This is a genomic window from Methylibium sp. (assembly GCF_965279545.1).
GTDB lineage: Bacteria > Pseudomonadota > Gammaproteobacteria > Burkholderiales > Burkholderiaceae_C > Methylibium.
The window spans coordinates 1,686,947-1,802,289 of the sequence record NZ_OZ257250.1 but is presented as its reverse complement, the minus strand read 5'-3'; the positions used below and the strand labels follow the sequence as shown (position 1 = coordinate 1,802,289).

Below are 115,343 nucleotides of genomic sequence, written 5' to 3'. Positions count from 1 at the left end.
GGAAAGGTCTTCGATTGGTCACTCGTTCCCTCCGGCGTCACCCGTCCGCTCGTTTTGTCTGGTGGGTTGAATGCTGCCAACGTGACCGATGGGGTGCTGAAGGTGCGGCCCTGGGCCGTTGACGTGAGTTCCGGCGTGGAAAGTGCGAAGGGCATCAAGGATGCCGCAGCCGTCCGCCGGTTTTGCGAGGCAGTGCGCGAGGCCGATGCCCGCGTCGCCGCCAGCGCGATCTGACACCTTCATTTGCACCCATGTTGAACTACCAGCAACCCGATGCCAGCGGCCATTTCGGCCGCTACGGCGGCAGCTTCGTCGCCGAAACCCTGATCCATGCGCTCGATGAGTTGAAGGCGACCTACGCGCGCTACCGCAACGACGCCGAGTTCGTGGCCGAGTTCAAGTACGAACTCGCGCATTTCGTCGGCCGGCCGAGCCCGATCTACCATGCCGCGCGCATGAGCCGCGAGCTCGGCGGCGCGCAGATCTACCTCAAGCGCGAAGACCTGAATCACACCGGCGCGCACAAGATCAACAACACCATCGGCCAGGCCCTGCTCGCCCGGCGCATGGGCAAGCCGCGCGTGATCGCCGAGACGGGCGCCGGCCAGCACGGCGTGGCCACGGCCACCGTCTGTGCCCGTTACGGCATGGAGTGCGTGGTCTACATGGGCAGCGAGGACGTGAAGCGCCAATCGCCCAACGTCTACCGCATGCACCTGCTGGGCGCGAAGGTGGTGCCAGTGGAGAGCGGCAGCCGGACGCTGAAGGACGCGCTGAACGAGGCGCTGCGCGACTGGGTCACCAACGTCGAGAACACCTTCTACATCATCGGCACGGTCGCCGGCCCGGCGCCGTATCCGGAGATGGTGCGCGACTTCCAGAGCGTCATCGGCGAGGAATGCCTGACGCAGATGCCGGCGATGGCGGGCCGCCAGCCCGATGCGGTGATCGCCTGCGTCGGCGGCGGCAGCAACGCGATGGGCATCTTCTATCCCTACATCCGGCACGAGGACGTGCGGTTGATCGGCGTCGAGGCGGCCGGCCACGGGCTCGACAGCGGCAAGCACGCCGCCAGCCTCAGCGCCGGCTCGCCCGGCGTGCTGCACGGCAACCGCACTTACCTGTTGCAGGACGCGAACGGCCAGATCATCGAGACGCACTCGATCTCGGCCGGGCTCGACTACCCCGGCGTCGGTCCCGAGCACGCCTACCTGAAGGACATCGGGCGGGCCGAGTACGTCGGCATCACCGACGACGAGGCGCTGCAGGCCTTCCACCGCCTGTGCCGCACCGAAGGCATCATCCCGGCGCTGGAATCGAGCCATGCGGTGGCCTATGCGATGAAGCTGGCCCCGACGATGCGCCCTGACCAGTGCCTGCTGGTCAACCTGTCCGGTCGCGGCGACAAGGACATCGGCACCGTCGCCGACCTGTCCGGCGCCGATTTCTACGACCGGCCGTCGTCGCGCGGCGAGAAGGTGAAGCAATGAGCCGCATCGCTGCCACCTTCGAGCGCCTGCGTGCACGGCGCCGCACGGCACTCATTCCCTACATCACGGCCGGCGATCCCTATGCCGACGCCACCGTCGACATCATGCTGGCAATGGCCGAGGCCGGTGCCGACGTGATCGAACTCGGCGTGCCGTTCTCCGACCCGATGGCCGACGGTCCGGTGATCCAGAAGGCCTCGGAGCGGGCGCTGGCCAAGGGCATCGGCATGGGTCAGGTGCTGGCGATGGTGCGCGGTTTTCGCGCGCGCAACGACGCTACACCGGTCGTGCTGATGGGCTATGCGAACCCGGTCGAGCGCTACGGCATCGAGCGTTTCGTCGCGGACGCCAAGGCGGCCGGCGTCGACGGCGTGCTGGTGGTCGACTATCCGCCCGAGGAGTGCGAGGCCTTCGCCTCGCAACTGCAGGGCGCGGGGCTCGACCCGATCTTCCTGCTCGCCCCGACCTCGACCGAGCGGCGCATGAAGGACGTGGGCCGCATCGCGCGCGGCTACGTCTACTACGTGTCGCTCAAGGGCGTGACCGGGGCCGGCCACCTGGACACGGATGCGGTGTCGAAGATGCTGCCGCGCATCCGCGAGCATGTGAAGGTGCCGGTCGGCGTGGGCTTCGGCATCCGCGACGCCGCCACGGCCCAGGCGCTGGCGGCGGTGGCCGATGCCGTCGTCATCGGCTCGCGCATCGTGCAGTTGCTGGAGACCGAGCCCCGCGAGAACGTCGCTGCGGCCGGTGCTGCATTCATTGCCTCGATACGCGAGGCGCTAGATTCAACCGAAGGAGTGCGTGCATGAGTTGGCTCGAGAAACTGCTGCCGCCGAAGATCCAGCCCACCGACCCGACCGAGCGCCGCTCGGTGCCCGAGGGACTGTGGATCAAGTGCCCTGCCTGCGAGACGGTGCTCTACAAGACCGACCTGGAACAGAACGCCTACGTCTGCCCGAAATGCGCCCATCACCACCGCGTCGGTGCGCGCGAGCGTCTCGACAAGTTCCTCGATCCCGAGGGCCGCTACGAACTGGCGCAGGAAGTCGTGCCGGTCGATCCGCTGAAGTTCAAGGACAGCAAGAAGTACCCCGAGCGCCTGAAGCAGGCGATGGAAGCCACCGGCGAAACCGACGCGCTGGTGGTCATGGGCGGCGCGGTCCACACGCTGCCGATCGTGGCGGCGGCCTTCGAGTTCGATTTCATGGGCGGCTCGATGGGCTCGGTCGTCGGTGAACGCTTCGTGCGCGGGGTCGAGGCAGCGATCGACCAGAAGACGCCATTCATCTGCTTCACCGCGACCGGCGGCGCGCGCATGCAGGAAGGTCTGCTGTCGCTGATGCAGATGGCCAAGACCAATGCTGCGCTGACGCGGCTCGCGAAGGCGAAGCTGCCCTACATCAGCGTGCTGACCGATCCGACCATGGGCGGCGTGTCGGCCGGCTTCGCGTTCATGGGCGATGTGGTGATCGCCGAGCCCAAGGCGCTGATCGGTTTCGCCGGTCCGCGGGTCATCGAGAACACCGTGCGCGAGAAACTGCCCGAAGGCTTCCAGCGCAGCGAGTTCCTGATGAACAAGGGCGCACTCGACATGATCGTCGACCGCCGCGAGCTGCGCGGCACGGTGGCGCGTGCGCTGGCGATGCTGCAGCGGCAGAGCGCCGACGCCGTGGCCTGAGTGGTGCCGCCGGCCGCGACCTGCTGCGACCATCCTGCGAGGCAGGCGCAGCCGGCTTGGGGCGGTCCGGCGCTCGGCTGAGTCCCTGCTGCTGCACCTGGCGGCGCGAGCCACCGGCGCGGCAAGGGGCGGCTGCGGCCGCCCTTGTGTTTGGTCGTTCCGTCCCACTTACCATCGCGCTCCATGACGACCCCGTCCACGCTCGCAGACTGGCTGGCCCACTGCGAGCGCCTGCACCCCAAGACCATCGACCTCACGCTGGAGCGTGTGCAACGCGTGCGCGAGCGCCTGGGCGTCGGCTTCGAGTGCCCGGTGTTCACGGTGGCCGGCACCAACGGCAAAGGCTCGACCTGCGCGATGCTCGAGGCGATCCTGCTGCAGTCGGGTTACCGCGTCGGCGTCTACACGTCGCCGCACCTGGTGCACTTCGAGGAGCGCTGCCGCGTGGGCGGCGAGAGCGTCGAAGCGGCGGCGCTGCTGCCGCACTTCGCGGCGGTCGAGGCCGCGCGCCAGGGCGAAACCCTGACCTACTTCGAGTTCACCACGCTCGTGATCCTGCGCCTGCTCGGCCAGGCTGCGCTCGATGCGGTGGTGCTGGAGGTCGGTCTGGGCGGGCGTCTCGACGCGGTCAACTCGATCGACACCGACTGTGCCATCCTCACCAGCATCGACCTCGATCACATGGACTACCTGGGGGCCGATCGCGAGACGATCGGCCGTGAAAAGGCCGGCATCCTGCGCATCGGCCGGCCGGCCATCGTGAGCGATCCGCTGCCCCCGCAGAGCGTGCTCGACCGGGCCCGCGAGATCGGTGCGGACCTGTGGCGCTTCGGGCAGGACTTCAGCTACCGGGGCGACAAGCAGCAGTGGGGCTGGGCCGGACGCCTGCGCCGCCACAACGGCCTGGCGTACCCGGCGCTGCGCGGTGCCAATCAGTTGCTCAATGCCTCGGGGGTGCTGGCCGCGCTCGAGGCGCTGCGCGACCGCTTGCCGGTCACGGCGCAAGCCGTGCGCAACGGCCTGGCGATGGTCGAACTGCCCGGGCGCTTCCAGATCGTGCCGGGAGCGCCGACGCTGGTGCTCGATGTGGCGCACAACCCGCATGCAGTGGCCACGCTGGCCGAGAACCTCGACCAGATGGGCTTTTACCCGTGCACGCATGCAGTGTTCGGCGCCATGAAGGACAAGGATATCGAGACCATGTTCGCGCGGCTGCTGCCCCTGGTCGATCGCTGGTATTTCAGCGACCTGCCGACGCCCCGCGCCGCGACGGCGCAGGAGCTCCGGGCCCTGCACGCGCGCGCCCTGGCCGCGCGCGCGCCGCAGGCGACGCCGCTGCCACCGCAGGTGCAGTCCAGCGAGCACCCGGCACCCCGCGCGGCGCTCGTCGCGGCTCTCGATGCGGCAGACCCCGCTGATAGAATCGTGGTGTTCGGATCGTTCTTCACCGTCGGTGGTGTGCTCGAGAACGGGCTGCCACGCCGCACTGCCAAGCATCTGGGTTGACATTGCGGCCGCGGGCCCGATATGCAGGCGTCGCGGCCCGCATCGCGGAACCATCGCAGGGCGTTGCGCTTGCCGTCGCTCTCATCCCGGAAGCCTCCACGCATGGGTCTGCTGTCCTTCTTTCATCGCAAGCCCGAGACCGGGTCCGCTGCGGTTCCGACCGACCCCGATTCGGTCGAACTCGCCCGCCGCCGCGCGCGGCGGCGCCTGGTCGGTGCGGCGGTGCTGGTCGTGCTGGGAGTCGTGGGCTTTCCGCTGTTGTTCGATACCGCACCGCGGCCCCTGTCGAGCGACATCCCGATCGACATCCCGCGCAAGGAGGCCGTGCCTCCTCTGGCTGCCAAGCCGGCTGCGAATCCTCCTGCGGCCGCAGCGCCGGCGCCGAAGGACGACCCTGTCGTGACCGAGAACGCCGCCGATGCCGGCCGCGAAGTTGCCGCGCCCGCTGTCGAGTCCAAGGTCGCTGCGGCGGCTCCACCAGACAAACCAGTCGAAAAGCGAGTCGAGAAGAGCGCCGACAGGAAGCCCGAGCCCGCAGCGGGCAAGGCGGCCACGCCACTCAGGCCGGCCGAGTCCGCCCGGGCCCGCGCCGCGCTCGAAGGCAAGCCGGTTGCGGCGGCCAAGCCCGAGGTCGCAGGCAAAGCAGTGGACGGCGCGACGCGCTTCGTGGTGCAGGTCGGTGCCTACGGCGAAGCCGACGCGGCCCGCGCGGCGCGGCTGCGCGTCGAGAAGCTGGGCTTCAAGGCCTACACGCAGGTGGTCGAGACGCCATCCGGCAAACGCATCCGCGTGCGCATCGGCCCCTACAGCGATCGCGCCGAAGCCGACAAGGTGGCGTCGCAGATCAAGCAGTCCGGGCTTAACTCCGCGGTGCTCACGCTGTGAGTGCTGCCGTGGCACAGATCGGCTGGGTCGATTGGGTGTTTGCGGCCGTGGTCGGCTTGTCGGTCGTCGTCGGCCTGGTGCGCGGCCTGCTGTACGAGGTGATGTCGCTGCTCGGCTGGGTGGTGGCGTATGTGGCGGCCCAGGCCTTCGGTGCTGCCGTGGCGCCGAGCATTCCGGTCGGAGCGCCGGGTTCGGGCCTCAACATCGCTGCGGCGTTCGTGATCGTTTTCGTGGTGGTGCTGATCGGGTGGGGCTTCCTGTCGTGGTTGATCAAGAAGCTGGTCCAGGCTTCACCGCTCAGTCCGCTCGACCGGGTGCTCGGTGCCGTGTTCGGGCTGATGCGCGGCGTGCTGGTGGCCCTCGCTGTCGTGACGGCGGTCACCATGACGCCGCTGGCGGCATCGCCGTCGTGGCAGGCTGCGCACAGCGTGGCGGGATTGCAGGCCGTGCTGTCGGGGCTGAAGCCCTGGCTGCCGGACGAGGTGGCGCGGCACCTGCGGGCGTGAGCGCGGGTCTTCTAAAGGGGTAGTCCATGTGTGGCATCGTCGGTGTGATCTCCACTGCACCGGTCAATCAGCTGATCTACGACGCGCTGCTGCTGCTGCAGCACCGCGGCCAGGATGCGGCAGGCATCGTGACGGCCGGGCCGGACGCGAAGGGCAGGAAGTTCTTCATGCACAAGGCGCGCGGCATGGTGCGCGACGTGTTCCGCACCCGCAACATGCGGGGACTGCCCGGCACGGTGGGCCTGGGCCAGGTGCGCTACCCGACCGCAGGCAATGCCTACAGCGAAGAGGAGGCGCAGCCGTTCTACGTGAACGCGCCGTTCGGCTTGGTGCTGGTGCACAACGGCAACCTCACCAATGCCCATGCGCTCAAGCAGGAACTGTTCGCGGTGGACCGGCGCCACCTCAACACCGACAGCGACACCGAGGTGCTGCTCAACGTGGTGGCGCACGAACTCGAACTGGCGGCACGCGACCTGCCGCTGACGCCGAACGAGATCTTCAAGGCCGTCGGTGCCGTGCACCGGCGCATCAAGGGCTCGTACGCCGTCGTGTGCCTGATCGCCGGCCACGGCGTGCTCGCCTTCCGCGATCCGTTCGGCATCCGCCCGCTGTGCATGGGCGAGACGGACACGCCCGCGGGCAAGGGCGTGATGGTGGCGAGTGAGTCGGTCGCGCTCGAAGGCACCGGCCACCGCCTGTTGCGCGACGTGGCGCCGGGCGAGGCGGTGTTCATCGACCTCGAAGGCCGCATTCACGCACGCCAGTGCGCTGCGAACGCGTCCCTCAATCCTTGCGTGTTCGAGTTCGTCTACCTCGCGCGGCCCGACTCCGTGATCGACGGCATTTCCGTCTACCAGGCGCGACTCAACATGGGCGAGACGCTGGCGCAACGCCTGATCTCGACGATGCCGCCGAGCGAGGTCGACGTGGTGATCCCGATCCCTGAATCGAGCCGGCCGTCGGCGATGCAGCTGGCGCAAAAGCTCGGCAAGCCCTACCGCGAGGGCTTCGTGAAGAACCGCTATGTCGGCCGCACCTTCATCATGCCGGGGCAGGGCATGCGCAAGAAGTCGGTGCGCCAGAAGCTCAACGCGATCGTCAGCGAGTTCAAGGGCCGCAACGTGTTGCTGGTCGACGACTCCATCGTGCGCGGCACCACCAGCAAGGAGATCGTGCAGATGGCGCGCGAGGCTGGCGCGCGCAAGGTGTTCATGGCCTCGGCTGCGCCGCCGGTGCGCTTTCCGAATGTCTATGGCATCGACATGCCGACCAAGGGCGAGTTGATCGCGCACGACCGCAGCATCGAGGAGATCCGCCAGTTCATCGGTGCCGACGCGCTGATCTATCAGGACATTGCGGCCATGAAGCGGGCCGTCGGCTCGCTGAACCCGAAGCTGGCGGGCTTCGAGGCCTCGTGCTTCGACGGTGTCTACATCACCGGCGACGTCAGCGCGGCGGACTTCGAGGCCCTGGCGGCGCAGCGCCCGCTGCAGCTCGAGGAAGATGCCGAGTCGGCGTCGCGTCTGGCGCTGCAGAGCGCCACGGAGGTCTGATGGCGGGCCCCCACGATCCGAAGCGACTGCCCCGCGTCGACCTGCCGGCCGACGTGCGACTCGACACCCTGGCGGTGCGCGAGGGCCTGCCGCCGAGCCAGTACGGCGAGAATTCCGAGGCCCTGTTCCTGACCAGCAGCTTCGTGCACCCCGATGCCGCCACCGCGGCCGCGCGCTTCGCCAACGAGGAAGAAGCCTTCGTCTACTCGCGCTTCAGCAACCCGACGGTCACGATGATGGAGCGGCGCCTCGCCGCGATGGAAGGCACCGAGGCCTGCATTGCCTCGTCGAGCGGCATGAGCGCGATCCTGCTGATGTGCCTGGGGCTGTTGAAGGCCGGCGACCACGTGATCTGCTCGCAGAGCGTGTTCGGCTCGACCATCAAGCTGCTGGGCGGCGAGTTGGCGAAGTTCGGCGTGGAGACCAGCTTCGTGTCGCAGACCGACGTGGCGGCGTGGCAGGCCGCCGTGCGACCGACCACGCGGCTGCTGTTCGCCGAGACGCCGAGCAATCCGCTCACCGAGGTGTGCGACATCGCGGCGCTGGCCGCCGTGGCGCATGATGCCGGCGCCTTGCTGGCGGTCGACAACTGCTTCTGCTCGCCGGCGTTGCAGCAGCCCGTGAAGCTGGGTGCCGACCTCGTCATCCATTCGGGCACCAAGTACCTCGACGGCCAGGGGCGCGTGCTCGCGGGCGCCGTTTGCGGCCCGGCGCGCATCGTCAACGACACGCTGGTGCCGCTGATGCGCAGCGCCGGCATGAGCCTGTCGCCGTTCAACGCCTGGGTGGTGCTGAAGGGCCTGGAGACGCTGTCGATCCGCATGGCAGCGCAGAGTGCACGCGCGCTCGGGCTTGCGCAGTGGCTCGAGGCGCACCCGGCCGTGCAGCGCGTGTACCACCCCGGCCTGCCATCGCACCCACAGCATGCGCTCGCGATGGCGCAGCAGCACGGCTGCGGCGGGGCCGTGGTGTCTTTCATCGTGAAGGGCGAGGGCGCTGAACTCGCGCGCCGCAATGCCTTCCACTTGATCGACAGCACCCGCATCTGCTCCATCACCGCCAACCTCGGCGACACCAAGACCACCATCACGCACCCGGCCAGCACTTCGCACGGCCGGCTGACCGAAGCACAGCGCCTGGCGGCCGGCATCACGCAGGGCATGATCCGCGTCGCGGCAGGGCTGGACGATCTGGACGACCTGAAGGCCGATCTCGCCCGCGGCCTCGACACCCTGACCGCATGAGCACCACCACCGCGCAGGTCCGCACGCGCTTCGCGCCGTCGCCGACCGGCTTCATCCACCTCGGTAACATCCGCTCCGCGCTCTACCCCTGGGCCTATGCGCGGGCCACCGGCGGCGTGTTCGTGCTGCGCATCGAAGACACCGATGTCGAGCGCTCGTCGCAGGAAGCGGTCGACGTCGTCCTCGAGAGCATGCGCTGGCTCGGCCTCGATGCCGACGAGGGCCCGTTCTTCCAGATGCAGCGCATGGACCGCTACAAGGAAGTGCTCGCGCAGATGCTTGAGCAGGGCCTCGCCTACCACTGCTACATGAGCCAGGCCGAACTCGACGCGCTGCGCGAGCGCCAGATGGCCGCCAAGCAGAAGCCGCGCTATGACGGCACCTGGCGGCCCGAGCCCGGCAAGACCCTGCCACCGGTGCCGCCCGGCGTGCAGCCGGTGATCCGCTTCAAGTCGCCGATCGGCGGCAGCGTGGCATGGGACGACAAGGTCAAGGGCCGCATCGAGTTCAGCAACGATGAACTCGACGACCTGGTGATCGCGCGGCCCGCGGCGAACGCTGCGGCGGACGGTGCCGCCGCGATAGGCACGCCGACCTACAACTTCTGCGTCGTCGTCGACGACGCCGACATGAAGATCACCCACGTGATCCGCGGTGACGACCACGTGAACAACACGCCGCGGCAGATCCACATCCTGCGCGCGCTCGGTCACGAGCCTCCGGTCTACGCGCACCTGCCCACCGTGCTGAACGAGCAGGGCGAGAAGATGAGCAAGCGCCACGGCGCCAAGCCCGTCACCCAGTACCGCGACGAGGGCTACCTCGCCGATGCCGTGGTCAACTACCTGGCACGCCTGGGCTGGAGCCACGGCGACGACGAGATCTTCTCGCGCGAGCAACTGGTCGAGTGGTTCAGCCTCGATCACCTCGGCAAGAGTGCCGCGCAGTTCGACGAGGCCAAGCTGCGCTGGGTCGGCGCCCAGCACCTCAAGCGCACCGACGACGCGGCGCTGGCGCCGCTGGTGGCGCTGCAACTGCATCGGCTCGGCCTTGCCGCGCCCACCGACGAGCGGCTCGCGCAACTGTGCGGGCTGTTCAAGGACCGCTGCGCCACCACCGTCGAGCTGGCGCAGTGGTTGGCGATGTACTTCGGCGAGGTGACGCCGAGCGCCGAGGACCTCGCGGCCCACGTGACCGACGCGGTGAAACCCGCGCTGTCGTCGCTCGCGGGCCGGCTCACAGAGATCGCCTGGGATGCCGCATCGATCCAGCAGGCCTTCAAGGCCACGCTCGCCGAACACGGCCTGAGGATGCCGCAACTGGCGCATGCGGTGCGCGTGCTGGTTTGCGGCCGCGCCCAGACGCCGTCGGTCGATGCGGTGCTGGCCCTGTTTGCCCGCGACACCGTGCTGGCGCGCTTGCGAGCCTCCTGAGAATCGTCATATAATTTCGGTCTCGCTTGAACAGCGCCGGGGGTATAGCTCAGCTGGGAGAGCGCTTGCATGGCATGCAAGAGGTCAGCGGTTCGATCCCGCTTACCTCCACCAAAAGCTAGACGCTGCGGTGGCGCTGTTCAAAATGAGAAGATTCACAAGAAGGTTTCAGTCCCCTTCGTCTAGAGGCCTAGGACACCACCCTTTCACGGTGATTACAGGGGTTCGAATCCCCTAGGGGACGCCAAGTTAGCGCAGGACTTGCACAGCAATGTGAAACCTGCCAACCACGTGGAGTGGTAGTTCAGTTGGTTAGAATACCGGCCTGTCACGCCGGGGGTCGCGGGTTCGAGTCCCGTCCACTCCGCCAAGTCTCAAGTGGTTCCATGTAGTCTCATGGAGTCCCAATTTGACCCAAAAGGGCCACTGCGAATTTGCAGTGGCCCTTTTTCTTTTTTTGGTCCAGCAAGTGTCATGTGGCCCCATCGAATCCCAGGGGTTGGGACACCAGTTCGACTTCGAACTCCTCACTGGAAAGTGCTGCGGTCAATTGGGCTTGGCTAGATTCGTGGGTGAAATTGCGGCTCGCCAAGCATATGGCATCTCATTAGCGACAGGAGCAAGCGATAAGGCGTTCTTATGTAGCACCTGTGCATGACATCGCCCCTACAAGTGCGGCGAAACGCCTTATGAAGATTGACGCCCTCAGTACCGGTCATCCGGTCCAACGCGGCACCCCTGTGAACGACCGCAATGGGTTTGAAACCGTGAGTTCAAGGCGCAGCCGCGAATGGCAGCACCCGCCCCCGACACCGGCTGTTGGGTCAGGACGCGTCACACGGCAACGTGCTCACAGTTGCAGCCTTCGGAATTGACTAACGAGTCGACGCTTCGCGTTTGAGCCTGCGCACGTTCGAAGTCGCCTTTGCCGGCGACAACCAGGTCTCGAACCCGTCGAGCAACAGCTGCAGTCCGGCTTCGAAGGTCGTCGCGGTATCCAGCTTGGCGAAGCTAGACACCAAGTAGGTGGCGCCCGGCAGCGCCGCCTGTTCGAACCGCGAGACGTAGCCGACGATGTAGTCGTGATGGGTGCCGGGCGCCAGCCTCTTCTCGACTTCGGCCGAGATGCTGGAGATGAACAGCATCAGCAGGTGGTAGGCGAGCGCAGCCTGCGCCGTTGTAAAGCCCGCGTTTCGGAGGATGCGACCGATGTGGTCGAAGAACGCCAGGCCATAGTCGGTCTCCCCCGGCTCGACCCGCTGGAAGAGCCGGAAGCGGTTGTTCGTCAGGATGTAGGTGCCCAGGCCCGGCCAGGTTGCCGTGATTTCCACGACACGTCGGGAGACGGTCTCGAGGTCCCCGCGCCAGGCGCCGACGAGTGGCGGCAAGGCCTCCATGCGCTCCTTGAAGGCGAAGTTGATCACCGCGCTGAGCAGGTCGTCCCGGCTGCCGATGTAGTAGTGGATCAGGCCGGGCGCAACACCCATCTCGCGGGCGACGCGCACCATGGACAGGTCGGTCAGCGGCTCACGCCGTGCGAGCTCGATCGCGCACTGCACGACGGCGTCGCGCGAGAGCGAAGGTGCGCCGTCGGCGCCCTTCGGACGCCGGCCGGCTCGCCGCGCCGGCTGCTCGTCTGTGGGTTTGGGCTTGATGGCCTTCATTGGATCCAGGCAGGTTCGTTGATCACGATCATATTTGACATGCCCTCAGTTTGCCACTACATTCGTCATCATCATTTGACTGCATCTCAAATAATGTCTGATCGAGCATCGATGCCTGCAGCCACGTCGGCCGCCGCAAGCTCGCGGCCCAGGGTGGCCGTCACCGCGGGGCTGCGCGGCGCTTCATGGGCGCCTCAGCGCATGGAGCTGCCATTCCAGGCGCGCCCATGTCCCCTGACGACGCAGGATGGCCAGGCGGTGCAGGGTCTGCTGTACAGCCGTGGCCCGAGCCGCAAGGTCGTGTTCCTGATGCATCCGCGCGAATTCATCGCGACGCACTACCTCGTGCCCGATGTGCTCGATGCCGGGTGGGCCTGCTGGGTTCAAGGCGCCCGATCGATCGGCAACGACCTGCGCCTCGAACACGAGTTCGCCGTCCACGACGTCGCGGCCGGCATGTTGCACTTGCGCACGCTCGGCTTCGAGACCGTCGTGCTGCTCGGCAACTCCGGCGGCGCAGGCCTGTTCGCCTTCTACAACCAGCAGTCGTTGTTGTCGCCGGCACAGCGCATCCTGCGGACGCCCGCGGGCCGGCCGACCGCCCTCGACACGGCGACGCTGCCTGCGGCCGACGGCGTCGTGCTGGTGTCGCCCCATCCGGGGCAGGGCGTGCTGCTGATGAACGCGCTGGATCCCTCGGTCACGGACGAGTCCGATCCGTTCTCGCGGGATGCGTCGCTCGATCCGTTCAGCGCCGCCAACGGCTTCCGTGCGCCGCCGGAGTCGTCGCGCTACGGCGCCGACTTCGTCGCGCGCTACCGCGCCGCGCAGCGCGACCGCGTGGCGTGCCTGGATGCTCGGGCGCTCGCCCTGGTGGAGCAGAAGCAGGCCGCGCGAGGCCGCTACAAGACCTCGCGCGATGCGCAGGACAAGACTCTTGCGAGCCACGGCGCCATCTTCACGGTGTGGCGCACCGACGCCGACCTGCGCTGCTGGGACCTGGCGCTCGACCCCTCGGATCGGCTGGTCGGCTCGCTGTGGGGCGCGGACCCGGTGGTGTCCAACCTGGGCAGCGTGGGTTTCGGGCGTGTCGTTACGCCGGAATCCTGGTTGTCGACCTGGTCGGGCTTGTCGTCCAACGCGTCGATGCAGAAGTGCGCCGCTTCGATCGAGCAGCCCGCGCTGCTGGTCGAGTACAGCGGCGACAACTGCGTCTTCCCCGCGGACGTCGACGCGATCTATGCAGGCATGCGCACCAGCCGCAAGGAACGGCACCGGGTGCGCGGCAACCACCATGGTCAGCCGCTCGACGATGGCGAGGAGTCCGGGCAGGTGATCGCCGGCTGCCACCTGTCGCGCTGGCTGGCCGAGACCTTCGCCTGAACGCGTGCCGCCCATGCATGAAGAGCAAGCGATGCAGACCCTGAATCCGTCGCGCCCGTGGCGCGTTGCCTATCCCATGCCGGGCGTCGTCTACCCCGACGAGGGTGAACTCGCCCGCTACGTTCGCGAAGGGGCGCTCGGCTTCGACACGCTGGTCGACGGCTTCCGGCAGGCGTGTGCCCGACACCCCGACAACGTCGCGCTGCTCGGGTCCGGCCTGCGCATCAGCTATGCCGAACTCGACGCGCTCAGCACCCGCCTCGGTGCGGCGCTGATGCGCCTGGGGCTGCGGCCGCTCGACCGCGCGATCTTCCAGCTCGGCGACAGCGAGCAGCTGGTCATCGCCTTCCTGGCCTGCCTGAAGGCTGGCGTGATCCCGGTGTGCACGCTGACGGCGCACCGCGAGCGCGAGATCGGCTACCTCGCACAGCTTGCCGAGGCGCGGCTGCACATCGTGCAAGGCGACGATCCCAAGTTCGACGGCGTCGCGTTTGCGCGGAAGATGCAGCAGCAGGTGCCGACGCTGCAGGCCATCCTGCAGGCGCGCGGCGAACCCCAAGCCGGCGTGCTGCATCTGCAGGCGCTGATCGACTCGATCGACCTCGACGAGGCCAACGAACTGTTGGCGTCGGTCGCGCTCGATCCTTTCCAGGTCGCGGTGTTCCAGCTGTCGGGCGGCACGACCGGCGTGCCGAAGATCATCCCGCGCTTCCACAACGAGTACCTCTACAACATGCGCGCGGTCGCGGCCTGGCTGCGCTATGGCCCGGACGACGTGCTGTTCATGCCGCAGCCCATGGTTCACAACCTGAACATGGGCTGCTGCTTCGGCCCGTTCCTGATGACCGGTGGCACCGTGACGATCGCCCCGGACCTGCAGCCCGAAACGCTGATCTCGCTGATCGAGACGACGCGGCCGACATGGCTGATGCTCGGCGGTCCAATCGTCGCGCGGCTCGAGTCGGCCATCGCCGCGGGGCGCGTCGATCTCGCGAATGCGCGCGGCGTCATCGCCGCCGGCGGGACGCGCAAGCTGCGCGCGCTACTCGGCGTGCCGGTGCATCTCATCTTCGGCATCACCGAGGGCGTGATCACCCTGACGCATGCCGACGACCCGCCTGAGGCGCAGGACGCAACGCACGGCCGGCCGGTCAGCCCGTGGGACCGCATCCGCATCGTCGTGCCCGGCACGGAGACACTCGCGGTGCCCGGCGAAATCGGCGAGCCGGTCTTCAAGGGGCCGTACACGATCCGCGGCTACTACCGTGCCGAAGAGCGCAACCGCGAGACCTTCACCAGCGACGGCGCCTACCGCTCCGGCGACCTGATGCATGAGGAGGTCATCGACGGCAAGACGTACTACGTCTTCTGCGGCCGGCTGAAGGACCTGGTCAGCCGCGGCGGCGAGAAGATCAACTGCGAGGAGGTGGAGATGGCCGTCGCCGGCCACCCGGCCGTCGCCGCCGTCGCCGCCGTGCCCTACCCGGACCCCGTGTTCGACGAGCGCCTGTGCGCGGTGCTGATCCTGCGCGACGGCCATGCGGCACCGACCGTCGCCGAACTCGGTGGCTACCTGCAGCACTACGGACTCGCGAAGTTCAAGTGGCCCGAGCGCATCGAAGTCGTCACCACCTTCCCGCTCACGGCGTCCGGAAAGCTCAGCAAGGCGGCGCTGAAGGATCTCGTCCACGAGCGCATCGCCGCCGAGCACGGCCGCTGAGCCGCCGCCCCCCTTGATTCATCAGGAGACCTGTCGATGTCATCCCCCCATCCCGTCCTGCACGGTGTGCACCACACCGCGCGCCCGACCTGGAAGCTGCGCGAGACCGTGGAGTTCTACCGCGACAAGCTCGGCCTGCCCCTCGTGCACGCGATCTCTGCGCGCGGCTGGGGTCCGCGCGAGCACCCGGACTTCCTGCACTTCTTCTTCGGCAGTGGCCAGGGCAGCACGATCGCCTTCTTCTACTACATCGGTGCCGAGCAGCCCGACTACACGCTGCCGCGCGACGACTACCGCTACGAGGCCACCCATACCGCGTGGCAGGTCCACTCCTACGAGGAGCTGAACGCCTGGCGCGAACGGATCGAATCGCAGGGCATTCCGATCATCTTCCAGATCCGGCATGAGCTGATCGAGTCGATCTACTTCCGTGATCCCAACGGCTACTACCTCGAGATCACGCGCGAAGTGCGGGACATGAATCCGCTCGACGCCGCCGACGCGACGCGGACGCTGGACGCGGCGATGGCGATCGAGGACGCGCAGAGGAGCGGCGGGTCGGCGTTCGGATCGATCGACCAGGTCTGGCGGGAGAAGGCGCGTGCCCTGGCGTCGCAGTCGCCGCCCGCCACCGGGCTGGCATCGATCTTCGTGCTCGACGTGCCCGAGTTCGAGCCCATCGTCGCGGCGTGCAGGCAGGCGCCTGGATGCCGGCTCGACGGTCCCATCGACGGCTACTGGCACATCAGCTCGCCCGGGCCGATCGTGTTCGAGCGCAAGCCGCTCGGCCTGGTGCCGGCCCTGTGGAACGCGGCCCTGACCGGCGGCTTCGACGGCGTCGTCAAGGTGTTCGACCGTCATCGCCTCGAGGTGGCGCCGGAGCTGGCCGCATGAAGGTCGCGATCATCGGTGGCGGGCCATCGGGCCTGTACCTCGCCCTGCTGCTCAAGCGTCGAGCGCCCCACTGGAGCGTCCATGTCGTCGAACAGAACCCCCCGGACGCCACCTTCGGCTTCGGGGTGGTGCTTGCCGACACCGGCCTGCTGCAGTTGCAGGACGCCGACGCCGACTCCTACGACGCCTTGTGCGCGGCGATGCGCTACAACGAGCGCCAGATCATCGTGCAGCGCGAGCAGGCGATCGAGGTCCGCCTCAACGTGCGGGGCGGTGCGATTCCGCGGCTGACGATGCTGCAGATCCTCGAAGACCAGGTACAGCGGGCCGGCGTCGATATCCGCTTCTGCCATCGGATCGAGTCGATCGACGATCTGGCCGGGCTCGGTCTCGGCGATGCGGACGTCGTCGTCGGCGCCGATGGTGTGAACTCGGTGCTGCGCCGGCAGTACGCGGACGAGCTGGGCACGACTCAGCGTGCCCTGACGAACCACTTCGCGTGGTACGGCACGAAGAAGGTGTTCGAGAGCCCGGCGCTCGTGTTCCGCAAGCGCGATGGCGGCCATTTCGTCGCCCACTACTACGCCTACAGCGACGAGATGAGCACCTTCGTTGCCGAGTGCGACGACGCGACCTGGCGCCGGCTGGGCCTGGACCGGATGTCCGACGACGAGCGGCATGCCTTGTTCGAGGACATCTTCGAGCCCGAACTGGCCGGCCGGAAACTGATCTCGAACAAGTCGCTCTGGCGTCAGTTCCCGGTCATCCGCAATGCGCGCTGGTCGCACGGCCGCAACGTCCTGATCGGCGATGCGCTCGCCAGCGCGCACTTCTCGATCGGATCGGGCACCCGCATCGCGATGACCGACTCGATCGCGCTCTCCCGCGCCTTGCTGGGTTGCGACGGCGACGTCGCGGCGGGACTGGCGGCCTTCGAGCGCGACCATGCGCCGCAGAAGCACAAGCTCATCGCGGCCTCCGAGCAGTCCTACAACTGGTACGAGCGCATGGCCGAGTGGATGGACGGGCTGACGGCCGAGGAGTTCGTCTACCAGTTCATGACGCGCACCGGCCGCGTCGACGACGAGCGGCTGCGGGCCGAGTTTCCGGAGCTGATGCGTCGCCTCGGCCGTGGCGGCGAGGCGGCATGAACGAGAGCGTCGAGATCGTCGTCGCCGATCGGCCGTTCACGGTGCGTCGAACCGCCCGCTGGGTCGATTGCGACCCCGCGGGGGTCGTCTACGCGGGCCGCTACCCCGACTACTTGCTTGGCGCGGTGGGGCACTTCCTGCGCGCGCTGCGAGGCGCGCCAGTCGCGCTTGCGCCGGAGGTCGATCTGATCTGCAAGCACATGGCCCTGACGTTCCAGGCCTCGTTGTGCCCGGACGATGTTGTCGACATCCGGCTTGGAATCGGCCAGGTGCGTGAGCACAGTTTCGACATCGTCGCCGAAGCGAGGCGCCTGGACGGTCGGTCCGCATTCGGCGGGGTGTTCACGCCAATCTGCGTGCCGCAGGGGCGGCTCGACAAGAAGGCCCCGATCCCGCCTGCCTTGCGACAGGCGCTCGAACGCCAATTGATCGTGAACGGAAGCATGTCATGACGCCACGAACCTACCGGATCGGCCAGATCGTTCCCAGCTCCAACACCACGATGGAGACCGAGATTCCGGCCATGCTCGCCGCCCGCACCGTGCTGCGGCCGCAGGAGCGCTTCACCTTCCACTCCAGTCGCATGCGCATGCACAAGGTGACGCGCGAGGAACTGGAGGCGATGAATCGCGAGGGCCTGCGCTGTGCAGCCGAGCTGGCGGATGCGCGGGTCGATGTCATGAGCACGGCCTGCCTGGTTGCCATCATGGCGATGGGTCCTGGGCACCATCGAAAAGTGCAGCGCGAACTCGAGGAAGTGGCCCGCGCCAACCAGTGCGATGCGCCAGTGATGACTTCGGCCGGCGCACTGGTCGAGGGACTGCAGATCATGGGTGCGAAGAAGATCTCCCTGCTCGCGCCATACATGTGCGCGCTGACCGACCGTGTCGTCGAGTATCTCGAGGGCGAGGGCATCGAGGTTGTAGATGCCTTGTCGTTCGAGATTCCCGACAACCTCGAAGTTGGCCGGCGCGACCCGGCGCGGCTGATCGAGGACGTCAAGCGACTGAACACGAGCAACGTCGACGTCGTCGTGTTGTCCGCCTGCGTGCAGATGCCGTCGTTGCCTTCGGTCCAGCTCGTGCAGGACCGGCTGGGCATCCCGGTCACCTCGACGGCGATCTGCACGACACGGCGCATGCTCGACCACCTCGGACTCGACCCCGTCGTGCCGAACGCCGGGGCGTTGCTGTCGGGGCGCTATCCCGCTGTCATTGCGAAAGCGGCCTGAGCGCGCGGGCCGCCGGTGTTGAGTGCCTCCGCGGCGCCGCACCGCATCACGTCACGGGTCGCTGCGTCGCCAGGCGTCGCAGCGACCGATTGAATGCCAAGGAACCTCCATGCGTGAAGCTGCCGTCGTCTCGACTGCCCGTACTCCCATTGGCCGTGCCTTCCGGGGTGCGTTCAACAACACGAAGTCGCCCACGCTCATGGCGCATGCGGTCCGGCATGCTGTCGCCCGGGCCCGCCTCGATCCCGAGCGCATCGAGGACCTCGTGGTCGGCACCGTGCTTGCCGCCGGCACGGCCGGTTCCAACATCGCGCGCCAGGCGGCTTTCGCCGCCGGGCTCCCGCATGCGGTCAGCGCGCACACGATCGACCGCCAGTGCGCCTCGGGCCTGATGGCGATTGCGGCGGCCGCCAAGCAGATCATCGTCGACGGCATGGACGTCGTCGTGGCTGGCGGGCAGGACAACATCTCGGCGCTGCAGCAGCGCTACTTCGAATGGGTGCAGGCCGAGCAGGACCCGAACGTCCTGCTGCATGCGCCGCACGCCTACATGCCGATGCTGCAGACGGCCGAGTTCGTCGCGCACAAGTACCGCGTCTCGCGGGATCAGCAGGACGACTACGCGCTCGCGTCGCAGCAACGGACGGCGCAGGCGCAGGCCGCGGGCCGCTTCGATGCCGAGATCGTGCCGATCACGACGACGATGCTGCTGCAGGACAAGACAACCGGCCAGGTCTCGCCCAGGGAGGTCACGCTCGCGCGCGACGAGGGCAACCGACCCGACACGCGCCGCGAGGCGCTGGCCGTGCTGGCGCCGGTCGTCGACGGCGGCGTCGTGACGGCTGGCAACGCGAGCCAGCTGTCCGACGGGGCCAGCGCCTGCGTGTTGATGGAGGCGGGCGCCGCACGGCGTGACGGACTCGAGCCGCTGGGCTACTACCGCGGCATGGCGGTGGCCGGCAACGCGCCCGAGGAGATGGGCATCGGCCCGGTCTACGCGATCCCGAAGCTGCTGAAGCGGCACGGGCTCTCGGTTGACGACGTCGGCCTGTGGGAGCTGAACGAGGCCTTCGCCTGCCAGGTGCTGTACTGCCGCGACCAGCTCGGCATCGACCCGGACCGATACAACGTCAACGGCGGCGCGATTGCGATCGGCCACCCCTACGGCATGACGGGCGCGCGGCTGGTGGGCCATGCGTTGCTCGAGGGCAGGCGGCGCGGTGTTCGCCATGTGGTCGTCGCGATGTGTGTCGGCGGTGGGATGGGGGCGGCCGCGCTGTTCGAGGTGGGTGGGTCTGCGCGGTGACTTCGCTGCGGTCACCGTCCCGCCCTAGGGGAAAACGATGGCTCCGAAGTCGTTCGAAGAATTTGCCATAGTCTCAGATTCTCTCTACACTTTCTTTAATTGATATCAAATCAAAAAACGGGGACAACGGGTATGGGCTTCGTGGTTGGAATCGATGTCGGCGGCACGTTCACGGACGGCGTGGCGGTTGACGCAGCGGGGCGGATCGTCTCCGCCAAGTCGCCGTCGACCCCGCCCGATTACTCGGAGGGGGTGTTCGATGTGCTGGCGCTGCTCGCCGAGCAGTTCTCGGTGACGCGCCGGGCCTTCCTGGCGCAGACCGACCACATCTCCCACGGCACGACCTCGTCGCTGAACGCGCTCGTGATGGGCAGGGTGCCGCCGGTGGGCTTCATCACGACCAAGGGCCACGGCGACTCGATCGCGATCATGAACGTCGAGGGACGCTACCTCGGTCGCTCGTCGCAGGAGCTGCAGAACGTGCTCGGCCACCGCAAGCCGTCGCCGCTGGTGCCGAAGTCCTTGTTGAAGGAGGTGGCGCAGCGCATGGACCGCGAAGGACACGTGCTCGTCGAGCTCGACGAGGACGAGGTGCGTGCCGCCGTGCGCGACTGTGCGGCGCAGGGGGTGAACGCGATCGCGGTGTCGCTGCTGTGGGCGTTCCGCAACCCGGCCCACGAGCGCCGCGTGCGCGAGATCATTCTCGAGGAGGCGCCGCGGATGTTCGTCGCGCTGTCCTCGGACGTGAGCCCGCGCATCCGCGAGTACGCACGGCATGCGACGACGATCATGAGCACGCAGATCGGTCCGGGCCTGCGCGACTACCTGAACAACCTGGAATCCGGGCTGCGCGAAGAGGGCCTGACCGGACCGTTGCTCGTGATGCAAAGTTCGGGCGGCGCGATCACCGCCGCCGAAGCACCGGCCACGGCGATCTCTACCGTCGGCTCGGTGCTCACCGGTGGTGTGGTGGGGGCGATGCAGCTGGCCTCGCAGCTGGGGCACCGCAACGTGATGGCTACCGACGTCGGCGGGACGACCTTCCTGGCCGGACTGATCGTCGATGGCGAACCGGTGCGGGCGGTGCAGACGATCATCAACCAGTCGCCCGTGAACGTCCCGACGCTGCGCGTCGAGGCGATCGGCTCCGGCGGCGGCGCGATCGCGTGGATCGACGCCGGCGGCAACCTGCAGGTCGGCCCCTTGAGCGCGCAGGCCAAGCCCGGTCCCGCCTGCTACGGTGCCGGCGGCACCGAGCCGACCGTGACCGATGCGAACCTCGTGCTCGGGATCCTGCCGATGCACGGCCTGCTCGGCGGCAAGCGACCGCTGTCGCTCGAGCTGGCACGCGACGCCATCCGGCGCCGCATCGCCGAGCCGCTGGGCCTCAGCATCGAGGCGGCCGCCGCGGCGATCTACGCGGTACAGAACGCGCAGACCGGCGACATGCTGCGCAAGATCGCGGTCGAGGCCGGCCACGACCCGCGCGACTTCGTCGTCTACGCCTTCGGCGGTGCCGGGCCGGCCCACTGCGCGGCCTATGGTGCCGATGTCGGCGCCAGCGAGGTGCTGGTGCCGCTCGGGCCGGTGGCGTCGGCGTTCTCGGCCTTTGGCCTCGCCGCATCGGACATCAGCGTCGTGCGGGAGCTGTCGGACCCCGCACTGTTCCCGCTCGATCCGTTGCACGTCGCTGCGAACTTCGAGCGGCTCGAGCATGAGGTCGTCGCGGTGCTGGAGCGCCAGGGCATTCGCTTCGTGTCGACCGAGCTGCACCGCGAGATCGACATGCGCTACGGCATGCAGATGGGCGAGGTCGCGACACCGGTGTCGACCGGCCCGCTGTCGGCGGCATCGCTGCAGCAGGCCGCGGACCGCTTCGAGCAGCTCTACGCGCAGCTCTACGGTGCGGGTTCGGGCTTCCGCGACGCCGGCATCCAGGCGCTGACCTACCGCGTGCGCGGCACCGGCGTGCTGCCGGTGTCGCCGGAGCTGCCGGAGATCCCGCGCGCCGACGGCATCCCGGTCAGCGACGCGCTGATCGAACGCCGGCCGATCTGCCTCGATGGCCGCGAAGGCCCTGTCGATACACCGGCCTACGACTACACGCGCCTGCGCGCAGGGCATGTGATCGACGGTCCGGCGGTCATCCAAGTGCCGACGACAACCGTGGTCGTGCCGCGCGGCATGCGTGGCACGATCGACCGGCTGGGCAACCTCTCGATTGCGACCGGCGCCTGAGCCAGGAGACGCACATGCACATCACGATTCCCGGCTCCGAAGTCTTCGTCAGCCGCCCCGTCGCGCCCGAAGAGCTGTTGCGCTCCCTGCCGCCGAGCCTGCAGGTCCACACCGTGTCGCAGGAGGCGATCGACGCGGTCGATCCGCTCACCTATGAGGTGATCCGCCACCGCCTGTGGTCGACCACCGACGAGATGGGCGAGACGCTCAAGCGCATGTCGGGCAGCCCGGTGGTCAGCGAGGCGAACGACTACGACTTCACGATCAACGACGAGGCCGGGCAGGAAGTCCAGATCGGCCTGTACAACACGATGCTCGCCGGGGCGATCGATCTCGCGATCTTCTGGACGCTGCGCCACCGTGCCGACAATCCCGGCATCGAGGACGGCGACATGTTCCTGTGCAACGATCCGTGGATCGGGGGCGGGCTGCACCAGAGCGACGTCGTGATCATCTCGCCGGTGTTCCACGAGGGCAGGCTGTTCGCCTGGACCAGCGCGATCTGCCACGAGCCCGATCTCGGCGGCATGACGCCGGGCTCGATGCCGATCTCAGCGGCCGACGTCTTCTCGGAAGCCGTGCCGACGCCGCCGGTCAAGATCGTCCGCAAGTTCACGCTGCAGAAGGACATTGCCGACATGTGGGTGCGGCGCTCGCGCGTGCCGCAGCTCGTCGGGCTCGATCTGCGTGCGAAGGTCGGCGCCAACATGGTGGGCCGCAAGCGGCTGCTGGCGCTGATCGCGCAGTACGGACCCGACACCGTCAAGGCGGTGATGAAGCGGATGATGAACGATGCCGAGCGCCGGCTGCGCGACAAGCTGCGCCTGGCCCCGGACGGAAGCTGGCAGGCGACCAGCTACCTCGACCAGGCGCAGGCCGGCGACCGCGGTACGCACAAGCTGGCGCTGACGATGAGCAAGCGCGGCGACCATCTGACCTTCGACTTCAACGGCACCGCGCCGCAGGCCGGTGTCATCAACTGCACCTACGCCGGCTCCCGCGGCGGCATCATGCTCGCGCTGCTGCCGACGCTGGCGGGCAACATCCCGTGGGCGGCCGGCGGGCTGATGCGCTGCTTCGACATCGTCACGCCCGAAGGCACGATCAACAACGCCAGTTTTCCGGCGGCGATCAACAAGGCGCCGATCGCCACCGCCTGGGCCATCGGCAACCTGGCGGCGCAGTGCCTGTCGCAGATGCTCGATGCCACCATCGATCTGAAGGCGCACGTGCAGGCCACCTGCTGCGGCACCTGGAACACCGCGGTGCTCGCCGGCCTCGACCAGCGCGGCAAGCGTCACTCGCCGTTCGTCGACGTGGTGATGGAGTCGATGGCCGGTGGCTACGGCGCGCGGCCGACCGCCGACGGCATCGACACCGGCGGCGTGTTCTGCATCCCGATGGGCAAGCTGCCCGACGTCGAGATGACCGAGCTGCTATACCCGCTGCTCGTGCTGTGGCGGCGCGAGGAGCCCGACTCGGGCGGGCCGGGCCGCCAGCGCGGCGGCGTCAGTGCCTCGGCCGCGATCACGCCGCATGGCACTGCGGTGCCGATGGCGCTGGTGCTGTCCAGCTCGGGCATGGCGACTGCGCAGAACCAGGGCCTCGCCGGCGGCCACCCGGGCAACACCGGCCACAACGTCGTCGTGCGGCGCAGCGCGCTGCAGCAGATGTTCGAGCGCGGCGTCGTGCCGACCGACCTGCTCGACTGCGGCGGCGAGCTCGACACCGCCCAATGCATGTCCGCCGGCCTGCTCGAGCCGGGCGATGTGCTCTACCTGCATTGCCAGGGCGGCGGCGGTTATGGCGATCCGCTGCGCCGCGATCCCGACGCCGTCAGCGCCGACCTGCGCATCGGCAAGATCAGCCGCGAGGCGGCCGAGCATGTCTATGGTGTGATCGTCGACGACGGCGGCCGGACCGACGCGCCGCGCACCACGCGTCGGCGCGCAGCGATGTGCGACGACCGCGCGCGCCGCTCGGCGCCGCCGCCGCGGGCGTTCCCGAAATACGTCGACCCGATCCGCAGCCACGCCCTCGACGACAACCTGGCCATCGTGCAACGCAAGGGCGAGCCCGAAGTCGTGGCGTGCCGGCACTGCGGCCAGCAACTCAGCGACCACGACAAGCGCCTGTCGCTGGCCCGTAGCGACTCGGCGGCGGTTGCGCCGGGGCGCAACGTGCGCGTCGACCCGGCGCACTACGTCGACACGGAGATCGTGTTCCGGGAGCACTTCTGTCCGGGCTGCTACACGAGCCTGAACGCCGCGCTGGTGCCGAAGGAGCACGTCGACGTGATCGGCGGGCTGCACACCATGGCTGCGCCGTAGCGCCCCCTTCCTTTCACTCCGCTTCTCTCGTCGCGACCGTGTCATTGGCCGGTCGCGTGGGGATGCCTTTCGCCCTGAACCGGGTCTATCGACGCCTGACGTCGAGTCGAGGAGACAAGAGAACCATGCCACATTCGATCCGCCCTTCAAGCATCGGCAGCCTCGTCGCGCTGCTCGGCCTTGGCCTCGGCTTGCCGGCCTCGGCATTCGAGATCAGCACCGGGAACCCGGACGTCAAGCTGCGCTGGGACAACACCGTCAAGTACAGCCTCGGCGCGCGGGTCAAGTCGGCCGACGCCGAGCTCACGTCCACGCCGAACCCGAACTTCGACGACGGCGACCGCAACTTCGACAGGGGAGTGATCTCGAACCGCTTCGACCTGCTGTCCGAAGCGGACCTGACCTACCGCAACGTCGGTGCCCGGGTCAGCGGCGCTGCGTGGTACGACTCGGTCTACAACGGCTCCACCGACAACGACTCCCCTTTCACCTACAACGCGTTCTCCGTCGACTCCAGGCACTTCACGCGAGACACCGAGAGGCTGCACGGCCGCAAGGGCGAGATCCTCGACGCGTTCGTCTTCGCGAAGGGCAAGGTCGGCGATTCCAGCTACAGCGCCCGTGCCGGCCGGCATGCGCTGCTCTGGGGCGAGAGCCTGTTCTTCGGCGAGAACGGGATCGTGGCCGGCCAGTCGTCGCGCGACATCATCAAGCTGCTGTCGGTGCCCAACAGCCAGGTGCGAGAGTTCCTGCGGCCGATCGGGCAAGTCTCGGGGCAACTCCAGCTGAACCCGGCGATCTCGGTCGGCGCCTACGTGCAGTACGACTGGGAGCCCGACCGCCTGCCGGCATCGGGCAGCTATCTGTCCCGCGGCGATCTGGTCGGTGTCGGCGGTGAGCGTCTGATCGTCGGCCCGCCGATTGCGCCGGGCGGCGGACCCGCGGCGTTCTTCCGCACCCGGGACCTGGAGCCCAGCGGGTCGGGGCAGGGCGGCGTTCAGCTGCGCTGGCGCAACGACGCCGTCGACACCGACTTCGGCTTCTATGCGATCCGCTACCACGACAAGAGCCCGCAGTTCTACCTGCGTCCGAGCGGCGGCGCCGATCCGGCCAGCGGCAGCATCGGAACTTACCAGCAGGTTTACCACCAGGGGGTGAAGGCCTACGGCGTCAGCGCCACCAAGACCTTCGGCAGCGTCAACCTGGCCGGCGAGATCTCGGTGCGCCGCAACACGGCACTCATCGCCAACGGGGGAGCGGTCGTCGTGCTGCCGGGCCAAGCCGCCGATGGCGACGACAACCCCTTGTACCCGGTCGGCAATTCCGCCCATGCGCAGGTCTCGGCGATCCACACGCTCGAACGGGCCGCATTCTGGGACGGGGGCTTCCTGCTTGGCGAGGTTGCCTGGCATCGCCGGACCAGCATCACGAAGAACGCGCAGAACCTCGATCCCAACACGACCCGCGACGCCGTCGGACTTCGGGTGCTCTTCATTCCGACCTGGTACCAGGTGCTGCCCGGGCTCGAACTCTCGGCGCCGATCGGGCTTGGCTACAACCCGAGCGGCCGGTCGTCGGTCATCACGCTGTTCAACGGCGGTTGGAGCAAGGGCGGCGACCTCAGCATCGGTCTGAACGCGACCTATCTCGACACCTGGAAGGCCAGCATCAACTACACGACCTTCCTCGGCAGCGCCGGCACGATCCTCGACCCGCTGACGACCAGCTACACGTTCAAGCAGTCGCTGAAAGACCGCGACTTCATCACGCTGTCGATCCAGCGCACCTTCTGACGCCCGGGAATACCGTCATGCAAGCCATTCGATTCGCCCTCTGTGCCACGACGCTGCTGTTGGCGGCGCAAGCAACCCTCGCCGCGGCGACCGCCGAAGAAGCGGCGCAGCTCAAGACCACCCTGACCCCCCTCGGCGCCGAGCGCAACGGCAACAAGGAAGGCACGATCCCGGCGTGGACCGGCGGCTACACCCAGCCGATACCGGGCTACGAGCCGGGAGGCCGCCGTCCCGATCCGTTCGCGTCGGACAAGCCGCTGTACTCGGTCACCGCGCAGAACCTGGCCCAGTACGCCGACAAGATCAGCGACGGGCATCAGGCGATGTTCAAGAAGTACCCCAACTACCGCATCGACGTCTATACGACGCGGCGAACGGCGGCGGCACCGCAATGGGTCTACGACAACACCTTCAGGAACGCCACCCAGGCCAAGACGACGAACAACGGCGTATCGGTCGCCGGAGCCTACGGTGGCATTCCGTTCCCGATCCCGAAGACCGGCTCGGAAGCGATGTGGAACCACATCCTGACCTGGCAAGGCGAGGCCGCGCGCTGGCTGTTCCAGACCTGGATCGTCACGGCCGATGGCAAGCGGCTGATCTCCTCCGACTCGGTGATCGACTACCAGTACCCCTACTACTACAAGGACGGGTCGCTCGAGACCTTCAAGGGCGACTACATGGTCCTGCGTCTCGTGACCGAGGGGCCGCCGCAGAAGGCCGGTGAGGCGATCGTCGCTCGCTACCCGACCGACATGGTCGGCGTCGGTCCGCGGCTGTGGCAGTACCTTGCGGGTCAGCGGCGCGTGCGCAAGCTGCCCAACGCGCTGTACGACACTCCTTCGTTCGTCACTGCGGGCATCAGCAACTTCGACGAGATCTGGGTGTTCGGCGGTCCGCAGGACCGCTACGACTGGAAGCTGGTCGGCAAGAAGGAAATGCTGATCCCCTACAACAGCAACAAGTCGCTGCAGCCGTCGAAGATCGATGCGGTGATGTCCGAGCGCTTCCTGAACCCCGACCAGATGCGCTGGGAACTGCACCGCGTGTGGGTCGTCGAGGCGACCCTCGCCGACGGCAAGCGTCATGTGATGCCCAAGCGCCGCTTCTACCTCGACGAAGACACTTGGCTTGCCGTGCTCGCAGATGGTTGGGACCAGAAGGGCCAGCTCTGGAAGACGTTCTGGTACCAGCCGGTGCTGGCGTCCGAACTGCCGGGCGTCATCGGCGGCTCCTACGGCCATTACAACCTGCAGACGGGCGACTGGATCGCGAACCAAATGGTGTCGGAGAAGCCGAGCCACATCTCTTTCCAGAAGCGCCTTCCCGACAGCTACTTCACCGGCGAGGCGATGGCTGGCGAGAGCGTGCGCTGAAGACGCCTGGTCGTGCACATGAGGACAACAGACGTGTGGAAGATGGTGTCGGTCGCGGCGGCGTGCGCGCTGACCGTCGGTGCGACAGCGTCGCAGCCGGTGGCCGACGTGCTCGAGCGTCCGGCGCTGCGGCTGACATACCCTGCGCGCGCCGCACTTGTCGACGTCGGGCACGCCGGACCGCGGATCGTCGCGGTCGGAGAACGCGGCGTGATCGCCTTGTCCGACGATGGTGGAGCGACCTGGCGTCAGGCCGTGGTGCCGGTCAGCGTGACCTTGACCGCCATCCACTTCCCGACGTCCCGACTCGGCTGGGCCGTCGGGCACGGTGCCGTGGTGCTGCACAGCGCCGATGGCGGCGAGACCTGGAAGATGCAGCTCGACGGCATCAAGGCCGCGGCACTCGTGCTGCAAGCCGCAAAGTCTGCAGCAGGGTCGAGCGGCGCGGGTGACAAGCGGCTCAAGGCGGCCGAGCAGCTGGTTGCCGAGGGCCCTGACAAGCCCTTGCTCGGTGTGCACTTCCTCGATGCGCGGCACGGCGTCGTCGTCGGTGCCTACGGAATCGCGTTCGAGACGCTGGACGGCGGGGCTTCATGGCTGCCGCTGATGAACCGCATCGAAAACGCAGGCGCCTTGCATCTCTACGCGGTCGACTCGCAGGGCGACAGCCTCTGTATCGCCGGCGAACAGGGCGTCGTGCTTCGCTCGCTCGATCGTGGTCGATCGTTCGGCCGCATCGAGTCGCCCTATAACGGCACCTACTTCTCGGTGGCCTGCGGCGGCGACGGGTCGATCTTTCTCGGTGGGCTGAACGGCAATGCCTACTGGTCCAGCGACGGCATCCACGCGTGGCAGAAGGTCGATTCGGGTTCCCAGGCATCCATTGTGGCGATACGCCGCACGTCCGAAGGGCGTCTGTTGGTTGCCGATCAGGCTGGGCGCGTGATGCGCAGCGACGACGGCGGCCGCAGCTTGAGCACCGACGTGTGGCGAACGCAGGCACCGTTGTCGGCGTTCGTGATGCTTGCCGATCATCGGCTCGTCGGCGTCGGGTTGCGTGGCGCCGCGCAGCGGCCGGCTGACGTGCCAACGGGAGCCGGCCAGTGATTGCCACCGACATCTCGTCGGGCGCCAACGCGCCGTTCGATGCGGCCTCGGGATCACGCATCGAGCGGCTGCTGTTCGATCACCGGCGTGCCGTGCTCGCGATCTGCCTCCTCGTCACGCTGGTTCTGGGCATGCTGGCGACTCGGGTGCAGCTGAACGCAAAGTTCGAGGACATGGTCCCGGCGAGCCATCCATTCATCGCGAGCTACCTCGCGAACAAGGACGAGCTGCGTGGCCTCTTCCCGAACGCGATCCGCGTTGCTGTCGAAGCCCGGCACGGATCGATCTACGACCGTGACTACCTGGAGACCTTGCGCCGCGTCAACGACGAACTGTTCGTGCTGCCTGGGGTAGACCGGCCTGCGATGCGTTCGTTGTGGACCCCGGGCACCCGCTGGCTCGCGGTCACCGAAGACGGTCTCGACGGGGGCCCGGTCATCCCGCCCGACTACGACGGCTCGGCCCCGTCGATTTCACGGCTGCGGGCCAATGTCGCTCGCTCGGGAGAGATCGGTCAGCTCGTGGCGGCGAACCTGAAGTCGAGCGTGGTCTTCGTGCCACTGTTGTCGGTCGACGCCGACGGCAAGCCTTTGGACTACCGCGCGCTGTCCGACCGGCTGGAGGAGATCCGCACGAAGTACGGCAACGCTGCGATCGACATCCGCATCACGGGCTTCGCCAAGATCGTCGGGGACCTGATCGACGGCCTGCGCGCGATGCTGCTCTTCTTCGGCGCCGCGATCGCGATCGCGATGCTCGCTTTGTACTGGTACACGCGCTGCCTGCGCAGCACGGCCCTGGTCGTGGGCTGCTCGCTGGTCGCCGTCGTCTGGCAGATGGGCCTCGTTCCACTGCTGGGTTACCAGCTGGACCCCTACACGGTGCTGGTGCCCTTCCTCATCTTTGCGATCGGCATGAGCCATGGGGCGCAGAAGATGAACGGCATCACACAGGACATCGCTCGCGGGGCCCACCGGCTGGTGGCGGCACGCCTGACGTTCCGGCGGCTGTTCATGGCGGGACTGGCGGCCTTGCTGTGTGACGCGGTCGGCTTCGCGGTGCTGTTCGTCATCCAGATCGAGGTGATACGCAGCCTGGCGGTGATTGCGAGTGTCGGCGTCGCCGCGCTGATCTTCACGAACCTGATCCTGCTGCCGATCCTTCTCAGCTACGTTGGCGTCGGCGATCGCGCCATCCGGCGATCCCAGGCTGCCGAGCACGATGTCGAGTCGCAGGCGCGGTCGGGGTGGCAGCCGTTGGTCGAAAGCTTTGCAGTGCGGCGCCGGGCCCCCATCGTCGTCGGTGGCGCGGTGCTGTTGGCGGTCCTGGGCGCCGTTCTCGCCCAGGACTTGAAGATCGGCGATCTGGACGCCGGCGCGCCAGAGCTCAGACCCGAGTCCCGCTACAACCGCGACAGTGCCTTTCTCACCAGCAATTACGGCGCCAGCAGCGACGTCTTCGCGGTCATGGTGAAGACGCCGCCCGGGCAGTGTGCTCAGTACAAGACGCAGGCCAAGGTGGACGCGCTGGAAGCTCGCTTGCGCCAACTGGAAGGCGTCGAGTCGACGCTGTCGCTCGCCAGCCTGAGCAGGCAGGTCACGACGCTGATGAACGAGGGCAGCGACAAGTGGTACGAGCTGCCGCGCACACAGGGCCTGCTGAACTCGGTGACCAACCAGGTGCCGCCACAGCTCTTCAACGAGACCTGCAGCATGCTGGCGCTGTTCGCCTACCTGTCGGATCACAAGGCGGACACCTTGACGCGCATCGTCAACGAAGTCACCGACTTTGCTGCGGCGAACGACGCCGAAGACGCGCGCTTCCTGCTCGCCGCAGGCAACGCCGGGATCGAGGCAGCGACGAACATCGTCGTTCAGGATGCCAACCGCATGATGCTGCTGCTGGTCTATGCGGCGGTGACGGCGCTGTGCTTCGCCACGTTCCGCAGCTGGCGTGCCGTGGTGTGCGCGGTCGTGCCGCTCGCGCTCACGTCGATCCTCGCCGAGGCGCTGATGGCGAAGCTCGGCATCGGGGTCAAGGTCGCCACCTTGCCGGTGATCGCGCTGGGGGTGGGCATCGGCGTCGACTACGCGCTCTACATCCTGAGCGTGATGCTGGCGCAGATCCGGCTCGGCAAGACGGTCGTGCAGGCCTATCGCACTTCGCTGCATTTCACCGGGAAGGTCGTGATGCTCACGGGTGTCACGCTGGCCACCGGCGTGGCGACCTGGATCTTCTCGCCGATCAAGTTCCAGGCCGACATGGGCCTGCTGCTGGCCTTCATGTTCGCGTTGAACATGTTCGGCGCCCTGGTGCTGCTGCCGGCGCTGGCGTCGGTGCTGCTCGACCCGGTTCAGCGAAGCCGCAAGGCCGTCCCAGCAGCAGCGTGACTTTTGGATTCGAAGAGGAAGACAGATGCGTCTGAAAGACAAGGTTTGCGTGATCACCGGTGGTGCCGCCGGCATAGGCCAAGCCACCGCGCGCAAGTTCGCCAAGGAGGGCGCTACGGTGGTGATCTGCGATCGATCGTCTGCCGCGATCGGCACGGAGGTCGAGAGTGCGGCACGAGAAGGCCTCGACATCACCGGCTACGAGCTGGACGTCGTCGATCGCGAGTCCGTGGACAGAGTCCTCAAGGAGGTCCTGACGCGATGCGGGCGCGTCGATGTCCTGGTCAACAACGCAGGGATCACGCGCGACGCGCGCCTGCAACGCATGACCGAACAGCAGTTCGACGAAGTGATCGACGTCAACCTGAAGGGTGTCTTCAACTGCACCCAGAGCGTCGCGCCTGTGATGATCGAACAAGGTGCGGGAGTCGTGTTGAACGCATCGAGCGTCGTGGGGCTGCACGGAAACTTCGGTCAGACGAACTACGCAGCGAGCAAGTTCGCGGTACTCGGAATGACCAAGACCTGGGCCCGCGAACTGGGATCAAAGGGCGTTCGAGTCAACGCCGTGTGTCCCGGCTTCGTCGAAACCGAGATGCTGAAGACCATGCCCGAGAAGGTGCTGGACGGTTTGAAGCGCGCCTGCTGGATGGGGCGTCTTGGCTCACCCGACGAGATCGCAAGCGTCTACACATTCCTCGCGAGCGACGACGCAAGTTTTGTCAATGGGGCCGTGATCGAGGTATCGGGCGGTCTTTCACTCTGAATCAGCCTCACGATGGCGCTGCTTCGTCGATGCCTGGAAGAACTGCGTGCGATGCGCGACGAGCCCCATTCGCAGCAGACGTTGGACCCACGGACGTCGCGGCATGTCCTCGCTCCGCCGCCGTCTACCTTGATCGAGGCCGCGGACAAAGGAATGAACTCGCGCACGGAAGCCGTACGACCGCGTCTGGAGGCGGATGCGGCACTGATGCTTCCAAGAGGTCGATAAATATGCGGACGCTGAACCACGGGCGGAAATGCTTGGTCATCGCTTGCGCTGGGCCTACTCGGCGTGAGGTGATCGAGATTCCGTTCCGCCATCGGTCGACCCACACAACGCTGCCGCCGCGCACTGTGGCGATGATCCGCTGACCCAGGCGCTGTTCGCGACCGAAACATTTCAAGGAGACGTTCCGATGAAGGTGCCCAAGAACGATGCGCCCACACAAAGCGAGCCGACACGCCGAGGATTTCTCTCGGCGGCGCTGGGGGGCGCAGCCGGACTCGCCAGTGCTTCGACAGCAATGCCCAGCGGTGCGGCCACGGTCATGGACTGGTCCCACGAAGCCGACATTCTGATCGTAGGAACGGGTGCCGGAGCGTCATCCGCCGCCATCGCTGCCGTCAATGCGGGCGCTTCGGTGATCATGCTGGAGAAGGGGCCGACCTACGGAGGAACGTCCGCAAAATCGGAAGGCGGGATGTGGGTTCCCAATAACCGCTTCTTGCGTGCCAAAGGCTTGGTCGATGCCCGCGAAGACGCGCTACGCTACATGGCCCGCTGTGCTCGACCGCACCTTTACCGGGCCGCAGCGCCATTCTTCGGAATGCCAGAGTCGGAATACCGACTCATGGAGGCGTTTTATGACAACGCCTCCAATACCTTTGAGTTTCTTGAAAAGGTGGGCGCACTCAAGACGACGCAGATCCTGCTTCTGCCGGACTACTTCGAAGGGCCCGAGAACAAGGTTCCCGTGGGCCGTCAGATCATGACCGAGCAACCGAACGGGCAGTACGGACTCGGTGTGGAACTCGTGCGGCAGCTCAAGACGTGGCTGGAGTCACGCAAGGTGCCCTTCCTCCTCAAGCACCGCGCGCGCAAGCTCGTTCGCAACACGAAGGGTGAGGTCGTTGGCCTGGAAGCGGTTACCGCCAATGGTCAAGAGCTCAGGCTGCGCGCGCGCAAAGCCGTGGTCTTTGCCACGGGCGGCTTCGCGCACAACAAGGCGCTGATGAAGAGTTTTCAGTCGGCTCCCATCTATGGCACCTGTTCTGTGCCCACGAGCGAAGGAGATTTCATTCCGATTGCCCAAGCGGTCGGGGCGAAACTTGGAAATCTCGACAACGCCTGGCGCATGCAGGTGGTCCTCGAGCATACGCTCGACATGCCGAGTGTTCCGAGAGGGATATGGCAGCCGCCGGGCGACAGCATGATCGTCGTGAACAAGTACGGCAAGCGCGTCTTCAACGAGAAGCACAACTATCACGATCGCTCGCGGGTGCACTTCGTCTGGGATCCCAACCGGGAGGAGTATCCGAACCAGCTTCTGTTCATGATCTACGATCGGCGCGTCGCCGAACTCTTCGCCGGCAATTTCCCTTTGCCGGCTGCGGGCGCCAGCGCGCCTTTCGTGATCCGCGGGGAAACGCTCGACGCCTTGGCTCAAGCCATCCAGGGACGCCTCGACCTGCATGCGGACCAGTGGGGGGAGGTTCGCCTCGAGGACTTCTCCGCGGCCCTGTCCAGGACGATATCCGAATTCGATCAGTTCGCGGCGAAGGGCGTCGACGAGCAGTTTCAGCGTGGCTCGTTTCAGTGGGACACGAGCTGGCTGAGCTATACCTCGATACCTCGCGAAGGAACCGCGTGGAAGACAGGTGAAACGCCGAGTCCCACCATGCGCCCCTTCCAGTCCGAAGGGCCGTACTACGCAATCGTCCTGGGTTCGGGCGTCCTCGATACCAATGGCGGCCCGGTGATCAATCCCAAGGCGCAAGTCCTCGATCCTTCCGATGTTCCGATCCCCGGTCTCTACGGCGCCGGCAACTGCATTGCTTCACCAGCGGGACAGAGCTACTGGGGCGGCGGGTGCACGCTGGGCCTGGCAATGACCTACGGGTATCTCGCGGGGATCAATGCGGCCCAGGAGGCCGTGAAGGACGCGATCAATCTGGTCGCATCCGCCGGCAAATAGAGAGAGTCATGCGATTTGATCAGCAATTGGGATCTCGAACTTGGCGCTGGCTTGTGCTGTCGCTGATTTGTTCGGGCTTCGCCCTAATGGGACAGTCGGCGGCGGCCGAACAAGACAACGCGGACAGCAGCGCACCGAGCTTCAGTCGAAAGATCCAGCCGATCTTCGACGCGAACTGCGTCGCGTGCCATCAGTCGGCCGGAGCTTCAGGTGGACTCAATCTCGAGGAAGGGGCAGCCTATTCCTCGATCGTGTCGCGCAAGAGCCAGCAGGGTGCTTTTCCGCGAATTGTTCCGGGGAAGCCCGAGGATAGTTATCTCATTCGAAAGCTCGAGGGCACGCACGTTCAGGTCGGCGGTTCCGGGGAGCGAATGCCCCCAACGGGATCCTTGGATAGCACGCTCATCGGCATGATCCGAAACTGGGTAACGGCTGGGGCCAAGAGCGATTAGCAGCGACAGGGTTCCTGCGGTATCGCGTTCGACGGAGGTTCGGGTATCGCAACCGGATGATTGACTAACGGAGGAAGGAGCAATGGCAGCCGCGCAAATGGAAGTTCCGGAGCAGTGCTTCGCCGAAAGCGACATTGCAGGTCGCTACCACATGGGCCGGAACGGCACTACGCCCCTGTGGTTCGCCGAACCAGATCTCCTTCCGGACATGTTCTTCCACAGGACATATGAGTTTGGTCACCGAAACCGTTTCGAAGTCCATTACATTTTCTTTTCCGACGAAAATTGCACCGTGCCGCTGGTGTCGGCGATCTGGGAGGGACGGTACTGGTTGCTCGAGCCGCACAGCAAACTTCTTCACGCCAGGCTTGCCAACTATCGTCTCGACCGCGTCAAGATGGCGATTCTTGATCCGAGGTTTCTGCAGGAGACCCTCGATACGGGTCCGGATCATTGGACGCTCGGGCTTTTCCGAGACATTTCCGAAACGGGATTTGCTTCGCTCGGCCCTCTGTTCGAGCCGCTCAGGCGTGAGCATACCGACTATGACATCGTCTACCTGCATGACGGCGTCCTAAAGACCGGACTGCGTACGACCGCGATGATGCTGAGCGCGGCGGGGCGTCCATCTGCCTTCCAGGATGCCCTTCCTGCCATCCGCGAGTAGCGTGGGATAGGGCCATGGATCAAATCAACAGAAGGTTCACTGTTATGTCGACCCGCAATTTTGATGTGATTGTTATCGGCTCCGGCAGTGCCGGGCTCACGGCTGCGACGGTGGCGGCAAAGCTCGGACTGAAGACTTTGCTGGTAGAGAAGTCTGCGTATTTCGGCGGTACATCGGCCTGGTCGGGTGGCAACTGCTGGATACCTGCAAACGCTTCCATGAAAGAGATGGGACTCTCCGACTCGATTGCCGAGGCGGACCGATACGCCACCGGCGTTCTCGGCAATCACATGCAGCGCGGACTTTTTGACGTCTTCCTGCGGAACTGCAACGCCATGATCGACTTCCTGGCGGAACGAACCCACGTTCGGTTTGCGCCACTGCCGGTGCCGGACTGGTTCCCTAACAATGACGGCGCGAAGATGGGAGGCCGTGCGCTCGCACCATTGGACTTTGATGGAAGAGAACTGGGCCTCGCCAATCTTCGCGTGATTCAGCCCCCCTTGGCGTCGTTCAATGCACCAATGGGCATGATGATCTCGCTAGCCGACCTCCCGCACGTGACGGGTTTGTTCCGCTCGTTGAAGTCTTTCTCCCATATCGCCGGGATCGCATGCCGCTATGCGACGGACCGCCTTCGCTTCGGGCGCGGCGCGCGCCTCACGATGGGCAACGCTCTCGTCGGCAGACTGCTCAAGTCCGCCGCCGATGCCGGCGTCACCTTGTGGAACGACACGCCGGCTTCCGAGCTGGTTCGAGAGGGTGGCCGGGTGAGCGGTGTTGTCATCAACCGCGGGGGCGAGACCATGACCGTGAAGGTCTCCCGCGGTGTCATCCTGGCGAGCGGCGGCGGAGCGGCCAATCCGGCGCTGCGCAAGCGGCATGCCGATGGCAGTAGCGTCATGACGCTTGTCGCACCGGGGAATGTCGGTGACGGGTTGCGTATGGCCGAGACGCTCGGCGGCGTGGTGACCCATGAGGCTGCTCAGCCATTTGTCTGGGCTGTGCTTTCAAGCGTACCGGGGAGCGATTCTCCGCAGGATCGCTGCCTTCACTTCCTCGACATGGGGAAACCTGGCCGTCTGATTGTCGATCCCGCCGGCAAGCGGTTCGGAAACGAGGCGACGCCCATGTTCCCGACCGCCATGAGCAAGGCTGGCGTGCAGACGGGCTGGCTCATAGCCGACGATCGATCGCTTCGGATCTATGGCATGGGTCTGGTATGGCCCCACGCATTCAATCTCTCGGTCCTGAAGCGCCGCGGATACGTCTTGTCAGCCCCCACCTTGGAAGAGCTTGCCGAGCGGATCGGGGTCGACGCCATGACGCTCGGTTCGACAGTCGAGCGTTTCAATCGGTTTGCCGAGCGGGGAGAAGATGCCGATTTCAACAGGGGGGCAACCCCGCTTGATCTCGCTGGCGGTGACTTCGAACACACTCCGAATGCTTCGCTTGGATCTTTGAGGAAGGCGCCATTCCACGCGATCAAGATCGACCTCGGCAATATCGGCGAGACCTCCGGGCTTCGCGTGGACAACAAGGCACGTGTGCTCGATAGCCAGCTCGCACCGATTATTGGACTTTACGCATGCGGGATGGACATGGCCTCGCTGTGGTCTGGCGTGCCAATGGGCCCTGGCTCGAATCATGCTCACAACATGACCTTTGCCTACATCGCGGCGCGAGACCTTGCAGAAAACTGATCCGGCAAGACAACATGCGGTGGTCTTGCGAGGTCTGCGCCTGTTCCGGAGTGTGGTGACATCACTATCAAGCCAATTTGGGTGTGATGTGTTTGAGCTGCTCGATGGGAACAACTTCGAAGTGAACTGCGAGCGACACTGTCGGCCTTCGCTCGTCGGCAAGACTTTGCGGTGTCGCTGTACGAGCATACCGACGGGGCTTACGCTGAGCCAGGGTTCGCAGACTGCGCCCCTTTCCGTCGCCGCAGGTGAGATCTGAGGTACATGGTGACCAAGAGGTTAGGGCCTCCGAAGAACGCGTCCAAGGTGCAGTGTGTCGAGGAACTGCACGAGCGCATCAACCGTGTCGGCGATCTCAGGGCGCAGGGGATGACGATCGTGCAGATCGCGGAGACACTGGGCTGCTGCACGTGGCGCGTTTGCCAGGCCATCAACATCGCGTCGGCCAAGAGTAAGGTAGCGAGAAAGGCCAACTCACCGTAGGCCGTCTATCGACCCGCCGACACCGTTGCCGGGCACTTCCGGTATCCGAGCGAGTGGGCGGAATCGCCCTGGAGCATCGCGTTGGATCTGTCACGGAGATGACCTGCTTTCGAAGCGATTTGCTGGAAGAGCGTGGGACGAGTGGCAAGTCCGTGTGGTCATAAGAGGCGTGGATCTGATACTCGTTGGGATACGATGAGACTCAGTCTGACCGGACGTCCACTCCGCCAAGAAAATCAACGGGTTAGCGAGAATTCGCTAACCCGTTTTGTTTTGGACATCCGAACTCTGACGAGGCATGCACGCTTCGGCCCGCAATGGCGGACTCTCAGTCAGGGAGCCTGAGGCGTTGCGGCGTTCGGGCCGTGTAGGCGCCCAGAGCGCTTGATCGAGCGTGGAGCGCATTCGCGTCGCATTCTTGTGGTGAATGTGAGGCAACGAACAAGTTGCTTGAGATCTCTCGTGGGACTGAGTTCAATGGAAAGCCCCAGCTCTTCGGCCAAGACCCTAGGAGGAGCCGGAGAGGCAATCCACCTGTCGAGGAACCACGATGAACGCCTTGATCGATCCGTTGGCTCGCGCGAATGCAGTTGCGAGATCCCCGCATCATGATCGCGCATCAGTTGTCGCCGCGTTGAGCTACCTCACGCCGACGATCGAGCGACCCCACAGCTATGCCTGCGAGCCACCGCCGGGAACGCCGTGGGAGAACGGCACGTACGAAGCTCTCCAGGCAACGATCGCCGACGCGCGGTATGCGCCGGAGTCCCCGCGCATCGACAGGGAAGGGTTCGAGCTGCAAGACGCACCGACGGCCGTTACGGATTTCCTCGACGCTCGGATGGTCGAATCGGTCTACTACCCAGAGGCCTGCGAACTGGCGTTGGCCGTCACCGGGGCGACGCGGGCCTTCGTCTTCGACCATCTCGTTCGCAAGCGCGAGCATGACCGCATCGCGCTCACGTTCGGCCGCCGAGGCGCCGATGGCCGGGCGGCTGCAAATGGCCGCATTCACAACGACTACACCGAGGCTTCGGGCAGCAAGCGTCTGGGCATGGTGCTCGGTGATCGCGAGGCGGCAAGCGTCGGGCGCTATGCCATCGTCAACGTGTGGCGGTCGATCAAGGGGCCTGTCTTTGACACTCCGCTCGCCGTGTGCGATGCCCGCTCGGTGATGGTGTCCGATCTGGTCGTCAGCGAGGTGCGCTATCCGCGCCGCACCGGCGAGATCTATGCGCTCCCGCACTCGCCGGGTCATCGCTGGTCCTACTTCTCGCGGATGGACCGTCACGAGGCACTGGTGTTCAAGCAGTACGACTCGCAGGTCAGTGGCGTGGCCCGGTTTACACCTCATGCGGCTTTCGACCTTCCCGACATCCCGCCTGATGCGCCGCTGCGCGAAAGCATCGAACTGCGGTGCCTCGTGATCTATGGTCAGCAAGCGTGATGCGATGAACGAGTGCCTCGATTCTGCAGATGACCGAGCCATCGAGTTCTGGTTCGAGTTTGGCAGCAACTACAGCTACCTCAGTGTGATGCGGATCGAAGAAGCGGCCGCCCGGCTCGGTGTGTCGGTGCGCTGGAAGCCATTCTTGCTCGGTCCGATCTTTCGCTCTTTCGGCTGGGAGACCTCTCCGTTCGTCCTGCAGAAGGCCAAGGGCGAGTACGTATGGCGTGATATGGCACGCGAATGCCTGAAGCACGGCCTTCCATGGACCCGCCCGACTGTTTTTCCGCGCGTCGCGCTGTTGCCGCTGAGGGTTGCGCTGGTCGGTGCCGGGCACAGTTGGATGGGAACCTATTGTCGACGCATGATGTCGCTCAACTTCGCCGAAGACCGCGAGATCGATTCGCACGAAACCGTCGCGGCCGTGCTCGGCAAGCTCGGTTTGTCGGCCCAGCCGATCATCGACGAAGCGCAGTCCGCGGCCAACAAGCTGAGGCTTCGGCAGCAGACCGAAGCTGCGCAGGCGAAGGGGATCTTCGGTGCGCCGACGTTCTTCGTGCGAGGCGAGATGTTCTGGGGCAATGACCGCCTGGACGATGCCTTGCGCAACGCGGCGAGCCTCTGATGAAGCGGACCAAGATCGGCTTGCCGCTGCGCACACCCGAGCGGGGCGATCCGCAGACCCGCATCGTCGGCATCCTGTGCGGCATCGCCGTGATCCTCCTGTTCTCCGGATTCACGCTGGTGTCGAGGCTGGGCCTGGCGTCGTCACTGAAGCTGATGGACATCGCCGCACTGCGCTTCGCGATCGGGGGGCTGTTGATGCTGCCGGTGCTGCTTCGGTACGGCCTGGCCGCTGTGCGGTGGCGCGATGCATTGGCGCTCGCATTCACCGGGGGGCTGGGGTTCGCGCTGTGCGCCTATGCGGGCTTCCGGCTGGCGCCGGCTTCACATGGCGCCGTGTTGCTGCACGGAACACTCCCGCTGTTCACCTTTGCGCTGGCGTGGCAGAGCGCCTCGACCACGGTGACCGGGCGGCGTGCATGCGGCGTTGCAGCCATCTTCCTGGGCATCCTGGCCATGGCCTGGGACACCCTGGCCGCCAGCACAACGCGGCAGTGGCTCGGGGACGGCTGCCTGCTTTTGGCCTCGCTCAGCTGGTCAACCTACGGTCTGCTCGCGCGCCGACAGGGGTTGATGCCCGCTCATGCTGCTTCGATCGTCGCGGTGCTGTCGATGACCAGCTTCCTGCCTGTCTACCTGATGTGGCCTGGCAAGGCGATCCTCATCGCGCCCTGGACGGAACTGCTGCTGCAGGGACTGTTCCAGGGCGTGCTGATCGGCGCCGTCTCGATCTTCGTCTATTCCCGTGCGGTCGCGTCGTTGGGCGCGGTTGAGACGGCACTGTTCACTGCCGCCGTACCCGGCGTGACGACGGCGGCAGCGTACTTCCTGTTGCAGGAGGTGCCGAGCGTCATCGCGCTGATCGGTGTGGTCGCCGTCACGCTGGGTATGGTGGTATCGATGACCGGCAGCGCACCGCGAGTGTGCCCGCCGGCTCGAAGACCGCACTCACGAAGGCGCGGCCTCTCGCGATGATCTTGCCTCCGCCTCGATCCATTGCGCCACCCGGCGCACATCCTCCCGTTGATCCTCCCGGCCACGAATGAGCCAGTAGGCATGCGCCGTTGCATCGCCGAATCGGCGAGGAGCGAGTTGCACCAGTCGGCCCTGGTCGATCAAAGGCTGGATCAACTCCAACCGCCCGAGTGCGAGGCCCTGGCCGTCCAGTGCGGCCTGGATCACCTGATCGTACTGGTTGAAGTGCAGGACACCCTGGTGCTTGGCGTGCGCCCATCCCTTCGCGGCCAGCCAGTCGGCCCATTGCAGCCACGGGCGCCTCGGATCGTCGAACTCCAGAAGCGACAGCTTCGACAAGGCCTGTGCCGATCGCAAGGACGTCAGGCCGAGCGAAGGGTGGGCGACGGGTGCGATCACATGCCCGAACAAGCGCGTGGAGCCTTCGGGGGCCAGCGCCGGCGTGGTGTAGCGGATGGCGAGGTCGATACCTTCGTGACGCAGGTCGGCAATGCGGTTGTTCGCCGAGATGCGCAGGTCCACACCGGGATGGCTCTTCTGGAACCGGCTCAGCCGAGGCAGCAACCACAGCCCCGTGACGCCGATGCTCGCGCTCAGCATGACCGGCCGCAGCGCGCCGGTCGTGTGGATCTCGCCCAGCACGTCCTGCATCTGCTGCACCGCGCCGTCCGCGCTGCGGAACAGCCGTTCGCCCTCGGCCGTGAAGGCGATCGAGCGATGACCGCGCACCAGCAGCTTGACGCCGAGCTGTTCCTCTAGCGCGTTGATCTGCCGACTCACCGCCGACTGGGTCAGGCACAGGTCCTGGGAGGCCAGCGTGATGCTCATGCGTCGTCCGACCGCCACGAAGCCGCGGATCAGATCCAGGGAAGGAAGGCGAACCAGAGGCAGTGACATTCGTTTGGCTCATGCGACGCAGCGCAAAGATCGATTGAAGCACGAGCCGCCGAATCCTGTAATGGCGGTCCCGGCCGGCATTCACGCCAGCCTTGTTTTCTGCGAGGTTGAACGTGACCGCTCTTTCCCGTCGATCCGGGCCCGCCGCTTCGGTGATCGCGACGACGCTGTCCGCGATCCGACGGCAGCCGCCATGGGCGCTGGTGCTGGCCGGCGGCATCGTCATGGGGCTCGCGTTGGGTGTGCGCCATGTGCAGGGTCTGTTTCTCCTGCCGATCACGATGGACCGCGGCTGGTCGCGCGAGACGTTTGGCTTGGCGATGGCAATCCAGAACCTGACCTGGGGGCTGGCTCAGCCGTTCACCGGCATGGTTGCCGACCGTTTCGGCACGGCCAAGGTGATCGCAGCGGGCTTGGTCCTCTACGCGTTGGGTTTGTTCTGGATGACCCACGCGAACACGCCCGCAAGCTTCGTGTGCGCCGCTGGACTGTGCATCGGCGTCGCCTTGTCGGGCACGAGCTTCGGTGCGGTCTATGGCGCGCTCAGCCGGCTCGTGGCGCCCGAGCGCGTGAGCTGGGCGCTCGGGCTGGCGGGGGCCATCGGCGGCCTCGCACAGTTCGCGATGGTGCCCCTCGTCCACCAGATGCTGGGAGGCTGGGGCTGGGTCGGTGCGCTGCTCGCGTTGTCGGCGGTGATGGTCTTCGCGCTGGCGCTCGCCTTCCCCATGAGAGAGACGCATGCACCTGCGGCGGCCGGCGCCGCGGACGCGCCGATGTCGTTGGCGCTGCGCGAGGCCTTCGGGCATTCCGGGTTCTGGATGCTGAACCTCGGGTTCCTCGCCTGCGGATTCCAGCTCGCGTTCATCGCCACGCACCTGCCCTCCTACCTGCTGGACAAGGGCATGCGCCCGGCCGATGCCGTGACCGCATTGGCCATCATTGCCTTGACCAATGTCTTCGGCACCTACGGCTTCGGGCTGCTTGGCGCGCGGCATCGTCGCAAGCACCTGCTTGCTGGTATCTACCTGGTGCGAACGGCTGCCATGGCCTTGTTCGTGCTACTGCCCTTGAGTCCGCTGACGCTGTATCTGTTCGCTGCGGCAATGGGATTCCTCTGGCTCGGCACGGTGCCCTTGACCAATGGTCTCGTGTCTCAGATCTTCGGCGTGCGCTATATCGGCACGCTCTTCGGCTTTGTCTTCCTCGGCCACCAACTGGGATCGTTCCTGGGCGTGTGGCTCGGTGGACGGGTGTTCGAGGCCACCCGGTCCTACGACTGGATCTGGCTGGGCGCCATGGCGCTGGGTGTGCTGGCCGCGGTGCTGCACGTGCCTGTCGACGACCGTGAGGTCCGACGACCCGCTCGTGCCGAGGCGCACGCATGAAGCCCCATTCCGGCGGCCGCTGGGGCCGGGCACTTCCGCTCGTGCTGATGGCAGGGGTGTGCGCTGCGGTGTTTGCCGCTTGGCTCACGCCCCGTGACATCGCCGTCTGGCTGCGCCTGTGGTCGTTCTGCGGCTGAGCGCCGTATCTGTTTTCCGAAGAGGCTCACCATGCGATCTGCATCCTGCTCGCAAGCCGACAAGGCGCGGCGCTTTCAGGCGCTCCACGTCGGCGCCGACGGATTCATCATCCCGAATCCCTGGGATGTCGGAAGCGCTCGTCTGCTGTCGCAGCTCGGCTTCGAGGCCCTCGCCACGACGAGCGCGGGTTTTGCGTTCTCGCGTGGCAAGCCGGACCATGCAGTCGCCCGCGATGCGCTGCTCGGGCATCTGGCGGAACTCTGCACGGCCACCGATCTCCCGGTCAGCGCAGACCTCGGCAACGGCTTCGGCGATGCTCCGCAGGAGGTGGCCGTCAGCATCCGTCTGGCCGCCGACGCCGGCGTCGTGGGCGCCTCGATCGAGGACACCACCGGACGACCCGACGATCCCGTTCACGCCCTGCCGTTCGCCGTTGAGCGTATCCGCGCTGCGGTCGCGCAGGCGCGGGCGCTGCCTTTCCCGTTCGTCGTGACCGCCCGGGCAGACAACTACTTCGTCGGTCGCTCCGATCTGGCCAACACCATCGCTCGGCTTCAGGCCTACCAGGATGCAGGCGCCGATGTCCTGTTCGCTCCGGGACTGACGGGTCAGGGTGACATCGCCACGGTCGTGCGTTCGGTCGACCGCCCGGTGAACGTGCTGATCGGCGTGCCCGGCTTGACGCTCGGTGCGCGCGAGCTGGCCCAGTTGGGTGTGCGGCGGATCAGCGTCGGCGGTTCGCTGGCGCGTGCGGCCTACGGGGAGCTCCTGCGTGCGGCCAGTGAGCTGCGGGACCAGGGTACGGCGAGCTACGCGCTCCAGGCCGTCGGGGGCTCGGAACTGAACCGGCGGTTCGCCGGCTGAGGCGACCCCCGCCCATGCTTGAAGGTGCAGACCTTGCGTATGGCAGAAACCGCTTTAAACATGTCTAAAAGGACACTGGTCGTTTGGCGCCTCGACGGTTGCAATGGCAGCTTCGCTACACCGAAGGAGCGCAGCATGCCCAACATCGTTGTTCACATCCCCCACGGCGCTTTCGCCGGCGAAGCGCGCTCCGCGCTCACGCGCTGCATCAACGAAGCCGCAGCGAAGGCCGAGCAAATGCCGGCCGATCCGAACAAGCGGTTCGTGTGCTGGGTCGTCGTCAACGAAGTCGATCCCGGCGCCTTGACCTGCGGCAGCGTGGACATGACCGCGCAACTGCTGCCGTGCATCGCAATGGTTCACGTACCGGCGGGCGTGCTGGACGGTGCATCTCGCACGAGATACGTGCAGGAGATGCACGACGCATTCCGAGAGGCGCTTCCTGCCGGCGAATTGCGCAAGCTCATCACCTCCGTGGTGCTGCATGACGTGGCCGATGGCACCTGGGGCGCCAACGGGGTGATCTGGAGGCTGCCGGACCTTGCCAAGGCCTCCGGCCATGGCCATCTGCAGCATCTCGTCGTGGCTTGAGCCGGGCGCCGCGATGAAGCCGCGACGCAGCCTTCTCGAAGACGACCCGCTCGATGACTTCGAGCCCCGCACGATCACCCTCGACGGCGTATTGAAGACGGTCCACGTCGCTGGTACCGGGCCGGCCGTGATCGTCATGGCCGAGATGCCAGGGATCAGCCCGCACGTCGCTCGTTTCGGCCGCTGGGTCCGCGATGCAGGGTTCACGGTGTACATGCCATCGCTGTTCGGCCGAGACGGCGCCGTGCCGGAAGTCGAAGAAGGCAAGGCCATCCTCCGGCGCGCCTGCGTCAGCGCCGAGTTCCGTGCGCTTGCATCGCGTCAATCAAGCCCGGTCACCCAGTGGCTGCGCTCGCTGGCGAGGCTGGCGCACGAGGCGTGCGGCGGTCCGGGCGTCGGGGCGATCGGCATGTGCTTCACCGGCAACTTCGCGCTGACGATGATGCTGGAACGCTCGGTGCTCGCGCCGGTTCTGTCGCAGCCTTCGCTGCCGTTCGACGACCCGGCCGGGCTGGAAATCGCACCCGAAGAGATCGATGCGGTTCGACGGCGCCTGGAGCGCGAGGATCTGACCGTGCTGGCCTATCGCTTCGAAGGCGATCGCTTCTGCAAGGCCCAGCGTTTCGCCGCCTACGCCGAGGCCCTGGGCGAGCGCTTCGTGGCACGCGTGCTCCCTGACAGCGCAGCGGGCCGCGACGCTCTGGCGCCCTTTTTCGAGCAGGTGGTCGCGAGCCCGCACAGCGTGGTGACGGCCCACCTCATCGACGAAGCCGGGCAGCCGACGATCGCCGCCCGCGACGAGATCCTGTCGTTCTTCGCGCATCGGCTCGCCTCATGACGCACCGGGCCATGACGCATGCCGCCATCGAACCAGCGAAGCCCTCACGGCCTTCGAGGCATCCGTCGAGCACCACCATGCCGACGGATGCCGCATTCAAGGTGCGCCACGACCAGGCAATGGCCTCGTCGTCCCTCGAACCGATGCTGCACTACTACCGCATCAACTGGCCTGCAGAACCCTACCGGCAACGCGCCGAACCGCCGCCACCGGTCAAGGCGCTGGCCTTGCTCATCCGTGGGCTCGCCGACCCTTACGCCTTGCCGGCCGGCCTCAATGACGCATGGCAGTGGGTCGACCATGAACTCACGATCCTGACCCTGCCGCGCGCCGGCCATTTCATTCAGCATGACTGCGCTGCGCAACTTGTGCGCACCTTGCAGCATTGGCTGTCTCGCAACCCCGTACGACACCCTTCCGATCCATCTTTCTCCGACCTGCCGGAGAACTTCCATGACACATCGAAAGGCACTTCATGAGGTTCAGGTCACTCAAGCTCTTCTTCGCGGTGGCTCTTGTCGCGACTGGCTGCGGCGGCGGTGATTCCGCCCCGGCTTTCGCCACCGGGGTGAGCCTCGATCCCGCATCGGCCGCGCTGACCTACCCCGAAAAGAACCAGGCCCTCGACAACCCGGCGCTCACGGTCAAGGCCACGCTGCGGAACCTGCCCAATGCGGTGGTCTATCCGCGCATCGTGGCCGATGCGCAGGTGCTGTCCTCGTCGCTCGTGACGGCCGTCAAGCAAGCCGACGGCAGCTACAACGCCTCGTTGGTCTTCAACCCGGGCCTCGCCGCCGGCCGCTACACCGGCAACCTCACGCTTCAGCTGTGCCAGGACAGCACCTGTGCCTCGCAGTACGCCGTCTCCGGGGGCGTGTTTCCGTACGTGCTTACCGTCACGCCCGGCATACAGATCAGCGCCACCGTGAACGGGGTGGCGGCTCGGCCCCCGCTCGCCGCCAAAGACCGGGACGTGGTCGTGCTGCAGTCCTCGGTCCCGGTTCAATGGGTCACGTCATCGGGCGGGGCCTCGTCGCAGAACGTCACGAGTTCATCGACGACCTGGAGCGGTACCCTGCGCTACAGCTTGTCCACGTCGGGGGGAACGGGTCAGTACGGCGTCCAGGCTTTCACGACGGGTACGCCACAGGCTCGGCGGGTGACCGACATCTTCGTCACGCAATAGAGCATCTTGGAGAGACGATGGACCACGTGCTGATCATTCACGCCGTCAAAGACTACGAGGCCTGGAAGCAGGTCTTCGACCGTGCCGCGTCGATGCGCAAGCGCGCCGGTGAGCGGAGCTATCACGTGCTGCGCGATGCGAACGATGCCAACCGCGTCGTGCACTTCTCCCAGTGGACCTCCATCGCTCATGCGCGGGCCTTCTTCGAGTCCGAAGAGCTGGTGAATATCCGCCGCCAAGCGGGCGTCGAAGCCCCGGAGTTCAACTACCTGCAAAGCCTGGAGCAAGGTACGCTCTGAGCCGCAAACCGCAGGGATACGGTGTCCCGTCTCTGCGCGAACGGCCACCGGCTGTCCACCAACGGGGCCTGGAGATCGTCGTCGGGAAGCGATTTCAGTCAATGCATGACTTCACGGTTCTGGTTCTTCACGGTGCGTTCGCATCGAGCGTTGCCTTGACGCTCGACATCCTGGCCACGGCAGCGGCCATGGCCCCGCGCATTGGCGCCGGCATACCGCAGTGGAAAGTCTGTGCCGCGACCGACAGCCCCGTGCCTCTGAGCAACGGCATGCACGTCGACGCGAAGCGCCTGCCTCGACGGCCCGAGTCCGACGGTTCCGTCTGGATCGTGCCGGGCCTCGGTCCCGACAGCCTTGCCGGCATGGCACAGCGACTGTCGCAGAGCGACGCGCTGGAGGCAGCGCAGGCCTTGAGGGTGCAGGCCCGCGCGGGCGGCACCGTGGCGGCTTCTTGTGCGGCCGTCTTTCTGCTGCAGGCGGCGGGGCTGCTGGTGGACCGCAAGGCGACGACGACCTGGTGGCTGGCCTCCCAGCTCCAGCGTGTCGAGCCGCGCTGCAAAGTCGATGCCCATCGCATGGTCATTTCGGATGGCCCGATCTGGACCGCGGGGGCGGCTCTGGCCCAGACGGACCTGATGCTGCAGCTGCTTCGCACTCGCTTCGGGCCGGCGCTGGCGGACGCCGTGTCGCGCGTGTTGTTGATCGATGCGCGGGAAGCGCAGTCACCGTTCGTCATCCCGGCGATGCTGGCGAGTGGGGATGAGTTCATTGCCAGGCTGTCGGCGCAGATCGATGCAGCGCTGCCACAGGCGCCAAGCGTTGCGCGATTGGCCGCAACGTTCTGCGTTTCGGAGCGAACGCTTGCGCGGCGGGTTCGTGCGGCCACCGGGCAAAGCCCCCTCGGTCTGATCCAGTGCGTTCGCCTGCAGAAAGCCCGGATGCTCCTCGAAACGAGTCGCATGACGGTGGACCAGGTGGCCGAGCAGGTGGGTTACGGTGATGCCACCGCACTGAGGCGATTGATGCGCAAAGTGTCGGGCGCAACGCCACGCCAGTTCCGATCGTCGGTGAGTGCGTCGACGTCGTGAAGACGTCGTCGTGGCGGCCCTGAACACCGTCGCCCTGCCGGGCATGTCGAGGTTGGCGATGAGGCCGTGGCACGGCGTGAACAGGCCCTAGAGCGCGCTCGCGGCCGGAGCCGTCGAGGAGCACGACCTTGCAGGGGTTCGGCTTCATTTCACGACCACCTTTCCAACCATCCCGGCCTCGTAGTGGCCGGGCTGCAGACAGGCGAACCGGAAGTCGCCGGCCCTGGTGAACTGCCAGACGATTTCGCCCCTGGCACCCGGCTTCACGTGGGCCATGTTCGGGTCGGAGTGTTCCATCTCGGGAAACTTCTTCATCAGCGCCGCGTGCTCCTCGAGCGCCTCGTCGGTGCCCAGCACCATCTCGTGCAGCAGCTTGCCGCCGTTGTGGATGACGAACTTGACGGTCTCGCCGCGCTTGACCACGACGGTGGTCGGCGTGAAGCGCATCGAGTCGGCCATGTCGACCTTGATGGTGCGGCTGACTTTCCCCGGGTCGCCTTCGCGACCGAAGTCGGTGTCCTCGACTTTGCCGGCGTCGTACTCGTGACGCTTCGCGTGGTCCTCGTCGCCGTGCGCCATGGCAGTGGCCGACCCGAGGGCGACAACGACGAAGGCCAGAATGTTCAGTGTCTTCAGCATGGTCGGTTCTCCGTCAATGGCCGTCGTGGCCGCCGGGTTTGCGAACCTGCAGGGTGCGGGCGTCGACTTTCGGCGCTGCCGCGCGAGCGGGTTCGGGCATCGCGGCGGTGTACTCGCTCGCCAGGGTGCCGACGGGGTGCTTGTAGGGGCCCGGGTCCTTGAAGTCGCCACGCCTGATGTCATCGCGAACCTTCACGACGCTGAACATGCCGCCCATGCCGACCGGCCCGAAAGGCCCGGTGCCCGTCATCATCGGCAGCGTGTTGTCGGGCAGCGGCATCTCCATCACGGCCATGTCGTGCATGCCCTTGTCACCCATGACCATGTAGTCCGGCACGAGGCTCGAGATCTTCTTCGCGACGTCACGGTGGTCCACGCCGATCATGGTCGGCACCGAATGCCCCATCGCGTTCATCGTGTGGTGCGACTTGTGGCAATGGATGGCCCAGTCGCCGGCCAGAGCATCGAACTCGAAGGCGCGCATCTGCCCCACTGCAACGTCGGTCGTGACCTCGGGCCATCGAGCGCTCTTCGGCACCCAACCCCCATCCGTGCCCGTCACCTCGAAGTGCGGTCCGTGCATGTGGATGGGGTGGTTCGTCATCGTGAGATTGCCCACCCGGATGCGCACGCGCTCGCCGGTGCGTGCGACGAACGGGTCGATGCCGGGGAAGGCGCGGCTGTTCCAGGTCCACAGGTTGAAGTCGAGCATCGTGTTGACCTTCGGTGTCGCGCTGCCGGGCTCGATGTCGTAGGCGTTCAGGATGAAGCCGAAGTCGCGGTCGACCTTGAATTGCTTCGGGTCCTTCGGGTGCACGATGAACAGCCCCATCATCCCCATCGCCATCTGCGTCATCTCGTCGGCGTGCGGGTGGTACATGAAGGTGCCGGAGCGCTGCAGCACGAACTCGTACATGAAGGTCTTGCCCACGGCGATGGGCGGCTGGGTCAGCCCCGTGACGCCGTCCATGCCGGACGGCAACAGGACGCCGTGCCAGTGCACGCTGGTGACCTCGGGCAGCTTGTTCGTGACGAAGATGCGGATGCGGTCACCCTCGACCGCCTCGATGGTCGGGCCCGGGCTCTGGCCGTTGTAGCCCCAGAGATTGGCCTTCATGCCGGGCGCGATTTCGCGCACCACCGGCTCGGCCACCAGGTGGAATTCCTTGACGTTGTCCTTCATGCGCCAGGGCAACGACCAGCCGTTGAGCGTGACGATGGGCTGGAAGGGCCGGCCGGTGGGTGGTGCTGTAGGCAGTTGCATGGCTGCAGACGACTGCGTCACCTCTTCGGGAAGCAGGGCTGCGCCGGCACGGCTGACGGTGGCGGCGCCCAGCAGGGTCGCGCCTGCCGCCGTGAAGAAGGTTCGTCGGTTGGTCATGGCGGGCTCCATCAATGGGTTGCGTCGATCGGCGTGCTGCCTTGCGCCGACGGGCTCATGCCCGTTGAGGCGCCCGGCGAGCGGCCCGTCAGGGCGTCTGCAGCTTGGTTTCGGCGACCCAGTAGTCGCGCAGGGACTCGACGGCCCCGGCGACGCTCATGACCTGGTCGCGCGAGTCGGCCAGCAACTCGAAGACGCTGCTGAGCATCCCGTTGTAGCGAAGCAGGTTCTCGTCGGAGATGCGCTTCTTCAGCGGGACGACCTCGTCCCGGTAGTGTCGGGCCAGGTCGTAGGCCGTTCGGTAGGCCGAGTAGGACTCGCGCACCTCCGAGCGGGCGTTGACCGCGACCTGTGCGGTCCGATGCACCGCCTGCATGTACGTGGCTTCGGCCCGCGCGACGCGAGCGGAGCCGAAGTCGAACAGCGGCAGCTCGAGCTCGATTTCGTAGCCGTTGCGGCGCGACTCGCCCGTGCTGCTCTGGTTCTGGTAGCCGACGTTCAGCACGTTGATGAAGCGCGTGGCCTTCGTCAGTCCGAGGGACCTGGCTGTCGACTCCGCGGCGCGCTTGGCCATCAGCACGTCGAGCCGCTTGTCCATCGCGGTCTGCTCGGCGTCCATCGGCTCCGTCGGGGCCTGCGGGAGGTCCGGGAGGCGCTCCGGAAGCTTGAAGTCAAGCTGATTGCCGCCGAGCCCCAGCGCACGGACGAAGCGCTCGCGTTCGGCCACGGCCTGGTGCTGCGCCCGTGCCATTTGCGCGGTAGCGTCCGCATGGAAGGACTGCTCGCGCATCCGAGCCAGCTTGCTGAAGTTGCCGGCGGCGGCCATGCGACGCGCCAGCTCGTCGGAGGCATCGGCGGCGTCCTTGACCTGGCCGTAGTAGCTCACCAACTGCTGTGCGGCCACTGCGTTGAAGTAGCTCCGCCTCGCCTCTGAAGCGACACCAACCGCGTCAAGGGCCGCCTGGAACTGGGTTTGCTCGAAGCGACGCTGCTCGACCTGTTTGGCCAAAGGCAGCGTCAGCAATCCCAGCACATCGAACATCACGGCGCGGTCGATTTCTACGGTGCCCCCGCCGGAGAGGCGACCATAGGCGAGGGACGGATTGCGAAGTCGCCCCGCACGCACGAGATCGGACTCCGCAATGCCGAGCTCGGTGAAGCTGGCCTGCAGCCCGCGGTTGTTGAGCAACGCGATCTCCACGGCGGCGTCCGCCGTCAGGGCTTGCTTCATCAGCTCGGCAACCCGGGCCTGCGCGGAGTCAGCCTGGTCGGCAGTTCGCTGGTAGGTCGGCGACTGGCCGGTGCGCTCCTTCGTCAACTGTTCTACCGTGGAGAAACCGCCGTCCGGAGAGAACGACGCGCAGCCGCTCAGCACCAGTGCAGCGGCAGCGACAAGAGTGAATCGAATCATTTCTCGCCTCCATGCATCCCGTCGCTGCCGTGCAGCCGCATCTGATCTCGCCAGTTGGCGAGCGGGACATCGCGGTACGGCTTGTCGTCGAAGCGGGTGCCGCAGCGGACCGAGTGGCTTCGCGGGTGCCGGGCTACCGCCGGGAAACCGGGCGGACGCCAGCGCAGGTGCGCACATCGACAACGCGATGGCGAACCTCGACAGGTTCTTGTTCATGGTTCGAAGTCATCTGGCCTGCCGACGCACGCAAGGCGGTCGGCCAAATCTCGTGCGACGAAGGCACGAGCGCTGTCAGGCCTCGCGTCGGGGGCCTGGCGGGGGTCAGAGGCTTCGTGGAGGACGTTCCTGGCCGTCCGACTGGAACGTCGCCGCCGGAGCCGGGAGCGCGGGAAATGTCACCGTGGAGGCCTCCATCGGCTGCGCGAGCGCCGGCATCGCGCTCGGCATCGGCGTCATCGAACAGAACGTCGCGCAGACGTTGCAGCCGCTGGCGTGGCCCGCGGAACCCGACTGCTCGTCATGATGGGCCGAACCCGTCTGGTCGTGACGATGCGCGGTGCCCGGGTCGTGATGAATGTCGTGGCCGCCGTGCTCCGAGGTCTGCGCATGCACCGCCGACGAACTGCCTTCCGGGCACAGCATGGCGCCAGCGACCGCGCTGCGGATGGGGAGCAGCAACGCGAGCAACATCAGGAAGACGACGCGGAAGGTTTTCACAGCAAATTGATTATCGATCAGACGGGCATGGTCGGATATGGAGAGTGAAGTCCCCGCAAACCTGTGCGGGCCTTCGTGGCTGCGCCCCTTGCTTTCCGTGCGCTGGCTTGACCCGTATCAACGGCGAGCGCCTCGTTCGGGCCCAAGCTGTCGACATAGGCCGCTGTTTCAGCGTCCGAGACACAGGAGAAGACCATGAAGTTCGTCGCAGGTTCGAGCGCGCTGGCAGTGGCGCTGTTGGTCGGATGTTCTTCCCTGCCGGGCGGTGCATCCAAGGAGACCGACGAGCACGCGGCACACCACCCCCCTGGCGCTGCCGTGGGCACGCCTGCGCCCGCCCAATACGACCAGCAGATGAAGATGATGCAGGAGATGCATCAGAAGATGGCTGCGGCCAAGACACCCGAGGAGCGCGCCGCGCTGATGAAGGACCACATGAAGACCATGCAGGACGGCATGGGGATGATGGGCCAGATGCGCGGTGGGACGATGGGCGGCGGCATGGGCGCGGGTGGTGCCAAGGGTCCGGCCGGCGATGCCATGGATCCGGAGACGATGAAGCGTCGCATGGACATGATGGAAATGATGATGCAGATGATGATGGACCGCGAGGGCATGCAGCCCCCTGCCTCCAAGTAGTGGTCAGGCGACTCGAGCCTCACCCTGAGTACAGGTTCGAGAACCGGGAGGGGTCGCCCTTCTGGTGGGAGCGCGTTCTGTTCTGGCCATGCTGGGCCTGCCTGGCGGCGCTCGGTCTTTGGATTGCTGTCGGTTTGACCTCTCGACAGCGCGCCGCTTGACTTTCCAATCATGGGAAGGTCGAAGCTGCAGACAAGAACAGGAGAGCGCCATGCAAAGCAGCCGGGGCCTCGGCGGCGTCGAGGACCAGCGGCATCTGGGTCACCTGGACGACGGCCGGCAGCGAAGCCGCTGGAGCCTTCACGGCCTCGAACGACTGCGCGGCGCCTGCGGCGTGCTGGTGATACCGGCAAATATCGAGCATTCCCTAACGGACTGCATCGACTCGGGGGGGCGCTGCGGCCGATGCCGCGGTGTTAGGCTGCCGCCAGCCAACGCTGACGAACCTGCGTGTGAGGTATTACCGATGACCGCGAAGATGACGCAAGAGCCTTCCGTCGACTCCGCACTCCCGGCACTTTTGCGTGAGCAGGCGTCGAAGCAGCCGGCCGCCGCGGCCCTCCTCGCTCCAGGCCGCCCACCACTGACGTATGCCGATCTTTGGGGGCAGGTTCAGTACATTGCCGGCGCCCTGCGGGCGCAAGGCGTGACGTCGTCGACACGAGTGGCCGTCGTGTTGCCCAACGGACCCGAGATGGCGGCCACCTTCCTGGGTGTTGCAGCGTGCGCTGTCTGTGCACCGCTGAACCCGGCGTATCAGGCCGCGGAGTTGCGGTTCTACCTGGAAGACACCCGCGCGGAATTCGTCATCGTCGGCAAAGGCGAGTGCGGGCCCGTGCTCGCCGTGGCCAGGGACATGAATCTCGGCGTGCTCGAGATCGATGCCGACCCGTCGCTTCCGGCCGGTCGGTTCAGCATCGGCGGCTGGTCGCGAGATGGCGCTGGCGACCCCTCTTTTTCCGAGGCTCGCGACCCCGCGTTGATCCTGCACACCTCCGGCACGACAGCGCGGCCGAAGATCGTTCCACTCAGTCACGCCAATCTCGTCGCCTCGGCTCGCAACATCGCCCGCAACCTGGCCCTGCGGCCGGCGGATCGTTGCATGAACGTGATGCCGCTGTTCCACATCCATGGACTGGTCGGTGCGCTGCTGGCTTCGGTGGCGGGCGGCTCCAGCATCGTGTGCAGTCCGGGCTTCGACGATCGCGCCTTCTTCGACTGGGTCGCGCACTTCGAACCGAGCTGGTACACCGCGGTGCCGACGATCCACCAATCGGTGGTGGCGCAGGGGGCACGCTATCGGCAGGTCGCGCCGGCGCACCGCTTCCGGTTCGTGCGATCGTCCTCGTCGGCGCTTCCGCCGAAGACCTTCGACTCGCTGCAGGCGCTGACCGGCGTGCCGGTCATCGAAGCCTTCGGAATGACGGAGGCCTCGCACGAAATGGCGAGCAATCCGCTGTCGGGCCCCCGCAAGGCGGGCTCGGTGGGGGTGCCGACCGGAGCCGAGATCGCGTTGATGGACGAGTCGGGCCGCTTGCTCGCCGCGGGTGCCACCGGCGAGATCGTGATCCGGGGCCCCGGTGTGACGGCAGGGTACGAGAACAACACCGCCGCCAATGCCAAGGCCTTCTGCGACGGTTGGTTCAGGACGGGCGACCAGGGCCGCTTCGACGACGAGGGCTACCTCTACATCTCGGGCCGCCTGAAGGAGATCGTCAACCGCGGCGGCGAGAAGATCTCGCCGCGCGAAGTCGACGAGGCCTTGCTCGAGCATCCCGACGTGCTGCAGGCGGTCGCTTTCGCGGTGCCCCATCCCACGCTCGGCGAGGATCTGGCCGCCGCGGTGGTTCTGCGCGACGGCGCGCGATCCGGTGAATTCGAATTGCGCAGCTTCCTGTTCGCTCGCCTCGCCGGCTTCAAGGTGCCTTCGAGCATCGCTTTCGTCGACGCCATACCGAAGGGCGCCACCGGAAAGATCCAGCGCACCAGCCTGCACGAGAAGCTCGGGCACCTGCTGGGTAGAGCCTTCGTCGCGCCTGGCACCGACGTGGAACGTTCGCTCGATCTGATCTTCCGCGAGGTGCTCGGTTGTGCGCCGGTCGGCAGGGATGACAACTTCTTCTCCCTCGGCGGCGATTCGCTGAAGGGCACCCAGGTGATGGCACGCATCGCATCGGAACATGGCGTCGAGATCGCCGTGCCGAAACTGTTCAGCCATCCGACGATCGGCATGCTCGCGATCGAGGTCGAGGCGGCCAAGGCGGCTGCCGACGACTGGACCCACGAGCTGGCGGCCGAGATCGACCAGATGACCGACGAAGAAGTCGCCCGGCTGCTTGCACAGGAGGAGGCGGTGACACCATGGAGCCCACGCTGAACGCCGAGCGCGAGGGAGTGCGCCCGTTCCTGCGTCCGCAAGGACACCGCTGCGGCAACGACGTCACCGCGGCTGCCGTATGAAGCCGTCTTGCCCGGCATTGGCGCTTCTGGAGGATCCGGACTGCACGCTGGCGATGCTGCTGCAGCAGCAGGCGAGACAACGGCCCGATGCCGCAGCCATCCTTGCGCCCGGCCGGTCTGCGTTGACCTACGCTGGCCTGTGGTCGCAAGTCCGGCATGTGGCCACCGTCCTGCACTCGCACGGCGTGACGCCATCGGTGCGCGTTGCCGTCATGCTCCCCAACGGGCCCGAGATGGCCACCGCATTCCTCGGCGTCTCGGCGTGTGCCGCCTGTGTTCCGGTGAATCCGGGCTCCCAGGCAGCGGAGTTGCGGTCGTACCTGGCCGACGTTCGTGCGCGGGTCGTCATCGTTCGCAAGGGGGAGGGCGGTCCGTTGCCCGCCGTGGCGCGGGACCTGGGCCTCGGCTTGCTGGAGATCGATGTCGACACGACCTTGCCTGCCGGGCAGTTCCGGCTGCCACCCGGGTCCTGCGATCTCGTCGAGCCCCACAGCCCTGCGCAATCGAGCGACATCGCCCTGGTCCTGCCCACGTCGGGTACGACGGCCCGTCCGAAGATCGTCCTGCTCGAGCAGGCCCATCTTGTCGCCACGATCCGCACCAACATCCAGCACTTTGCGCTGTCGCCGGCAGATCGCTGCCTGAACGTACGGCCCTTGTTTCACACCCACGGTCTGGTGAGCAGCATCCTGGCAACGGTGGCCAGCGGCGGCAGCGTGGTGTGCGCGCCGGGCCTCGACGGCGATGCGTTCTTCGATTGGGTCGCGCAGTATCAACCGACCTGGTACAGCGCGGTGCCGACCATGCACCAGTGGGTGCTCGCCCATGGCGCGCAGTACCGGCAACGGGCGCCGGAACACCGATTCCGCTTCCTGCGTTCCGGCGCGGCCCCGCTGGCACCCGCGACGCTGCGCAGTCTCGAAGCGCTGATGGACGCCCCGCTCATCGAGGCCTACGGGATGACCGAGCGCACGCCCATCGCCATCAATCCGTTGCCGCCGGGTGTGCGCAAGCCCGGCTCGGTCGGTCTGCCTGCCGGGGTCGAGATCATGCTGATCGACGAAGCCGGACGGCGGGTCCCGCCGGGTGCCGTCGGCGAAATCACCATCAGGGGCCCGGGGGTCATTGCCGGCTACGAGAACCACGCCGATGCCGACGATTCATGCCCGGACGGCTGGTTCCGGACCGGCGACCAGGGCCGGTTCGACGACGACGGCTACCTGTTCATCACGGGGCGTCTGAAGGAGATCGTCAATCGGGGCGGCCAGAAGATTTCGCCGCGCGAGGTCGATGAGGCGCTGCTGGAACACCCGGCCGTCGCGCAGGCGGCCGCCTTCGGTGTTCCCCATGCCACGCTGGGCGAGGAACTGGCGGCGGCCGTGGTGCTGCGCGATGGCGCGACCATCGGGGAGGCCGGGCTGCGCGGCTTCCTGTTCGAACGCCTTGCGCAATTCAAGCTGCCATCGACCATCGTCTTCGTCGAGTCGCTGCCGGTCAGTGCCGTCGGCAAGGTCCGGCGCGGCGAGCTGCGCACGAGATTCGGCAAGCTCATCGAGAAGGATTTCGTCAGCCCGCGAACCGGTACCCAGTGCTCACTCGGCGCCATCTTTCGCGAGATCCTCGGCTGCGGACCCGTTGGTTTGCACGACGGCTTCTTCGCCCTCGGCGGCGATTCCCTGAAGGGCACGCGCGCGATGGCGCGGATCAATGAGCGGCATGGCGTGGCGCTGTCGGTGCCCGAACTCTTCCGGTACCCGACGATTGCCGAGCTGGCGGTCGTGATCGACGCTGCCGGGGGCGCACCGCTCGACACGGCCGTCGGCCCGGCCACAGAACTTCTTGAAGCCGACGGCCGAACGGCGCAGACGACACCGCACATGGCGCTGCCCGGCGAGCCGAATGTGCCGTCACCGGCCGTCGAGGCAGCCGCCTCGGCGGCGGCAAGCGGCAACGCCAGGAGCCGCCTGCTGGCACTGCGCCGACAGCGACACGAGGCTGCGCGCACCCTCGAGCGGCGGCCCGGATCGAGCGAGATGGCCCTGTCCTTCGCGCAGGAAGGCTTGTGGTTCCTGGACCAGTTGACCGGGCCGAGCGGGGTCTACAACATGGCCCGAGCGGTGCGTCTGCAGGGCACGCTGGACGTCGCCGCGCTCGAGCACGGCGTGCGCGCTCTGGTGGAACGGCACGAGAGTCTTCGCACGGCCTTCGAGGATCGCCAAGGAGTGCCGACGCAAAGGGTGCGCGCATTCGACGAAGTTGCCGCCGGCCTGAGACTGACCCCGGTGCCGGTCGCAGGCAACACGCCGGACGAGCGCGAACAAGCGCTCGGCGCGTCGTTGCAGGCCATGGTGGCCGCCCCCTTCGACCTGTCGTGCGCGCCCTTGCTGCGCGCGCAGCTGTGGCGCATGGGTGACAACGAGCATGTGTTGCTGCTCGTCGTGCACCACATCGTGTCCGACGGCTGGTCGATGGGCGTGCTGGCACGTGAGCTCGGCGCCTTGTATGCCTGCGCTCGGAATGGCTCCGTGCTGCCGCCTCTGCCGGTCCAGTACGGCGACCATGCCTTGTGGCAACGCCGGCGGCTCGCGTCCGGCGTCGAGGCGCAGCAGCTGCAGTACTGGCGCGAGCAGTTGCAGGGTCTGCAGACGCTCGAGCTGCCCACCGACCGACCGCGGCCGGTGCGAGCCAGCCAGCGCGGAGCGGTCGAGCGCTTCGTGGTGCCCGGGCCCTTGGTCGAGAAACTGCATGCCGTGGCGCGGCGCGAGAACGCGACGCTGTTCATGCTGTTGCTGACGGCGTACCAGGTGCTGCTGATGCGCCATTCGGGCCAGCAGGACCTCGCGGTCGGTGTTCCGGTCGCCGGCCGCAACCGGGTCGAGTTCGAGGGGCTGATCGGCTTGTTCGTCAACACGGTTGTCTTGCGCACGGATCTGTCGGGCAACCCGGAGTTCACCGAATCGCTGCGCCGGGTGCGCGAAACGGCGCTCGATGCTTTCGCCCACCAGGACCTGCCGTTCGACCGGCTCGTCGCCGAGCTCAGCCCGCAGCGCGACCTGAGCCGCAACCCGCTGTACCAGGTGTCGTTCGCACTGCAGAGCCACTCCGAATCCCTGCTCGATCTGGGCGGGCTGGCGGCGCAGCCGATCGGGCTGCCGGTGACGGAGTCGAAGTTCGACCTGTCGCTCGCGCTGACCGAGGTGGACGGAGTGTTGCAAGGGGTGCTGGAGTACGCGACGGATCTGTTCGATGCGGGCAGCATCGAGCGCATGGGTCGGCAGCTGGGCTGCCTGCTCGAAGCCATCGCTGCGGATCCCGGGCAATCGATCATGAGGCTGCCGCTGATGCGGGCCGACGAACGAGAGCACGTGCTGCAGGCGTGGAACGACACGGCCCGCGAGTTTCCTGCGCAGCACAACCTGCACCAGCTCTTCGAGGCACAGGTGCGGCGCAGCCCCCAGGCGATCGCGGTGATCCTGGACAGCCAGCAGCTCGGCTACGCCGAACTCAACCGGCGTGCCAACCGCCTGGCGCACGAGCTGCGCGGGCTGGGCGTGGGGCCCGACGTGCTGGTGGGGCTGTGCCTGCAGCGCAGCCCCGCCATGGTGGTGGCGCTGCTGGCGATCCTGAAGGCCGGTGGGGCCTACGTGCCGCTCGATCCGCAGTACCCGAGCGAGCGGCTGGCCTTCATGCTCGGTGATACCGCGGCCCCGGTGGTGATCACGGAGCAGGCGCTGCGAGCGCAGCTGCCCGGGAGCGGCGCGCGGGTGCTGTGCATCGACAGCGACTGGGCTGCGCTGGCGCACCAGCCCGACACCGACCTGCCCGCGCTGGCCACCCCGGAGCACCTGGCCTACGTCATCTACACCTCCGGCTCCACCGGCACGCCAAAGGGGGTGGCGGTCTCGCATCGAGGCATCTGCAATCACAACCACTGGATCACCGGGCAGCTGGGGCTCGGCGCCGAGGACCGATTGCTGCAGAAGACATCGATCAGCTTCGATGCGTCGGTCTGGGAGTTGTTCGCCCCCCTGACCGCCGGCGCTGCGTTGGTGCTCGTGAAGGAAGCCGGGCGCGGCGACGCTGCCTATATCGCTCGCACGATCCACGACCATCACATCACGATCGCGCAGTCGGTGCCGTCGGAACTGAGCGTCTTGCTCGACCAGCCGTCGTTCCGCGAATGCCGCAGCCTGCGCTACATGGTCTGCGGCGGCGAGGCGCTCGATCGGGCCTTGGCACGCCGCTTCGCCGAATGCCTGCCCGACGCGACGCTCGCGAACTGCTACGGCCCCACCGAAGCAAGCATCGACAGCACATGCTTCGAGGTGCATGCCGTTGCGCAGGGTCCCGGTACCGTGCCGATCGGCAGGCCGGTCGCGAACGCGCGCTGCCACATCCTCGATGCCTGGCTGCAGCCGGTGCCGATCGGTGTCGTCGGCGAGTTGCATGTCGGCGGCGTCGGTCTGGCCCGCGGCTATCTGAACCGGCCCGAACTGACCGCAGAAAGGTTCATTCGCGACCCGTTCCGCGAAGGCGAGCGGCTGTACCGGACCGGCGATCTCGCGCGCTATCTGCCCGACGGCACGATCGAGTACATCGGCCGCGTCGATCACCAGGTCAAGATCCGAGGTTTCCGCATCGAACTCGGCGAGATCGAGGCCCGCATGGCATCGCACCCGCAAGTGGCCCGCTGCGTCGCCGTTGTTCGCGAGGATCGGGGGGGCGATCCGCGTCTGGTCGCGTACGTCGTCGCCAGGGGCAGCATGCCCTCGGCCGACGTCCTGCACGCGCATCTGCGCGCCGGCCTGCCCGAGTACATGCTGCCGAATCACATCGTTGAGCTCGAGGCGATCCCGCTGACACTCAACGGCAAGCTCGACCGCAAGGCCTTGCCGGTGCCGAATGCTCAGGAGGGTGCGACCCCCGTCCATGAATCGCCGCGAGGCGAGGTCGAGCTCACGCTGGCGCGTTTGTGGGCCGAGGCGCTGGGGATCGAGCGCGTCGGTCGCCACGACGACTTCTTCAAGCTCGGCGGCCATTCGTTGCTCGCGATCAGGCTGATCGAGCGCATGCGTCGGGCCGGGCTGGCGGCCGACGTGCACACCCTGTTCGTCGCGCCCACGCTCGCGGCCCTGGCGGCCGCGGTGGGGGGCGGCAGCGGCGAGGTGCAGGTCCCGCCGAATCTGATTCCGCCTCGCTGCGGCTCGATCACGCCGCACATGCTGCCGCTGGTGGAGCTGACGGTCGAGCACATCGCGCGCATCGTCGCCACGGTGCCCGGCGGCGCTGCCAATGTGCAGGACATCTACCCGCTGGCGCCGCTGCAGGAAGGCATCCTGTTCCACCACCTGGCCCAGAGCGAGGGGGACCGCTACCTGCTCCGCGACCTGTTCGCTTTTGCGGACCGTGCGCAACTGGATGCCTACCTGCGGGCCCTGCAGCAGGTGGTGGACCGACACGACATCCTGCGCACCGCCGTGCTGTGGGAGGATCTGCCCGAGCCTCTGCAGGTGGTGTGGCGGCATGCACCGCTGTCGATCGAGGAGCTGCAGCTCGACCCGACCGAAGGCGACGTGGCCCACCAGCTGCAAGCGCGCTTCGACCCGACCCGCTGCCGCATCGACGTGCGGGAAGCCTCGATGCTGCGCGTGCGCATCGCCTACGATGAACCCCATGCGCGCTGGATCGTGGCGCAGCTGTTCCATCATCTCGCGACGGACCACACGTCGAAAGAAGTGCTGGAACAGGAGGTGCAAGCGCATCTGGTCGGTCGGGCCGATCGGCTGCCGCCGCCGGTGCCGTTCCGGAATTTCGTCGCGCAGACCCGGCTGGGCGTGTCGCGCGACGAGCACGAGGCGTTCTTCCGAACGATGCTGGCCGATGTCGACGAGCCGACCCTGCCCTTCGGGCTGGTCGGCATGCATGGCAGTGGCGCCGATATCGCCGAGGCGCGCCTCGCTGTCGACGCCGGGCTGGCGCAGCGTCTGCTCCGCGGTGCGCGCGCGCTCGGCGTCAGCGCCGCCAGCGTGTGCCACCTTGCCTGGGCCCTGGTGCTGGCGCGCGTGACGGGACGTGAAGACGTGGTGTTCGGCACGGTCCTGTTCGGCCGCATGCAAGGGGGGGCCGGTGCTGATCGGGCGCTGGGGCTGTTCATCAACACCCTGCCGTTGCGCGTGCGTTTGGGCGATGCGAGCGTGCTGAGCGGCTTGAACGACGTGCACGCGCTCTTTGCACGGCTGTTGTGTCACGAGCATGCGCCGCTCGCGCTGGCGCAGCGCTGCAGCGCGGTGGCCGCTCCGGCACCGCTGTTCAGCGCGCTGCTCAACTACCGCCGCGGCGCGGCCGCCGACGTGCTGCCCTGGACCGAGGTGTCGCAGGCCCGCGCGGGTATCGAGGTGACGCAGGCGAATCTCACCAACTACCCGCTCACGCTCAGCGTGGATGACCTGGGCGACGCGCTCACCCTGACCGTGCAGGTGCAGTCGCCAGTGCGGCCCGAGCGCGTGTGCGAGTTCATGCACACCGCGCTGGAACAGCTGATGTCGGCGCTGGAGAGCGCGCCAGCGACACCGCTGTACCGGCTCGACGTGCTGCCCGAATCCGAGCGGCGGCAGTTGCAGCAGTTCAACGCCACCGATGCGGCGTACCCGAGCGAGAAGCTGATCCACGAGTTGTTCGAGGAACAGGTCGGCAGGACGCCGCAAGCCGTGGCCGTGGTGTTCGAAGAACAGTCCGTCACCTACGCCGAGCTCAATGCACGGGCCAACCAACTGGCGCATTGTCTGCGGGCGCAGGGGCTAGGGCCCGACCAGCGGGTGGCGATCTGCGTGGAGCGTGGCGTGGAGATGGTGGTGGGGCTGCTGGGAATCCTGAAGGCCGGGGGCGCCTATGTTCCGCTGGACCCCGGCTATCCGCCGCAGCGGCTGGCGTACCTGCTGCGCGATGCGCAGCCGGCGGTCGTGCTCACGCACGGTGCGCTGCTGCAGCGCCCGCCCGAGGTCACGGCTCCATGGTTGGAGCTGGATACCCTGCGCCTGCAGGATCTGCCAACGCACAATCCTTGCGGCACCGAACTCGGGTTGAACTCGCGGCACCTGGCCTACGTGATCTACACCTCGGGCTCCACCGGTGCGCCCAAGGGGGCCATGAACGAACACGCCGCGGTGGTCAACCGATTGGTGTGGATGCAGCGGGCCTACCGGTTGGAAGTCGGCGAGCGGGTGCTGCAGAAGACTCCCTTCAGCTTCGATGTGTCGGTGTGGGAGTTCTTCTGGACCTTGCTCCATGGTGCCACGCTGGTGGTCGCGCGCCCCGATGGCCACAAGGATCCGGCCTATCTGGTGCAACTCATCCAGCAGGCCGGCGTTTCCACCTTGCATTTCGTGCCTTCGATGCTGCAGCAGTTCCTGGAGCATCTGGACGAGGGCAGCGGCACGGCGGCCCTGGGCAGTTTGCGGCGCGTGGTGTGCAGCGGCGAAGCGCTGCCGTACGACCTGCAGGAGCGATGCCTGCGCAAGCTGCCGATGGCGCAGCTGTACAACCTGTACGGCCCGACGGAAGCGGCCGTCGACGTGACGCACTGGCACTGCCGCTCCGGCGTTCTGCCCGGTCGGGTGCCCATCGGCCGGCCGATCGACAACACCCAGATCCATGTCCTGGACGAGCGGCTGCAGCCGGCACCCATCGGGGTGGCGGGGGAGATCCACATCGGTGGCGTGGGCGTGGCGCGCGGCTACCTGAACAAGCCCGAACTCACGCGTCAGCGCTTCATTGCGGACCCGTTCGGCGCAGCGGCCGCAGCGCGGCTGTACAAGACCGGCGACCTGGGCTGCTGGCTGCCCACGGGCGAGCTCGAGTACCTCGGGCGCAATGACTTCCAGGTGAAGATCCGTGGCTTTCGCATCGAACTGGGCGAGATCGAGGCGCAACTGGCGAAGCACCCGGCGGTCAGCGAGGTGGCGGTGCTCGCACGCGAGGACAAGCCGGGCGACAAGCGGCTGGTGGCCTACTTCTGCGCACGTGAAACGGTCAGTGCCGAGGCGCTGCGGCGGCACCTGCAGGCGGTGCTGCCGCACTACATGGTGCCGGCCGCGTATGTGGTCCTGGACCGCTTGCCGCTGACACCCAACGGCAAGCTCGATCGCAAGGCGCTGCCGGCGCCGGAGATCGCGTGCGATCGTGCCGGCTACGTCGCCGCACGGTCGCCGATCGAAGACGCACTGGTTCGCATCTGGTCCGAGGTGCTGGGTGTCGCGCGCGTCGGCGTGCACGACGACTTCTTCGATCTCGGCGGCCATTCGCTGCTGGCGATACGGGTCGTGGCGCGAATCCGAAGCGAATTTCAGACCGATTTCGCGGTTCGCAGCCTGTTTGAAGCCACGACGGTGGCCCGTCTCGCCACGGAGATCGTTCGGCACCAGACCGCGAAATCCGCGACGCCCCTGCAACTCCGCACGGTGCCCCCAGGCGCCTCATCGGCCATCCTCCCGGCGCCACGCCGCGGCGCGGCGCCGACGTCCTTTGCGCAGGCCAGCCTCTGGTTCCTGAATGGCCTGATGGGTCCGAGCGACGTCTACCACATCACGCGGGCCGTTCGTGTGCGCGGCCCGCTCGACGTTGCGGCTCTCGGGCGCAGCGTGCTTTCGCTGGTGGGACGCCACGAGAGCCTGCGCACTGCCTTCGAGCAGCTCGACGGTGCACCGGTGCAGGTGGTGCATTCGCTCGACGAGGTGGCGCCTGCTCTGCGGCTCGAGCCGGTGCCCGTCGGCGGCGACACGCTGGCGCAGCGCGAACTCGCGCTGGGCGAGTGGCTGCGCGCCGGCGTGGCCGAGCCCTTCGATCTGTCGCAAGCGCCGCTGCTGCGGGCCAGCTTGCTGCGTCTGTCCGACGACGAGCACGTGCTGCTGCTGGTGGTTCACCACATCGTCGCCGACGGCTGGTCGCTGGACGTGCTCGCGCGGGAGCTTGGCGCGCTGTATGCGGCGTTCCATGCGGGACGGCCCGACCCGCTGAGCGCGCTGCCGATCCAGTTTGCCGACTATGCGGTGTGGCAGCGCCAGCACCTCGAGGGCCCGACCACCGAACGCGATCTGGGCTACTGGCGCAAGCAGCTCGCAAACCTCGAGACGCTGCAACTGCCGACCGACCGAGCACGGCCGGCCCGTCCCAGCCATCGCGGCGCGCTCGCGCGTGTCGAGATCGCGCCGGAGGTCGTGGCCGAATTGAAGGCGCTCGCGCGGCGCGAGAACGTCACCTTGTTCATGCTGCTGCTGGCGGCGTTCCAGGTGCTCTTGATGCGCTACTCGGGCCAGCGTGACGTGGTGGTGGGCTCGCCAGGAGCCGGCCGCAACCGCACCGAATTCGAGCCGTTGATCGGCTACTTCGTCAACACGCTGGTGCTGCGCAGCGATCTGTCGGGCGAGCCGAGCTTCGTGCAGTTGCTCGGCCGGGTGCGACAGGTCTGCCTGGATGCCTACGCGCATCAGGAACTGCCCTTCGACAAACTGGTCGCCGAGCTCAGCCCGCAGCGCGACCTGAGCCGCAACCCGCTGTACCAGGTGTCGTTCGCGCTGCAGAACATGCCTGCCAGCGAGCTCACCCTGAGCGGGCTGCGCGCCGAGCGGCTGCCGTTGCCTCGCGCTACCGCCAAGTTCGATCTCCTGCTCGCGCTGACCGAGGTGGACGGAGTGTTGCAAGGGGTGCTGGAGTACGCGACGGATCTGTTCGATGCGGGCAGCATCGAGCGCATGGGTCGGCAGCTGGGCTGCCTGCTCGAAGCCATCGCTGCGGATCCCGGGCAATCGATCATGAGGCTGCCGCTGATGCGGGCCGACGAACGAGAGCACGTGCTGCAGGCGTGGAACGACACGGCCCGCGAGTTTCCTGCGCAGCACAACCTGCACCAGCTCTTCGAGGCACAGGTGCGGCGCAGCCCCCAGGCGATCGCGGTGATCCTGGACAGCCAGCAGCTCGGCTACGCCGAACTCAACCGGCGTGCCAACCGCCTGGCGCACGAGCTGCGCGGGCTGGGCGTGGGGCCCGACGTGCTGGTGGGGCTGTGCCTGCAGCGCAGCCCCGCCATGGTGGTGGCGCTGCTGGCGATCCTGAAGGCCGGTGGGGCCTACGTGCCGCTCGATCCGCAGTACCCGAGCGAGCGGCTGGCCTTCATGCTCGGTGATACCGCGGCCCCGGTGGTGATCACGGAGCAGGCGCTGCGAGCGCAGCTGCCCGGGAGCGGCGCGCGGGTGCTGTGCATCGACAGCGACTGGGCCGCGCTGACGCACCAGCCCGACACCGACCTGCCCGCGCTGGCCACCCCGGAGCACCTGGCCTACGTCATCTACACCTCCGGCTCCACCGGCACGCCAAAAGGGGTGGCGGTCTCGCATCGCGCGGTGGTCCGGCTCGTGGTCGACACCGACTATGTGCGACTCGGCCCGGCGGACGGCGTGGCCCAGGCGTCGAACAGCTCGTTCGACGCGGCCACCTTCGAGATCTGGGGCGCCTTGTTGAACGGCGCGCGACTCGTCATCGTGCCCAGGGAGACGCTGCTGTCGGGCGCGGCGCTCGCGCACCAGATCGAGGTGCATCGCATCAACACGATGTTCCTGACCACGGCACTGTTCAACGAGCACGCTGCGCGGTCCCCTGAAATATTTCGCCGGCTCGATCACCTGCTGTTCGGCGGCGAGGAAGTCGACCCGGTCGCCGTGCAGCGGGTGATCGACGCCGGGCCGCCGAAGCGACTGCTCAACGTGTACGGCCCGACCGAGACGACCACCTTCGCGACCTGGTACGAGGTGCCGCCGATCCGGTCCATGACGCCACCCCGCGTCCCGATCGGCCGACCCGTCGCCAACACGCGCTGCCACGTGCTGGACTCGTCGCTCCAACCGGTGCCGGTCGGTGTCGTCGGCGAGCTCTATATCGGCGGATCGGGACTGGCGCGCGAATACCTGAACCGCACCGAGCTGACGGGCGAGCGATTCGTCGCCGACCCCTTCCGGCCGGGCGAGCGCTTGTACCGGACCGGTGATCTGGTGCGCTATCGGCCTTGCGGCGACCTGGACTACTGCGGCCGCATCGACCGGCAGGTGAAGCTGCGCGGATTCCGCATCGAGCTGGGCGAGATCGAGGCCGCTCTTGCGCGCGAGACCGGTATTGCGCAATGCGCCGTCATCGTTCGGGAGGATCAGCCGGGAGACAAGCGACTGGTCGCCTACGTGGTGGCGTCCGATCCGTCCAGCGCGCCGTCGGCCAAGGAACTGTGCGACCGCCTTGCCACGCAGCTCCCGTCGTACATGCTGCCTTCGTCGGTGGTCATGCTCGACGCCTTGCCTTTGACCGCGAACGGCAAGTTCGACCGTGCGGCGCTGCCCAGCCCCATCCTCGTTCCCGTCGAGCGTGCCGCCAGGCAAGACAGTCCGGCCGACGATCTCGAGCGCAGGCTGCAACGCATCTGGGAGAACGTTCTGGGAGTCCGGCCGATCGGCCCCGAAGACAGCTTCTTCGAACTCGGCGGCCATTCCCTGCTGGCCATCAAGCTGCTCGATGCGGTCGACAAGCAGTTCGGTTGCAGCTTCGGCCTGGCCGCGCTGTTCGAAGCACCGACGATCCGGGGTCAGGCCTCGATGCTGCGCTTGCCGCAACAGCGGCCGCGGTCGAGTTGCGCGGTCGCGGTGCAGGCGCGAGGCGCGCGAGTGCCGCTGTTCTTCGTTTCAGGCTTTGGCGGGGCGCTTCTGCCGTTTCGCAAGCTGGCCGATGAACTCGGTGACGACCAGCCGCTGTACGTGCTCGACTTCAACGCGGTCGATGAGTCTCCCGGCGCCGCGATCACGGTGGTCGACATCGCGACGCAGATGCGGCAAGACATGCGCAAGATCCAGCCCTGCGGCCCCTACCACCTGGCAGGGTTCTCGCTGGGCGGCAAGATCGTCTACGAGATCGCCCAACAACTCCAGCGCGACGGCGAATCGGTCGGCCTGCTCGCGCTGCTCGATTGCGCGGCGCCGGGCTATCCGCGCCGGCGCTCTTTCCTGGTGCGAGCGGCTTTGCATATCAAGCACGCATGGAGCTTCGAGCCGCACGAGGCGGCTGCCTACCTGGTCGAAAGATTCAAGATGCTGAAGAAGTACTTCGGCTTCGCCGACGACCCGACCGTGTTCAAGGCCACGGATGTCGTCGACCCGACGGCCGCCTTCGTGCGCGCGATCGAAGCCCAGGCAAAGCGGGTCTACGACGCCTGGAGGGCCTATGTCCCGACCTTCTATCCGGGGCGGCTGACGCTGATCCGCGCCGCGGTCAAGGAATACCGGCCCGGCATGATCGAAGACGATCTGCTGATGGGATGGAGCAGCCTGATCGGACAAGGCGTCGACGTCGGCAACCTGCAATGCAGCCACAGCGACATGCTCGAAGCGCAGCACGCGCGCGCGCTCGCGGCCTTGCTCAGCGAGCGCCTGCCGGGGCCCGGCGATGAAACTCGCGCACCCGGCGAGAGAGCCGTCGCTTCGGTCTGATGCACTCCACGGTGTCGATGCGCGACGAGGCGTCTTCCTGCCGGCGGGAGGTGCGGCGGCTCCGCGTCAGCACCGAGTCCTCGCATCTCGAAGCGCACTGGCCGTGGCTCGACGACGCCGAGCGGCAACAGGCCCGGCGCTATCGCAACGAAGCCGATCGCGCGCGTTTTGTCATTGCTCGAAGCAGTCTGCGCCAGATCCTCGGCAGCTTGATCGGCGTCGCCGGGCGAGACCTCGCGTTCTGCAGGAACGAGTTCGGCAAACCCTTTTTGGCCGATGCGCGCTTCTCGCTGCACTTCAATACCAGTCATTCCGGCGACTGGGTGTTGCACGCGATCGACGCCGCGGCGCCGATCGGCGTCGATGTCGAGGCCGTGCGGGAGGACCTGGCGCGCATCGATCAGTTCGAAGGCGTGCTGTCCCGGGAAGAACTCGCGTTCCTGAACGGTGTGCCGGACAGTCATCGTGCTCGTGCCTTCGCCACCGTGTGGGTTCGGAAAGAGGCCTATGTCAAGGCGCTCGGTGAGGGCCTGAGCCGCCCGCTGCACGATATCAGCATCGTCGAGGACGCCGCAGGCCTGCCGCGCCTGCTGTACGACCGAAACGCCGGCAGTTCAGCGGCATGCTGGGCTTTCACGGATATCGAGCTCGACGCGCACCACGTCGCCTGCATGGCGTACCGCTGCGACGCCTAGATACCAATCCACGTTCGAACCTATCAAGTCACCCGACGCCCTCGCTGACGTTTGACAGTCGGCTTTCCGGACAAAGACACCGAACACCGCAACGCACTCGGGCCCAAGCTTCCAACTGATGCGTTTGAATGCAATGCCGTATGAGTTCGCCGCGGCAGCCCCGCCTAGCGCTTGCTGCCGCCGGAACTCGGCCAGCGCAGGCCTTGGGGCAGCAACTGGCGCGGGTCGGATGTCGCGGCCGGGGCGCGGTTGCCGCCGCGCTGCGGCGGAGCCTGGAACGCGTAGCGCAGCAGCACCGGCTTGCTGACGTTGCCTTCCAGGTCGATCAGCGTCAGCTCGGCGGTGAGCACCGCCGTCGCTGCCGAACCGCTGAAGGTGTGGATGAACTTGCCGCTGGAACGACCGCGCAATTCGACCTTGTAGACGTTCTCCGTCTTGCCGCCCGCGAATTCGCCGACCAGCATGCGCACGCGCAGTTGCTCGATGTCGGCCTGCGGATCCTCGAAATAGATCTCGGCGGGGTAGCGCTGGCCGTCGCCGACCAGCGAGGTGACGGGCTCGACCGACGAGTCGTTGCCCGTGAAGCTGCGGCCGCCGAAGTCGATCTTGACGATGTAGGGCGCGCGCGCGGGTGCGGTCTTGGTGAGGAAGGGGGCGAGTATCAAGAGCGCGATCGGCAGCACGACCTTCCAGCGCGGCCTGCCGTTTGCAGCGATGAACCAACTGCCCAGGCGCTCGAACAGCGATCGCGTCGGCGCGGGCGGCGGCACGCCGTGGGGACCGGGCGCTGGTGCGGGCGGGCGCATCGGACCCGGCGCCGGTGCCGGCGTCGATGCCGCGACGTCCATGCCGAGCGCGAGGGCCCAGCTCTCGACGGCCCAGCGCGCGTAAGCGGGGTCGGTGCCGCGGTGCATCGTCATCCGCTGTGCGAGCCGCGGCAGCACCACCTGCAGCGGCTCGGTCGCGCCCGCGAGTTCGTCGACGACCTGCTCGTGCATCGCATCGATCAGCAGGTTGATTTCCTGCTTGGCCTCTCCGCATTCATCGCGCAGCAGCCCGCCCAGGCGCTGCGGATCGCGCCGCAGCCCGGCATCGAACTCGGCGATCAGTCGTCTTAGGGCGCTGCGCGCACTGTCGTTCATGGCAAGTCTCGAATTCACTCGAACACGATCGGCACCCGTGTGCGGCCGATCAGCACCTGGCCGGCGCAGCGGAACTGCATCACCAGGTCGTACTGCACGGCACGCCCGGCGTCACGCAGCGGGAACTCGCTGGCGGGGAAGAAGATGGCCCGCACGCTGCTCTCGTCGTGCCAGCGTGGAAACCAGAACTGCATGCGCGACATCTGGCCATCCGGTGTCGCGTAGGCACCCCGTGGCGTGCGCGCCATCACCTTGCCGCCGCTGCGGTAGTTGATCCAGGAGCCCAGTTCACAGCGCTGGAACTTCGCTCCGCCCACCTGCACCGGGATCAGGAATTCGACGCCGTCCTGGTTGTCCTTGCGGGCCGCACGCGCGTGGACCGCGCCCGACTGCGGGGGCAGCAGGGCCCGCAGGGCCCCCGCGTTCGACACCTGGTCGAGCACCTCCCGCCCGACCCACCAGATCACGAGCACGGCGACGATCACGCCGATGGCGCGGCGCTTCTCGACCAGCAGGTTCGCGACGGCGCGCACCGGCTCCGGCAAGCGCTGCATCATCCCGCCCGGCAGCGGCGGGAGCGGGATCGCGGCCAGCGCTTCGGGCGTGGCCAGCGCCAGCGCCAGCGCCCAGCTGTCGACGGCCCAGCGTGCGGACCGGATGTCCAGACCGCGCGACCTCGCAAGCCGCGTCGCAAGGCGCGGGATCAGCACGATGAGCGGCTCGCCGTGGCTGGCCGACAGGTCGGCCGGCACGCGCTCCTCGGCCGCCACGCAGACCAGCGTGTTGGCCTGCCGCGCGTCACCGCATTCGTCGGCCAGCAAGGCTTGCAGCAGGCTGCTGTCGGCAGCGAGTGCGACGCCGCGCTCGGCGACCAGCCGGCACAGCGCGGCGCGCGCGCGTGCGTCGGCGCTCGATGCTTCTGGCGGCACGGCTGCGGGGGGATGGGGCGGACGCGCGGTGCTCATGGTGTGCGGGGTGGGCGCTTGTGTTCCGTAGGGCGCGGAGCGTGCGATGCCGGGTGGTCGGCCGGACTGTTCTGGGCCGCGGGTTCGGCGCCGCCGGGGGCATGACCCAGCCTGGAATTCGACGTCGTCGCGGCGGTCGCTGCCGCCGACCCGGGCGGGCTGCCGTCTCCGGGCGTGCGGTGCCGCAACGCGACGCCCAGGGCCAAGGCGGCCACCGCTGCCGCGGCCAGCGCGATCCAACCGCGCCGGCGAGCCGTCGAAGACAGCGCATCGAGTTGCTGGCGCAGCACGCTGGCCTCGCTGGACGGCCGCCTCGGCGGGGTCCTGCCGTCGCCGTCGCCCGCGGGCGACGCCTCGCTCTGCGTGAGGCTGGCGGCGGCGGCTGGCAGGGCGCCGGCTGCGACACCGGGGCGCCACAGCAGCCCCAGCGTGATGTCGTCGCCGCTGCCGTTCTCCGACGCATGCGACAGGATCTGTTCCAACTCGTCGTGCAGGCCGGCCAGCCCCTGGGCGCGAACGATCTCGAGGAAGTCGCGCCCGACGAGCAGGAAATCGGCATCGCTGCGAAACGAGTTTGCGTAGCCGTCGGTCGACAGCAGCAGCAATTCGAACGGCACGTCGGCCGCGGGCACCACGCTCGTTCGCAGATCGGCCCGCGCGGTCGGCAGGCACAGGGAGGTGGTGAGGTTGCCGACCAGGCGCTCGTCGCTGGCGACCGGGCGCACGGTGCGGCCGTCCGGGACGACGGCCAGGATGTCGCCGTCACCGAGTTGCGCCAGCACCAGCGACTCCGCGGTGACCATCGCCGCCAGCAGCGTGGCGCCATAGGCGACGACGGGGTCGGCCTCGACCGACTGCCGTGCCGCGTTGCCCTCGCGCGCCTCGACCGCGCGCCACTCGTCCGCGGAAACGGGGTGCGACAGCAGGTGAGCGGCGACCGCTGCCGACCACGCGCCGACGACGCGGTCGGCCAGCCTGTTCGACACGAGGGCGGCACGCGCTTGCGGTGCCGCGGCGTCGATCTCGGGAGCGAGCTCGCGCAGCGCGCGCACCGTGACCTCGACCGCGATCGCGGCGCCGACCGCACTGCGGAAGTGCCGCGCGCCGCCGTGACCATCGGCGATCGCGACGATCATCGGCAGCGCGTCCTGTCCCTCCTGCGGCCAGACCGCCGCGCTGTCCTGGTTCGGCAGGCCGTCGCGCAGGTGGGCGGCGCCACGCACCGACGCGCTGCGCACCTGCCAGCCGCCGAAGGAGCCGGTTGCGGGTTGCGACATGGCTACCACTCGTCGCCGGCGACGCCGTCGGTCGAGCTGGAGGCCTGGGCCTGGTAGAGCCGCTTCTTCTGCGCGTCGTCGATCACCTGGGAGGCGGACTCGACGCCGGAACGCGAGGCCCAGCGGATCTGCTGCACCAGGGCCTCGGGGTTGTTGGCCTGCAAGGGCTGCAGCTCGTCGTTGCCGATGAACTTGCGCAGGGCGCCGTGGCTGACATCGCGGCCGATCGCGATCGCGATGCGCACCGCCTCCGCGCCCCAGCGCTCGGCCATCAGCGCCGCGAGGCCGGCGTTGAAGTCGTCGGTGTGGTGTCCGTCGGTCACCAGCACCAGGACCGGCGAGACGGCACGCTCGGGCATCGGTGGTGACTTCAAGGCCTCGGCGACGAGCTGCAGTGCCTTGCCCATGTCGGTGTGGCCCTCGGCGGTCACGTCGTTCCAGCGCAGCGCTGCGACCGGCGTGGGCTCGGCGATGTGCCAGCGCGCGCCGGACGAGAAGCTGACCGCGCGCACGAGCACGTCGACATTGGGGTTGTCGCGCGCGGCAGACTGCAGTTGCGGGACGGCCTCGCGGATCGCCACGTTCAAGGATTGGATCTTGCCGTCCACGCGCATCGATCCCGAGGTGTCCAGCAGCCAGATAAAGTGCAGCTCACGCCGCGCCATGCGGCCGCCGGGCACCTTGCGCGTCGTGGTGGCTTCCATGATCGACCGGCGCGCTACTTCACGACGGCCGTGATGTCGCCCAGCTGGATCCGTGTGCCGGACGCCAGGCGGATCGACCGCCCCGGAGCGATGTCGCGCTGTTCGCCATGCGACAGCGTCACCGGCCAGCCGCTGCTCGACAGGTTCTTCAGGCCGAGCTGGGCCGGATCGTTCGGGTTGGCGTTGACCTCTGCGACGACGCCGTCGCTGCCCAGGGCCTGCAGGCCTGGCGTCTGCGTTGCATAGATGCGCGCGCCGACAGCGACCGGCACGCGGGCACTGCCGATCTCGAGCACCGGATCCGCTTGCGCCCCCCAGGTTTCCGAGACGGCAGCAGGTGCCGGCTTCGCATGGGCCGGCGCCGGCGGGGGAGGCGGTGGCGGCATGTGGCCACGCAACTCCGAGACGTGGTCGAGGATCTGCGACGGCACCAGCCGGTCCTTGTTCGGCGACAGCTCGCGTGCCTTGGTGATCGCGGCCGCGAGCATCGCGAACGCGCCGACCTTCACGGCGAAACCGAGCAGGGCGCCGGACGAGCCGAACGTGTTCCACAAGGCGTGGATGCCTGCCGCCGACGCCAGCCCGATCGCCACGGTTTTCCAGGCGTCGTGCCGGCGCAGCGCGGCGAGGCCCAGGAAATAACCAAAGTAGCCGGCGTAGGCGGCGTGCCCGCAGATGTTCGCCAGCAGCCGCGGGATCATCAGGAAGAGACCGACGCCGCTGCTGCCCAGCATGGCCTGCTGCACCGCGAATGCGCCGGCATCGGGGCCATTGCGTGCCGCCGCGTTGTAGATGGCGGCCAGCTGCCGGAAGTCGCCGCCGATCATTGTGTTGGGCACGTACTGGCCGACGGTTTCGATGAACGCGAAGCCGACACCGGCCGCTGCGCCGATCAGGATCGCGTCGAGCGGCTCGGTCACCTGGGCGCGTGCCAGGAAGCCACTCACCGGCTTGAGTGTCAAGCCGATCCAGATGGCGATGGCCACCGGAATGCCTTTGTAGATCTCCTCCGGCAGTCCGGCGCAGAAGAACATGTTGATGAAGGTCGAGACCAGGCCGGCATCGTCGCCGCCGGTGGCTTTGTCGATGAAGGCCGGACAGGTGACCGAGTGCAGCGCCATGAAGATCGGCATGCCGGTGGTCAGCAGCACCATCAGCAGCCCCGCCGAGGCCGCCATCACGCTCCAGTGCATCGGCTTGCCGACCAGCCGGTAAATGACGTAGAGGCTGCCGACGCAGATGTAGGCCGCCAACAGGATCAGGTAGTACGGCACCTTGACCGGCAGCCCGTCGACCTTGATGAACATGCCCTGCGAAGGCGAGCCGGCAAACTGGAACAGCGCGATGACCAGCGCGATCGTGATGACGGCAGGCAGAAAGTAGGGCTTGCGATAGACCTCGCGCCAGTTGGCCGCGACCGGCAGCAGCTGCGAGCGGGTGGGCTGCTCGGGGGAACGAGGGCGGTATTCGCCGCCAGGGCGTTTGGGCTGGTCCATCACACTCCCCAGGGATCTGCTTGCGTTTGAATTCATGTTAACTCCCGTTGTTCGTCGGGGCGGCGTGCCCGGCGGTCGATTCAGAAGCGACTGACCGGCTCCGCGCCGTCGTCGGCCCGGACCACCGGAGCCTTCTGCGGGACGGCGCGTGATGGCGCCGGGCTGTGCTCCGTGCGCGGTGCGGGAGTCGACGCCCCGTGGATCGGGGGGGTGCCGTGGGCGTCGGTCGAGGATTCGCCGTGGCTTGGCGGACTCGGCAGGCTCGACGCCTGATGGCTTGCGGCGGCACCCACCTCCTGCAGCGCCTGGCCGAATGCCTGCAGCATGCGTGCCGCGACCTGCTGCGCCATCTGCCTGTGTTGCGATGCCGGCTCGTTCTGCTGGGCGTGGGCGGCGGGCGCGACGATGAGGACGCAGGTCCAGAGAACCAGCGCGGTGTGGAGGCGGGGTGCTTGCATGGGGGCTCCTTCAGGTCGTTGATCGGGGCGATCGGGTCCTTCCGTTCGTCCATGCCGGGTGGAGACGGGCAGCCGGGGTCGATATTCGTCGCGGCACCGAAAAACGCGGGCCGGTCCGCGCTGCGATCCTGCGGTCCGGGGGCGTGCGGACCGCGGCCCGACCCTAGAATCCTTCGAACTCCCTTGCCCCTGCACGCACGTGCCCAAGCTCCGCATCGGTCAGCGCCTGCTCGGCACGAACTCGGGTCTGCCGGTCGTGATCGAGGCTTTTCTCGGCGAGGGCGGGCAGGGCGAGGTCTATCGGGTGCTGCTGGGGCCGGAGCGCTTCGCCCTCAAGTGGTACAACGAGCGCATGCTGGCGGTCGATCCCCGGTTGCGCGGGCGGATCGAGGCGGCGATCGAGGCGCGCGCACCGCTCGAGCGCTTCCTGTGGCCCTTCGAGCTGGTCACGCGCGACGACGGATCGGGCCTCGGCTACCTGATGCGGCTGCGCGGCGAGCAGTACGTGAACCTCGTCGATCTGATCGGGGGCGACATCCGCCCGTCGTTCCGCGTGCTGGCGCTGCTGTGTTTCCAGCTCGCCGACGCCTTCTTTGCGCTGCACGCGAAGGGCCTGTCCTACCAGGACATCAGTGCCGCGAACGTGTTCGTCGATCCCCGCAGTGGCGACATCCAGATCTGCGACAACGACAACGTCGACGTCGACGGCGCGGCCAGCGTGATGGGCGGAACGCCCGAGTACCAGTCGCCCGAACTGGTGCTGCGCCGTGGCGGGCCGCGGCGCACGACCGATCTGTACGCGCTGGCGGTGTTGCTGTTTCGCGTTCTGCACGTCGGGCACCCGCTGATCGGGCGGCGTGAGTTCGCGTTCGCGAACATCGCCGCGCCGGAGGCGCGCGGCAAGCTGTACGGCAGCGAACCGGTGTTCGTGTTCGACCCGGTGGACGAGTCCAACCGACCCGACCCGCAGGTGCACGGGCCGGTGATCGCGCACTGGTCGATCTATCCGCAGTTCGTGAAGGACTTGTTCACGAAGGCCTTCACCGAAGGGCTGTTCGATCCGGAGCACGGTCGCGTGCAGGAGACGCAATGGCGGCGTGCGATGAGCCAGCTGCGCGACGCGGTGATGGTCTGCTCCGGGTGCGGCGGCGAGAGCTGCTACGACGCCAGGCGCGTGCGGCAGGGCGTGATTCACTGCTGGGGCTGTGACGCCACGCTGTCGGCGGCACCGCCGCGCATCGGACTGCGGCGCGCCGGCGCGCGCAGTGGCGAGGCACCGGCACACGTCGTGATCCTCGAGCCGGGCGTGCTCCTGCATCCCCACCACACGAGCGGCGGCGAGTACGATTTCTCCCGGATCACGGCCGAGGTGCTGGGGCAGCCGCTGGCCCTGATGAACCGGTCGTCGCAGGCCTGGACCGCGGTGTTCGCCGACCGCAGCGAGCAGGTGGTACCCGGCGCGGCCTTGCTGCTCGAGAACGGCTTGCGCGTGCGCTTCGGGCACGTCGAGGGCGAAGTCAAGCTCTAGCTGCGTCGTTCCCATGGACCCTTCCGTCGCCGCCGAGCGCGAGCGCGTGCTGATCGAGGTCACGCCGCTGGTGCGCGTGATCCTGATGCGCAAATCGGGCATGTCGCTCGCGCTCGACGACACGCGGCCCGACAACGTCGACGCGATCGACCTGCTGCACGACGTGCTCGCGCGCCTGTGGGCGCGTCTTGCCGAGGCGGCGGCCGGCGAGATCGCCAGCTTCCGGGGCTACGCCGCTTCGGTGGCCTACAACGCCTGGTCCGACCACCTGCGCGAGCGGCATCCGCAGCGCGCGAGCCTGAAGAACCGCCTGCGCTATTTCCTCGGACACCAGCCCCGCTACGCGCTGTGGCAGAACGGCGAAGGCGAACTGCTGTGCGGGTTGCGCTCGATGCAGCTCGCCGCCGGGGTCGCGCCGGCGGCGCGCATCGCCGCGCTGCGCGAAGGGCGCGAGCGCCTGCCGGTTCTGGAGGTACCACGCAAGCCGATGGCGCTCTTCGACGCCGAAGACTGGGACCGGCTGTTGACGGCGCTCTATGGGCACCTGGGTGCGGCCCTTGCGCTCGACGACCTGGTCGCGATCGTCGCACGCCTGATCGACCTGAAAGAGGTCCGCACCGAGTCCTTGGATGTCGACGACGAAGGGGCCGGCGCCGATGAACTCGCCGGCGAGGCTCCGGGGCCCGACGAGCTCGCGGCGATCCGCCAGCAGCTCGCGCGGCTGTGGCGTGCGGTCGTCGCGCTGAAGCCCGACCACCGCTGCGCCTATTTGCTGAACCTTCCCGGGCCGGGCAAATCGCGCGCTGACATCGAGGTGTTCGTGCTGCACGGCATTGCCTCGGTGCGGCAGATCGGTGCGGCGCTGGAGCTGAGCGAGCAGCAGTACGCGATCGCATGGTCCGGGCTCGAGCTGGCGCCCGGCGACGCCGCCGATCTCGCGAGCCATCGCGCGGTCGGGGACGGCGCCTTCGGCGTGTTGTGGAAATACCTGCCGTTGATGGACGCACTGATCGGCCTGATGCTCGGCCTGGGCCCGCAGCAGGTCATCAACCGGCGCCTGTCGGCCGTGAAGGCGCTGGCGAGGGCGCTGGCCGATACGGCCGGCGCCGCGTCGGGAGGCGGACGCAATGTCGGCTGATCGTTTGCGTCTCTACCCGGTAAGGAGGTCGCCGTGACCCGCCATCTGAGCCCGGAAGAACTCGCCGCGTTTCGCGCGCACACGCTGTCGGTCGGTGACCTGCTCGCCTTCGACGATCACCTGCAGTCCTGCGAGACCTGCCGCGCAGCGCTCTGCGGCCCGGCCGAACTGCGTGCGGCACGGCGCCTGCTGCAGGCGCTGCGGCTGCCGCCGGCGCACCTGCGTTACGAAGACATGGAGGCGCATGTCGACGCGGCGCTGCCCGCCGACGGGCGCGCGCGGGTCGAGGCGCACCTGGCCGTCTGTGGCCGCTGCCGCGACGAATGGCAGAGCCTGAAAGACGCCGCACCGCAGCTCGCGGCAGCGCTTGCGGCCCGGCCGCTGCGCGGCGGCGCGGTGGAGCAGCCGGGCCGGATCGCACGCTGGCTCGATCGCCTGCGAATGCCCACGCTGGCGCGGGTCGCTTTCGCCGTGTTCGCGGCGGCCGTGGTGTTCGCGGTCTGGCGGCCTGTCGGCGACGGTGTCGAGGCCCCGCCGGGCACGACGCTGGACCGCAGCGCCGCCGGGGCCGACGGCTTCGAGGGCAGCGTCCTGCAACGCGCTGACCGGCTGCCGCGGGAGATCGGCATGGCCTACCGGGCTGGCGACGCCGCGCAGGCCGCGGTGCTGCTGCGGCCGCTCGCCGAGCAGGGGCAGCCGGCTGCGCAGACCGCATTGGGCTGCTTGCTGGCAACGGGCCAGGGGGTGCCACGCGACGATGCGCAGGCCGAGCGGTGGTGGCTGGCCGCCGCAGCGTCCGGCGAGGCCGCTGCGGCCTTCAACCTCGGCACACTGTACGAGCGCCGTCCCGATCCGCAGCGGGCCCGGGAGTGGTTCGAGCGCGCGGCGTCGCTGAAGCGGGCTGCGCCGCCCTGATCACACGCGTTCGTAGAGCGTCACGACGCAGGCCCCCCGAGGCCCAGGTTGTGCTGCAGCGCCAGCCGTGCACCGTCGACCTGCCCGAGCTTGCTGATCGAGATCGACGCACAGGCCTGAGCGGCCTACTACTTGCCCACCGTTTCCAGCGCGGCCCGCGAGGCCGTTGCAGGCGGAGCGGCTTCGAGTTGTGCCAGGCCGGCGACGAGGTCGGCAAACCGCTCGCCCTGCACGACCACATGGCCGCGGATCGCCGTCACGGCCTTCTCGGCATCGCCTTCCCGGAGCGCGTCCAGAATGGTCTGGTGCTCCTCGAAGGAGCGTTGCACACGGTTGCGCACCCGCAACTGCAGGCGCCGATACGGGCGCACCTTGCGTTGCAGGACATGGGCCTGGTCGCTCAGGAAGCTGTTGTGCCCGGCACTGTAGATGGCCTGATGAAAGACTTCGTTCGCATAGAAATAGGCGTCCGAATCTCGCCCGGCTGCCGCGGTCCGGCAGCGTTCGTGGGCCTCTTCGAGCGTGAGCAGCTCGGCCTCGGTCATGCGACGGGCAGCCAGGCGCGCGCACATGGCCTCGAGCTCCGCCATGACCTCGAACATTTCCACCAGGCGCTGCGGCGTGACCTGCGCGACGACGGCGCCGCGCCGGGGGCGTATCTCGATGAGGCCTTCACCGGCAAGCAGACTCAGTGCTTCCCGAATGGGGGTTCGCGAGACGCCGAAACGTTGCGCCAATTCGATCTCGTCGAGGTGCGTGCCGGGCAGCAATTTGCCGGTCGCGACCTCTTCCTCGATGGCCTCTCTCAAGCTCTCGGACAAGCGGTTCATGTCCAAGAGTCTACTGGGTTCGTATGACGAAGAGCCAATTTGAGATTTGCATTCGGGTATTACATGATGCAATTTATATTGTAAATTATACATGAAGGCGATAAATTGCATGCATAGATGAACTCAAGGCACTGAAAAAGTGCTCCGTTCGTCGTCGATGGCCCGCTCTGAGCCGAGCGGCCGCCTCCGAACCTGCATCGACCCAAGGAGACAACGATGAACCTGAGCAGACGCCAGCTTATTCACGCCGCAGGCGGCACGGCCCTGGCCGGACTGATGGGTCCGGCCTTCGCGCAAACCCCGGGTGCGCTGAAGATCTCGCACCAGTTTCCGAGCGGCTCGCTGACGGAGGGCGATTTCCGCGACCGGCTGTGCCGCAAGTTCGCCGCCGAGGTGGAGAAGCGCACCAACGGGGCATTGAAGGCGTCGGTGTATCCGGGCTCGTCGCTGATGAAGACCAATGCCCAGTTCTCTTCCATGCGCAAGGGCGCCCTGGACATGAGTCTGGTGCCGCTGTCGTATGCCGGCGGCGAGGTGCCCGAAACCAACATCGGTCTGATGCCGGCGCTGGTGCCGAGCTACGAGCAGGGCGCTGCCTGGAAGACTGCCGAGGTCGGCAAGCAGCTCGCCAAGGTGCTCGACGACAAGGGCGTGATCATCGTCAGCTGGGTCTGGCAGGCCGGTGGCGTGGCGAGCCGCGCCCGGCCGCTCGTGACGCCCGACGACGCCAAGGGCCTGAAGGTGCGCGGCGGCAGTCGCGAAATGGACATGATGCTCAAGACGGCCGGCGCATCCGTGATCACGCTGCCGTCGAACGAGATCTACGCCGCGATGCAGACCGGCGCGATGGATGCGGCCATGACGTCGTCCACCAGCTTCATCTCGTTCAAGCTCGAGGAGATCGCGAAGCACCTGACCTCGGGGCGCGTCAAGACCTATTGGTTCATGCTCGAGCCGCTGATGATCTCCAAGGAGGTCTTCTCCAAGCTGCCGAAGGCCCAGCAGGACGTGGTGTTGGCCGTGGGCGCGGAGCTCGAAGTCTTCGCGCGCGACGCGGCCAAGGCCGATGACAAGACGGCTGCCGAGATCTACGCCAAGGCCGGCGCCAAGGTCTACGACCTGGACGATCCCACGCTGAAGAAGTGGCAGGTCATCGCCCGCGACACCGCGTGGAAGGACTTCGCCGAGAAGAACGAATCCTGCGCCAGCCTGATCAGCGCGGCGCAGAAGCTGCTATGAGCCACGGCATCGACAACGGCCCGGCGCTCGTCGAGATCGACGCCGACACGCCCGAGCTGCTCAAGCCCGTCGCGCGCGCGCTGCTGTGGGTCAACCAGGCGATGGTCACGCTGGGCATGGTGGCTTTGCTCGTGGCCTCTTGCGTGTTGACCTACAGCGTCGTGTCGCGCTACGTGATGAAGGCCTCCACCGACTGGCAGGACGAGGCGGCGGTGTTCTGCCTCGTCGGTGCCACCTTCCTGTGCGGCGCCTTCGTGCAATCCTTGCGCGGGCACGTCGGCATCGAGGCGATCGCCGGGCTGCTGCCCGGGGCGGTCAATCGCTGGCGGCTCGCCGTGGTCGATCTGATGTGCGTGCTGTTCTGCGCCTTCTTCGCCTGGAAATCGTGGACCTTGCTCCACGAGGCCTGGGTCGACGGCCAGACGACCTCGTCCTCGTGGGCGCCGCCGCTGTGGATCCCCTACGGCCTGATGTCGCTCGGCATGACGCTGCTCAGCCTTCAGTTGCTGGTGCAGCTGACGGCTCGCCTCAACGGTCTGATCAAGAAGAAGCAAGGGGTGTTTGCATGAACCCGCAGGACCGCCCCAAGGGCGAATTCCCCCTCGGGGGGCGGCGCGCAGCGCCAAGGGAGTTTCAATGAGCATGCTTGCATTGGGTTCGCTGTTCGGCGTCGTGACGCTGCTGTTCATGTTCTCGGGCGCGCCGATCTCGTTCGCGCTCGGCAGCGTGGCGGTGCTGTTCATGTACCTCTTCATGCCGGCCTCGGCGCTCGACACGGTGACGCAGAACGTCTACGAGGAGATGGCCAGCATCACGCTGCTGTCGATTCCGTTGTTCATCCTGAAGGGCGCGGCGATCGGCAAGTCGCGCGCCGGCCAGGACCTGTACGCGGCGATGCATGTGTGGATGGGGCGCATCCCGGGCGGCCTGGGCATCGCCAACGTCTTTGCCTGTGCGCTGTTCGCCGCCATGGCCGGCTCCAGCCCGGCGACCTGCTCGGCCATCGGCAGCGCCGGCATTCCCGAGATGCGCAAGCGCGGCTACTCGCCGGGCTTCGCGGCCGGCATCATCGCCGCCGGCGGCACGCTGGGCATCCTGCTGCCGCCGTCGATCACGATGATCCTGTACGCCGTGGCGGCGGAGCAGTCGCTCGGCCGGCTGTTCCTCGCCGGCATCTTCCCGGGCGTGCTGCTGGTGGCGCTGTTCGCGGGCTACGCGGCCATCCGCTACCGCAAGGAGTACACGCTGGCCGAGGCCGAGTACAAGCGCTCCGGCGCTGCGTCGGCCCTGCTCGCGAACGAGACCTTCACGCGGCGCGAGAAGTTCGAGATGCTGCCGCGGGTGGTGCCCTTCGTGCTGCTGCTGATCGGCGTGATGGTCGCGCTGTACGGCGGCTTCGCCACGCCGTCGGAAACCGCCGGCCTGGGCGCCCTGCTCGCGCTGCTGCTGATCGCCGTCATTTACGGCGTCTGGCGGCCGAAGGACGTGGCGCCCATCCTCACGTCGACGCTGAAGGAGTCGACGATGCTGATGTTCATCATCGGCATGTCGCTGCTGTTCTCCTACGTGATGAGCTATCTGCACATCAGCCAGGCCACGGCCGAATGGATCGTCGGCATGCAGCTGTCGAAATGGGTGCTGCTCTTCGCCGTGCTGCTGATGGTGATTCTGCTCGGCTTCTTCCTGCCGCCGGTCAGCATCATCCTGATGACGGCGCCGATCATCCTGCCGCCGCTCAAGGCCGCCGGCTTCGACCTGATCTGGTTCGGCGTGCTGATGACGATCGTGATGGAGACCGGGCTGATCCACCCACCCGTCGGCCTGAACATCTTCGTCATCAAGAACATCGCCCCCGACATCCCGCTCAACGACATCATCTGGGGCGTGCTGCCTTTCGTGATCCTGATGCTGTTGTCGGTGGTGCTGATCTGCGTGTTCCCCGGCATTGCCACCGCCTTGCCCGATCTGGTGATGGGGGTTGCGGCCCCCGGCCGTTGAGCGCGCCACGTCGCCCGCCCAGAAACCGATCCGAGACCCGGTCATGAACGCACCCCGAGAACTTCCGGCGTGGAACACCCGTGCCGTCAACCGCGCCCAGCGGCTGACGCGCGCGGCCGAAGTCCTGGGCAGGGCGCTGCACGGCAAGCGTGTCGCGACCGAACAGTGCGTGGCCTTGCTCGGCGCGGTCCTGGAGCCGGGCGACCGGGTCTGCCTCGAAGGCAACAACCAGAAGCAGGCCGACTTCCTGGCGCAGACGCTGGTGCAGGTGGACCCGCAGCGCGTGCACGACCTGCACATGGTGCAGTCGGTGCTGTCCTTGCCGGAGCACCTGGACGTGTTCGAGAACGGCATCGCCTCCAGGCTCGACTTCTCGTTCTCGGGACCGCAAGGCGCTCGCCTGGCGCAACTGGTTTCGCGCAATCGCCTGCAGATCGGCGCCATCCATACCTACCTGGAGCTGTTCGGCCGCTACTTCGTCGACCTGACCCCCAAGGTTTCGCTGATCGCCGCTCAGGCGGCCGACGCGCAGGGCAACCTCTACACCGGCCCGAACACCGAAGACACGCCGGCCATCGTCGAAGCGACGGCCTTCAGCGGCGGCATCGTGATCGCCCAGGTCAACGAGATCGTCGAGACGCTGCCGCGCGTCGACGTGCCGGCCGACTGGGTCGACTTCGTGGTGCTGGCGCCGCGCCCGAACTTCATCGAACCGCTGTTCACGCGCGATCCGGCCCAGATCTCGGAGATCCAGGTGTTGATGGCCATGATGGCCATCAAGGGCATCTACGCCGAGTACGGCGTGCAGCGACTGAACCACGGCATCGGCTTCGACACCGCGGCGATCGAACTGCTGCTGCCCACCTATGGCGAGTCGCTGGGCCTGAAGGGCAAGATCTGCAAGCACTGGGCACTCAACCCGCACCCGGCGCTGATCCCGGCCATCGAAGCCGGCTGGGTGGAGTCCATCCATTCCTTCGGGTCCGAGCTCGGCATGGAGGAGTACATCCGCGCTCGCTCGGACGTGTTCTTCACCGGCGCCGACGGATCGCTGCGCAGCAACCGCGCGTTCTGCCAGGCGGCGGGGCACTACGCCTGCGACCTGTTCATCGGCTCCACGCTGCAGATCGACCTGGCGGGCAACAGCTCGACCGCCACGCTGGGCCGCATCGCCGGCTTCGGCGGCGCGCCCAACATGGGCGCCGACGCGCGCGGCCGGCGCCATTCCAGCGCGGCCTGGCTCAAGGCCGGCCGCCAGGCGCGCGATGGACTGACCGGGGCGCGCGGCACGCCGCGCGGCCAGAAGCTCGTGGTGCAGATGGTCGAGACCTTTCGCGAGCACATGCAGCCGGCGTTCGTCGAACACCTCGATGCCTGGACGCTCGCCGAGCAATCGAACATGCCGCTGCCGCCCATCATGATCTACGGCGAGGACGTGACGCACATCCTGACCGAAGAAGGTGTGGCCAACCTGCTGCTGTGCCGCACCGACGAAGAGCGCGAGCAGGCGATACGCGGCGTGGCAGGCTACACGCCGGTGGGGCTGGCGCGCGACAGGCGCCTGGTGGAGAACCTGCGCGACCGCGGCGTCATCCGCCGGCCGGTGGACATCGGCATCGACGTGCGCGACGCGACGCGCAATCTGCTGGCCGCACGCTCGATGCGCGATCTGGTGCAGGCCTCCGGCGGGCTCTACCAGCCGCCGAGCAAGTTCCGCAACTGGTGAGGACGGGCCATGACTGGAATGGAAACACTGCGCTACGAGTTCTCCGGCGGCCACCGGCTGCCGCCCTTTGCGCCGATCCTGGTCGGGGTGGTCGCTTCGGGCAATCTCGAGGTGCTGGTCGAGCCCGCGGCCTCCGAGGGTTGTGCCTTCCGGATCGAAACCTCGGCGCGCGGTTTCGGCGCCATCTGGGAAGCCGTGGTGCGAGACTTCCACGAGCGGCATGGCCTGGCCGGCGCCACCGTGTCGATCAACGACATGGGTGCCACGCCCGCGGTGGTGAGCCTGCGTCTCGACCAAGCTGCGTCCGCACTGGCGGGAGCCGCGCCATGAACATCAGCTTCGCGGAGTGCACGGCGCGCGAGCGCGTGGCCCTGCTGCTCGATCAGGGCAGCTTCGAGGAATGGTTGCCGCCCGCTGCCCGCGTGATGAGCCCGCACTTGGCGCAGTTGGGCGTGCCGTCGGCGTTCGACGACGGCATCGCGATCGGCCAGGGGCGATTGAACGCGAAGCGGGTGTTCATCGCCGCGCAGGAGGGCGAGTTCATGGGCGGCGGCGTGGGAGAGGTGCACGGCGCCAAGCTCACCGGCCTGCTGCAGCGCGCCTTGCGCGACCGGCCGGCGGCGGTGCTGTTGCTGGCCGAGTCCGGCGGCGTGCGCCTTCACGAAGCCAACGCCGGCCTGATTGCGGTGTCCGAAGTGATGCGGGCCGTGCTCGACGCGCGCGACGCCGGCATTCCGGTGATCGTGCTGATCGGCGGCGCGAACGGCTGCTTCGGCGGCATGGGCATCGTGGCACGTTGCGCCGACCACATCGTCATGAGCGACATCGCACGCTTGTCGATGTCGGGCCCGGAAGTGATCGAGGCTTCCCATGGCGTGGAGGAGTTCGACTCGCGCGATCGCGCGCTGGTGTGGCGCACCACCGGCGGCAAGCACCGCTACCTCACGGGCGACTGCGACGTGCTGGTCGACGACGACGTGGCCGCATTCCGGGCCGCGGCGGCAGCGGCCGTCGACGCCGCGGACGCTTCGCATCCGGTGAGCCTGGCGTCGCTCGAGCAGGAGCATGCCCAACTGGTGCAGCGCCTGGCGCAGGCGCCGGCCGGCAGCGACGCCATCGCGCTGTGGCAGCGCATCGGCGTGCACGATGCCGGGCGGATTCCCGATCTGAATGCCGATGCCGTGCGCGCCCTGCGCCCGGGCGCGGCGGCTGCCATCACTGGCTGAGGACGAAGCGATGGAGTGGAACACCCTGGCCATGCAGCTGTTCGGTCCTGCGCACGACATCACCGCCGATGGCGAGTTTCTGCACGGCAGCGCGGAGCTCGAAGGAAAGACGATCACTGTCGTCGGCACCACGAACCATGCGCCGATCGGCGTCGCGATGGCGCTGGCGCAGGCGCGCGTGGTGCTGGACACCGTCTCGCATCACCCCGGCAGGCCGATCCTGCTGCTGATCGATACGCAGGGACAGCAGCTGCGCATCCGCGATGAATTGCTGGGCATCAACCGCGCGATGGCGCATCTGGGCTGCTGCATCGATCTCGCCCGCCGGCGCGGGCACCGCGTCATCGGCCTGGTCTACGACCAGGCCCTGTCGGGCGGCTTCATCACCTCCGGCCTGATCGCCGATGCCTGCTATGCGCTGCCGGAGGCCGAGATCCGCGTCATGCGCATTCCGGCGATGGCGCGCGTGACCAAGATCTCCGAGGAGCGATTGACGGAATTGTCCAAGGCCAACCCGGTGTTCGCCCCGGGCGTCGAGAACTACGTCGCGATGGGGGGGGTGCGAGCCCTGTGGCGCGGTGATCTGCGGGCCTGTCTGAGTGACGCGCTGCGCTCGGCGCCGACCACCGATGAGCGGGCCCGCGATGGCGCATTGCGCGGCGGGCGGCGGCTCGCCGCATCGGTGGCGGAGCAGGTGCTGGCAGCCTGAGGCACACGGTGATGGTCGTGCTGCGACGGCATCGATTGGTCTGGCTCGGCGACGCCGGCTGGGGGGAGGTGCAGCGCCAGCCGCGCGACGATCAGGCCCGTGCGTGCGTCGCGCACTGGGCAGCCCACCACCTGCCGCTGGTGGTCACGCAGCAAGCTGCGCCGACGCAGGTGGGGGCAAGTACTGCGGCGGTGCTGGCACTCGGGTTGGCGGCACCCGGCAGATGGGGGCGCCGCAAGATCGCATTGCAGGTGCCGGCCCATCGGGCGCTCTACTACGGTGACTTTCCCTTGGCAGCGGACGTGGCGGGCCTGCTGCCGAAGCCTGTGCGAGGGGCCTGGCTGGCCTGGTGCGAGGCGCTGGACCGTCTGGGCGTGACCGCCCGTGTCCACGGCAGCCACGGCTGGCAGCGGCTGACGGGGCTTGCCTACCTGCACGCGGCGTCCGACCTCGACCTGCACGTGGCGGTCGATGGTGTTCTGAAGGGCGACGCGGTGACCGAACTGCTGTGCGCGGCACCGCCGAGCGGACCGTGCCTCGACGGCGAGCTGGTGTTCGACGACGGCGCGGCCGTCGCCTGGCGCGAATGGCTGCAGTGGCGCCGAGGGCACGTGGACCGGGTGCTCGTCAAGCGCCTGCATGGTGTCGCGCTGGAGTCCGGCACAGCGTGCCTGCAGAGCGATGCGCCGGCGTGGTGCAAGCGGCCTGTCGTCGAATGCAGCGACGCCGGTGTTGACGCATGAGCGCGGTGCAGCCGGCGTTGGGGCCCCGGTGCAGCGGGGCCATGGTCGGCGAGACGGCGCGCCTGCCAGCTGTCCTGGCGGCCCGCCTGCAGGCGCTGGGGCGCGCCGCGACGGGCGCCCTCTACGACGAACTGGCGCTTGATCCCAAGCCCGGCCTGGTGTCCTTCGTCGACACCGGCAGCCACACCGACATGGATGCCGGCAGCTTCATGCGCAGCCTGTTCGCGCTGCGCCACTACTTTGCGCGCATTGCAGTCGCCGGGGCGGCGAGTGCGCCGTTCGCCGAACTGCAGGCACTGGGTGTGGCGGCCGAAGCGCGCATGCTCCGGGCCACGGGCGGCATCAACACGCACCGTGGCGCCGTCTTCACGCTGGGCCTGCTGTGCGCGGCTGCGGGTCGTCTGATGGCCGCCGGGGCGGTGCTGACGCCACAGGCCGTGCGCCACACCCTGCTGATGCACTGGGGCGACGCCTTGCGCGAACGCAGCCGGCACGCCGCCGCGTCGAACGGCCAGCGGGCCGCACGCAGTTGCGGCCTGCGTCCGGTGGGGGAAGAGGCGGCACTCGGCTTTCCGGTGCTGTTCGAGATCGCGCTGCCGGCATTGCGGGCGGCGCGCTCCGGCGGACTCGACGATCGTCGGGCGCGGCTGCAGGCGCTCTTTGACATCATGTCCGTGCTGGACGATACCAACCTGGCCCACCGCGGCGGACTGGCCGGGCTGCGCTTCGCACGGCAGATGGCGCGCGAGTTCCTGCATGCCGGTGGCGCGGGGCGGCCCGATGGCCTCGCTCATGCGCGGGCCATCCATGCCGCCTTCGTGTCGCGCCGCCTGTCGCCCGGTGGAGCGGCCGACCTGCTGGCGGCCGCGTGCCTGCTCGACCGGGTCTGCGCCCCGTCATGAGCCTCGCGCTGCTGTTTCCGGGGCAGGGTGTCCAGCATCCGGACATGCTGCGCTGGCTCGACCGTCACCCGCTCGCCGAACCGACGCTGGCGCTGATGGCGGCCGAGATCGGTGCCGACTGGCGCGCTCGCCTGCACGACCCCGAATGGGCGACGGGCAACCGCGTTGCACAGTGCCTGCTCACCGGCGTGGCGCTCGCCGCGTGGCAGGCGCTGGCGCCGCAACTGCCAGAGCCCGTGGCGGTGGCGGGCTACAGCGTCGGTGAACTCGCTGCCTGCAGTGCTGTGGGCGTGTACGGCGCACCGGACGCCTTGCATCTCGCCAGGCGGCGCGCCGAGGTGATGGACGACAGCGCGGCGGGCGTGGACAGCGGCCTGGTGTCGGCGAGCGGGGTGCCTGAAGCGGTGGTCGCAGCGCTCTGCGCCCGTCTCGACCTGGCGGTGGCGATACGCCTCGGGCCGGAGCGCTGGGTGCTCGGCGGGTTGTCCTGTGCGCTCGCGCGGGCGGCGACCGAACTCGCCGGTCTCGGCGCCGATCTCGTGCCGCTGAGGGTACAGGTCGCCTCGCACACGCCGCTGATGCGGGTGGCCGCAGACGCCTTTGCGCAACTGATCGAACCCATGCCCTGGCGCGCAAGCCGCGCGCTGGTGGTCACCAACCTCGATGGCGAAGGGCAACGCCAGCCGCTCGCGCTGAAACGGGCGCTGGCTCGCCAGATCGCGAGCACCGTGCAGTGGCATCGCTGCCTCGAGACCCTGGCCGAGCGCATGCCGCGCTGCGTGCTGGAAGTGGGTCCGGGCTGCACGCTGTCTCGCATGTGGGCGGCAGGCCACGCCGACGTGCCGGTGCGCTCGGTCGATGAATTTCACAGCGCCGAGGCGGTGGTGGCATGGGTGCGCAAGACGCTCGATCGATAGCGCTTGCGCAGACGGGCCGAAGCGGGTGAGCGAAGCCATGGCGGTGTCGCTTGCGGACACCCCCCGACGGTGGCGGGACCATCAGCCGGCGGCGCGCACAGGCTTCGGTCGTGGCAGCAGGCCCGTTGCGAGCGCCGTCCCGAGCAGGATCACGGCGCAGCCGAGCATCATGGATGCGGTGAGCCGCTCGTGCAGGAACAGTGCGCCCCAGGCCATCGCGAAGGCCGGTATCAGGAAGGTCACCGTGATGGTGTTGGCCGGGCCGATGCGTGCGATGAGCCGGAAGAACAACACGTAGGCGACGCCGGTGCAGACCACCGCCAGCAACACGACCGCGAGCCACGACGTGCCGGAGGGCGCGCGCGTCGGCCAGAACCACAGCATGGGCAGCGTCAACAGCAGGCTGGACGACAGCTGGCTGCCCGTCGCGACCGCGAGCGGCGCCACGCCCGTGAGGCGCCGCTTCGTGAAGCTGGCTGACCAGCCGTAGAGCAGCGTCGCCGTCAGGCATGCGACGATCGCCCAGCCGGTGCTCGTGCCGTGCGCCCCGGGCTTGAAGCTGGCCTTGTCCCACGCGAGCCACAGCACGCCGCCGAAGCCGATCAGCAGGCCGAGCACGCGCGGCGCGCTGAGCTTGTCCTTGAGCCACAGCCATGCGATGAGCGCGCCGAACAGGGGCGTCGCCGCATTGAAGATGCTGCTGAGTCCCGCGTTGAGCGCGAGGGCCGCATAGCCGAAGCAGAGGAAGGGCAGGCCGGAGTTGGTGAGGCCGACGATGAAGATCGGCTTCCAGTGGGCGCGCAGCGCGCCCAGGTCCTTGCGCCACAACAGCAGCGGCATCAACACGAGGGTCGCACCGAGCACCCGCAGGCCTGCCAGTGCGACCGGCCCGAAGTCGGCCGCGCCCAGGCGCATGAAGAGGAACGACGCACCCCACACGGCCGCCAGCGTGACCAGCTCGCCCAGGTCGTGTCCTTTCATGGCCGTGCGCCTTCGAGCTTCAGCAAGGCGGCCTTGCGGTCCAGGCCGCCGGCATAACCGGTGAGCGCGCCGGTCGAGCCGAGCACCCGGTGGCAGGGCACGATGATCGACAGCGGATTGCGGCCCACGGCCGCCGCGACCGCCCGGACGGCGGTTTCGCGCCCCAGTTGCCGTGCCAGCGCACCGTAGGTCCAGGTCTGCCCGGGTGCGATCGCGCGCAGCTTGTCCCAGACCGCGCGCTGAAAAGGAGTGCCTTGCGGGTCCAGCGCGACCGTGAAACCGGCCCTGCCGTCGCGCCAGTAGGCCTCGAGTTCGGCCAGGCCCGTCGCGAGCCAGCGTTGGGACGGATCGACCGGTGCGCCGAGTTCGCCCGGATGGTGTTTCTGTCCGTCGAACCACAAGCCTGCCAAGCCGTCGTCGGTGGCCGCGAGGGTGAGCGGCCCGAGCGGTGACTCCGCCCGGGCCTGCGCGCGCAAGGCCGGCCAGGGGCGATTGCGTCGGCGTTGCGTTCGCGTGCGGGACGTTTCGTCGAGGGCGTGCATGTTCAAGAGCGTTCCTTCAGGGGCAGCGGGTCGCGGTGCCGGGAATCTAGCCTGCGGGCCGCAACGCCGCACTCCGGGCCTTGCGCTCGAATCCGTCATCGAATCCGGCTGCAGCACTGCGTCCGATGGCGAATGACAACGGCGTGCAGATGATCGTTGCAGGGCGTCGCGATCATCTCAGGCGGCCCTGTCAGTACCGGGCGTGGCCCAGCATCGGCAGAGGGGGCTGCGAGCATCCCTACAATCCGCCGGTCTTCTCAATCAGGACGGACCCTCGCATGCAAGTTGCCGCTTCGATCTTCAAGGCCTATGACATCCGCGGCATCGTCGGCACGACGATCGACGAGCGTTTCGCCGAGCACCTCGGCCGTGCGTTCGGCAGCGAGGCCCGCAAGCTCGGCGAGAAGGCCGTCGCCGTGGGGCGCGATGGCCGGCTGTCCGGCCCGGGGCTGGCGGCCGCGCTGATCCGCGGCCTGGCGTCGACCGGGCTCGACGTGGTGGACCTGGGCCCGGTGACAACGCCGATGCTGTACTACGTGGCCGCGACGCGGGGCGAGCACGGCTGCCGCAGCGGCATCCAGGTCACCGGCAGCCACAACCCGAAGGACTACAACGGCTTCAAGATGGTGCTGGCCGGCCGCGCGATCTACGGCGAAGACATCCAGGGCCTGCGCCGGCGCATCGAGGCCGAGGACTACGTGCAGGGCAAGGGGCGCTCGGCGGCGATGGACATCGGCGCCGAATACCTGCACCGCATCACCGGCGACTGCAAGCTCGCACGGCCGATGAAGATCGTGGTCGACTCCGGCAACGGCATCCCCGGCGCGTCCGCGCCCGGCATCCTGCGCGCGCTGGGCTGCGAGGTGATCGAGCTGTACTCCGAGGTCGACGGCGACTTCCCGAACCACCACCCGGACCCGTCGAAGCCGGAGAACCTGGTGGACCTGATCCGCACCGTGAAGGAAACCGGCGCCGAGCTCGGCCTGGCCTTCGACGGCGACGGCGACCGGCTCGGCGTCGTCACCGCCGACGGCCAGAACATCTTCCCGGACCGCCAGCTGATGCTGTACGCGCAGGACATCCTGCAGCGCCACCCGGGCGCGCCGATCATCTTCGACGTCAAGTGCAGCCAGCGCCTCGTGGCTGCCATCCGCAAGGCCGGCGGCAAACCGGTGATGTGGAAGACCGGCCACTCGCTGATCAAGGCCAAGCTCAAGGAAACCGGCGCGCCGCTGGCCGGCGAGATGAGCGGGCACATCTTCTTCGGCGAGCGCTGGTACGGCTTCGACGACGCGACCTACACCGCCGCCCGGCTGCTGGAGATCGTGTCGCGCCACAAGAACCCGAGCAAGCTGCTCAACGCGCTGCCGACCAGCTACAGCACGCCGGAGCTGAACGTGCCCTGCGCCGAGGGCGAGCACCACGAGGTGGTCGCCAGGCTGCGCGAGGTGGCGAAGTTCCCCGGCGCCAGCGAGGTGATCACGATCGATGGCCTGCGGGCCGAGTTCAGCGATGGCTTCGGCCTGGTGCGCGCGTCGAACACGACGCCGGTGCTGGTGCTGCGCTTCGAAGGCCATACCGCGGCGGCGCTGGCGCGCATCCAGGCGCAGTTCATGGCCGCCTTGCGGGCGGTGAAGCCGGACGCGCAGGTGGCCGCGGCGGCGCACTGAGCGCGGCTCCGGCCACGGCGCGGCCGCCATGCGCGTGCTGATCGTTCGCCTGTCCTCGCTCGGCGACGTGGTGCACGCCGCGCCGGTGCTGGGCGACCTCCACCGCGCTCATCCGGGCGCGCAGGTCGACTGGGTGGTCGAGGAGGCCTTTGTGCCGCTGGCGCGCAGTCTGGCCGGCATCGAGCGCATCGTGCCGTTTGCGCTGCGGCGCTGGAAGAAGTCGCTCGGCGCGGCATGGCCCGAGTGGACCGAGTTCTGGCGCAGCCTGCGCAGCGTGCGCTACGACGCGGTGCTCGACCTGCAAGGCCTGGTGAAGAGCGCGCTGGTCACGCGGGCCGCCGTGCTGGCGCCCGGAGGGCGGCGCTACGGTCTTGCGAACCGCACGGACGGTGCGGCCTACGAGCCGCTGGCGCGGCTGGCCTACGACGTGGCGCTGGCGATGCCGCCGCGCATCCACGTCGTCGATCGCTCGCGCGAGCTGGCCGCACGGGCACTCGGCTACGCCGTGGAGGGAGAACCCGTCGTGCCGTGGCGGCCGCCGCCGCTGGACCCGCAGGACGCGCGCTGGGCGGATCCGCGCGACGTGCTGCTGGTGCATGGTTCGGCCAAGCTCGTGAAGCTGCTGCCGACCGCCTTCTGGTCCGAGCTGGGCCGGCGCCTCGTGGCGCGCGGCGCCCAGCCGCTGCTGGCCTGGGGCACCGCCGACGAGCGGCTGCGTGCCGAGGCCATCCAGCGCGAGATCGGCGGCAGCTCGGCAGTGCTGCCGCGCTTGCCGCTCGACCGGCTGGCCGCGGTGATGCTGCGCATGGGCGGCAGCATCGGCCTGGACACCGGGCTGAGCCACATGGCGGCCACGCTGGGCCGGCCGACCGTGCAGATCTTCATCGAAGACAAGGCCTGGCGTGCCGCCGCGTACTGGGAACTCCGGACGGCCGTGGTGCAGGCGAGCGAGGTCGCGTTGCCGACGGTCGAGCAGGTGCTGCAGGCCTGGGAGCGCGTCGCGTGAGTGTCGGCTTCGCGCAGGCGGCCTACAGCGGCCTGCTGCGCGTGCTCGGCCCCGTGTATGCGCTGCGGCTGTGGTGGCGCGGCCATGCCGAGCCGCTGTACCGCCGGGCCATCGGCGAGCGTTTCGGCCGCTACGCCGGGCCTGCGAAGCCGGGCGCGGTGTGGATCCATGCGGTGTCGCTCGGCGAAACGCGCGCGGCGCAGGCGCTGGTCGAGGCGCTGCGTCGCGACCGGGCTGATCTGCGCGTGCTGCTCACGCATGGCACGGCCACCGGTCGCGAAGCCGGCGCCGCCTTGCTGCGGGCCGGCGACGCGCAGACCTGGCTGCCCTACGACACCCCGGGCGCCACGCGGCGCTTCCTGGCGCACTGGCGGCCGGCGGTCGGCGTGCTGATGGAAACCGAGGTCTGGCCGAACCTGATGCGCAGCGCCGTGGCGGCCGGCGTGCCGGTGCTGCTGGCGAATGCCCGCCTGAGCGAGAAGAGCCTGCGGCGCGGCACGCGCTTCGCGACCCTGCTGCGCCCGGCCTTCGCCGCACTGCACCGCGTGCTGGCACAGACCGAGGCCGACGCCGCACGGCTGCGTTCTACCGGCGCGCGCCGTGTCGACGTGATGGGCAACCTGAAGTTCGACATGACACCCGATGCCGGCCTGCTCGCGCTCGGCGAGCGCTGGGCGCGGGCCAGCGACCGGCCCCTGGTGCTGGCCGCCAGCCTGCGCGAGGGCGAGGAAGACGGCCTGCTGGACGCCTGGCGGGTGCAAGCGGGGGCGGCTGCACGGCTGCTGCTGGTGCCGCGCCATCCGCAGCGCTTCGACGAGGTGGCGGCGCTGGTGGAGCGCCGCGGCCTGTCGCTGTCGCGCCGCAGCGCGTGGCCGGGCGGCGTGCCCGACGCCGCCGCGCACAGCGCCGGGGTGTGGCTGGGCGACTCGCTCGGCGAGATGCCGGCCTACTATGCGGCCGCGCGCGTCGCGCTGCTCGGCGGCAGCTTCGCGCCGCTGGGCGGGCAGAACCTGATCGAGGCGGCGGCCTGCGGCTGCCCGCTGCTGATGGGCCCGCACACCTTCAACTTTGCCGACGCCGCCGAGCGCTCCCTCGCGGCCGGGGCCAGCGAGCGGGTGCCGGACGTCGGCACCGGCGTCGCGCGCGCGGTCGTGCTGGCCGGCGACGGTGCCGCGCGCTCGCGCATGGTCCAGGGGGCCTTCGGATTCGCGGCCGCGCACCGCGGTGCCGCGCAGCGCATGGCCGCTGCCATCGTGGAAGCGCTCGACGCCGCCTAAAATCGAGGCCGCGCGCTTGCGCGGTACAGGAGTCCCGAATTGGATCTGAAGCTGCCGGTGGTTCTTTTCGACGAGTTGTCCGAGTCGGTGATCCGCTCGACGGGGATGCTCGACATGGCCAGCGGTGAAATCCTGCGCGTCGAGTACGAGGGCTACGACTTCGACAAGCAGGGTCTGCCGGCCGAGCAGGAGGACTACGAGTTCACCTCGGGCATGCTGTCGAACGGCGATCGCGACGTCGAGTTCCGGGTGGAAGTCAACGTCGTCGCGGGGACCTACTCGGTGACGCCGAGCGAACTGCTCGAGCTCAAGGGCCGGGCGGCGCGTCTGTTCGCCTCGGCGCCGCCGAAGGGCGTGGCCGCCGTGGGCCGCAAGACGCACTGAGCCTTGCTCACCCCTTCAGGGCGCGGGCCGCTTCGCTCACCAGCGCCGGCCCGCGGTAGATGAGGCCGGTGTAGACCTGCACCAGGTCGGCCCCGGCCTCGCGCTTGGCCCGCGCGTCGGCGCCGCTCATCACGCCGCCCACGCCGATGACGGGATAGCCCGCGCCGAGTGCGGCGCGCAGCTGGCGGATCACGCGGTTGCTCGCCTCGAACACCGGCCGGCCGCTCAGGCCGCCGACCTCGGTGGCGTGCGCCAGGCCCTGCACCGCATCGCGCGCGAGCGTGGTGTTGGTGGCGATCACGCCGTCGATGGCGTTCTTCTTCAAGGTCGCGGCGATCACGCCGACCTGGGCCTCGTCGAGGTCGGGCGCGATCTTCACGAACATCGGCACGCTGCGGCCGTGCTCCACGATCAGCCGCTGGCGGCGCTCCTGCAGGCGCCCGAGCAGCGCGTCGAGCGCGGCGTCGCTCTGCAGGCTGCGCAGGTTCTGCGTGTTCGGGCTCGAGATGTTGACCGTCACGTAGTCGGCGTGCGGGTAGACGCCCTCCAGGCCGAGCAGGTAGTCGTCGACCGCGTTCTCGATCGGCGTGGCGGCGTTCTTGCCGATGTTCAGACCGAGCAGGCCGCCGCGCTGGCGGAAGCCGGCGCGCCGCACGTTGGCGATGAAGGCGTCCAGGCCCTCGTTGTTGAAGCCCAGCCGGTTGATCAGGGCCTCGGCCTCGGGCAGCCGGAACACGCGCGGCTTCGGGTTGCCGGGCTGGCCTTTCGGCGTGACGGTGCCCACTTCGATGAAGCCGAAGCCCATCGCCCCGAAGCCGTCGATGCAGCGGCCGTTCTTGTCGAGGCCGGCGGCCAGGCCGATGCGGTTCGGGAAACGCAAGCCGGCCAGCGTGACCGGATCGTCGACACGCGGCTGCTGCCACAGGCACTGCAGCGGCGTGTTCTGCAGCCGCGCGATCGAGGCCAGCGTCAGCTCATGGGCGTGCTCGGCGTCGAGGCCGAACAGGAAAGGGCGCGTGAGCGCATAGGGAATCAAGGGCATCCGCGCATTTTCCCAGACGCCGATGTCGAGGCTAGCGAGCCCGCGGATCTGGCCGTCCCGGCTCCCGTGTCGCGCCGCCGGTCGCGGCTGCCCCGATAATCGATGCGCCGCCGACCCCACAGACAACTTCCCGCAGCAGACCATGAACCAGGATGAACTGAAGGCCCTCGTCGGCCGCGCCGCGCTCGACTACGTGCCCGACGGCAGCATCGTCGGTGTTGGCACCGGCTCGACGGTCAATTGCTTCATCGACGCGCTGGCCGGCATCAAGGACCGCATTGCCGGTGCGGTGTCGAGTTCCGTCAAGAGCACCGAGCGGCTGAAGGAAAAGGGCATCCGCGTGTTCGAGGCCGGCGCCGTCGAATCGTTGCCGGTCTACATCGACGGGGCCGACGAGATCGACCACCACGGCTTCATGATCAAGGGCGGAGGCGCGGCCTTGACGCGCGAGAAGATCGTGGCCGATCTGGCCGAGCGCTTCATCTGCATCGCCGACGCCTCGAAGCTGGTCGAGGTGCTGGGGCGCTTTGCGCTGCCGGTCGAGGTGCTGCCGATCGCGGTGGGCCAGATCCAGAGGCGCTTTGCCAGGTTGGGCGCACAGGCCGCGGTGCGCGAAGGCGTGATCACCGACAACGGGCAGCTGATCCTCGATGTGCGGGGGCTGTCGATCACGGACCCGCTGGCCTTCGAGACCGAGGTCAACCAATGGCCCGGCGTGGTGACGGTCGGCGTGTTCGCACGCCACAAGGCCAGCGTGTGCCTGCTGGGTACCCCCGAGGGCGTGAAGACGCTGCGGTTCTGAAGCCGGGGCGCGCCGAACTCAGAACCGGATGCCGTTGGGTGCCGCCTCAAGCGCCGGTGGCAGCGCCGCGGGGGGCTCGGGCGCGGGCCGGGGGGGAGGTTTCGGCGCGGTGGTCTGGCCGACCAGCGGTGAAGGCTCCCAGCCGCGGTAGTCGGCCGGCAGGCGCGACTGCTTGGGATAGCCGGCGGCATCGAGGTAGCTGCGCCACTCGGCCTCGGAATAACCCCGCAACTGCTGGCCGCCGATGCGCAGCACGGGCAGTTCGCTGCTGGCCTCGATCTGTCGGAAGGCAGCGATGTCGGCGTCGCCACTGACTGTCTTTTCGGTGTAGGGGATGCCGCGCTGGCGCAGCAGGTTGCGCCCGGCCACGCAGCCGCTGCAGTCGTTGCCGCTGTACAGCGTGACCGGGTAGCGCTCGGCGATTTGACCCAGCTCGTACGGCAGGCCGGCGGTGGGTGCTGCGCCGCCGCTGGGGCGCAGCGGCTGGACCTTCGCCGCCGCCGACGGCGAGGGCCGGTCGGTGTAGGTGATGCGCCCGTCGGGTTCCACGATCTTGTATTGCGCCTGCAGGGCCGGGCTCGTGCCCAGTGCGGCAAGGCCGAGCAGCAGCGCGGCGGTGGATCGGCTCATGACGGTGTCCTCGGCTTCGGCGTTGCCACGATCTTAGTCCGCCATGCCTTGATGACGCAGCAGCGCGTCGATGCGCGGCTCGCGGCCGCGGAAGGCCTTGAAGCTCTCCATCGCCGGGCGGCTGCCGCCGGCTTCGAGGATGGCCTCGCGGTAGCGGCGGCCGACGGCCGGGTTGAACACGCCCTCTTCCTCGAAGGCCGCATACGCGTCGGCGCTCAGCACCTCGGCCCATTTGTAGCTGTAGTAGCCGGCCGCGTAGCCGCCGGAGAAGATGTGCGAGAAGCTGTGCTGGAAGCGGTTGAAGGCCGGCGGGACGACCACCGCGATCTCGCGCCGCACGTCGCCGAGCACCTGCTGGATCCGGTCGGCCCCATAGGGCGCCATGGCCGGTCCGTCGTGGATCAGCATGTCGAACAGCGAGAACTCCACCTGGCGCAGCGTCTGCAGGCCGCTCTGGAAATTCTTCGCGGCCAGCATCTTGTCGAACAGCGCGCGGGGCAATGGTTCGCCGCTGTCGACATGCGCCGTCATGTGCCGCACGACCTCCCACTCCCAGCAGAAGTTCTCCATGAACTGGCTGGGCAGTTCCACCGCGTCCCATTCGACGCCGGAGATGCCGGCCACGCCGATGTCGTCGACCTGCGTGAGCATGTGCTGCAGCCCGTGGCCGAACTCGTGGAACAGCGTGGTCACGTCGTCGTGCGAGAGCAGCGCGGGCCGCTCTTTCCCCTTCACGGCGACCGGGGCCGCGAAGTTGCACACCAGGTGGGCGACCGGTGTCTGCACCGGGCCTTCCGGGCGCGCCCAGCGGCCGCGCACGTCGTCCATCCAGGCGCCGGGCCGCTTGCCGGGGCGTGCGTAGAGGTCGAGGTAGAACTGGCCGACCAGTCGCGTGCCGCGCTCGATGCGGAAGAAGCGCACGTGCTCGTTCCAGACCGGTGCGCTGTCGGGTCGGATCGCGACCTCGAACAGCGTCTCGATGATGCGGAACAGGCCGGCCAGCACCTTCGGCTCGGTGAAGTACTGCTTCACCTCGGTGTCGCTGAAGGCGTAGCGTGCTTCCTTCAGGCGCTCCGAGGCGTAGGCCATGTCCCAGGCCTGCAGCTCGGCCAGGCCGAGTTCGGCGCGGGCGAAGTCGCGCAGCTCGGCCAGGTCGCGCTCGGCGTGCGGCCGCGCGCGCACGGCCAGGTCGCGCAGGAAGCCCTGCACCTGCTGCGGCGAGTCGGCCATCTTCGCAACCAGCGACACCTCGGCGAAGCTCCGGTAGCCGAGCAGTTCGGCCTCCTCCTGGCGCAGCGCGAGGATCTCGCTCATCACGGCGCTGTTGTCGCGCTCGGCCGGGCCGGCTTCGGAAGCGCGCGTGACGTGGGCGCGGTAGAGGTGCTCGCGCAGCCCGCGGTCCTGTGCGTACTGCAGCACTGGCAGGTAGACCGGCATGTGCAGGCCGAGCTTGTGCCCCGCCTGGCCTTCGGCCTGCGCGGCGGCGCGGGTTGCGACCTTGACGTCGTCGGGCACGCCGGCCAGCTCGGCCTCGCCGGCCAGGTAGGACCACTGGTCCGTCGCATCGAGCACGTGTTCCGAGAAGGCCTGCCCGAGTTCGGCCTGCCGCGCCTGGATCGCCGCGAAGCGCTCTTTCGCAGCGCCCTGCAACTCGGCGCCGGACAGCACGAAGTCGCGCATCGCGTTCGACAGCGCCTTGCGCCGCGCCGCATTCAGCGCCTGTGCCTGGCCGCCTGCCACCGCCTTGTACTTGGCATAGAGCCGCTCGTCGGCGCCGAGCTTCGTGTAGAACTCCGTCACCCGGGGCAGGGCCTCGGTGTAGGCGGCGCGCAGTTCGGGCGTGTCGGCCACCGCGTTGAGATGACTGACGGCGCCCCAGGCGCGGCCCAGGCGTTCGGTCGCGACGTCGAGCACGGCCGACAGGGCGTCGTAGTCGGCCGCCACGCCCGGCCCGGTGGCCCGCTCGAGCGCTGCATTCGCTTCAGTCAGCAGGGTGTCGACCGCCGGGGACACATGTTCGGGGAGGATCTCGCCGAAGCGGGGCAGGGCGGAAGTGTCGAGGAGAGGATTGCTCATGGTCGTGTGGGCTCGGGCAGGGCATCGTGCCGACACAGTGTCAGCTGGCGGCGAGTTCCCGGGATTCAATCGTGTTCATCGGCAGCATAGCGATCCCCGCAAGGTGTTCAGCGAACGAGCCGCTCGGCGGATTCGACGGTGTTCATCAGCAGCATCGTGATGGTCATCGGCCCCACGCCGCCGGGCACCGGCGTGATCCAGCCGGCGACCTTGGCGACGCCGGCGAAGTCGACGTCGCCGCACAGCCTGCCATGGTCGTCGCGGTTCATGCCGACGTCGATCACCACGGCGCCGGGCTTGACCATGTCGGCGGTCAGCACGTTGCGCTTGCCGACCGCGGCCACGACGATGTCGGCCTGGCGGGTGTGCAGCGCCAGATCGGGCGTGGCGCTGTGGCAGACGGTGACGGTGGCATGGGCCTGCAGCAGCAGCAGCGCCATCGGCTTGCCGACGATGTTGCTGCGGCCGATCACGACGGCGTGCTTGCCTTTCGGGTCGCAGGCTATCGACTCGAGCATCTTCATGCAGCCATAGGGCGTGCAGGGCTTGAAGCCGGACTGGCCGATCATCAATGCTCCGGCGCTGGCGACGTGGAAGCCGTCGACGTCCTTGTGCGGCGCGATCGTCTCGATCACGCGGTGCGCGTCGATGTGCGGCGGCAGCGGCAGCTGGACCAGGATGCCGTGGATGGCCGGATCGGCGTTGAGCGCTTGCACGCGCGCCAGCAGCTCGGCCTCGCCCATCGCCGCCGGGTAGTGCTCGAGCACCGAGTGCAGGCCGCTGTCGTGACAGGCCTTGACCTTGTTGCGCACATAGACCTGCGAGGCCGGGTTCTCGCCGACCAGGATGACGGCCAGGCCGGGCGTGATGCCATGCTCGCGCAATGCCGCGGCGCGCTGGGCGACCTCGTGTCGCAGGTGGCGGGACAGGGCGTTGCCGTCGATAGCTCGGGCGCTCATGCGGGTCCTTCAAGGCGTTGCGCCGCCGGATGCCGGCGCTGAAACAACAAGGGCCGCGCGAAGGCGGCCCTGGCCTGCGGGTGGCGCGTCAGGCCTTGGCCTGGGCGCCGAGGGCGATCTTCAGCAGATCGGCCACGGTGTTGGCGTTGAGCTTCTCCATGATGTTGGCGCGGTGCGCCTCCACCGTCTTGATGCTGATGCCCAGGTCGTCGGCGATCTGCTTGTTCAGCCGGCCGGCGACGATGCGCTCGAGCACCTGCGCCTCGCGCGTGGTCAGACGCGACAGCAGGGCATCGCGGCTCGCAGCCTCCTGGTGTTGCGAGAAGGCGGAGCGGGCGGAATCCAGCATGCGCTCGACGAGACCGAGCAGCTCTTCTTCCTTGAAGGGCTTCTCGATGAAGTCCATCGCGCCCTTCTTCATGGTGGTGACGGCCATCGGCACGTCGCCGTGGCCGGTGATGAAGACGACCGGCAGCGGGCTCTTGCGCTCCACCAGCCGGTCCTGCAGTTCGAGGCCGCTCATGCCATCCATGCGGATGTCGGCGATCAGGCAGGCGACCTCGCGGGAGTCGAAGCGCGACAGGAAGGATTCGGCCGAGTCGAAGCACTTGACCCGGTAGTCCTTGCCTTCGAGCAGCCACTGAAGAGAGTCGCGCACGGCTTCGTCATCGTCGACGACGTAGACCGTGCCTTTCTTGGGGATGAGGCTCATGCACGCTCTTTACGAGGTTTCGGTCAGGGTGACGCCGTGTGTCTCGGTCGCCGGGACCGGGAGTTCCACAGGCAGGGTGAAGGCAAAGCTGCAACCGCTGATCACCGGGCCATTGTAAAGGTTCTCCGCACGGATGCGTCCGCGGTGGGACTCGACGATCGAGCGGCACAGCGACAGACCGATGCCCAGGCCGTCGGCCTTGGTCGAGAAGAAGGCCTCGTAGAGCCGCGCCATCATCTCTTCCTTGACGCCGGGTCCGTTGTCGCGGACGCTGAACTCGATCACGCCGCCTTCCTCCGGCGTGTGCCTGGGCACGACGCGCAGCTCGATGTGGCGGCGCGAGGGCGGCAGCTTGGCATGATCGATCGCCTCGGCGGCGTTCTTCAGCAGGTTCAGCAGCACCTGTTCGATCAGGATCGGGTCCACCTGCAGGTCGGGCAGCCGCTGTGCGATGTAGGTGTGGATATGCACATTGCGCCGCTTGAGCTCGATGCCGGCGAGATCGACCGCGTCCTCGACGATGTCGCGCGCCTTGGCCGTCTGGCGCTGCGGCTCGCTGCGTTTCACGAAGGCGCGGATGCGGTGGATGATCTGCCCGGCGCGGTGGGCCTGCCGCGCGGTCTTCTCGAGCGCGGCGATCAGGTCGTCCTTCTCGATCGCGTCGGACTTGACCCGCGAGACCATGCCGTTGCAGTAGTTCGTGATGGCCGTGAGCGGCTGGTTCAGCTCGTGGGCGACGCTGGAGGCCATCTCGCCCATCGTGACGAGCCGGCTCGTGACCTGGGCCTTCTCGGCCTGGTGCGATGCCTGCTCTTCGGCGCGCCGGCGCGCCGTGATGTCGGTCGCGATCAGCATCTGTGCCAGCCGCCCGTCGGTCCACTGCACATAGCGCGCCCGGACATCGAACCACTTCTGCAGCGACTCGATGAACACCTCGTGAGCGTCGCTGCTGGCCTCGGTCAGCTCCTGGGCGGGCAGGCCGCCGAAGCTGTCGACCGACTCATCGGCGTCGCGCCGGGCCGCGAGGGCTTCGTCCGCGCCGGCCAGGCGAGCATGGCCCTGAGAATCGGCACCGAACCACAGGCGGTAGGAGCGGTTGGCGAACAGCAGCTCGCCCTGTGCGACCGACAGCACCGACACCGCCGCTTCCAGGCCTTCGAGCACGGTGGTGAAGCGTTCGTGCGATGCCGACAATTGGTCGCGGATGCGCTTGGCTTCGGTGATGTTGGTCATCGAGGTCATCCAGCCGGTCTGGTGGCCCTTGGCGTCGATCAGCGGCGAGACGTACATGCGTGCGTCGAACAGCGTGCCGTCCTTGCGCATGATCTTCACCTCGATGCCGCCGGCCGGGCTGCGCCCCTGCAGTTCCTGCTGCAGCAGCCGGGTGTTCTCTTCCATGCGGTCCGGCGGCCAGTGCGGGAAAGGCGGCAGGCGGCCGATCAGCTCGTCCTCGGCGAAGCCGGTCATCGCGCAGAACGCCGGGTTCACGTAGCTGATGCGCCCCTCGAGGTCCATCGCGCGCATGCCGGTCAGCATGGAGTTCTCCATCGCGCGGCGGAAGTTGGTCTCGGTGACCAGCGTGCTCTGCATCTGCGAGCGCCGGCGCATGTGGCGCCAGGTGCCCAGCAGCATCCAGACCGTGAGCGCGGACAGCGCCACGACCATCCAGAACAGCGTGTTGCCGATCAGGCCGATGGAGGTGCGCCAGCCCTGCCCGCGCACCACCAGGCCGTTGCCCGACGGGGCGAGCGCCACGTCCTGCACGATGCCGTTGCTGCTGTGCGCGCCGTTGGCCGGCTCGCGCGACACGCTGCTCGCGAGCACGCGGTCATTGCTGTCGAGCAGGCTGATCGCATGGCGCCGCGTCACTTCGGCCGGCACGAAGTAGCGCAGCAGCGACTCGACCGAGTACTCGGCGACCAGCGTGCCGGAGAACGCGCTGCGGTCGATCAAGGGCACATGCACCTGGAACACCGAGAGCGCGCCACTGCCTTCATAGGGGCGCGAGTAGACCGGCTGGCGCAGGTCGCGTGCAGCAGCGAACGCCCAGGCCGGCTCGCCGCGCAAGGCGACCGGCGCCGAAGCGGCAGGGACGGCCGGCGACTCCGGTGCGGACGCGGCCGAGACCGGGTCCGCCCAGTGCATCAGGTCCCCCGGGTAGTTGGGCGAGGTGTGGCGTGCCTTGACGCTCTGGTCGGCATCGATCCAGCTCAGGCTGACGACCTCGGGCCGCTCGCGCGCAAAGCTCACGGCCTGGCCGAGGAACTCGTCGAGGTCGATGGCGTGGGTCGCGACCTCCCGCGCCATGCGCACCAGTTGCTCCTGGTTCTCGATCAGCCGCAGGCGAATCTGCTGCTGCGCGATTTCGGTGTCGCGCTTGACCGATTCCTGCTCCCGCTCGAATTCCTCGTTGCGCAGGTACCAGAAGGCCGTAATGATCGCCGCGAGGAAGAGCAGGACCGACAGCAAAGGAGCGAAAGTGGCGAACCGATCCTGGTGCGCAGGCGACTGCCGCTTCCACCAGGCCCAGAACAGCCGTCGTGGATGCGCCTTGGGTGGCGGATCGAGGGACGAGTCGGGAGCGTGGCGCGTCATCGAACAATTATCGGTGCCAGAGTGAATCGGTGTGGCGACAAGCTTCCTCCGGGCAGAGGCTTGGGGTCGGATCCTTGCATAAGTTTCACAATAAGAAATCATCTAGCACCATTTGAAAAAATCAAGCCGCTGTGCAATACTGAATCCGAGCATCAGTCCAAGGCGTGACCCAACGCCAGATCAACGGAGACAAGACATGTCTGCACTGCCGGAATCCTTTGGCCGGTCGGCCGCCAACGACAGCGACGCGCAGGAAACGCGCGAGTGGCTGGAGGCGCTGGCCGCCGTCATCGACAGCGAGGGGCCGCAGCGCGCCCACTTCCTTCTCGAGCGCCTGATCGACGAGGCACGCCAGGCCGGCATCGACATGCCGTTCTCGGCCACGACGCCCTACGTGAACACCATTCCGGCCGGGCAGGAGCAGCACAACCCGGGCAACCTCGAGATCGAAGAGCGGCTGCGGGCCTACATGCGCTGGAACGCGATGGCGATGGTGGTCAAGGCGAACCGCCTGGACCCGGCCGACGGCGGCGACCTCGGCGGTCACATCTCGAGCTTCGCCTCGCTGGCGACGATGTTCGGCGCCGGCTTCAACCACTTCTGGCACGCCGAGAGCGAGGGCCACGGCGGGGACCTGCTCTACATCCAGGGCCACTCGTCGCCGGGCATCTACGCGCGGGCCTTCATGGAAGGCCGCATCACCGATGAGCAATTGCTCAACTTCCGCCAGGAGGTCGACGGCAAGGGCCTGTCGAGCTACCCGCACCCGAAGCTGATGCCGGAGTTCTGGCAGTTCCCGACCGTGTCAATGGGTCTGGGCCCGCTGATGGCGATCTACCAGGCGCGCTTCCTCAAGTACCTGCATGCTCGCGGCATTGCCAACACCGAGAACCGCAAGGTCTGGGTGTTCTGCGGCGACGGCGAGATGGACGAGCCCGAGTCGCTCGGCGCCATCGGCCTGGCGGCGCGCGAGAAGCTCGACAACCTGATCTTCGTCGTCAATTGCAACCTGCAGCGCCTCGACGGCCCGGTGCGCGGCAACGGCAAGATCATCCAGGAGCTCGAGGGCGAGTTCCGTGGCTCGGGCTGGAACGTCATCAAGCTGATCTGGGGCAGCTACTGGGACCCGCTGCTGGCGCGCGACAAGGAAGGCCTGCTGCGCAAGGTGATGATGGACACCGTCGACGGCGACTACCAGGCGATGAAGGCCAACGACGGCGCCTTCGTGCGCAAGCACTTCTTCGGCCAGCACCCCAAGCTGCTGGAGATGGTGGCCAAGTTGAGCGACGACGACATCTGGCGCCTGAACCGCGGCGGCCACGACCCGCACAAGGTGCACGCCGCCTACCACGAGGCCGTGAACCACAAGGGCCAGCCCACCGTGCTGCTGATCAAGACGGTCAAGGGCTATGGCATGGGCAAGATCGGCGAGGGCAAGAACACCGCCCACCAGACCAAGAAACTGGTCGACGAGGACGTGAAGGCCTTTCGCGACCGCTTCAACATTCCCATCCCCGACGACAAGCTGCACGACATCCCGTTCTACAAGCCGGCCGACGACACGCCCGAGATGCAGTACCTGCACGAGCGCCGCAAGGCCCTCGGCGGCTACCTGCCCAAGCGCCGTCCCAAGGCCGACGAGCAACTGCCGGTGCCCGAACTGCCGGTGTTCCAGGCGGTGTTGGAGCCGACGGCCGAAGGCCGCGAGATCAGCACCACGCAGGCCTTCGTGCGCTGCCTGAACGCGCTGCTGCGCGACAAGGCGCTGGGCCCGCGCACCGTGCCCATCCTGGTCGACGAGGCACGCACCTTCGGCATGGAAGGCCTGTTCCGCCAGATCGGCATCTACAACCCCGAGGGCCAGAAGTACACGCCGGTCGACAAGGACCAGGTCATGTACTACAAGGAGGACAAGGCCGGCCAGGTCCTGCAGGAAGGCATCAACGAGGCGGGCGGCATGAGTTCGTGGATCGCCGCGGCGACGTCGTATTCGACGAACAACCGCGTGATGATCCCGTTCTATGTCTACTACTCGATGTTCGGCTTCCAGCGCATCGGCGACCTGGCCTGGGCCGCGGGCGACATGCAGGCGCGCGGCTTCCTGCTCGGCGGCACCTCGGGGCGCACCACGCTGAACGGCGAGGGGCTGCAGCACGAGGATGGCCACAGCCACATCCTCGCGGCGACGATCCCCAACTGCATCAGCTACGACCCGAGCTTCGCGCACGAGGTGGCGGTGATCATCCACCATGGCCTGAAGCGCATGGTCGAGCAGCAGGACAACGTCTACTTCTACCTGACGCTGCTCAACGAGAACTATGCACAGCCGGGCCTGAAGCCGGGCACCGAGGCACAGATCGTCAAGGGCATGTACCTGCTGCTCGAAGCCGGCACGGCGAAGAAGAAGGATGCGCCCCAGGTCAACCTGCTCGGCAGCGGCACGATCCTGCGCGAGTCGATCGCCGCGAAAGACTTGCTCGAGAAGGACTGGGGCGTGGCCGCCACCGTGTGGAGCTGCCCGAGCTTCAACGAATTGGCACGCGACGGCCAGGACGCCGAGCGCTGGAACCTGCTGCACCCGGCCGACAAGAAGCCGCGCGTGCCCTTCGTGACGCAGCAGCTCGAGCCGCATGCCGGCCCGGTGGTGGCGTCGACCGACTACATGAAGGCCTACGCCGAGCAGATCCGCGCCTTCATTCCGAAGGGTCGCAGCTACAAGGTGCTGGGGACCGACGGTTTCGGCCGCAGCGACTTCCGCACCAAGCTGCGCGAGCACTTCGAGGTGAACCGCCACTACGTCGTCGTCGCTGCGCTGAAGGCGCTGGCCGACGAAGGCACGGTGCCGGCCGCGAAGGTGGCCGAGGCGATCAAGAAGTACGGCATCAACGCCGACAAGGCGAACCCCCTTTACGCGTAAGCGGAGCACGGGGTTCGCCTCGCGGCGAAGGAGGGTGTCGCGCAGCGACGCCGGCCACAGCCACGAGATGCGTCCCCGCACGGAGACAAGCACATGGCGCTGATGGAAGTGAAGGTTCCCGACATCGGGGATTTCGAGACGGTCGAGGTCATCGAGGTGCTGGTCAAGCCCGGTGACACGATCAAGGCCGAGCAAAGCCTGGTCACGGTCGAGAGCGACAAGGCGTCGATGGAGATCCCGTCATCGCATGCCGGCGTGGTGAAGGAGCTGAAGGTCAAGCTCGGTGACAAGGTGAGCGAGGGCACGGTGGTGCTGGTGCTGGAGGCAGCAGGGGCCGCATCCTCACCCCAACCCTCTCCCGCAGCGGCGGGAGAAGCAGCCAAGCCCGTTGCACCGATGACTCCCTCTCCCGCGACAGCGCGAGAGAGCCGGGCTGAGGGCAGTGCCAGTGCATCGATCGAAGTCGCCGTTCCCGACATCGGCGACTTCGACGCCGTCGAAGTGATCGAACTGCTGGTCAAGCCCGGCGACGTGGTCAAGGCCGAGCAAAGCCTGATCACGGTCGAGAGCGACAAGGCCTCGATGGAAATCCCGTCGTCGCACGCGGGCACGGTCGAGCACCTGCTCGTGAAGCTGGGCGACAAGGTGTCCAAGGGCACGCCGGTCGTGGTGCTGCAAGGCGCCGCGGGCGGTGTCTCAACACCGACTGCGGCGAAGGCGGCCGATGCCGCGCCAGCGCCGACCGCGCAGCTCGCCAGCCAGCCGGTCGAGCGCACCGTGCCGACCGCCGCATTGCCGGCCCATGAGCCGACCGCGCCGCAAGGGCATCTGCCGCACGCTTCGCCCTCGGTGCGCCGCTTTGCGCGCGAGCTCGGCGTGCCGCTGGCCGAGCTCAAAGGCAGTGGGTTGAAAGGGCGCATCACGCTGGAGGACGTGCAAGGCTTCGTCAAGGGCGTGATGGCCGGCGAAGCGCGCACCACGGCCCAGGCCAACAAGGCGCCGGCGGCCTCCGGCGGCGGCGTGGGACTGGACCTGCTGCCCTGGCCCAAGGTCGACTTCGCGAAGTTCGGGCCCGTCGAGCGCAAGGACCTGTCGCGCATCAAGAAGATCAGCGGCGCCAACCTGCACCGCAACTGGGTCGTGATCCCGCACGTCACCAACCACGACGATGCCGACATCACCGAGCTCGAGGCGTTTCGCGTCCAACTCAACAAGGAGAACGAGAAGTCCGGCGTCAAGGTCACGATGCTGGCCTTCCTGATCAAGGCCTGCGTCGCGGCGCTGAAGAAGTTCCCCGAGTTCAATGCCTCGCTCGACGGCGAGCAGATCGTGCTGAAGCAGTACTTCCACATCGGCTTCGCGGCCGACACGCCCAACGGCCTGGTCGTCCCGGTGATCAAGGACGCCGACAAGAAGGGCGTGCTGCAGATCAGCCAGGAAATGAGCGAGCTGGCCAAGAAGGCGCGCGACGGCAAGCTGGGGCCGGCCGAGATGAGCGGCGGCTGCTTCAGCATCAGCTCGCTCGGCGGTATCGGCGGGCGCTACTTCACGCCGATCATCAACGCGCCGGAGGTGTCGATCCTCGGTGTGTGCAAGAGCAGCACCGAGCCGCGCTGGGACGGCAAGGCCTTCCAGCCGCGGCTGATCCTGCCGCTGAGCCTGAGCTGGGACCACCGCGTGATCGACGGCGCCTCGGCGGCGCGCTTCAACGCCTACCTCGGTCAGATCCTGGCGGACTTCCGCCGAGTCCTGCTGTGAGGGGGCCGCGGACATGGCACTGATCGACATCAAGGTCCCCGACATCGGCGACTTCAAGGACGTGGCAGTGATCGAACTGCTGGTCAAGCCGGGCGACAGCGTCGCGGCCGACCAGAGCCTGATCACCGTCGAGAGCGACAAGGCGTCGATGGAGATCCCGTCGTCGCATGCGGGCGTCGTGAAGGCGCTCAAGCTGAAAGTCGGCGACACGGTCAACGAAGGCTCGGTGATCCTGTCGCTGGAAGCGGCGGGGGCCGCGCCCTCACCCCAACCCTCTCCCGCTCGTGCGGGAGAGGGGGCCAAGCCCGCCGCCACTCCCTCTCCCGCCCCGGCGGGAGAGGGCCGGGGTGAGGGTGGGGCGGTCGCTCCAGTTGCCGCGAGCTACGCCGGCGGCGCCGACCTCGAGTGCGATCTGCTGGTGCTGGGCGCCGGCCCCGGCGGCTATTCGGCCGCCTTCCGCGGCGCCGACCTGGGCCTGAAGGTGGTGTTGGTCGAGCGCTACGCGACGCTCGGCGGCGTGTGCCTGAACGTCGGCTGCATCCCGTCGAAGGCGCTGCTGCACGTGGCTGCCGTGATGGACGAGGTCTCGCATTTCGAGTCCCTGGGCGTGAGCTTCGGCAAGCCGAGCGTGGACCTCGCCAAACTCAAGGCCCACAAGGACAAGGTGGTCGGCAAGCTGACCGGCGGCTTGGCCGCGATGGCCAAGATGCGCAAGGTCACCGTGGTGACCGGCAGCGGCGAGTTTGCCGATCCGCATCACTTGAAGGTCGTCGCCACCGACGGCAAGGCGCAGACGATCCGTTTCAAGAACGCGATCATCGCGGCCGGCTCCGAAGCGGTGAAGCTGCCCTTTCTGCCGAAGGACGATCCGCGCATCGTCACGTCCACCGGTGCGCTCGAGCTGCGCCAGCAGCCGAAGAAGATGCTGGTCATCGGCGGCGGCATCATCGGCCTGGAGATGGGTACGGTCTACTCGACGCTGGGCGCGAAGCTCGACGTCGTCGAGATGCTCGACGGCCTGATGCAGGGCGCCGACCGCGACCTCGTCAAGGTGTGGCAGAAGATGAACGCGCCGCGCTTCGACAAGCTGATGCTCAAGACCAAGACGGTCGGCGCCGAAGCGACGAAGGACGGCATCCGCGTGCAGTTCGAGGGGCTGGACGGCAGCAAGAGCGAGGGCGTCTACGACCTCGTGCTGCAGGCCGTGGGCCGCACGCCCAATGGCAAGAGGATCGGTGCCGACAAGGCCGGCGTGGTGGTCGGCGAGCGCGGCTACATCCCGGTCGACATCCAGATGCGCACCAACGTTGCGCACATCTTTGCGATCGGCGACATCGTCGGCCAGCCGATGCTGGCGCACAAGGCGGTGCACGAGGCCCACGTGGCCGCCGAGGTGGCGGCCGGCGCGGTGCTCGGCGATGCCAAGCTCGCGACGAGCGCGTTCAACGCCCGCGTGATCCCGAGCGTGGCCTACACCGATCCGGAAGTGGCCTGGGTCGGGCTGACCGAGGACGAGGCCAAGGCGAGCGGCGTCAAGGTGAAGAAGGGCCTGTTCCCGTGGACGGCCTCGGGCCGTGCGATCGCCAACGGCCGCGACGAGGGCTTCACCAAGCTGCTGTTCGACGAGGAGACGCACCGCATCGTCGGCGGCGGCATCGTCGGCACGCATGCGGGCGACATGATCGGCGAGATCGCGCTGGCGATCGAGATAGGCGCCGACGCGGTGGACATCGGCAAGACCATCCACCCGCACCCGACGCTGGGCGAGAGCATCGGCATGGCCGCCGAAGTGGCGCACGGCTCCTGCACCGATCTGCCGCCGGCGAAGCGTTGAGGCGCGCCCCCGCTCAGTCGAAGCGCGCCTTCACTGCCCCGAGAACGCCGAATGTCGCCTCGAACGCTTGACCCTGCTCAGCCGGGTGAGCACGGGTGAGGCCGCCGGTAAGCACCAGCGAACCGGCCGGCACGGACTGGCCGCGTTCCGCCAGAAAGCCGGCCAGCCACGCCAGCGCGAGCAGCGGGTCCCCCATGGCATCGGCGCCGCGGCCGCAGTCGAGCACATTGCCGTCGGCGCTCAGAGCAACCTCGACGGCGGCGAGATCGAGGTCGTCGCGCCACGCTGTCGGCGGGCCGGTCACGAAGCCCGCGCTGGAGCTGTTGTCGGCAATGTTGTCGACCGTGCTGAAGCGGTAGTCCGGATAGCGGGTGTCGACGATCTCGAGCGCCGGCAGCACCGCCTCCAGGTGACTCGACACGCTTGCGCGGGTATGGCCGGGTCCGGCGAGTTCGCGGCCGAGCCGCAACGCGATCTCGGGCTCGACACGCGGGTGGATCAGCCGAGCGCGGGCGATCGCCCGGCCCTCGGCGCCGAGCCGGTGCTGCTCGGTGAGCACGCCGAAGTTCGGATGGGCGATCCCCATCTGGGCGCGCATCGCCGCGCTGGTGTAGCCGAGCTTGAAGCCGATCGGCGGCACGCCGCGGCGGCGCAGCGTCGCGGCCTGGATCGCGTAGGCATCGCGTTCGTCGAGCCCGGGGTGGACCTCGCTCAGCAGTGCCGTCGGGGTGCATGAGGCTTGCGCCGCCCACAGGCGTGAGGCGCAATCGTCGATCGTCTCGTCGGGTGTCCGTGTGGAGTGGTTCATTGCACTCGCCCTGAATGACATGCAGGGCATTCAATGTATGACAGCTGCCGTGTGGCTGCTTGCCGGGCGCATCGATCGGCAAAAAAAGAGCCCGCCGAGGCGGGCTCCGGGTGATCCTGGGGTCGGGCTACTCGAGCTTCACCTCGACGCGCCGGGCCTCGGCCGCGTCGCCGGCATTGAGTTGCTCGGGCTTCTTCAGCTCGACCTTGTCTTCGGCCACGCCCGCCGCCTTCAAGGCGTCGCGCACGGCCAGCGCGCGCTGCTTGGCGAGTTCGACGTTCTTGTCCGGGTCGCCGGTGGCGTCGTGGTAGCCGCTGACCACGGCCTTCTTGCCCGCCGCCACACCCTTGACCACGTCGGCCAGCGCCTCGGCCGCGCCGCCCGCCAGGGCCGACGAGGCGGTGGCGAAGTAGAACTTCACCACGCCGTTCTCGACCTTGATGCTGGCGCCGTCGGCGCCGGCCGCTGCGGGGGCGGGTGCTGGCACCGGAGCCGGGGCTTCGACCGCCGCCGCCGGTGCGGCGTGCAGGGTCGCGCCACCAGGCCCGGCCGCCGCCGGCAGCAGCGGCACGATCAGCAGCGCCACGATGTTGATGATCTTGATCAGCGGGTTGACGGCCGGGCCCGCGGTGTCCTTGTAGGGGTCGCCCACGGTGTCGCCGGTGACGGCGGCCTTGTGGGCGTCGCTGCCCTTGCCGCCGAAGTGACCCTCCTCGATGTACTTCTTGGCGTTGTCCCAGGCGCCGCCGCCGGTGCACATCGAGATCGCGACGAACAGGCCGGTGACGATGGTGCCCATCAGCAGGCCGCCGAGCGCCGCCGGGCCGAGCAGCAGCCCGACGACGATGGGCACCACCACCGGCAGCAGGCTGGGGATGATCATCTCCTTGATCGCCGCCGAGGTCAGCATGTCGACCGCTGCGCTGTAGTCGGGCTTGCGCTTGCCGGCCATGATCTGGCCGTCCTGGAACTGGCGGCGCACCTCGACCACCACCGATCCGGCGGCGCGGCCCACGGCCTCCATCGCCATCGCGCCGAACAGGTAGGGGATCAGGCCGCCGATGAAGAGGCCGACGATCACCGACGGGTTGGACAGGTCGAAGCTCACCAGCTTGCCGGCGGCCTCGAGCGTGTGGGTGTAGTCGGCGAACAGCACCAGCGCCGCGAGGCCGGCCGAGCCGATCGCATAGCCCTTGGTCACCGCCTTGGTCGTGTTGCCCACCGCGTCGAGCGGGTCGGTGATGTCACGCACGCTCGACGGCAGCTCGGCCATCTCGGCGATGCCGCCGGCGTTGTCGGTGATCGGACCGTAGGCGTCGAGCGCCACCACGATGCCGGCCAGGCTCAGCATCGAGGTCGCGGCCACCGCGATGCCGTACAGGCCGCCGAGTTGGTAGGACGCCAGGATCGCGCCGCACACGAACACCACCGGCCACGCGGTCGAGCGCATCGACACGCCGAGGCCCGCGATGACGTTGGTGCCATGGCCGGTGGTCGAGGCCTGCGCCACGTGCTTGACCGGCGCGTACTGGGTGCCGGTGTAGTACTCGGTGATCCACACCAGCAGCGCCGTCAGCACCAGGCCGACGACTGCAGCACCGAACAGCCGCAACTGGGTGCCGGTCTCGTAGATCGCGTTGTCGGGCATCACCCACTTGGTGATGAAGAAGAAGCCCACCAGCGAGATCACGCCGGCGACGATCAGGCCCTTGTAGAGCGCCGGCATCACGTTCTTCATGCCGGGCGAGGCCTTCACCGCGCTGCAGCCGATGATCGACGCGATGATCGAGAAGCCGCCCAGCGCGAGCGGGTAGAGCGCAGCCTGCATCGGCGCGGCCACCACCAGCAGTGCACCCAGCACCATCGTCGCGATCAGCGTGACCGCATAGGTCTCGAACAGGTCGGCCGCCATGCCGGCGCAGTCGCCGACGTTGTCGCCCACGTTGTCGGCGATCACCGCCGGGTTGCGCGGGTCGTCTTCGGGGATGCCGGCCTCGACCTTGCCCACCAGGTCGGCACCGACGTCGGCGCCCTTGGTGAAGATGCCGCCGCCGAGCCGCGCGAAGATGGAGATCAGCGAGGCACCGAAGGCGAAGCCCAGCAGCGGCTTGAGCGCCACCGCGAGGCTGCTGGTCGGCGTGACCTGGCCGTTGCCGGTGAGGAACCAGAACATGGCGCTCACCCCCAGCAGGCCCAGGCCCACCACCAGCATGCCGGTGATGGCGCCGCCCTTGAAGGCGACGTCAAGCGCTTCCTTCATGCCGCGCGTGGCGGCCTGCGCGGTGCGCACGTTGGCCTTGACCGAGACGTTCATGCCGATGAAGCCGCAGGCGCCCGACAGCAGCGCGCCGATCACGAAGGCCACTGCCGTGGACAGGCCGATGAAGAGGCCGATCAGCACCGTGAGGATCACGCCCACGAGGGCGATGGTCCGGTACTGGCGAGCCAGGTAGGCGGCCGCACCCTGCTGGATCGCTGCCGCGATGTCCTGCATGCGGGCATTGCCCGCGTCCTGTTTGAGGATCCAGCTGCGCTGGACAAAACCGTAGACCACGGCCGCGAAACCACAGATCAGCGCAAAGATGAGCGCCAGGGAACTGGACATGAGAAGTGTCTCCTTCCTCGTTAGAGGTCCTCAGTGAAAGGGCTGCACCGCGGCTCTTCGCTGACGACACCACTGGCGTGGCATGCTGGCCGGGTTGCCGGCGCATGCTAAGTGAAGCCCCCCGAAGCCGCAACGAGATTGGCGCCCGGGCTCGGTATGCGAACCGCCGGGCTTGTGGTCAGTCCCATGACAGCCCGCTGCTTAGAATTCGGGTTTCCCCGCGATTCCGGAGACGAGACCCATGAGTCTGCACAACGTGACCCCCGGCGCCAAGGCGCCCGAGCAGTTCAACGTGATCATCGAGATCCCGATGAACGCCGATCCGATCAAGTACGAGGTCGACAAGGAAAGCGGCGCGATCTTCGTCGATCGTTTCATGACGACCGCGATGCACTACCCGTGCAACTACGGCTATGTGCCGCAGACCTTGTCCGACGACGGCGATCCGGTCGACGTGCTGGTGATCACGCCTTTCCCGCTGTCGCCCGGCGTCGTGGTGACCTGCCGCGCGATCGGCGTGCTGAAGATGGAAGACGAGGCCGGTGGCGACGCCAAGGTCCTCGCGGTGCCCACCACCAAGATCCTGCCGATCTACGACCACTGGAAGAAGCCGGAGGACATCAACCAGATGCGTCTCAAGGCGATCCAGCACTTCTTCGAGCACTACAAGGACCTCGAGGCCGGCAAGTGGGTCAAGGTGCAGGGTTGGGAAGGCCCGGAGTCCGCCCAGGATGAAGTGCGCCTGGGCATGGAGAACTACCGCAAGGCCAGCGCGGGCTGACGGGCCGGCCGGCACCGCCATCGCCTCACTCGGGTATGGCCCGTGGCCGGCGGTGCGCGCAAGCTGCTGGCTACACTGCGGGCCTTCACAGCACCGCCTCGGTGGCAGCGAGGCCCGCACCCATGTTCGCGAAGTACCTTGTGGCCGGCGCCTGCGCGCTGGCCATGCTGCAGGCGCCGCCCCCGGCGCTTGCAGCGAAGCCGGGCCACCCGGCCGTGTCGGCGGCAACGGCTGTCGGGCTGCCGCACGGTGTTGCCGCGGTCACCTCGGTCGAGGGCATCGCCGAATACCGGCTCGCCAATGGCCTGCAGCTGCTGCTGGTGCCCGACGCGTCCAAGCCGACGACGACGGTCAACCTGACCTACCACGTCGGCTCGCGCCACGAGAACTACGGTGAAACGGGCATGGCGCACCTGCTCGAGCACCTGATGTTCAAGGGCACGCCCACCACGCGCAACGTCTGGGCCGAGTTCACGAAGCGCGGCCTCAAGGCCAATGGCAGCACCTGGTTCGATCGCACCAACTATTTCGCCAGCTTCGCGGCCAACGACGAGAACCTGAAGTGGTTCCTGTCGTGGCACGCCGATGCGATGGTCCACAGCTTCATCGCGCGCAAGGATCTCGACTCCGAGATGACCGTGGTGCGCAACGAGATGGAGATGGGCGAGAACAACCCCGGCCGCATCCTCTACCAGAAGACGCTGGCCGCGATGTACGACTGGCACAACTACGGCAAGGACACGATCGGCGCGCGCAGCGATGTCGAGAACGTCGACATCGCCCGGCTGCAGGCCTTCTATCGCCAGTATTACCAGCCCGACAACGCGACGCTGGTCGTCAGCGGTCAGTTCGATGCCGCGCAGGTGCTGCGCTGGGTGCAGCAGTACTTCGGCAAGATCCCGAAGCCCAGGCGCGTGCTGCCCACGCTGTACACCATCGATGCCGCGCAGGACGGTGAACGCGCGCTGACACTGCGCCGCGTCGGCGGCGCGCCGCTGCTGTATGCGGGCTATCACGTGCCCGCAGCGGCAGACCCCGAATTCGCGGCCGTCGAGCTGCTGGCCCTGGTGCTGGGTGATGCGCCGTCGGGCCGGCTGCACAAGCGGCTCGTCGAGAAGCAACTGGCCGCGAGCGTCGGTGCGGAGCCTTTCGGCCTGCACGATCCCGGCGCGGCCCTGTTCGTCGCGCAGCTCGCGCCGGGGCAGGACGTTGACAAGGCTCGCAGCGAGCTGCTGGCGGTGCTGGAGTCGGTTGCGTCCGAACCGGTCACGGCCGAAGAGCTGGAGCGTGCGCGCGCCAAGTGGCTCAAGGGCTGGGATCTGGCCTTCACGAACCCGGAGACGGTGGGCGTGTCGTTGTCCGAGTCGGTCGCGCAGGGCGACTGGCGGCTCTTCTTCCTGACCCGCGATCGTGTCAAGGCAGCGACGCTCGCCGACGTGCAGCGCGTCGCCGTCGAGCGGCTGCTGCCCTCGAATCGCACGCTCGCCACCTATCTGCCGACCGACAAGCCGCAGCGCGCGCCGGCACCGAAAGCGGTCGACGTGGCGGCGCAGTTCAAGGACTTCAAACCCCAGGCCGGTGCCACCGCCGTTGCCGCGTTCGACACGACGCCGGCCCACATCGACGCGCAGACGCAGCGCTTCGTGCTCGCCAGCGGATTGAAGGTGGCGCTGCTGCCCAAGCCCACCCGCGGCGGTGTGGTGAACGCGGTGCTCACGCTGCACTTCGGCGACGAGAAGAGCCTGGCCGGCCAGGGCGAAGTGCCGGCACTGGTGGCGGCGATGCTGGACGAAGGCTCGGCGAAGCTCTCGCGTCAGCAGATCCGCGACCAGCTCGATGCCTTGCAGGCCGAGGTGAGCTTCTCGAGCGACATCGGCAGTGTCAATGCGACGATCGCGACCAGGCGCCAGAACCTGCCGGCGGTGATCGCGCTGGTCGGCGAACTGCTGCGCGAACCGGCCTTTCCGCCCGCGGTGCTGGAAGAGCAGCGCAGCCAGGCGCTGACCGGCGTGGAACAACAACGCAAGGAACCCGAAGCGGTGGTCGCCAACGCGATCGATCGCCATGTGAACCACTACCCGCGGGGCGACGTGCGCCATGCGAAGAGCTT

General features: G+C 67.8%; 91 protein-coding genes and 3 tRNA genes (2 of these 94 running past the window's edge). 71 read left to right on the top strand and 23 right to left on the bottom strand.

The window, feature by feature from the left end; translation table 11 throughout:
- From ACQY9S_RS08350 to ACQY9S_RS08290, 13 genes are all read left to right on the top strand, one after another.
- Nucleotides 1–234, top strand: partial view of a phosphoribosylanthranilate isomerase gene (locus tag ACQY9S_RS08350; protein WP_428424730.1) — the final stretch only. It extends 468 nt beyond the left edge of the window; the window shows 234 of its 702 coding nt (coding positions 469–702); the start codon falls outside the window, past its left edge; the stop codon is at nt 232–234.
- A gap of 17 nt (nt 235–251) precedes the next feature.
- On the top strand, nt 252–1,490 hold the full coding sequence (gene trpB / locus ACQY9S_RS08345; RefSeq protein WP_428424728.1) for a tryptophan synthase subunit beta: 1,239 nt from the start codon (nt 252–254) through the stop codon (nt 1,488–1,490).
- Complete coding sequence (trpA, locus tag ACQY9S_RS08340; protein WP_428424726.1) at nt 1,487–2,302, top strand: tryptophan synthase subunit alpha; 816 nt, start codon at nt 1,487–1,489, stop codon at nt 2,300–2,302. The genes trpB and trpA overlap by 4 nt, the downstream gene beginning before the upstream one ends.
- Nucleotides 2,299–3,171: an acetyl-CoA carboxylase, carboxyltransferase subunit beta gene (gene accD / locus ACQY9S_RS08335; protein ID WP_428424724.1), complete on the top strand. Its 873-nt coding sequence runs from the start codon at nt 2,299–2,301 to the stop codon at nt 3,169–3,171. The genes trpA and accD overlap by 4 nt, the downstream gene beginning before the upstream one ends.
- Nucleotides 3,172–3,354: 183 nt before the next feature.
- The gene (folC, locus tag ACQY9S_RS08330) at nt 3,355–4,677 is read left to right on the top strand and encodes a bifunctional tetrahydrofolate synthase/dihydrofolate synthase (RefSeq protein WP_428424722.1); all 1,323 of its coding nucleotides are present in this window, start codon (nt 3,355–3,357) and stop codon (nt 4,675–4,677) included.
- A 102-nt stretch (nt 4,678–4,779) separates the two neighbouring features.
- Nucleotides 4,780–5,562, top strand: coding sequence for an SPOR domain-containing protein (locus tag ACQY9S_RS08325; protein WP_428424720.1), 783 nt, complete (start codon nt 4,780–4,782; stop codon nt 5,560–5,562).
- Entirely contained in the window at nt 5,559–6,068 is a 510-nt protein-coding gene (locus ACQY9S_RS08320; protein WP_428424718.1) for a CvpA family protein, read from the top strand. The genes ACQY9S_RS08325 and ACQY9S_RS08320 overlap by 4 nt, the downstream gene beginning before the upstream one ends.
- A 26-nt stretch (nt 6,069–6,094) precedes the next feature.
- A complete protein-coding gene (gene purF / locus ACQY9S_RS08315) occupies nt 6,095–7,624 on the top strand; it encodes an amidophosphoribosyltransferase (protein ID WP_428424716.1) in 1,530 nt (509 codons plus the stop codon).
- Nucleotides 7,624–8,868, top strand: a complete 1,245-nt coding sequence (locus ACQY9S_RS08310) for an O-succinylhomoserine sulfhydrylase (RefSeq protein WP_428424714.1) — start codon at nt 7,624–7,626, stop codon at nt 8,866–8,868. Before purF ends, ACQY9S_RS08310 begins: the two co-directional genes overlap by 1 nt.
- Nucleotides 8,865–10,301, top strand: a complete 1,437-nt coding sequence (gene gltX / locus ACQY9S_RS08305; RefSeq protein ID WP_428424712.1) for a glutamate--tRNA ligase — start codon at nt 8,865–8,867, stop codon at nt 10,299–10,301. The genes ACQY9S_RS08310 and gltX overlap by 4 nt, the downstream gene beginning before the upstream one ends.
- Before the next feature lie 38 nt (nt 10,302–10,339).
- Nucleotides 10,340–10,415: transfer RNA gene (locus ACQY9S_RS08300), tRNA-Ala, on the top strand.
- Between the two features lie 57 nt (nt 10,416–10,472).
- Nucleotides 10,473–10,548, top strand: a tRNA-Glu gene (locus ACQY9S_RS08295).
- A gap of 46 nt (nt 10,549–10,594) precedes the next feature.
- Nucleotides 10,595–10,671, top strand: a tRNA-Asp gene (locus ACQY9S_RS08290).
- Nucleotides 10,672–11,176: 505 nt separating this feature from the next.
- On the opposite strand, the gene ACQY9S_RS08285 is transcribed toward ACQY9S_RS08290, so the two are convergent.
- The gene (locus ACQY9S_RS08285; protein WP_428424710.1) at nt 11,177–11,965 is read right to left on the bottom strand and encodes a TetR/AcrR family transcriptional regulator; all 789 of its coding nucleotides are present in this window, start codon (nt 11,963–11,965) and stop codon (nt 11,177–11,179) included.
- 111 nt (nt 11,966–12,076) lie between these two features.
- Here ACQY9S_RS08285 and ACQY9S_RS08280 point away from each other — a divergent pair, with 111 nt between their 5' ends.
- The 22 genes from ACQY9S_RS08280 (at nt 12,077) to ACQY9S_RS08175 (ending at nt 40,195) form a co-directional block, all read left to right on the top strand.
- Nucleotides 12,077–13,348, top strand: a complete 1,272-nt coding sequence (locus tag ACQY9S_RS08280; RefSeq protein ID WP_428424708.1) for an alpha/beta hydrolase — start codon at nt 12,077–12,079, stop codon at nt 13,346–13,348.
- 13 nt (nt 13,349–13,361) lie between these two features.
- The gene (locus tag ACQY9S_RS08275; protein ID WP_428424706.1) at nt 13,362–15,068 is read left to right on the top strand and encodes an AMP-binding protein; all 1,707 of its coding nucleotides are present in this window, start codon (nt 13,362–13,364) and stop codon (nt 15,066–15,068) included.
- 36 nt (nt 15,069–15,104) lie between these two features.
- Nucleotides 15,105–15,962, top strand: coding sequence for a VOC family protein (locus ACQY9S_RS08270; RefSeq protein WP_428424704.1), 858 nt, complete (start codon nt 15,105–15,107; stop codon nt 15,960–15,962).
- Nucleotides 15,959–17,113, top strand: coding sequence for an FAD-dependent monooxygenase (locus ACQY9S_RS08265; RefSeq protein ID WP_428424702.1), 1,155 nt, complete (start codon nt 15,959–15,961; stop codon nt 17,111–17,113). Before ACQY9S_RS08270 ends, ACQY9S_RS08265 begins: the two co-directional genes overlap by 4 nt.
- On the top strand, nt 17,110–17,565 hold the full coding sequence (locus tag ACQY9S_RS08260) for an acyl-CoA thioesterase (protein ID WP_428424700.1): 456 nt from the start codon (nt 17,110–17,112) through the stop codon (nt 17,563–17,565). The genes ACQY9S_RS08265 and ACQY9S_RS08260 overlap by 4 nt, the downstream gene beginning before the upstream one ends.
- Nucleotides 17,562–18,344: a maleate cis-trans isomerase family protein gene (locus tag ACQY9S_RS08255; RefSeq protein ID WP_428424698.1), complete on the top strand. Its 783-nt coding sequence runs from the start codon at nt 17,562–17,564 to the stop codon at nt 18,342–18,344. Before ACQY9S_RS08260 ends, ACQY9S_RS08255 begins: the two co-directional genes overlap by 4 nt.
- Before the next feature lie 109 nt (nt 18,345–18,453).
- Entirely contained in the window at nt 18,454–19,650 is a 1,197-nt protein-coding gene (locus ACQY9S_RS08250) for an acetyl-CoA C-acyltransferase (protein WP_428424696.1), read from the top strand.
- A 132-nt stretch (nt 19,651–19,782) separates the two neighbouring features.
- The gene (locus ACQY9S_RS08245; protein WP_428424694.1) at nt 19,783–21,888 is read left to right on the top strand and encodes a hydantoinase/oxoprolinase family protein; all 2,106 of its coding nucleotides are present in this window, start codon (nt 19,783–19,785) and stop codon (nt 21,886–21,888) included.
- A gap of 14 nt (nt 21,889–21,902) precedes the next feature.
- Complete coding sequence (locus ACQY9S_RS08240) at nt 21,903–24,218, top strand: hydantoinase B/oxoprolinase family protein (protein WP_428424692.1); 2,316 nt, start codon at nt 21,903–21,905, stop codon at nt 24,216–24,218.
- A gap of 125 nt (nt 24,219–24,343) precedes the next feature.
- A complete protein-coding gene (locus tag ACQY9S_RS08235; RefSeq protein WP_428424690.1) occupies nt 24,344–26,011 on the top strand; it encodes a DUF1302 domain-containing protein in 1,668 nt (555 codons plus the stop codon).
- A 17-nt stretch (nt 26,012–26,028) separates the two neighbouring features.
- A complete protein-coding gene (locus ACQY9S_RS08230; RefSeq protein WP_428424688.1) occupies nt 26,029–27,387 on the top strand; it encodes a DUF1329 domain-containing protein in 1,359 nt (452 codons plus the stop codon).
- Between the two features lie 42 nt (nt 27,388–27,429).
- Nucleotides 27,430–28,494 (top strand): WD40/YVTN/BNR-like repeat-containing protein, encoded by a 1,065-nt coding sequence (locus ACQY9S_RS08225; protein ID WP_428424686.1) that lies wholly within the window; start codon nt 27,430–27,432, stop codon nt 28,492–28,494.
- The gene (locus tag ACQY9S_RS08220) at nt 28,491–30,884 is read left to right on the top strand and encodes an efflux RND transporter permease subunit (RefSeq protein WP_428424684.1); all 2,394 of its coding nucleotides are present in this window, start codon (nt 28,491–28,493) and stop codon (nt 30,882–30,884) included. Before ACQY9S_RS08225 ends, ACQY9S_RS08220 begins: the two co-directional genes overlap by 4 nt.
- 25 nt (nt 30,885–30,909) lie before the next feature.
- Nucleotides 30,910–31,650, top strand: coding sequence for a 3-oxoacyl-ACP reductase FabG (fabG, locus tag ACQY9S_RS08215; protein ID WP_428424682.1), 741 nt, complete (start codon nt 30,910–30,912; stop codon nt 31,648–31,650).
- A gap of 415 nt (nt 31,651–32,065) precedes the next feature.
- Nucleotides 32,066–33,844 (top strand): FAD-dependent oxidoreductase, encoded by a 1,779-nt coding sequence (locus ACQY9S_RS08210; protein ID WP_428424680.1) that lies wholly within the window; start codon nt 32,066–32,068, stop codon nt 33,842–33,844.
- Between the two features lie 8 nt (nt 33,845–33,852).
- A complete protein-coding gene (locus ACQY9S_RS08205; RefSeq protein WP_428424678.1) occupies nt 33,853–34,296 on the top strand; it encodes a c-type cytochrome domain-containing protein in 444 nt (147 codons plus the stop codon).
- An 82-nt stretch (nt 34,297–34,378) separates the two neighbouring features.
- Entirely contained in the window at nt 34,379–34,963 is a 585-nt protein-coding gene (locus ACQY9S_RS08200) for a hypothetical protein (protein WP_428424676.1), read from the top strand.
- Nucleotides 34,964–34,977: 14 nt separating this feature from the next.
- The gene (locus ACQY9S_RS08195; RefSeq protein ID WP_428424674.1) at nt 34,978–36,666 is read left to right on the top strand and encodes an FAD-dependent oxidoreductase; all 1,689 of its coding nucleotides are present in this window, start codon (nt 34,978–34,980) and stop codon (nt 36,664–36,666) included.
- A 264-nt stretch (nt 36,667–36,930) separates the two neighbouring features.
- Nucleotides 36,931–37,149: a helix-turn-helix domain-containing protein gene (locus tag ACQY9S_RS08190; protein ID WP_428424672.1), complete on the top strand. Its 219-nt coding sequence runs from the start codon at nt 36,931–36,933 to the stop codon at nt 37,147–37,149.
- A 550-nt stretch (nt 37,150–37,699) separates the two neighbouring features.
- Nucleotides 37,700–38,596: a CmcJ/NvfI family oxidoreductase gene (locus ACQY9S_RS08185; RefSeq protein ID WP_428424670.1), complete on the top strand. Its 897-nt coding sequence runs from the start codon at nt 37,700–37,702 to the stop codon at nt 38,594–38,596.
- Nucleotides 38,580–39,221 (top strand): 2-hydroxychromene-2-carboxylate isomerase, encoded by a 642-nt coding sequence (locus tag ACQY9S_RS08180; protein ID WP_428424668.1) that lies wholly within the window; start codon nt 38,580–38,582, stop codon nt 39,219–39,221. The genes ACQY9S_RS08185 and ACQY9S_RS08180 overlap by 17 nt, the downstream gene beginning before the upstream one ends.
- On the top strand, nt 39,221–40,195 hold the full coding sequence (locus ACQY9S_RS08175) for a DMT family transporter (RefSeq protein WP_428424666.1): 975 nt from the start codon (nt 39,221–39,223) through the stop codon (nt 40,193–40,195). The genes ACQY9S_RS08180 and ACQY9S_RS08175 overlap by 1 nt, the downstream gene beginning before the upstream one ends.
- Here the strand turns inward: ACQY9S_RS08175 and ACQY9S_RS08170 are convergent.
- On the bottom strand, nt 40,169–41,092 hold the full coding sequence (locus ACQY9S_RS08170; RefSeq protein WP_428424664.1) for a LysR substrate-binding domain-containing protein: 924 nt from the start codon (nt 41,090–41,092) through the stop codon (nt 40,169–40,171). The genes ACQY9S_RS08175 and ACQY9S_RS08170 overlap by 27 nt on opposite strands.
- A gap of 224 nt (nt 41,093–41,316) precedes the next feature.
- On the opposite strand from ACQY9S_RS08170, the gene ACQY9S_RS08165 reads away from it, so the two are divergent.
- From ACQY9S_RS08165 to ACQY9S_RS08125, 9 genes are all read left to right on the top strand, one after another.
- The gene (locus tag ACQY9S_RS08165) at nt 41,317–42,477 is read left to right on the top strand and encodes an MFS transporter (RefSeq protein ID WP_428425650.1); all 1,161 of its coding nucleotides are present in this window, start codon (nt 41,317–41,319) and stop codon (nt 42,475–42,477) included.
- On the top strand, nt 42,474–42,614 hold the full coding sequence (locus ACQY9S_RS08160; RefSeq protein WP_428424662.1) for a hypothetical protein: 141 nt from the start codon (nt 42,474–42,476) through the stop codon (nt 42,612–42,614). The genes ACQY9S_RS08165 and ACQY9S_RS08160 overlap by 4 nt, the downstream gene beginning before the upstream one ends.
- Nucleotides 42,615–42,645: 31 nt before the next feature.
- Entirely contained in the window at nt 42,646–43,479 is an 834-nt protein-coding gene (locus tag ACQY9S_RS08155) for an isocitrate lyase/PEP mutase family protein (RefSeq protein ID WP_428424660.1), read from the top strand.
- A gap of 135 nt (nt 43,480–43,614) precedes the next feature.
- Entirely contained in the window at nt 43,615–44,070 is a 456-nt protein-coding gene (locus ACQY9S_RS08150) for a tautomerase (protein ID WP_428424658.1), read from the top strand.
- A gap of 13 nt (nt 44,071–44,083) precedes the next feature.
- Nucleotides 44,084–44,908 carry a dienelactone hydrolase family protein gene (locus ACQY9S_RS08145; protein WP_428425648.1) on the top strand — a complete coding sequence of 275 codons (825 nt, stop codon included), beginning with the start codon at nt 44,084–44,086 and terminating at the stop codon, nt 44,906–44,908.
- A 77-nt stretch (nt 44,909–44,985) separates the two neighbouring features.
- Nucleotides 44,986–45,387: a hypothetical protein gene (locus tag ACQY9S_RS08140; protein WP_428424656.1), complete on the top strand. Its 402-nt coding sequence runs from the start codon at nt 44,986–44,988 to the stop codon at nt 45,385–45,387.
- 89 nt (nt 45,388–45,476) lie between these two features.
- A complete protein-coding gene (locus ACQY9S_RS08135) occupies nt 45,477–46,094 on the top strand; it encodes a hypothetical protein (protein WP_428424654.1) in 618 nt (205 codons plus the stop codon).
- A gap of 17 nt (nt 46,095–46,111) precedes the next feature.
- The gene (locus ACQY9S_RS08130; protein WP_428424652.1) at nt 46,112–46,393 is read left to right on the top strand and encodes a putative quinol monooxygenase; all 282 of its coding nucleotides are present in this window, start codon (nt 46,112–46,114) and stop codon (nt 46,391–46,393) included.
- Nucleotides 46,394–46,494: 101 nt separating this feature from the next.
- Nucleotides 46,495–47,481 (top strand): GlxA family transcriptional regulator, encoded by a 987-nt coding sequence (locus tag ACQY9S_RS08125; RefSeq protein ID WP_428424650.1) that lies wholly within the window; start codon nt 46,495–46,497, stop codon nt 47,479–47,481.
- 144 nt (nt 47,482–47,625) lie between these two features.
- Here the strand turns inward: ACQY9S_RS08125 and ACQY9S_RS08120 are convergent, their stop codons facing one another.
- The 4 genes from ACQY9S_RS08120 to ACQY9S_RS08105 form a co-directional block, all read right to left on the bottom strand.
- A complete protein-coding gene (locus ACQY9S_RS08120; RefSeq protein WP_428424648.1) occupies nt 47,626–48,120 on the bottom strand; it encodes a cupredoxin domain-containing protein in 495 nt (164 codons plus the stop codon).
- A gap of 13 nt (nt 48,121–48,133) precedes the next feature.
- Nucleotides 48,134–49,501, bottom strand: a complete 1,368-nt coding sequence (locus ACQY9S_RS08115; protein ID WP_428424646.1) for a multicopper oxidase family protein — start codon at nt 49,499–49,501, stop codon at nt 48,134–48,136.
- A gap of 88 nt (nt 49,502–49,589) precedes the next feature.
- Entirely contained in the window at nt 49,590–51,128 is a 1,539-nt protein-coding gene (locus ACQY9S_RS08110; RefSeq protein ID WP_428424644.1) for a TolC family protein, read from the bottom strand.
- A gap of 105 nt (nt 51,129–51,233) precedes the next feature.
- Nucleotides 51,234–51,629, bottom strand: coding sequence for a DUF2946 family protein (locus ACQY9S_RS08105; protein WP_428424642.1), 396 nt, complete (start codon nt 51,627–51,629; stop codon nt 51,234–51,236).
- A 195-nt stretch (nt 51,630–51,824) separates the two neighbouring features.
- On the opposite strand from ACQY9S_RS08105, the gene ACQY9S_RS08100 reads away from it, so the two are divergent.
- From ACQY9S_RS08100 to ACQY9S_RS08085, 4 genes are all read left to right on the top strand, one after another.
- Nucleotides 51,825–52,268, top strand: coding sequence for a hypothetical protein (locus tag ACQY9S_RS08100; protein WP_428424640.1), 444 nt, complete (start codon nt 51,825–51,827; stop codon nt 52,266–52,268).
- A 211-nt stretch (nt 52,269–52,479) separates the two neighbouring features.
- The gene (locus tag ACQY9S_RS08095) at nt 52,480–54,645 is read left to right on the top strand and encodes an AMP-binding protein (protein WP_428424638.1); all 2,166 of its coding nucleotides are present in this window, start codon (nt 52,480–52,482) and stop codon (nt 54,643–54,645) included.
- Nucleotides 54,646–54,724: 79 nt separating this feature from the next.
- Complete coding sequence (locus ACQY9S_RS08090; RefSeq protein WP_428424636.1) at nt 54,725–67,246, top strand: amino acid adenylation domain-containing protein; 12,522 nt, start codon at nt 54,725–54,727, stop codon at nt 67,244–67,246.
- 17 nt (nt 67,247–67,263) lie between these two features.
- Nucleotides 67,264–67,941 (top strand): 4'-phosphopantetheinyl transferase family protein, encoded by a 678-nt coding sequence (locus ACQY9S_RS08085; RefSeq protein ID WP_428425646.1) that lies wholly within the window; start codon nt 67,264–67,266, stop codon nt 67,939–67,941.
- 164 nt (nt 67,942–68,105) lie between these two features.
- Here the strand turns inward: ACQY9S_RS08085 and ACQY9S_RS08080 are convergent, their stop codons facing one another.
- From ACQY9S_RS08080 to ACQY9S_RS08055, 6 genes are all read right to left on the bottom strand, one after another.
- Nucleotides 68,106–69,083, bottom strand: coding sequence for a hypothetical protein (locus tag ACQY9S_RS08080; RefSeq protein ID WP_428424634.1), 978 nt, complete (start codon nt 69,081–69,083; stop codon nt 68,106–68,108).
- Between the two features lie 14 nt (nt 69,084–69,097).
- Complete coding sequence (locus ACQY9S_RS08075) at nt 69,098–70,048, bottom strand: hypothetical protein (RefSeq protein ID WP_428424632.1); 951 nt, start codon at nt 70,046–70,048, stop codon at nt 69,098–69,100.
- Entirely contained in the window at nt 70,045–71,325 is a 1,281-nt protein-coding gene (locus ACQY9S_RS08070; RefSeq protein WP_428424630.1) for a PP2C family serine/threonine-protein phosphatase, read from the bottom strand. Before ACQY9S_RS08070 ends, ACQY9S_RS08075 begins: the two co-directional genes overlap by 4 nt.
- Nucleotides 71,326–71,327: 2 nt before the next feature.
- A complete protein-coding gene (locus ACQY9S_RS08065; protein ID WP_428424628.1) occupies nt 71,328–72,029 on the bottom strand; it encodes a vWA domain-containing protein in 702 nt (233 codons plus the stop codon).
- Nucleotides 72,030–72,043: 14 nt separating this feature from the next.
- Nucleotides 72,044–73,525, bottom strand: coding sequence for a PrsW family intramembrane metalloprotease (locus ACQY9S_RS08060; protein WP_428424626.1), 1,482 nt, complete (start codon nt 73,523–73,525; stop codon nt 72,044–72,046).
- An 80-nt stretch (nt 73,526–73,605) separates the two neighbouring features.
- Nucleotides 73,606–73,983: a hypothetical protein gene (locus tag ACQY9S_RS08055; protein ID WP_428424624.1), complete on the bottom strand. Its 378-nt coding sequence runs from the start codon at nt 73,981–73,983 to the stop codon at nt 73,606–73,608.
- Nucleotides 73,984–74,182: 199 nt separating this feature from the next.
- On the opposite strand from ACQY9S_RS08055, the gene ACQY9S_RS08050 reads away from it, so the two are divergent.
- The 3 genes from ACQY9S_RS08050 to ACQY9S_RS08040 are packed head-to-tail and all read left to right on the top strand — an operon-like array spanning nt 74,183 to nt 77,564.
- Complete coding sequence (locus ACQY9S_RS08050) at nt 74,183–75,511, top strand: protein kinase domain-containing protein (protein ID WP_428424622.1); 1,329 nt, start codon at nt 74,183–74,185, stop codon at nt 75,509–75,511.
- 13 nt (nt 75,512–75,524) lie between these two features.
- Nucleotides 75,525–76,649, top strand: a complete 1,125-nt coding sequence (locus ACQY9S_RS08045) for a sigma factor (RefSeq protein WP_428424620.1) — start codon at nt 75,525–75,527, stop codon at nt 76,647–76,649.
- A 33-nt stretch (nt 76,650–76,682) separates the two neighbouring features.
- Nucleotides 76,683–77,564: a zf-HC2 domain-containing protein gene (locus tag ACQY9S_RS08040; RefSeq protein ID WP_428424618.1), complete on the top strand. Its 882-nt coding sequence runs from the start codon at nt 76,683–76,685 to the stop codon at nt 77,562–77,564.
- Between the two features lie 128 nt (nt 77,565–77,692).
- Here the strand turns inward: ACQY9S_RS08040 and ACQY9S_RS08035 are convergent, their stop codons facing one another.
- Nucleotides 77,693–78,394, bottom strand: coding sequence for a GntR family transcriptional regulator (locus tag ACQY9S_RS08035; RefSeq protein WP_428425644.1), 702 nt, complete (start codon nt 78,392–78,394; stop codon nt 77,693–77,695).
- Between the two features lie 216 nt (nt 78,395–78,610).
- Between ACQY9S_RS08035 and dctP the strand changes: the two genes are divergently transcribed.
- The 10 genes from dctP to ACQY9S_RS07985 all read left to right on the top strand — a co-directional run bounded on the left by dctP (nt 78,611) and on the right by ACQY9S_RS07985 (nt 87,854).
- Complete coding sequence (gene dctP, locus ACQY9S_RS08030) at nt 78,611–79,633, top strand: TRAP transporter substrate-binding protein DctP (protein ID WP_428424616.1); 1,023 nt, start codon at nt 78,611–78,613, stop codon at nt 79,631–79,633.
- On the top strand, nt 79,630–80,202 hold the full coding sequence (locus tag ACQY9S_RS08025) for a TRAP transporter small permease (protein WP_428424614.1): 573 nt from the start codon (nt 79,630–79,632) through the stop codon (nt 80,200–80,202). Before dctP ends, ACQY9S_RS08025 begins: the two co-directional genes overlap by 4 nt.
- A 67-nt stretch (nt 80,203–80,269) precedes the next feature.
- Nucleotides 80,270–81,631 (top strand): TRAP transporter large permease, encoded by a 1,362-nt coding sequence (locus tag ACQY9S_RS08020; RefSeq protein WP_428424612.1) that lies wholly within the window; start codon nt 80,270–80,272, stop codon nt 81,629–81,631.
- 43 nt (nt 81,632–81,674) lie between these two features.
- Nucleotides 81,675–83,357 carry a malonate decarboxylase subunit alpha gene (gene mdcA / locus ACQY9S_RS08015; RefSeq protein WP_428424610.1) on the top strand — a complete coding sequence of 561 codons (1,683 nt, stop codon included), beginning with the start codon at nt 81,675–81,677 and terminating at the stop codon, nt 83,355–83,357.
- 18 nt (nt 83,358–83,375) lie between these two features.
- Nucleotides 83,376–83,687 carry a malonate decarboxylase acyl carrier protein gene (mdcC, locus tag ACQY9S_RS08010; protein ID WP_428425642.1) on the top strand — a complete coding sequence of 104 codons (312 nt, stop codon included), beginning with the start codon at nt 83,376–83,378 and terminating at the stop codon, nt 83,685–83,687.
- Nucleotides 83,684–84,583, top strand: coding sequence for a biotin-independent malonate decarboxylase subunit beta (locus ACQY9S_RS08005; protein WP_428424608.1), 900 nt, complete (start codon nt 83,684–83,686; stop codon nt 84,581–84,583). Before mdcC ends, ACQY9S_RS08005 begins: the two co-directional genes overlap by 4 nt.
- Nucleotides 84,584–84,593: 10 nt before the next feature.
- A complete protein-coding gene (gene mdcE, locus ACQY9S_RS08000) occupies nt 84,594–85,292 on the top strand; it encodes a biotin-independent malonate decarboxylase subunit gamma (protein ID WP_428424606.1) in 699 nt (232 codons plus the stop codon).
- Between the two features lie 11 nt (nt 85,293–85,303).
- The gene (gene mdcG, locus ACQY9S_RS07995) at nt 85,304–86,035 is read left to right on the top strand and encodes a malonate decarboxylase holo-[acyl-carrier-protein] synthase (protein WP_428425640.1); all 732 of its coding nucleotides are present in this window, start codon (nt 85,304–85,306) and stop codon (nt 86,033–86,035) included.
- A gap of 41 nt (nt 86,036–86,076) precedes the next feature.
- Nucleotides 86,077–86,937, top strand: coding sequence for a triphosphoribosyl-dephospho-CoA synthase MdcB (gene mdcB / locus ACQY9S_RS07990; RefSeq protein ID WP_428424604.1), 861 nt, complete (start codon nt 86,077–86,079; stop codon nt 86,935–86,937).
- Nucleotides 86,934–87,854, top strand: a complete 921-nt coding sequence (locus ACQY9S_RS07985; protein ID WP_428424602.1) for an ACP S-malonyltransferase — start codon at nt 86,934–86,936, stop codon at nt 87,852–87,854. The genes mdcB and ACQY9S_RS07985 overlap by 4 nt, the downstream gene beginning before the upstream one ends.
- Nucleotides 87,855–87,935: 81 nt before the next feature.
- Here ACQY9S_RS07985 and ACQY9S_RS07980 read toward each other — a convergent pair whose 3' ends face one another.
- Nucleotides 87,936–88,835: a DMT family transporter gene (locus ACQY9S_RS07980; RefSeq protein ID WP_428424600.1), complete on the bottom strand. Its 900-nt coding sequence runs from the start codon at nt 88,833–88,835 to the stop codon at nt 87,936–87,938.
- Nucleotides 88,832–89,377: a methylated-DNA--[protein]-cysteine S-methyltransferase gene (locus tag ACQY9S_RS07975; RefSeq protein ID WP_428425638.1), complete on the bottom strand. Its 546-nt coding sequence runs from the start codon at nt 89,375–89,377 to the stop codon at nt 88,832–88,834. The genes ACQY9S_RS07980 and ACQY9S_RS07975 overlap by 4 nt, the downstream gene beginning before the upstream one ends.
- 278 nt (nt 89,378–89,655) lie before the next feature.
- On the opposite strand from ACQY9S_RS07975, the gene ACQY9S_RS07970 reads away from it, so the two are divergent.
- The 4 genes from ACQY9S_RS07970 to ACQY9S_RS07955 are packed head-to-tail and all read left to right on the top strand — an operon-like array spanning nt 89,656 to nt 93,714.
- Entirely contained in the window at nt 89,656–91,047 is a 1,392-nt protein-coding gene (locus ACQY9S_RS07970; protein WP_428424598.1) for a phosphomannomutase/phosphoglucomutase, read from the top strand.
- Nucleotides 91,048–91,075: 28 nt separating this feature from the next.
- Nucleotides 91,076–92,053: a lipopolysaccharide heptosyltransferase I gene (gene waaC / locus ACQY9S_RS07965; RefSeq protein WP_428424596.1), complete on the top strand. Its 978-nt coding sequence runs from the start codon at nt 91,076–91,078 to the stop codon at nt 92,051–92,053.
- Nucleotides 92,050–93,330 (top strand): 3-deoxy-D-manno-octulosonic acid transferase, encoded by a 1,281-nt coding sequence (locus tag ACQY9S_RS07960; protein WP_428424594.1) that lies wholly within the window; start codon nt 92,050–92,052, stop codon nt 93,328–93,330. The genes waaC and ACQY9S_RS07960 overlap by 4 nt, the downstream gene beginning before the upstream one ends.
- 39 nt (nt 93,331–93,369) lie before the next feature.
- The gene (locus tag ACQY9S_RS07955) at nt 93,370–93,714 is read left to right on the top strand and encodes a hypothetical protein (protein WP_428424592.1); all 345 of its coding nucleotides are present in this window, start codon (nt 93,370–93,372) and stop codon (nt 93,712–93,714) included.
- Nucleotides 93,715–93,721: 7 nt separating this feature from the next.
- Here the strand turns inward: ACQY9S_RS07955 and ACQY9S_RS07950 are convergent, their stop codons facing one another.
- Nucleotides 93,722–94,756 carry a quinone-dependent dihydroorotate dehydrogenase gene (locus ACQY9S_RS07950; protein ID WP_428424590.1) on the bottom strand — a complete coding sequence of 345 codons (1,035 nt, stop codon included), beginning with the start codon at nt 94,754–94,756 and terminating at the stop codon, nt 93,722–93,724.
- 142 nt (nt 94,757–94,898) lie between these two features.
- Here ACQY9S_RS07950 and rpiA point away from each other — a divergent pair, with 142 nt between their 5' ends.
- Nucleotides 94,899–95,558: a ribose-5-phosphate isomerase RpiA gene (gene rpiA / locus ACQY9S_RS07945; RefSeq protein WP_428424588.1), complete on the top strand. Its 660-nt coding sequence runs from the start codon at nt 94,899–94,901 to the stop codon at nt 95,556–95,558.
- An 18-nt stretch (nt 95,559–95,576) separates the two neighbouring features.
- Here the strand turns inward: rpiA and ACQY9S_RS07940 are convergent, their stop codons facing one another.
- From ACQY9S_RS07940 to ACQY9S_RS07920, 5 genes are all read right to left on the bottom strand, one after another.
- Nucleotides 95,577–96,188, bottom strand: coding sequence for a glutaredoxin domain-containing protein (locus ACQY9S_RS07940; RefSeq protein WP_428424586.1), 612 nt, complete (start codon nt 96,186–96,188; stop codon nt 95,577–95,579).
- Between the two features lie 33 nt (nt 96,189–96,221).
- Nucleotides 96,222–98,264 carry a M3 family metallopeptidase gene (locus ACQY9S_RS07935; protein ID WP_428424584.1) on the bottom strand — a complete coding sequence of 681 codons (2,043 nt, stop codon included), beginning with the start codon at nt 98,262–98,264 and terminating at the stop codon, nt 96,222–96,224.
- 107 nt (nt 98,265–98,371) lie between these two features.
- Nucleotides 98,372–99,223, bottom strand: coding sequence for a bifunctional methylenetetrahydrofolate dehydrogenase/methenyltetrahydrofolate cyclohydrolase FolD (gene folD / locus ACQY9S_RS07930; RefSeq protein WP_428424582.1), 852 nt, complete (start codon nt 99,221–99,223; stop codon nt 98,372–98,374).
- Nucleotides 99,224–99,311: 88 nt separating this feature from the next.
- Nucleotides 99,312–99,935 (bottom strand): response regulator transcription factor, encoded by a 624-nt coding sequence (locus tag ACQY9S_RS07925; protein ID WP_428424580.1) that lies wholly within the window; start codon nt 99,933–99,935, stop codon nt 99,312–99,314.
- Between the two features lie 9 nt (nt 99,936–99,944).
- Nucleotides 99,945–102,530 (bottom strand): PAS domain S-box protein, encoded by a 2,586-nt coding sequence (locus ACQY9S_RS07920; RefSeq protein ID WP_428424578.1) that lies wholly within the window; start codon nt 102,528–102,530, stop codon nt 99,945–99,947.
- 196 nt (nt 102,531–102,726) lie between these two features.
- Between ACQY9S_RS07920 and aceE the strand changes: the two genes are divergently transcribed.
- The 3 genes from aceE to lpdA all read left to right on the top strand — a co-directional run bounded on the left by aceE (nt 102,727) and on the right by lpdA (nt 109,039).
- Nucleotides 102,727–105,447: a pyruvate dehydrogenase (acetyl-transferring), homodimeric type gene (gene aceE / locus ACQY9S_RS07915; RefSeq protein WP_428424576.1), complete on the top strand. Its 2,721-nt coding sequence runs from the start codon at nt 102,727–102,729 to the stop codon at nt 105,445–105,447.
- Between the two features lie 93 nt (nt 105,448–105,540).
- Nucleotides 105,541–107,205, top strand: a complete 1,665-nt coding sequence (aceF, locus tag ACQY9S_RS07910) for a dihydrolipoyllysine-residue acetyltransferase (RefSeq protein WP_428424574.1) — start codon at nt 105,541–105,543, stop codon at nt 107,203–107,205.
- Nucleotides 107,206–107,218: 13 nt separating this feature from the next.
- Entirely contained in the window at nt 107,219–109,039 is a 1,821-nt protein-coding gene (gene lpdA / locus ACQY9S_RS07905) for a dihydrolipoyl dehydrogenase (RefSeq protein WP_428424572.1), read from the top strand.
- 13 nt (nt 109,040–109,052) lie between these two features.
- Here lpdA and ACQY9S_RS07900 read toward each other — a convergent pair whose 3' ends face one another.
- Together ACQY9S_RS07900 and ACQY9S_RS07895 are read right to left on the bottom strand one after the other, a co-directional pair.
- A complete protein-coding gene (locus ACQY9S_RS07900) occupies nt 109,053–109,847 on the bottom strand; it encodes a 2-keto-4-pentenoate hydratase (RefSeq protein ID WP_428424570.1) in 795 nt (264 codons plus the stop codon).
- A gap of 127 nt (nt 109,848–109,974) precedes the next feature.
- Nucleotides 109,975–112,452 (bottom strand): sodium-translocating pyrophosphatase, encoded by a 2,478-nt coding sequence (locus tag ACQY9S_RS07895; RefSeq protein WP_428424568.1) that lies wholly within the window; start codon nt 112,450–112,452, stop codon nt 109,975–109,977.
- Nucleotides 112,453–112,693: 241 nt separating this feature from the next.
- Here ACQY9S_RS07895 and ppa point away from each other — a divergent pair, with 241 nt between their 5' ends.
- Nucleotides 112,694–113,233 carry an inorganic diphosphatase gene (gene ppa, locus ACQY9S_RS07890; RefSeq protein ID WP_428424566.1) on the top strand — a complete coding sequence of 180 codons (540 nt, stop codon included), beginning with the start codon at nt 112,694–112,696 and terminating at the stop codon, nt 113,231–113,233.
- A 122-nt stretch (nt 113,234–113,355) separates the two neighbouring features.
- A protein-coding gene (locus ACQY9S_RS07885) for a M16 family metallopeptidase (RefSeq protein WP_428424564.1) crosses the window boundary here: on the top strand, nt 113,356–115,343 show its 5' portion. 778 nt of this gene lie beyond the right edge of the window; the window shows 1,988 of its 2,766 coding nt (coding positions 1–1,988); the start codon lies at nt 113,356–113,358; the stop codon falls past the right edge of the window.

What these genes read in the sequence shown, in the direction of transcription:
- ACQY9S_RS08235 (WP_428424690.1), top strand. Translation starts at nt 24,344, where the DNA reads ATGCCACATTCGATCCGCCCTTCAAGCATCGGCAGCCTCGTCGCGCTG.
- ACQY9S_RS08195 (WP_428424674.1), top strand. Translation starts at nt 34,978, where the DNA reads ATGGATCAAATCAACAGAAGGTTCACTGTTATGTCGACCCGCAATTTT.
- ACQY9S_RS08080 (WP_428424634.1), bottom strand. Translation starts at nt 69,083, where the DNA reads ATGAACGACAGTGCGCGCAGCGCCCTAAGACGACTGATCGCCGAGTTC.
- ACQY9S_RS07935 (WP_428424584.1), bottom strand. Translation starts at nt 98,264, where the DNA reads ATGAGCAATCCTCTCCTCGACACTTCCGCCCTGCCCCGCTTCGGCGAG.
- ACQY9S_RS08185 (WP_428424670.1), top strand. Translation starts at nt 37,700, where the DNA reads ATGAACGCCTTGATCGATCCGTTGGCTCGCGCGAATGCAGTTGCGAGA.
- ACQY9S_RS08130 (WP_428424652.1), top strand. Translation starts at nt 46,112, where the DNA reads ATGGACCACGTGCTGATCATTCACGCCGTCAAAGACTACGAGGCCTGG.
- folD (WP_428424582.1), bottom strand. Translation starts at nt 99,223, where the DNA reads ATGAGCGCCCGAGCTATCGACGGCAACGCCCTGTCCCGCCACCTGCGA.
- ACQY9S_RS08120 (WP_428424648.1), bottom strand. Translation starts at nt 48,120, where the DNA reads ATGCTGAAGACACTGAACATTCTGGCCTTCGTCGTTGTCGCCCTCGGG.
- ACQY9S_RS08160 (WP_428424662.1), top strand. Translation starts at nt 42,474, where the DNA reads ATGAAGCCCCATTCCGGCGGCCGCTGGGGCCGGGCACTTCCGCTCGTG.
- ACQY9S_RS08145 (WP_428425648.1), top strand. Translation starts at nt 44,084, where the DNA reads ATGAAGCCGCGACGCAGCCTTCTCGAAGACGACCCGCTCGATGACTTC.
- ACQY9S_RS08260 (WP_428424700.1), top strand. Translation starts at nt 17,110, where the DNA reads ATGAACGAGAGCGTCGAGATCGTCGTCGCCGATCGGCCGTTCACGGTG.
- ACQY9S_RS08090 (WP_428424636.1), top strand. Translation starts at nt 54,725, where the DNA reads ATGAAGCCGTCTTGCCCGGCATTGGCGCTTCTGGAGGATCCGGACTGC.
- lpdA (WP_428424572.1), top strand. Translation starts at nt 107,219, where the DNA reads ATGGCACTGATCGACATCAAGGTCCCCGACATCGGCGACTTCAAGGAC.
- ACQY9S_RS07950 (WP_428424590.1), bottom strand. Translation starts at nt 94,756, where the DNA reads ATGCCCTTGATTCCCTATGCGCTCACGCGCCCTTTCCTGTTCGGCCTC.
- purF (WP_428424716.1), top strand. Translation starts at nt 6,095, where the DNA reads ATGTGTGGCATCGTCGGTGTGATCTCCACTGCACCGGTCAATCAGCTG.
- ACQY9S_RS08280 (WP_428424708.1), top strand. Translation starts at nt 12,077, where the DNA reads ATGCCTGCAGCCACGTCGGCCGCCGCAAGCTCGCGGCCCAGGGTGGCC.
- ACQY9S_RS08115 (WP_428424646.1), bottom strand. Translation starts at nt 49,501, where the DNA reads ATGACCAACCGACGAACCTTCTTCACGGCGGCAGGCGCGACCCTGCTG.
- gltX (WP_428424712.1), top strand. Translation starts at nt 8,865, where the DNA reads ATGAGCACCACCACCGCGCAGGTCCGCACGCGCTTCGCGCCGTCGCCG.
- mdcG (WP_428425640.1), top strand. Translation starts at nt 85,304, where the DNA reads ATGGTCGTGCTGCGACGGCATCGATTGGTCTGGCTCGGCGACGCCGGC.
- mdcA (WP_428424610.1), top strand. Translation starts at nt 81,675, where the DNA reads ATGAACGCACCCCGAGAACTTCCGGCGTGGAACACCCGTGCCGTCAAC.
- ACQY9S_RS08055 (WP_428424624.1), bottom strand. Translation starts at nt 73,983, where the DNA reads ATGCAAGCACCCCGCCTCCACACCGCGCTGGTTCTCTGGACCTGCGTC.
- ACQY9S_RS08275 (WP_428424706.1), top strand. Translation starts at nt 13,362, where the DNA reads ATGCATGAAGAGCAAGCGATGCAGACCCTGAATCCGTCGCGCCCGTGG.
- ACQY9S_RS08225 (WP_428424686.1), top strand. Translation starts at nt 27,430, where the DNA reads ATGGTGTCGGTCGCGGCGGCGTGCGCGCTGACCGTCGGTGCGACAGCG.
- ACQY9S_RS07980 (WP_428424600.1), bottom strand. Translation starts at nt 88,835, where the DNA reads ATGAAAGGACACGACCTGGGCGAGCTGGTCACGCTGGCGGCCGTGTGG.
- ACQY9S_RS07900 (WP_428424570.1), bottom strand. Translation starts at nt 109,847, where the DNA reads ATGAACCACTCCACACGGACACCCGACGAGACGATCGACGATTGCGCC.
- ACQY9S_RS08250 (WP_428424696.1), top strand. Translation starts at nt 18,454, where the DNA reads ATGCGTGAAGCTGCCGTCGTCTCGACTGCCCGTACTCCCATTGGCCGT.
- ACQY9S_RS08045 (WP_428424620.1), top strand. Translation starts at nt 75,525, where the DNA reads ATGGACCCTTCCGTCGCCGCCGAGCGCGAGCGCGTGCTGATCGAGGTC.
- ACQY9S_RS07920 (WP_428424578.1), bottom strand. Translation starts at nt 102,530, where the DNA reads ATGACGCGCCACGCTCCCGACTCGTCCCTCGATCCGCCACCCAAGGCG.
- ACQY9S_RS08175 (WP_428424666.1), top strand. Translation starts at nt 39,221, where the DNA reads ATGAAGCGGACCAAGATCGGCTTGCCGCTGCGCACACCCGAGCGGGGC.
- ACQY9S_RS08070 (WP_428424630.1), bottom strand. Translation starts at nt 71,325, where the DNA reads ATGTCGCAACCCGCAACCGGCTCCTTCGGCGGCTGGCAGGTGCGCAGC.
- ACQY9S_RS08065 (WP_428424628.1), bottom strand. Translation starts at nt 72,029, where the DNA reads ATGGAAGCCACCACGACGCGCAAGGTGCCCGGCGGCCGCATGGCGCGG.
- aceF (WP_428424574.1), top strand. Translation starts at nt 105,541, where the DNA reads ATGGCGCTGATGGAAGTGAAGGTTCCCGACATCGGGGATTTCGAGACG.
- ACQY9S_RS08140 (WP_428424656.1), top strand. Translation starts at nt 44,986, where the DNA reads ATGCCGACGGATGCCGCATTCAAGGTGCGCCACGACCAGGCAATGGCC.
- ACQY9S_RS07940 (WP_428424586.1), bottom strand. Translation starts at nt 96,188, where the DNA reads ATGAGCCGATCCACCGCCGCGCTGCTGCTCGGCCTTGCCGCACTGGGC.
- folC (WP_428424722.1), top strand. Translation starts at nt 3,355, where the DNA reads ATGACGACCCCGTCCACGCTCGCAGACTGGCTGGCCCACTGCGAGCGC.
- ACQY9S_RS08180 (WP_428424668.1), top strand. Translation starts at nt 38,580, where the DNA reads ATGGTCAGCAAGCGTGATGCGATGAACGAGTGCCTCGATTCTGCAGAT.
- ACQY9S_RS08240 (WP_428424692.1), top strand. Translation starts at nt 21,903, where the DNA reads ATGCACATCACGATTCCCGGCTCCGAAGTCTTCGTCAGCCGCCCCGTC.
- ACQY9S_RS07975 (WP_428425638.1), bottom strand. Translation starts at nt 89,377, where the DNA reads ATGCACGCCCTCGACGAAACGTCCCGCACGCGAACGCAACGCCGACGC.
- ACQY9S_RS08025 (WP_428424614.1), top strand. Translation starts at nt 79,630, where the DNA reads ATGAGCCACGGCATCGACAACGGCCCGGCGCTCGTCGAGATCGACGCC.
- ACQY9S_RS08170 (WP_428424664.1), bottom strand. Translation starts at nt 41,092, where the DNA reads ATGTCACTGCCTCTGGTTCGCCTTCCTTCCCTGGATCTGATCCGCGGC.
- ACQY9S_RS08020 (WP_428424612.1), top strand. Translation starts at nt 80,270, where the DNA reads ATGAGCATGCTTGCATTGGGTTCGCTGTTCGGCGTCGTGACGCTGCTG.
- ACQY9S_RS08165 (WP_428425650.1), top strand. Translation starts at nt 41,317, where the DNA reads ATGGGGCTCGCGTTGGGTGTGCGCCATGTGCAGGGTCTGTTTCTCCTG.
- dctP (WP_428424616.1), top strand. Translation starts at nt 78,611, where the DNA reads ATGAACCTGAGCAGACGCCAGCTTATTCACGCCGCAGGCGGCACGGCC.
- ACQY9S_RS08245 (WP_428424694.1), top strand. Translation starts at nt 19,783, where the DNA reads ATGGGCTTCGTGGTTGGAATCGATGTCGGCGGCACGTTCACGGACGGC.
- trpA (WP_428424726.1), top strand. Translation starts at nt 1,487, where the DNA reads ATGAGCCGCATCGCTGCCACCTTCGAGCGCCTGCGTGCACGGCGCCGC.
- ACQY9S_RS08310 (WP_428424714.1), top strand. Translation starts at nt 7,624, where the DNA reads ATGGCGGGCCCCCACGATCCGAAGCGACTGCCCCGCGTCGACCTGCCG.
- ACQY9S_RS08005 (WP_428424608.1), top strand. Translation starts at nt 83,684, where the DNA reads ATGAACATCAGCTTCGCGGAGTGCACGGCGCGCGAGCGCGTGGCCCTG.
- mdcE (WP_428424606.1), top strand. Translation starts at nt 84,594, where the DNA reads ATGGAGTGGAACACCCTGGCCATGCAGCTGTTCGGTCCTGCGCACGAC.
- ACQY9S_RS08200 (WP_428424676.1), top strand. Translation starts at nt 34,379, where the DNA reads ATGGCAGCCGCGCAAATGGAAGTTCCGGAGCAGTGCTTCGCCGAAAGC.
- ACQY9S_RS08085 (WP_428425646.1), top strand. Translation starts at nt 67,264, where the DNA reads ATGCGCGACGAGGCGTCTTCCTGCCGGCGGGAGGTGCGGCGGCTCCGC.
- mdcC (WP_428425642.1), top strand. Translation starts at nt 83,376, where the DNA reads ATGGAAACACTGCGCTACGAGTTCTCCGGCGGCCACCGGCTGCCGCCC.
- ppa (WP_428424566.1), top strand. Translation starts at nt 112,694, where the DNA reads ATGAGTCTGCACAACGTGACCCCCGGCGCCAAGGCGCCCGAGCAGTTC.
- ACQY9S_RS08110 (WP_428424644.1), bottom strand. Translation starts at nt 51,128, where the DNA reads ATGAACAAGAACCTGTCGAGGTTCGCCATCGCGTTGTCGATGTGCGCA.
- ACQY9S_RS08255 (WP_428424698.1), top strand. Translation starts at nt 17,562, where the DNA reads ATGACGCCACGAACCTACCGGATCGGCCAGATCGTTCCCAGCTCCAAC.
- ACQY9S_RS07970 (WP_428424598.1), top strand. Translation starts at nt 89,656, where the DNA reads ATGCAAGTTGCCGCTTCGATCTTCAAGGCCTATGACATCCGCGGCATC.
- ACQY9S_RS08075 (WP_428424632.1), bottom strand. Translation starts at nt 70,048, where the DNA reads ATGAGCACCGCGCGTCCGCCCCATCCCCCCGCAGCCGTGCCGCCAGAA.
- ACQY9S_RS08155 (WP_428424660.1), top strand. Translation starts at nt 42,646, where the DNA reads ATGCGATCTGCATCCTGCTCGCAAGCCGACAAGGCGCGGCGCTTTCAG.
- ACQY9S_RS07925 (WP_428424580.1), bottom strand. Translation starts at nt 99,935, where the DNA reads ATGAGCCTCATCCCCAAGAAAGGCACGGTCTACGTCGTCGACGATGAC.
- trpB (WP_428424728.1), top strand. Translation starts at nt 252, where the DNA reads ATGTTGAACTACCAGCAACCCGATGCCAGCGGCCATTTCGGCCGCTAC.
- aceE (WP_428424576.1), top strand. Translation starts at nt 102,727, where the DNA reads ATGTCTGCACTGCCGGAATCCTTTGGCCGGTCGGCCGCCAACGACAGC.
- ACQY9S_RS07985 (WP_428424602.1), top strand. Translation starts at nt 86,934, where the DNA reads ATGAGCCTCGCGCTGCTGTTTCCGGGGCAGGGTGTCCAGCATCCGGAC.
- rpiA (WP_428424588.1), top strand. Translation starts at nt 94,899, where the DNA reads ATGAACCAGGATGAACTGAAGGCCCTCGTCGGCCGCGCCGCGCTCGAC.
- ACQY9S_RS08095 (WP_428424638.1), top strand. Translation starts at nt 52,480, where the DNA reads ATGCAAAGCAGCCGGGGCCTCGGCGGCGTCGAGGACCAGCGGCATCTG.
- ACQY9S_RS08100 (WP_428424640.1), top strand. Translation starts at nt 51,825, where the DNA reads ATGAAGTTCGTCGCAGGTTCGAGCGCGCTGGCAGTGGCGCTGTTGGTC.
- ACQY9S_RS08230 (WP_428424688.1), top strand. Translation starts at nt 26,029, where the DNA reads ATGCAAGCCATTCGATTCGCCCTCTGTGCCACGACGCTGCTGTTGGCG.
- waaC (WP_428424596.1), top strand. Translation starts at nt 91,076, where the DNA reads ATGCGCGTGCTGATCGTTCGCCTGTCCTCGCTCGGCGACGTGGTGCAC.
- ACQY9S_RS08205 (WP_428424678.1), top strand. Translation starts at nt 33,853, where the DNA reads ATGCGATTTGATCAGCAATTGGGATCTCGAACTTGGCGCTGGCTTGTG.
- ACQY9S_RS08285 (WP_428424710.1), bottom strand. Translation starts at nt 11,965, where the DNA reads ATGAAGGCCATCAAGCCCAAACCCACAGACGAGCAGCCGGCGCGGCGA.
- ACQY9S_RS08265 (WP_428424702.1), top strand. Translation starts at nt 15,959, where the DNA reads ATGAAGGTCGCGATCATCGGTGGCGGGCCATCGGGCCTGTACCTCGCC.
- ACQY9S_RS08270 (WP_428424704.1), top strand. Translation starts at nt 15,105, where the DNA reads ATGTCATCCCCCCATCCCGTCCTGCACGGTGTGCACCACACCGCGCGC.
- ACQY9S_RS08210 (WP_428424680.1), top strand. Translation starts at nt 32,066, where the DNA reads ATGAAGGTGCCCAAGAACGATGCGCCCACACAAAGCGAGCCGACACGC.
- ACQY9S_RS07895 (WP_428424568.1), bottom strand. Translation starts at nt 112,452, where the DNA reads ATGTCCAGTTCCCTGGCGCTCATCTTTGCGCTGATCTGTGGTTTCGCG.
- ACQY9S_RS08035 (WP_428425644.1), bottom strand. Translation starts at nt 78,394, where the DNA reads ATGAACCGCTTGTCCGAGAGCTTGAGAGAGGCCATCGAGGAAGAGGTC.
- mdcB (WP_428424604.1), top strand. Translation starts at nt 86,077, where the DNA reads ATGGTCGGCGAGACGGCGCGCCTGCCAGCTGTCCTGGCGGCCCGCCTG.
- ACQY9S_RS08190 (WP_428424672.1), top strand. Translation starts at nt 36,931, where the DNA reads ATGGTGACCAAGAGGTTAGGGCCTCCGAAGAACGCGTCCAAGGTGCAG.
- ACQY9S_RS08125 (WP_428424650.1), top strand. Translation starts at nt 46,495, where the DNA reads ATGCATGACTTCACGGTTCTGGTTCTTCACGGTGCGTTCGCATCGAGC.
- ACQY9S_RS08325 (WP_428424720.1), top strand. Translation starts at nt 4,780, where the DNA reads ATGGGTCTGCTGTCCTTCTTTCATCGCAAGCCCGAGACCGGGTCCGCT.
- ACQY9S_RS08150 (WP_428424658.1), top strand. Translation starts at nt 43,615, where the DNA reads ATGCCCAACATCGTTGTTCACATCCCCCACGGCGCTTTCGCCGGCGAA.
- fabG (WP_428424682.1), top strand. Translation starts at nt 30,910, where the DNA reads ATGCGTCTGAAAGACAAGGTTTGCGTGATCACCGGTGGTGCCGCCGGC.
- accD (WP_428424724.1), top strand. Translation starts at nt 2,299, where the DNA reads ATGAGTTGGCTCGAGAAACTGCTGCCGCCGAAGATCCAGCCCACCGAC.
- ACQY9S_RS08060 (WP_428424626.1), bottom strand. Translation starts at nt 73,525, where the DNA reads ATGGACCAGCCCAAACGCCCTGGCGGCGAATACCGCCCTCGTTCCCCC.